The sequence below is a fragment of the Bradyrhizobium sp. RT6a genome, from assembly GCF_040547675.1.
GTDB lineage: Bacteria > Pseudomonadota > Alphaproteobacteria > Rhizobiales > Xanthobacteraceae > Bradyrhizobium.
The window spans coordinates 106,654-219,261 of sequence record NZ_JBEPQC010000006.1 but is presented as its reverse complement, the minus strand read 5'-3'; the positions used below and the strand labels follow the sequence as shown (position 1 = coordinate 219,261).

109 protein-coding genes (2 of these 109 cut by a window edge) are annotated in these 112,608 nt (G+C 63.7%); 60 read left to right on the top strand and 49 right to left on the bottom strand.

Translation table 11 applies throughout. The features are described from left to right. The 10 genes from ureC to urtA form a co-directional block, all read right to left on the bottom strand. Window positions 1–657, bottom strand: partial view of an urease subunit alpha gene (gene ureC, locus ABIC03_RS28605; RefSeq protein ID WP_354062997.1) — the start only. It extends 1,059 nt beyond the left edge of the window; 657 of the gene's 1,716 nt are visible here — the first part of the coding sequence; the start codon lies at window positions 655–657; its stop codon lies beyond the left edge, outside the window. 37 nt (window positions 658–694) lie between these two features. Further along, complete coding sequence (locus tag ABIC03_RS28600) at window positions 695–1,234, bottom strand: HD domain-containing protein (RefSeq protein WP_275172275.1); 540 nt, start codon at window positions 1,232–1,234, stop codon at window positions 695–697. A gap of 57 nt (window positions 1,235–1,291) precedes the next feature. Beyond that, window positions 1,292–1,597: an urease subunit beta gene (locus tag ABIC03_RS28595; protein ID WP_354062995.1), complete on the bottom strand. Its 306-nt coding sequence runs from the start codon at window positions 1,595–1,597 to the stop codon at window positions 1,292–1,294. Window positions 1,598–1,708: 111 nt separating this feature from the next. Then, on the bottom strand, window positions 1,709–2,011 hold the full coding sequence (locus tag ABIC03_RS28590) for an urease subunit gamma (RefSeq protein WP_275172276.1): 303 nt from the start codon (window positions 2,009–2,011) through the stop codon (window positions 1,709–1,711). A gap of 24 nt (window positions 2,012–2,035) precedes the next feature. Continuing rightward, window positions 2,036–2,866 carry an urease accessory protein UreD gene (locus ABIC03_RS28585; RefSeq protein WP_354062993.1) on the bottom strand — a complete coding sequence of 277 codons (831 nt, stop codon included), beginning with the start codon at window positions 2,864–2,866 and terminating at the stop codon, window positions 2,036–2,038. Between the two features lie 32 nt (window positions 2,867–2,898). Then, a complete protein-coding gene (gene urtE, locus ABIC03_RS28580) occupies window positions 2,899–3,594 on the bottom strand; it encodes an urea ABC transporter ATP-binding subunit UrtE (protein WP_007605420.1) in 696 nt (231 codons plus the stop codon). A 3-nt stretch (window positions 3,595–3,597) separates the two neighbouring features. After that, on the bottom strand, window positions 3,598–4,359 hold the full coding sequence (gene urtD / locus ABIC03_RS28575) for an urea ABC transporter ATP-binding protein UrtD (protein ID WP_275172278.1): 762 nt from the start codon (window positions 4,357–4,359) through the stop codon (window positions 3,598–3,600). Further along, window positions 4,356–5,534, bottom strand: a complete 1,179-nt coding sequence (gene urtC / locus ABIC03_RS28570) for an urea ABC transporter permease subunit UrtC (RefSeq protein WP_275172279.1) — start codon at window positions 5,532–5,534, stop codon at window positions 4,356–4,358. The genes urtD and urtC overlap by 4 nt, the downstream gene beginning before the upstream one ends. Continuing rightward, a complete protein-coding gene (gene urtB / locus ABIC03_RS28565) occupies window positions 5,531–7,138 on the bottom strand; it encodes an urea ABC transporter permease subunit UrtB (protein WP_275172280.1) in 1,608 nt (535 codons plus the stop codon). Before urtB ends, urtC begins: the two co-directional genes overlap by 4 nt. 84 nt (window positions 7,139–7,222) lie before the next feature. Then, window positions 7,223–8,545, bottom strand: a complete 1,323-nt coding sequence (gene urtA, locus ABIC03_RS28560) for an urea ABC transporter substrate-binding protein (protein ID WP_007599797.1) — start codon at window positions 8,543–8,545, stop codon at window positions 7,223–7,225. Between the two features lie 479 nt (window positions 8,546–9,024). Here urtA and ABIC03_RS28555 point away from each other — a divergent pair, with 479 nt between their 5' ends. The 3 genes from ABIC03_RS28555 (at window position 9,025) to ABIC03_RS28545 (ending at window position 11,413) form a co-directional block, all read left to right on the top strand. Continuing rightward, window positions 9,025–10,620, top strand: coding sequence for a DEAD/DEAH box helicase (locus ABIC03_RS28555; RefSeq protein WP_275172281.1), 1,596 nt, complete (start codon window positions 9,025–9,027; stop codon window positions 10,618–10,620). 23 nt (window positions 10,621–10,643) lie between these two features. Beyond that, entirely contained in the window at window positions 10,644–10,931 is a 288-nt protein-coding gene (gene infA, locus ABIC03_RS28550; protein ID WP_007599789.1) for a translation initiation factor IF-1, read from the top strand. Window positions 10,932–11,200: 269 nt separating this feature from the next. Beyond that, the gene (locus ABIC03_RS28545; RefSeq protein WP_007599788.1) at window positions 11,201–11,413 is read left to right on the top strand and encodes a cold-shock protein; all 213 of its coding nucleotides are present in this window, start codon (window positions 11,201–11,203) and stop codon (window positions 11,411–11,413) included. 100 nt (window positions 11,414–11,513) lie between these two features. Here ABIC03_RS28545 and ABIC03_RS28540 read toward each other — a convergent pair whose 3' ends face one another. From ABIC03_RS28540 to ABIC03_RS28525, 4 genes are all read right to left on the bottom strand, one after another. Next, a complete protein-coding gene (locus ABIC03_RS28540) occupies window positions 11,514–12,134 on the bottom strand; it encodes a TadE/TadG family type IV pilus assembly protein (RefSeq protein ID WP_275172282.1) in 621 nt (206 codons plus the stop codon). Between the two features lie 23 nt (window positions 12,135–12,157). Continuing rightward, window positions 12,158–12,736: a TadE/TadG family type IV pilus assembly protein gene (locus tag ABIC03_RS28535; RefSeq protein ID WP_354062988.1), complete on the bottom strand. Its 579-nt coding sequence runs from the start codon at window positions 12,734–12,736 to the stop codon at window positions 12,158–12,160. A gap of 231 nt (window positions 12,737–12,967) precedes the next feature. Further along, on the bottom strand, window positions 12,968–13,462 hold the full coding sequence (locus tag ABIC03_RS28530) for a pilus assembly protein N-terminal domain-containing protein (protein WP_275172284.1): 495 nt from the start codon (window positions 13,460–13,462) through the stop codon (window positions 12,968–12,970). A 153-nt stretch (window positions 13,463–13,615) separates the two neighbouring features. Further along, complete coding sequence (locus ABIC03_RS28525) at window positions 13,616–14,443, bottom strand: sterol desaturase family protein (RefSeq protein WP_275172285.1); 828 nt, start codon at window positions 14,441–14,443, stop codon at window positions 13,616–13,618. Between the two features lie 260 nt (window positions 14,444–14,703). Here ABIC03_RS28525 and ABIC03_RS28520 point away from each other — a divergent pair, with 260 nt between their 5' ends. The 10 genes from ABIC03_RS28520 to ABIC03_RS28475 all read left to right on the top strand — a co-directional run bounded on the left by ABIC03_RS28520 (window position 14,704) and on the right by ABIC03_RS28475 (window position 23,620). Further along, window positions 14,704–14,868, top strand: a complete 165-nt coding sequence (locus tag ABIC03_RS28520; protein ID WP_106941836.1) for a Flp family type IVb pilin — start codon at window positions 14,704–14,706, stop codon at window positions 14,866–14,868. A 73-nt stretch (window positions 14,869–14,941) separates the two neighbouring features. Next, complete coding sequence (locus ABIC03_RS28515; protein ID WP_275172371.1) at window positions 14,942–15,082, top strand: hypothetical protein; 141 nt, start codon at window positions 14,942–14,944, stop codon at window positions 15,080–15,082. Between the two features lie 119 nt (window positions 15,083–15,201). Further along, window positions 15,202–15,726, top strand: coding sequence for an A24 family peptidase (locus ABIC03_RS28510; protein WP_275172286.1), 525 nt, complete (start codon window positions 15,202–15,204; stop codon window positions 15,724–15,726). 126 nt (window positions 15,727–15,852) lie between these two features. Continuing rightward, the gene (cpaB, locus tag ABIC03_RS28505) at window positions 15,853–16,650 is read left to right on the top strand and encodes a Flp pilus assembly protein CpaB (protein ID WP_275172287.1); all 798 of its coding nucleotides are present in this window, start codon (window positions 15,853–15,855) and stop codon (window positions 16,648–16,650) included. Window positions 16,651–16,661: 11 nt separating this feature from the next. After that, window positions 16,662–18,137: a type II and III secretion system protein family protein gene (locus ABIC03_RS28500; protein ID WP_354063209.1), complete on the top strand. Its 1,476-nt coding sequence runs from the start codon at window positions 16,662–16,664 to the stop codon at window positions 18,135–18,137. Between the two features lie 17 nt (window positions 18,138–18,154). Next, entirely contained in the window at window positions 18,155–18,892 is a 738-nt protein-coding gene (locus ABIC03_RS28495; RefSeq protein WP_275172288.1) for a CpaD family pilus assembly protein, read from the top strand. Next, on the top strand, window positions 18,889–20,157 hold the full coding sequence (locus ABIC03_RS28490) for a CpaE/TadZ family protein (RefSeq protein WP_275172289.1): 1,269 nt from the start codon (window positions 18,889–18,891) through the stop codon (window positions 20,155–20,157). Before ABIC03_RS28495 ends, ABIC03_RS28490 begins: the two co-directional genes overlap by 4 nt. 21 nt (window positions 20,158–20,178) lie before the next feature. Next, window positions 20,179–21,642 (top strand): TadA family conjugal transfer-associated ATPase, encoded by a 1,464-nt coding sequence (locus ABIC03_RS28485; protein WP_275172290.1) that lies wholly within the window; start codon window positions 20,179–20,181, stop codon window positions 21,640–21,642. A gap of 16 nt (window positions 21,643–21,658) precedes the next feature. Next, window positions 21,659–22,636, top strand: coding sequence for a type II secretion system F family protein (locus ABIC03_RS28480; RefSeq protein WP_354062983.1), 978 nt, complete (start codon window positions 21,659–21,661; stop codon window positions 22,634–22,636). Between the two features lie 9 nt (window positions 22,637–22,645). Next, window positions 22,646–23,620 carry a type II secretion system F family protein gene (locus tag ABIC03_RS28475; protein WP_275172292.1) on the top strand — a complete coding sequence of 325 codons (975 nt, stop codon included), beginning with the start codon at window positions 22,646–22,648 and terminating at the stop codon, window positions 23,618–23,620. 74 nt (window positions 23,621–23,694) lie between these two features. Here the strand turns inward: ABIC03_RS28475 and ABIC03_RS28470 are convergent, their stop codons facing one another. The 3 genes from ABIC03_RS28470 to ABIC03_RS28460 form a co-directional block, all read right to left on the bottom strand. Further along, window positions 23,695–24,522 carry a tetratricopeptide repeat protein gene (locus tag ABIC03_RS28470; RefSeq protein ID WP_354062981.1) on the bottom strand — a complete coding sequence of 276 codons (828 nt, stop codon included), beginning with the start codon at window positions 24,520–24,522 and terminating at the stop codon, window positions 23,695–23,697. 94 nt (window positions 24,523–24,616) lie between these two features. Next, a complete protein-coding gene (locus ABIC03_RS28465; RefSeq protein WP_354062979.1) occupies window positions 24,617–26,128 on the bottom strand; it encodes a metallophosphoesterase family protein in 1,512 nt (503 codons plus the stop codon). 257 nt (window positions 26,129–26,385) lie between these two features. Next, the gene (locus ABIC03_RS28460; RefSeq protein WP_183247077.1) at window positions 26,386–26,589 is read right to left on the bottom strand and encodes a hypothetical protein; all 204 of its coding nucleotides are present in this window, start codon (window positions 26,587–26,589) and stop codon (window positions 26,386–26,388) included. Between the two features lie 202 nt (window positions 26,590–26,791). Between ABIC03_RS28460 and ABIC03_RS28455 the strand changes: the two genes are divergently transcribed. Together ABIC03_RS28455 and ABIC03_RS28450 are read left to right on the top strand one after the other, a co-directional pair. Next, window positions 26,792–28,165: a leucyl aminopeptidase family protein gene (locus ABIC03_RS28455; protein ID WP_354062977.1), complete on the top strand. Its 1,374-nt coding sequence runs from the start codon at window positions 26,792–26,794 to the stop codon at window positions 28,163–28,165. After that, entirely contained in the window at window positions 28,158–29,036 is an 879-nt protein-coding gene (locus ABIC03_RS28450) for a C40 family peptidase (protein WP_354062975.1), read from the top strand. Before ABIC03_RS28455 ends, ABIC03_RS28450 begins: the two co-directional genes overlap by 8 nt. Before the next feature lie 5 nt (window positions 29,037–29,041). Here the strand turns inward: ABIC03_RS28450 and ABIC03_RS28445 are convergent, their stop codons facing one another. The 6 genes from ABIC03_RS28445 to ABIC03_RS28420 form a co-directional block, all read right to left on the bottom strand. Beyond that, the gene (locus ABIC03_RS28445) at window positions 29,042–30,679 is read right to left on the bottom strand and encodes an ABC transporter ATP-binding protein (RefSeq protein ID WP_275172297.1); all 1,638 of its coding nucleotides are present in this window, start codon (window positions 30,677–30,679) and stop codon (window positions 29,042–29,044) included. Window positions 30,680–30,683: 4 nt separating this feature from the next. Continuing rightward, complete coding sequence (locus tag ABIC03_RS28440; protein ID WP_354062973.1) at window positions 30,684–31,865, bottom strand: ABC transporter permease; 1,182 nt, start codon at window positions 31,863–31,865, stop codon at window positions 30,684–30,686. Further along, a complete protein-coding gene (locus ABIC03_RS28435; protein WP_007605353.1) occupies window positions 31,865–32,974 on the bottom strand; it encodes a microcin C ABC transporter permease YejB in 1,110 nt (369 codons plus the stop codon). The genes ABIC03_RS28440 and ABIC03_RS28435 overlap by 1 nt, the downstream gene beginning before the upstream one ends. Further along, window positions 32,971–34,851 (bottom strand): extracellular solute-binding protein, encoded by a 1,881-nt coding sequence (locus ABIC03_RS28430; protein ID WP_275172300.1) that lies wholly within the window; start codon window positions 34,849–34,851, stop codon window positions 32,971–32,973. The genes ABIC03_RS28435 and ABIC03_RS28430 overlap by 4 nt, the downstream gene beginning before the upstream one ends. Before the next feature lie 14 nt (window positions 34,852–34,865). Then, complete coding sequence (locus tag ABIC03_RS28425; protein ID WP_275172301.1) at window positions 34,866–36,767, bottom strand: extracellular solute-binding protein; 1,902 nt, start codon at window positions 36,765–36,767, stop codon at window positions 34,866–34,868. Between the two features lie 212 nt (window positions 36,768–36,979). Continuing rightward, window positions 36,980–37,534: a c-type cytochrome gene (locus tag ABIC03_RS28420; protein ID WP_275172302.1), complete on the bottom strand. Its 555-nt coding sequence runs from the start codon at window positions 37,532–37,534 to the stop codon at window positions 36,980–36,982. A 220-nt stretch (window positions 37,535–37,754) separates the two neighbouring features. On the opposite strand from ABIC03_RS28420, the gene ABIC03_RS28415 reads away from it, so the two are divergent. Next, window positions 37,755–38,495 carry a 3-deoxy-manno-octulosonate cytidylyltransferase gene (locus ABIC03_RS28415; RefSeq protein ID WP_275172303.1) on the top strand — a complete coding sequence of 247 codons (741 nt, stop codon included), beginning with the start codon at window positions 37,755–37,757 and terminating at the stop codon, window positions 38,493–38,495. Window positions 38,496–38,516: 21 nt separating this feature from the next. Then, a complete protein-coding gene (locus ABIC03_RS28410) occupies window positions 38,517–39,362 on the top strand; it encodes a prephenate dehydratase (protein WP_085351723.1) in 846 nt (281 codons plus the stop codon). Between the two features lie 69 nt (window positions 39,363–39,431). Here the strand turns inward: ABIC03_RS28410 and ABIC03_RS28405 are convergent, their stop codons facing one another. Continuing rightward, complete coding sequence (locus tag ABIC03_RS28405) at window positions 39,432–40,445, bottom strand: LLM class flavin-dependent oxidoreductase (protein ID WP_275172304.1); 1,014 nt, start codon at window positions 40,443–40,445, stop codon at window positions 39,432–39,434. 391 nt (window positions 40,446–40,836) lie between these two features. Between ABIC03_RS28405 and metF the strand changes: the two genes are divergently transcribed. The 4 genes from metF (at window position 40,837) to ABIC03_RS28385 (ending at window position 48,115) form a co-directional block, all read left to right on the top strand. Further along, window positions 40,837–41,757, top strand: a complete 921-nt coding sequence (gene metF / locus ABIC03_RS28400) for a methylenetetrahydrofolate reductase [NAD(P)H] (protein WP_275172305.1) — start codon at window positions 40,837–40,839, stop codon at window positions 41,755–41,757. 6 nt (window positions 41,758–41,763) lie between these two features. Next, window positions 41,764–45,627 (top strand): methionine synthase, encoded by a 3,864-nt coding sequence (metH, locus tag ABIC03_RS28395; RefSeq protein ID WP_354062968.1) that lies wholly within the window; start codon window positions 41,764–41,766, stop codon window positions 45,625–45,627. Between the two features lie 608 nt (window positions 45,628–46,235). Then, window positions 46,236–47,024 carry a hypothetical protein gene (locus ABIC03_RS28390; protein WP_354062966.1) on the top strand — a complete coding sequence of 263 codons (789 nt, stop codon included), beginning with the start codon at window positions 46,236–46,238 and terminating at the stop codon, window positions 47,022–47,024. A gap of 83 nt (window positions 47,025–47,107) precedes the next feature. Then, on the top strand, window positions 47,108–48,115 hold the full coding sequence (locus ABIC03_RS28385; protein ID WP_354062964.1) for a DUF3592 domain-containing protein: 1,008 nt from the start codon (window positions 47,108–47,110) through the stop codon (window positions 48,113–48,115). A 225-nt stretch (window positions 48,116–48,340) separates the two neighbouring features. Here the strand turns inward: ABIC03_RS28385 and ABIC03_RS28380 are convergent, their stop codons facing one another. The 4 genes from ABIC03_RS28380 to glpK all read right to left on the bottom strand — a co-directional run bounded on the left by ABIC03_RS28380 (window position 48,341) and on the right by glpK (window position 52,563). Beyond that, window positions 48,341–48,970 (bottom strand): glutathione S-transferase family protein, encoded by a 630-nt coding sequence (locus ABIC03_RS28380; protein WP_354062962.1) that lies wholly within the window; start codon window positions 48,968–48,970, stop codon window positions 48,341–48,343. An 87-nt stretch (window positions 48,971–49,057) separates the two neighbouring features. Beyond that, complete coding sequence (locus ABIC03_RS28375) at window positions 49,058–49,510, bottom strand: pentapeptide repeat-containing protein (RefSeq protein ID WP_354062960.1); 453 nt, start codon at window positions 49,508–49,510, stop codon at window positions 49,058–49,060. A 670-nt stretch (window positions 49,511–50,180) separates the two neighbouring features. Next, window positions 50,181–50,792 (bottom strand): GNAT family N-acetyltransferase, encoded by a 612-nt coding sequence (locus tag ABIC03_RS28370; protein WP_354062958.1) that lies wholly within the window; start codon window positions 50,790–50,792, stop codon window positions 50,181–50,183. 265 nt (window positions 50,793–51,057) lie between these two features. Beyond that, window positions 51,058–52,563, bottom strand: a complete 1,506-nt coding sequence (gene glpK / locus ABIC03_RS28365; RefSeq protein WP_354062956.1) for a glycerol kinase GlpK — start codon at window positions 52,561–52,563, stop codon at window positions 51,058–51,060. A gap of 207 nt (window positions 52,564–52,770) precedes the next feature. On the opposite strand from glpK, the gene ABIC03_RS28360 reads away from it, so the two are divergent. Next, a complete protein-coding gene (locus ABIC03_RS28360; protein WP_354062954.1) occupies window positions 52,771–54,129 on the top strand; it encodes an MBOAT family O-acyltransferase in 1,359 nt (452 codons plus the stop codon). Further along, window positions 54,059–55,024, top strand: a complete 966-nt coding sequence (locus ABIC03_RS28355) for a hypothetical protein (RefSeq protein WP_354062952.1) — start codon at window positions 54,059–54,061, stop codon at window positions 55,022–55,024. Before ABIC03_RS28360 ends, ABIC03_RS28355 begins: the two co-directional genes overlap by 71 nt. A 14-nt stretch (window positions 55,025–55,038) precedes the next feature. Here ABIC03_RS28355 and ABIC03_RS28350 read toward each other — a convergent pair whose 3' ends face one another. The 6 genes from ABIC03_RS28350 to ABIC03_RS28325 all read right to left on the bottom strand — a co-directional run bounded on the left by ABIC03_RS28350 (window position 55,039) and on the right by ABIC03_RS28325 (window position 63,755). Further along, window positions 55,039–55,812 carry an SDR family NAD(P)-dependent oxidoreductase gene (locus ABIC03_RS28350; protein WP_354062950.1) on the bottom strand — a complete coding sequence of 258 codons (774 nt, stop codon included), beginning with the start codon at window positions 55,810–55,812 and terminating at the stop codon, window positions 55,039–55,041. A gap of 157 nt (window positions 55,813–55,969) precedes the next feature. Further along, window positions 55,970–57,112: a pimeloyl-CoA dehydrogenase small subunit gene (gene pimD, locus ABIC03_RS28345; RefSeq protein WP_354062948.1), complete on the bottom strand. Its 1,143-nt coding sequence runs from the start codon at window positions 57,110–57,112 to the stop codon at window positions 55,970–55,972. 131 nt (window positions 57,113–57,243) lie between these two features. Continuing rightward, window positions 57,244–58,434, bottom strand: a complete 1,191-nt coding sequence (gene pimC, locus ABIC03_RS28340; RefSeq protein WP_275172316.1) for a pimeloyl-CoA dehydrogenase large subunit — start codon at window positions 58,432–58,434, stop codon at window positions 57,244–57,246. Window positions 58,435–58,574: 140 nt separating this feature from the next. Continuing rightward, window positions 58,575–59,762, bottom strand: coding sequence for an acetyl-CoA C-acyltransferase (locus tag ABIC03_RS28335; RefSeq protein WP_354062946.1), 1,188 nt, complete (start codon window positions 59,760–59,762; stop codon window positions 58,575–58,577). Then, entirely contained in the window at window positions 59,759–61,453 is a 1,695-nt protein-coding gene (gene pimA / locus ABIC03_RS28330) for a dicarboxylate--CoA ligase PimA (protein ID WP_354062944.1), read from the bottom strand. The genes ABIC03_RS28335 and pimA overlap by 4 nt, the downstream gene beginning before the upstream one ends. A gap of 205 nt (window positions 61,454–61,658) precedes the next feature. After that, a complete protein-coding gene (locus ABIC03_RS28325; RefSeq protein ID WP_275172319.1) occupies window positions 61,659–63,755 on the bottom strand; it encodes a 3-hydroxyacyl-CoA dehydrogenase NAD-binding domain-containing protein in 2,097 nt (698 codons plus the stop codon). A gap of 128 nt (window positions 63,756–63,883) precedes the next feature. Between ABIC03_RS28325 and ABIC03_RS28320 the strand changes: the two genes are divergently transcribed. From ABIC03_RS28320 to ABIC03_RS28275, 10 genes are all read left to right on the top strand, one after another. Continuing rightward, a complete protein-coding gene (locus tag ABIC03_RS28320; protein ID WP_199198222.1) occupies window positions 63,884–64,750 on the top strand; it encodes an IclR family transcriptional regulator in 867 nt (288 codons plus the stop codon). A 66-nt stretch (window positions 64,751–64,816) separates the two neighbouring features. After that, a complete protein-coding gene (locus tag ABIC03_RS28315) occupies window positions 64,817–65,614 on the top strand; it encodes an ABC transporter ATP-binding protein (RefSeq protein WP_275172320.1) in 798 nt (265 codons plus the stop codon). Beyond that, on the top strand, window positions 65,611–66,324 hold the full coding sequence (locus ABIC03_RS28310; protein WP_275172321.1) for an ABC transporter ATP-binding protein: 714 nt from the start codon (window positions 65,611–65,613) through the stop codon (window positions 66,322–66,324). Before ABIC03_RS28315 ends, ABIC03_RS28310 begins: the two co-directional genes overlap by 4 nt. A 12-nt stretch (window positions 66,325–66,336) precedes the next feature. Continuing rightward, window positions 66,337–67,215, top strand: a complete 879-nt coding sequence (locus ABIC03_RS28305; RefSeq protein ID WP_007599708.1) for a branched-chain amino acid ABC transporter permease — start codon at window positions 66,337–66,339, stop codon at window positions 67,213–67,215. A 2-nt stretch (window positions 67,216–67,217) separates the two neighbouring features. Beyond that, window positions 67,218–68,237 carry a branched-chain amino acid ABC transporter permease gene (locus tag ABIC03_RS28300; protein WP_354062939.1) on the top strand — a complete coding sequence of 340 codons (1,020 nt, stop codon included), beginning with the start codon at window positions 67,218–67,220 and terminating at the stop codon, window positions 68,235–68,237. Between the two features lie 31 nt (window positions 68,238–68,268). Further along, the gene (locus tag ABIC03_RS28295; RefSeq protein ID WP_354062937.1) at window positions 68,269–69,504 is read left to right on the top strand and encodes an ABC transporter substrate-binding protein; all 1,236 of its coding nucleotides are present in this window, start codon (window positions 68,269–68,271) and stop codon (window positions 69,502–69,504) included. Window positions 69,505–69,624: 120 nt separating this feature from the next. Beyond that, a complete protein-coding gene (locus ABIC03_RS28290) occupies window positions 69,625–70,851 on the top strand; it encodes an ABC transporter substrate-binding protein (protein ID WP_354062935.1) in 1,227 nt (408 codons plus the stop codon). A 238-nt stretch (window positions 70,852–71,089) separates the two neighbouring features. Beyond that, window positions 71,090–72,319 carry an ABC transporter substrate-binding protein gene (locus ABIC03_RS28285; RefSeq protein ID WP_275172325.1) on the top strand — a complete coding sequence of 410 codons (1,230 nt, stop codon included), beginning with the start codon at window positions 71,090–71,092 and terminating at the stop codon, window positions 72,317–72,319. A gap of 188 nt (window positions 72,320–72,507) precedes the next feature. Continuing rightward, on the top strand, window positions 72,508–73,791 hold the full coding sequence (locus ABIC03_RS28280) for a glycerate kinase type-2 family protein (RefSeq protein WP_354062933.1): 1,284 nt from the start codon (window positions 72,508–72,510) through the stop codon (window positions 73,789–73,791). 221 nt (window positions 73,792–74,012) lie between these two features. Next, a complete protein-coding gene (locus ABIC03_RS28275; protein ID WP_354062931.1) occupies window positions 74,013–76,109 on the top strand; it encodes a putative bifunctional diguanylate cyclase/phosphodiesterase in 2,097 nt (698 codons plus the stop codon). A 54-nt stretch (window positions 76,110–76,163) separates the two neighbouring features. Here ABIC03_RS28275 and ABIC03_RS28270 read toward each other — a convergent pair whose 3' ends face one another. Further along, on the bottom strand, window positions 76,164–76,673 hold the full coding sequence (locus ABIC03_RS28270) for a MarR family winged helix-turn-helix transcriptional regulator (protein ID WP_275172328.1): 510 nt from the start codon (window positions 76,671–76,673) through the stop codon (window positions 76,164–76,166). 176 nt (window positions 76,674–76,849) lie between these two features. Here ABIC03_RS28270 and ABIC03_RS28265 point away from each other — a divergent pair, with 176 nt between their 5' ends. The 3 genes from ABIC03_RS28265 to ABIC03_RS28255 are packed head-to-tail and all read left to right on the top strand — an operon-like array spanning window position 76,850 to window position 80,395. Further along, window positions 76,850–77,890 carry a branched-chain amino acid ABC transporter permease gene (locus ABIC03_RS28265; RefSeq protein WP_354062929.1) on the top strand — a complete coding sequence of 347 codons (1,041 nt, stop codon included), beginning with the start codon at window positions 76,850–76,852 and terminating at the stop codon, window positions 77,888–77,890. Between the two features lie 7 nt (window positions 77,891–77,897). Continuing rightward, window positions 77,898–79,667, top strand: coding sequence for a branched-chain amino acid ABC transporter ATP-binding protein/permease (locus ABIC03_RS28260; protein ID WP_354062927.1), 1,770 nt, complete (start codon window positions 77,898–77,900; stop codon window positions 79,665–79,667). Continuing rightward, a complete protein-coding gene (locus ABIC03_RS28255; protein ID WP_027570159.1) occupies window positions 79,664–80,395 on the top strand; it encodes an ABC transporter ATP-binding protein in 732 nt (243 codons plus the stop codon). The genes ABIC03_RS28260 and ABIC03_RS28255 overlap by 4 nt, the downstream gene beginning before the upstream one ends. A 213-nt stretch (window positions 80,396–80,608) precedes the next feature. Here ABIC03_RS28255 and ABIC03_RS28250 read toward each other — a convergent pair whose 3' ends face one another. Then, window positions 80,609–81,232 carry a pyridoxamine 5'-phosphate oxidase family protein gene (locus ABIC03_RS28250; protein WP_354062925.1) on the bottom strand — a complete coding sequence of 208 codons (624 nt, stop codon included), beginning with the start codon at window positions 81,230–81,232 and terminating at the stop codon, window positions 80,609–80,611. Between the two features lie 120 nt (window positions 81,233–81,352). Between ABIC03_RS28250 and ABIC03_RS28245 the strand changes: the two genes are divergently transcribed. Beyond that, window positions 81,353–82,237, top strand: coding sequence for a LysR family transcriptional regulator (locus tag ABIC03_RS28245; protein ID WP_354062923.1), 885 nt, complete (start codon window positions 81,353–81,355; stop codon window positions 82,235–82,237). A gap of 85 nt (window positions 82,238–82,322) precedes the next feature. On the opposite strand, the gene ABIC03_RS28240 is transcribed toward ABIC03_RS28245, so the two are convergent. Beyond that, a complete protein-coding gene (locus ABIC03_RS28240) occupies window positions 82,323–82,742 on the bottom strand; it encodes a PaaI family thioesterase (RefSeq protein ID WP_354062921.1) in 420 nt (139 codons plus the stop codon). A 219-nt stretch (window positions 82,743–82,961) separates the two neighbouring features. Next, the gene (pobA, locus tag ABIC03_RS28235) at window positions 82,962–84,131 is read right to left on the bottom strand and encodes a 4-hydroxybenzoate 3-monooxygenase (RefSeq protein ID WP_275172334.1); all 1,170 of its coding nucleotides are present in this window, start codon (window positions 84,129–84,131) and stop codon (window positions 82,962–82,964) included. A 214-nt stretch (window positions 84,132–84,345) separates the two neighbouring features. Between pobA and ABIC03_RS28230 the strand changes: the two genes are divergently transcribed. The 9 genes from ABIC03_RS28230 (at window position 84,346) to ABIC03_RS28190 (ending at window position 93,207) form a co-directional block, all read left to right on the top strand. Continuing rightward, a complete protein-coding gene (locus ABIC03_RS28230) occupies window positions 84,346–85,362 on the top strand; it encodes a TRAP transporter substrate-binding protein (RefSeq protein WP_354063207.1) in 1,017 nt (338 codons plus the stop codon). Window positions 85,363–85,495: 133 nt separating this feature from the next. Next, entirely contained in the window at window positions 85,496–86,005 is a 510-nt protein-coding gene (locus ABIC03_RS28225) for a TRAP transporter small permease (protein WP_195800841.1), read from the top strand. A gap of 2 nt (window positions 86,006–86,007) precedes the next feature. Continuing rightward, entirely contained in the window at window positions 86,008–87,327 is a 1,320-nt protein-coding gene (locus ABIC03_RS28220) for a TRAP transporter large permease (protein WP_275172335.1), read from the top strand. Between the two features lie 11 nt (window positions 87,328–87,338). Further along, the gene (locus tag ABIC03_RS28215) at window positions 87,339–87,800 is read left to right on the top strand and encodes a DUF3237 domain-containing protein (RefSeq protein WP_354062918.1); all 462 of its coding nucleotides are present in this window, start codon (window positions 87,339–87,341) and stop codon (window positions 87,798–87,800) included. 255 nt (window positions 87,801–88,055) lie between these two features. After that, window positions 88,056–88,865: a crotonase/enoyl-CoA hydratase family protein gene (locus ABIC03_RS28210; protein WP_247283469.1), complete on the top strand. Its 810-nt coding sequence runs from the start codon at window positions 88,056–88,058 to the stop codon at window positions 88,863–88,865. Further along, window positions 88,862–90,748, top strand: coding sequence for a feruloyl-CoA synthase (locus ABIC03_RS28205; RefSeq protein ID WP_354062916.1), 1,887 nt, complete (start codon window positions 88,862–88,864; stop codon window positions 90,746–90,748). Before ABIC03_RS28210 ends, ABIC03_RS28205 begins: the two co-directional genes overlap by 4 nt. Before the next feature lie 25 nt (window positions 90,749–90,773). Further along, on the top strand, window positions 90,774–91,535 hold the full coding sequence (locus tag ABIC03_RS28200; RefSeq protein WP_275172338.1) for an SDR family NAD(P)-dependent oxidoreductase: 762 nt from the start codon (window positions 90,774–90,776) through the stop codon (window positions 91,533–91,535). Between the two features lie 10 nt (window positions 91,536–91,545). Then, the gene (locus ABIC03_RS28195) at window positions 91,546–91,977 is read left to right on the top strand and encodes an acyl-CoA thioesterase (protein ID WP_275172339.1); all 432 of its coding nucleotides are present in this window, start codon (window positions 91,546–91,548) and stop codon (window positions 91,975–91,977) included. Between the two features lie 78 nt (window positions 91,978–92,055). Beyond that, a complete protein-coding gene (locus ABIC03_RS28190; protein ID WP_275172340.1) occupies window positions 92,056–93,207 on the top strand; it encodes an ABC transporter substrate-binding protein in 1,152 nt (383 codons plus the stop codon). A gap of 188 nt (window positions 93,208–93,395) precedes the next feature. Here the strand turns inward: ABIC03_RS28190 and ABIC03_RS28185 are convergent, their stop codons facing one another. Both ABIC03_RS28185 and ABIC03_RS28180 read right to left on the bottom strand, forming a co-directional pair. Then, window positions 93,396–94,124: a glutathione S-transferase family protein gene (locus ABIC03_RS28185; RefSeq protein WP_275172341.1), complete on the bottom strand. Its 729-nt coding sequence runs from the start codon at window positions 94,122–94,124 to the stop codon at window positions 93,396–93,398. Window positions 94,125–94,162: 38 nt separating this feature from the next. Beyond that, window positions 94,163–94,498 (bottom strand): hypothetical protein, encoded by a 336-nt coding sequence (locus ABIC03_RS28180; protein ID WP_354062913.1) that lies wholly within the window; start codon window positions 94,496–94,498, stop codon window positions 94,163–94,165. 113 nt (window positions 94,499–94,611) lie between these two features. Between ABIC03_RS28180 and ABIC03_RS28175 the strand changes: the two genes are divergently transcribed. Both ABIC03_RS28175 and ABIC03_RS28170 read left to right on the top strand, forming a co-directional pair. Further along, window positions 94,612–95,310 carry a helix-turn-helix transcriptional regulator gene (locus ABIC03_RS28175; RefSeq protein WP_007599649.1) on the top strand — a complete coding sequence of 233 codons (699 nt, stop codon included), beginning with the start codon at window positions 94,612–94,614 and terminating at the stop codon, window positions 95,308–95,310. Window positions 95,311–95,323: 13 nt separating this feature from the next. Next, entirely contained in the window at window positions 95,324–95,647 is a 324-nt protein-coding gene (locus ABIC03_RS28170) for a YkgJ family cysteine cluster protein (RefSeq protein WP_275172343.1), read from the top strand. Here ABIC03_RS28170 and ABIC03_RS28165 read toward each other — a convergent pair. After that, complete coding sequence (locus ABIC03_RS28165; RefSeq protein ID WP_007599645.1) at window positions 95,644–96,042, bottom strand: hypothetical protein; 399 nt, start codon at window positions 96,040–96,042, stop codon at window positions 95,644–95,646. The two genes, ABIC03_RS28170 and ABIC03_RS28165, sit on opposite strands and share 4 nt — an antisense overlap. 285 nt (window positions 96,043–96,327) lie before the next feature. Beyond that, window positions 96,328–96,675, bottom strand: a complete 348-nt coding sequence (locus ABIC03_RS28160) for a DUF3307 domain-containing protein (protein WP_018458457.1) — start codon at window positions 96,673–96,675, stop codon at window positions 96,328–96,330. A 402-nt stretch (window positions 96,676–97,077) separates the two neighbouring features. On the opposite strand from ABIC03_RS28160, the gene ABIC03_RS28155 reads away from it, so the two are divergent. The 4 genes from ABIC03_RS28155 (at window position 97,078) to ABIC03_RS28140 (ending at window position 100,900) form a co-directional block, all read left to right on the top strand. Next, entirely contained in the window at window positions 97,078–98,523 is a 1,446-nt protein-coding gene (locus ABIC03_RS28155) for a type 2 periplasmic-binding domain-containing protein (RefSeq protein WP_354062910.1), read from the top strand. A gap of 121 nt (window positions 98,524–98,644) precedes the next feature. Then, entirely contained in the window at window positions 98,645–98,863 is a 219-nt protein-coding gene (locus tag ABIC03_RS28150) for a hypothetical protein (RefSeq protein WP_354062908.1), read from the top strand. Window positions 98,864–98,975: 112 nt separating this feature from the next. After that, on the top strand, window positions 98,976–100,085 hold the full coding sequence (locus tag ABIC03_RS28145) for a cyclic nucleotide-gated ion channel (protein ID WP_354062906.1): 1,110 nt from the start codon (window positions 98,976–98,978) through the stop codon (window positions 100,083–100,085). A 29-nt stretch (window positions 100,086–100,114) separates the two neighbouring features. After that, window positions 100,115–100,900 carry an enoyl-CoA hydratase/isomerase family protein gene (locus ABIC03_RS28140; RefSeq protein ID WP_354062904.1) on the top strand — a complete coding sequence of 262 codons (786 nt, stop codon included), beginning with the start codon at window positions 100,115–100,117 and terminating at the stop codon, window positions 100,898–100,900. Between the two features lie 58 nt (window positions 100,901–100,958). On the opposite strand, the gene ABIC03_RS28135 is transcribed toward ABIC03_RS28140, so the two are convergent. Continuing rightward, window positions 100,959–101,603, bottom strand: coding sequence for a glutathione S-transferase family protein (locus ABIC03_RS28135; protein WP_354062902.1), 645 nt, complete (start codon window positions 101,601–101,603; stop codon window positions 100,959–100,961). Between the two features lie 85 nt (window positions 101,604–101,688). Between ABIC03_RS28135 and ABIC03_RS28130 the strand changes: the two genes are divergently transcribed. Beyond that, entirely contained in the window at window positions 101,689–102,708 is a 1,020-nt protein-coding gene (locus ABIC03_RS28130; RefSeq protein ID WP_354062900.1) for a helix-turn-helix transcriptional regulator, read from the top strand. Between the two features lie 99 nt (window positions 102,709–102,807). Further along, window positions 102,808–103,041, top strand: coding sequence for a hypothetical protein (locus ABIC03_RS28125; protein ID WP_018459448.1), 234 nt, complete (start codon window positions 102,808–102,810; stop codon window positions 103,039–103,041). A 69-nt stretch (window positions 103,042–103,110) separates the two neighbouring features. Here ABIC03_RS28125 and ABIC03_RS28120 read toward each other — a convergent pair whose 3' ends face one another. From ABIC03_RS28120 to ABIC03_RS28110, 3 genes are all read right to left on the bottom strand, one after another. Further along, window positions 103,111–104,058: a fatty acid desaturase gene (locus ABIC03_RS28120; protein WP_354062898.1), complete on the bottom strand. Its 948-nt coding sequence runs from the start codon at window positions 104,056–104,058 to the stop codon at window positions 103,111–103,113. A gap of 15 nt (window positions 104,059–104,073) precedes the next feature. Beyond that, window positions 104,074–105,090 (bottom strand): alpha/beta fold hydrolase, encoded by a 1,017-nt coding sequence (locus tag ABIC03_RS28115; protein ID WP_354062896.1) that lies wholly within the window; start codon window positions 105,088–105,090, stop codon window positions 104,074–104,076. A 154-nt stretch (window positions 105,091–105,244) separates the two neighbouring features. Then, window positions 105,245–106,048, bottom strand: coding sequence for an MBL fold metallo-hydrolase (locus ABIC03_RS28110; RefSeq protein WP_354062894.1), 804 nt, complete (start codon window positions 106,046–106,048; stop codon window positions 105,245–105,247). Between the two features lie 292 nt (window positions 106,049–106,340). Between ABIC03_RS28110 and ABIC03_RS28105 the strand changes: the two genes are divergently transcribed. From ABIC03_RS28105 to ABIC03_RS28090, 4 genes are all read left to right on the top strand, one after another. Next, entirely contained in the window at window positions 106,341–106,886 is a 546-nt protein-coding gene (locus ABIC03_RS28105) for a sigma-70 family RNA polymerase sigma factor (protein ID WP_354063205.1), read from the top strand. Next, the gene (locus ABIC03_RS28100; protein ID WP_354062892.1) at window positions 106,883–107,530 is read left to right on the top strand and encodes a ChrR family anti-sigma-E factor; all 648 of its coding nucleotides are present in this window, start codon (window positions 106,883–106,885) and stop codon (window positions 107,528–107,530) included. Before ABIC03_RS28105 ends, ABIC03_RS28100 begins: the two co-directional genes overlap by 4 nt. A gap of 80 nt (window positions 107,531–107,610) precedes the next feature. Continuing rightward, the gene (locus ABIC03_RS28095) at window positions 107,611–108,195 is read left to right on the top strand and encodes an RNA polymerase sigma factor (protein WP_354062890.1); all 585 of its coding nucleotides are present in this window, start codon (window positions 107,611–107,613) and stop codon (window positions 108,193–108,195) included. A 20-nt stretch (window positions 108,196–108,215) separates the two neighbouring features. Next, window positions 108,216–108,518: a hypothetical protein gene (locus ABIC03_RS28090; RefSeq protein WP_354062888.1), complete on the top strand. Its 303-nt coding sequence runs from the start codon at window positions 108,216–108,218 to the stop codon at window positions 108,516–108,518. 56 nt (window positions 108,519–108,574) lie between these two features. Here the strand turns inward: ABIC03_RS28090 and ABIC03_RS28085 are convergent, their stop codons facing one another. The 3 genes from ABIC03_RS28085 to ABIC03_RS28075 all read right to left on the bottom strand — a co-directional run bounded on the left by ABIC03_RS28085 (window position 108,575) and on the right by ABIC03_RS28075 (window position 110,443). Then, on the bottom strand, window positions 108,575–109,075 hold the full coding sequence (locus tag ABIC03_RS28085) for a TspO/MBR family protein (protein WP_354062886.1): 501 nt from the start codon (window positions 109,073–109,075) through the stop codon (window positions 108,575–108,577). A gap of 2 nt (window positions 109,076–109,077) precedes the next feature. Further along, window positions 109,078–109,479 carry a DUF2177 family protein gene (locus ABIC03_RS28080; protein WP_354062884.1) on the bottom strand — a complete coding sequence of 134 codons (402 nt, stop codon included), beginning with the start codon at window positions 109,477–109,479 and terminating at the stop codon, window positions 109,078–109,080. Between the two features lie 157 nt (window positions 109,480–109,636). After that, the gene (locus ABIC03_RS28075) at window positions 109,637–110,443 is read right to left on the bottom strand and encodes a DUF1295 domain-containing protein (RefSeq protein ID WP_354062882.1); all 807 of its coding nucleotides are present in this window, start codon (window positions 110,441–110,443) and stop codon (window positions 109,637–109,639) included. Between the two features lie 201 nt (window positions 110,444–110,644). On the opposite strand from ABIC03_RS28075, the gene ABIC03_RS28070 reads away from it, so the two are divergent. Both ABIC03_RS28070 and ABIC03_RS28065 read left to right on the top strand, forming a co-directional pair. Beyond that, window positions 110,645–111,958: an NAD(P)/FAD-dependent oxidoreductase gene (locus tag ABIC03_RS28070; protein ID WP_354062880.1), complete on the top strand. Its 1,314-nt coding sequence runs from the start codon at window positions 110,645–110,647 to the stop codon at window positions 111,956–111,958. Window positions 111,959–111,961: 3 nt separating this feature from the next. Beyond that, window positions 111,962–112,608, top strand: the 5' portion of a protein-coding gene (locus ABIC03_RS28065; protein WP_354062878.1) for a DUF1365 domain-containing protein. Its footprint extends 136 nt past the window's final position; only the first 647 of its 783 coding nucleotides appear in the window; the start codon lies at window positions 111,962–111,964; its stop codon lies beyond the right edge, outside the window.

The following is a 112,608-nucleotide window of genomic DNA, read 5'->3' as shown; positions in this document are numbered from 1 at the left end:
CTTCAGCGCACAGGCGCCGGCCTTGATCATCTCGACCAGCGCGGCGGGCCGCGAGGCGTTACCCTTGCCGGAGATGCCGAGATTGACCGGGAAGGCGTCGAACGACTGGATCATCCGCCCCATGTGCCACGGCCCCGGCGTGCAGGTGGTAGCGAAGGTGCCGTGCGAGGGGCCGGTGCCGCCCCCGAGCATCGAGGTGACGCCGGACATCAGCGCGTGCTCGATCTGCTGCGGACAGATGAAATGGATGTGGCTGTCGAAGCCGCCGGCGGTGAGGATCTTACCTTCGCCCGCGATCACGTCCGTGCCGGGGCCGATGATGATGGTGACACCGGGCTGGATGTCGGGATTGCCGGCCTTGCCGATGCCGGCGATCATGCCGTCCTTGATCGCGACGTCGGCCTTCACGATACCCCAGTGATCGACGATCAGCGCGTTGGTGATGACGGTGTCCGCCGCGCCCTGCTTGTTGGTGACCTGCGACTGGCCCATGCCGTCGCGGATCACCTTGCCGCCGCCGAACTTCACTTCCTCGCCGTAGGTGGTGAAATCCTTCTCGACCTCGATGATGAGGTCGGTGTCGGCCAGCCGCACCTTGTCGCCGGTCGTCGGGCCGAACATGTCGGCATAGACGGAACGCTTTATTTTGACGGACATCACAAGCCCCGTTTGCGTTTGAATGCTGGATCGGCGCTCACAGCGAGGTCCTCGCTGTAAGCACCATGTCATCGAATGTCGTATCGATCCAAGAGTTGTCGCCGCGGCAACCGGCGACAACCTGCTCGGCCCAGTCGGTGTAATCGACGAGGTCGTCACGTTCCTCGGCCGTCGGATCCGAATGTACGCGCGCGCCGATATTGCTGATCTTGTCGGCGATCTTGATCAGCCTGGCGCCAGCCGACTTCTTCGGTGCGTCGAGCACCTGACGCCGCCGCCGCTCCGGCTTAGGCAGGCTCATATCGTCGGTGCATTCCTCGACAAGCGACGCGACACGGTCGGAGAATTTTTGCGCGAGCTCCTCGCGCGTGGTGTCGGTGTCCTCGATCGCATCATGCAGCCAGCCGGCTGCAACAAGTTCGGCGTCGGCGCCGTCGGTCGCGGTGGCAAGCAGGTTCGCGACCTCGGCGAGGTGGTTGATGTAAGGCTCATGACCGCGGCCCTTGCGCGCCATCCCGTTGTGACGGCGCGCGGCGAGCTCGGCGGCTTCGGAGACGAGGCGGACAGGTGACAGCATGGCAAAGTCCTCCGTTTTCGCCTCAACCGTGCCGCGCCACGCTCGTTCCTGTGGAATTCACAGCTTCCCCATCACGTCGCCGCGGAATCCGTAGATGGTCTTCTTGCCGGCCACCGCGACGAGCTGGACGTCACGGGTCTGGCCCGGCTCGAAGCGAACCGCGGTGCCGGCGGCGATGTCGAGGCGCATGCCGCGGGCCTTCTTGCGGTCGAACTTCAGGGCGGGGTTGGTCTCGAAGAAATGGTAATGCGAGCCGACCTGGATCGGACGGTCGCCGGTGTTGGCAACCGTCAGCATCACGGTCTTGCGGCCCGCGTTGAGCTCGATCTCGCCGTCCTGGATGAAGAGTTCGCCGGGGATCATTCTATCCTCCTCGTCATTCCGGGGCTCGCGCAACGAGAACCCGGAATCTCGATCAACAATTGCTGGATTCCGGGTTCGCCCTTCAGGCGCCCCGGAATGACGAATTCAAAACTACCTGATCGGTTCGTGCACGGTGACGAGCTTGGTGCCGTCCGGAAAGGTCGCCTCTACCTGGATGTCGTGGATCATCTCGGGAATGCCCGGCATCACCTGGTCGCGGTTGAGGACCTGCGCGCCCGCCTGCATCAACTCGGCGACGGTGCGACCGTCCCGCGCGCCCTCGAGGATGAAATCGGAGATGAGCGCGATCGCCTCGGGATGGTTGAGCTTGACGCCGCGATCCAGCCGGCGGCGGGCTACGATCGCCGCCATCGAGATCAGAAGCTTGTCCTTTTCGCGGGGAGACAGGTTCATGCGAAATCTCTTCCGTTCACTTCGTCAATTCAACCAGAGTCGCGGTAGCGCCGCGCCGGTGCGCGCCAATACGGCCATCATGTCACCGCGCAAGCACGCCGCATCTTGGGCACAGAACCGCGCCATTGCAAAGCCATTCCAGGCGGATATCCCGACCTCGCCGGCGAAGGATTCCGAGGCCTCGCGGAGACGCTCGATCAGGGCCTCGTCGCCGGGCACGATCAGCGCCGTCCCGATCGCAGCGCCGCCCTTCGCCACCGCCGATCGCGCAAGCTTTGCGCCGATATTGCCGTCGAGCCTGACCGTCTCGGCGAACACGAGCTTGCCGCCACGGCGCAGCCGCCAGCGGTCGACGAACTCGCCCTGCTCCATCCGTTCACCCATCGCGGTACGGCCGAACACCACGATCTCGCAGAGCAGGAGCGAGGCAGTTGCATCGAGGTCTATGTCGAAGCGACGCCGCACGCGCGCCCGGTCGAACAGGATCGTCTCCTGCGGCAGCCAGCCGAGATGTGCGCCTGCGGCAACCTTCAGCGCAATATTGAGCTCCGCCGCCTGCCCTGGCGCGCGGTAGACCTTTTCCGCGGCCGCCGTCGTCAGCGTCAGCTTCGAGCCATCTGCGGCCGCGATCTCGATGTCGAAGCGGTCGCCGCCGGCGACACCACCGGCGGTGTTGACGAACACACCGGAGAGACCCTCGTCCTCCGGCGAAGGGAAGCGAATGCGCAGGGAGCCGGACTCATGCAAGATCCCGCGACGTGTCACACCGTCGCGCGCGTGAACGTCGAAGCGCACCGCGCCGCGGGCACGGTTGGCGTCGAACACCGAAGATGTCGCCAAAACGTCGCTGCGCATCCGCCTCCCCAGCCGGTCGCGGCAGAATGGGCCTACAGCGCCATCTGGCGGCTGATTTCGCTCGCGTCGAGATTGGAGCGGTCGCAGGTGAACTTCACCGCGCCGCGATCCATCACCGCAAAACTGTCGCCGAGTTCGCAGGCAAAGTCGAGATATTGTTCGACCAGCACGATCGCGATGTTGCCGAGGTTGCGCAGGTACGAGATGGCACGGCCGATGTCCTTGATGATCGAGGGCTGGATGCCCTCCGTCGGCTCGTCGAGCAGCAGCAGCTTTGGCCGCATCACGAGCGCGCGCCCGATTGCGAGCTGTTGCTGCTGGCCACCGGAGAGGTCGCCACCGCGCCGGCCGAGCATGGATTGCAGCACCGGGAATAGCGAGTACACGTCGTCCGGAATGTGCTTGTCCTCGCGCCTGAGCGGGCCGAAGCCGGTCTTGAGATTCTCCTCGACCGTCAGGAGCGGAAAGATCTCGCGCCCCTGCGGCACGAAGCCGATGCCCTTGCGCGCACGCTCATAGGGCTTCAGGCCCGTGATATCGCTGCCGTCGAGCACGATCGCGCCCGACGAGATCGGGTACTGCCCGACCATGGCGCGCAGGAGTGAGGTCTTGCCGACGCCGTTGCGCCCGAGCACGCAGGTGACCTTGCCGGGCTCGGCCGCGATCGAGACGCCGCGCAGCGCCTGCGCCGCGCCGTAGAACAGGTTGATGTCCTTGACCTCAAGCATCGCTCAGCGCCCCAGATAGACTTCGATGACCCGCTCGTTGGACGAGACCTGGTCGATGGTGCCTTCCGCGAGCACGGTACCCTCGTGCAGGCAAGTGACCTTGACGCCGAGCTCGCGCACGAACGTCATGTCGTGTTCGACCACCATCACGGTGTGGGTCTTGTTGATTTGCTTGAGCAGCTCGGCGGTGAGATGCGTCTCGACGTCGGTCATCCCAGCGACGGGCTCGTCGACGAGAAGCAGTTTCGGATCCTGGGCGAGCAGCATGCCGATCTCGAGCCACTGCTTCTGGCCGTGGCTGAGGCTGCCGGCGAGACGGCTGCGGGCATCGGTGAGGCGGATCGTCTCCAGCACCTTGTCGATCTGCTCGGATTCCGCCCGGCTGCCGCGCCAGAACAGCGTACCCTTGACGCTGTGGTCGACATTGAGCGCGAGCAGCAAATTGTCCTGCACGGTCTGGCTCTCGAACACGGTCGGCTTCTGGAATTTGCGGCCGATGCCGAGTTCGGCGATGCGGGTCTCGTCCAGCCGCGTCAGATCGGTGACGCCGTCGAACAGCACGGTGCCTTCGTCGGGCTTGGTCTTGCCGGTGATGATGTCCATCATCGTGGTCTTGCCGGCGCCGTTCGGGCCGATGATGGCGCGCATCTCGCCGGGCTCGAGCGTCAGCGAGAGGTTGTTGATGGCGTGGAAGCCGTCGAACGAGACGTGCACGCCGTCGAGATAGAGCATCGCGGAGGTCGCGCGGGTGTCCATGACGTTCATTGCGCTTCCTCCGCCATTTTGGCTTCGGTGACGCCGTCCTCGGCCGCGGCGCTCGTAGTTTTCTCCGCGAGGCGCCTTTCCTTCGACGAGTCCCACCAGGCGTTGAAAGTGCCGACGATACCCTTGGGCAGCAGCAGCGTCACCAGGATGAACATGGCACCCAGCATGAACAGCCAGTAGGGCGCAAGCATGCCGGAGGTGAAGAACGTTTTCGCGTAGTTGACGACGACGGCGCCAAGCGCAGCGCCGACCAGCGTACCGCGGCCCCCGACGGCAACCCAGATCACCGCCTCGATCGAATTGCCCGGAGCGAATTCGCTCGGGTTGATGATGCCGACCTGCGGCACATAGAGCGCGCCGGCGACGCCAGCCATGCAGGCCGACACCGTGAACACGAACAGCTTGTAGGATTCGACGCGATAGCCAAGGAAGCGCGTACGCGATTCCGCATCGCGCACGGCGATCAGCACCTTGCCGAGCTTGGACGAAACGATGGCGCGGCAGATCAGGAAGCCAGCGATCAGCGCCAGGCAGCTCAGCGCGAACAGCGCAGCACGCGTGCCCTCGGCCTGCACGTTGAAGCCCAAAATGTCCTTGAAGTCGGTCATGCCGTTGTTGCCGCCGAAGCCGAAATCATTGCGGAAGAAAGCAAGCAGCAGCGCATAGGTCATCGCCTGCGTGATGATCGACAGATACACGCCCGTGACGCGCGAGCGGAAGGCGAGCCAGCCGAAGCAAAAGGCCAGCAGCCCCGGCACGATCAGCACCATCAGCGCGGCAAACCAGAACATGTCGAAGCCGTACCAGTACCAGGGCAGCTTCGAATAGTTCAGGAACACCATGAAGTCCGGCAGGATCGGGTTGCCGTAGACGCCGCGGCTGCCGATCTGCCGCATCAGATACATGCCCATCGCGTAGCCGCCGAGCGCGAAGAAGGCGCCGTGGCCGAGCGAGAGGATGCCGCAATAGCCCCAGATCAGGTCGATCGAGAGCGCCAGGATGGCGTAGCAGACATATTTGCCCCAGAGCGCGACGAGATAAGTCGGCACTTGCAGGAACGAGCCCGCCGGCAGCAGCAGGTTGGAGAGCGGGATGAGGATGCCGCAGGCCACGACGACGGCAAGGAAGATCGTCGCGCCGCGGTCCAGCGATCGCGTCAGCATGTGAGGGGTCATGCTTCCACCGCACGGCCCTTGAGCGCGAACAGGCCGCGCGGCCGCTTTTGAATGAACAGGATGATGAGAACGAGGATGGCGATCTTGCCGAGCACGGCGCCGGCGACCGGCTCCAGGAATTTGTTGGCTATGCCGAGCGTGAAGGCGCCGACCAGCGTGCCCCAGAGATTGCCAACGCCGCCGAACACCACGACCATGAAGCTGTCGATAATGTAGCTCTGGCCGAGATTGGGGCTGACATTGTCGATCTGCGACAGCGCTACGCCGGCGATGCCGGCGATGCCCGAGCCGAGGCCGAAGGTCAGTGCGTCGACACGCGAAGTCGCGATGCCCATCGAGGCCGCCATGCGGCGGTTCTGCGTCACCGCGCGCATCTCGAGCCCGAGCGCCGTGTAGCGCAGCATCGCGAGCAGGATCGCGAACACCGCGAGCGTGAAGACCAGGATCCAGAGCCGGTTATAGGTGATGGTGATCTGGCCGAGTTCGAACGCGCCGCTCATCCAGGAGGGGTTGCCGACCTCGCGGTTGGTCGGACCGAACATGGTGCGCACCGCCTGCTGCAGCACCAGCGACAGGCCCCACGTCGCCAGCAGCGTCTCCAGCGGACGGCCATAGAGAAAGCGGATGATGCTGCGCTCGATCACGACGCCGAGCGCGCCCGCCACCAGGAAGGCCAGCGGCACCGCGATCAGCAGCGAGTAGTCGAACAGGCCGGGATAGCGGGTGCGGATCACCTCCTGCACCACGAAGGTGGTGTAGGCCCCGATCATCACCATCTCGCCATGGGCCATATTGATGACGCCCATCACGCCGAAAGTGATGGCCAGCCCGATCGCGGCAAGCAGCAGCACCGAACCGAGCGAGAGGCCGTACCAGGCATTCTGCACCATCGACCAGACCGCGAGCGAACTCTGGATCGAGCCGATTGCGCTCGCGGCAGCCTTGGTCACCGAGGCCGGCTGGTCGCCCATGCCGGTGAGCAGCGCCATCGCCTCCTGGTCGCCGCGCGCCTTGATGGTGGCAACAGCTTCGAGCTTCTCCACCTCGGTGGCGTCAGGCTTGAACAACAAGATCGCCGCACGGGCGTCGCCGAGCGCAGCCTTGACGGATCGGTTGGTTTCCTTGGCGAGCGCGCCATCGACGGCTTCGAGCGACGTCTCCTCATGCGACTTGAAGACGGATTGCGCGGCCTGGAGCCGCGCTCCGATGTCCGGTGACTGCAGCGTCAGGCTGCCGATCGCGGCATCGACGCTCCGGCGCAGGCGGTTGTTGAGGCGGACCGCGCTTGCACTGTCGGGTACGCTGGCCACGGCCTGACCGGTCGCGGCATCAATCGACTTGCCGTCCGCGCCGGTGACGTAAACCTTCTTGCTATCGGGATCGGCCATGAGCCGGCCGTCCTGGAGCGCGCTGATGATCGGAAAGGCCAGCGTATTGCCGCTGCTCGCGACGACGCCGATCGCCTCTTCCGTGTCGGAATAATCATCGTTGGCGAATTTGGCGACCGCATCCTCGAACGGGCCGGCGAAGGCCGGCAGTGCGAACGCGATCAGGAATAACGAGAGCAGGAGCGAACAGAGGCGGGCGGACAAATTGGCTGGCACTGTGAAAGACCCCGGCAGAAAAGGGTGGAGAAGGCGGCGGGATCGCCGCCTTCTCCGATCGTGCAATGGAGCGTCAGATCCGGATCAGGAGCCCGAACCGAGACACTTGTTGGTCTTGGTGTTGAAGTTACCGCACTTCTTGCCAACCCAGTCGCCGACCAGGTCCTTGGAGCCGTCGAGCTCCTTCGACCAGGCGTCGCCCGCGACAAGACCCGGGGTCTTCCACACCACGTCGAACTGGCCGTTGGCTTTAATTTCGCCAATGAACACCGGCTTGGTGATGTGATGGTTGGGAAGCATCTTGGAGGTGCCGCCGGTCAGGTTCTTGGCTTCGATGCCCGGGAGCGCATCGATCACCTTGTCCGGATCGGTCGACTTCACCTTCTCGACCGCCTTGACCCACATGTCGAAGCCGATCACGTGCGCTTCCATCGGATCGTTGGTCACGCGCTTCGGATTCTTGGTGTAGGTCTGCCACGCCTTGATGAACTTCTCGTTCTCCGGCGACTTGATCGACTGGAAGTAGTTCCAGGCGGCGAGATGGCCGAGCAGCGGCTTGGTGTCGATGCCGGCGAGTTCTTCCTCACCCACCGAGAACGCGACGACCGGGATGTCCTTCGCCTTGATGCCCTGGTTGCCGAGCTCCTTGTAGAAGGGAACGTTGGCGTCGCCGTTGATGGTCGAGACCACCGCGGTCTTCTTGCCGGCCGAGCCGAACTTCTTGATGTCGGCCACGATCGTCTGCCAGTCGGAATGACCGAACGGCGTGTAGTTGATCATGATGTCTTCCTGGGCGACACCCTTGGACTTCAGATAGGCTTCCAGGATCTTGTTGGTGGTGCGCGGATAGACGTAGTCGGTGCCCGCGAGCACCCAGCGCTTCACCTTCTCGTCCTTCATCAGATAGTCGACGGCGGGGATCGCCTGCTGGTTCGGCGCGGCACCGGTGTAGAACACGTTGCGCTCGCTCTCCTCGCCCTCGTACTGCACGGGGTAGAACAGAATGCTGTTCAGCTCCTTGAACACCGGGAGCACCGACTTGCGCGACACCGAGGTCCAGCAGCCGAACACGACCGAGACCTTGTCCTTGGTGATCAGCTCGCGCGCCTTCTCGGCGAACAGCGGCCAATTCGAAGCGGGATCGACCACGACGGCTTCGAGCTTCTTGCCGTTGACGCCGCCCTTCTTGTTCTGCTCGTCGATCAGGAAGAGGATGGTGTCCTTCAGCGTGGTTTCGCTGATGGCCATGGTGCCGGAGAGGGAATGAAGCACGCCGACCTTGATGGTGTCGTCCGCGGCTTTCGCACCAGAAATGGAAGCCAGACCAAGCATCAGTCCGGCGGTCGCGGCTAGAACGCCACGGCGGCTAAATGGCGCCGCTATATCGTGAGTGGATTTGCTATGCATGAGTGTCTCATCTCCCTGACGCAGACGTGAAAACGCTGCGAAACGGCCCCAACGGCCGCCTGCGATTAACGGATTCGCAAGAACCGTGCCATGGATTAGACACCTATTAACGCATTGATTCTGTTGAAAAAAGTGAGAGAAAACGAAGGACCGCCATGACCAAGCCGCCTAAACATTGAGCAATTCAAATGTATGCGAATGCGGCAAGCAGGTTAATTTATAAGCAAATTCCTCGCTCTGGCTAAATTTCCGGCATAACTATTTCTGCACCGCGATCGCCGTTTGTGTGGGGTGTGCCTTGAAAGCGCCGCCTCAATGTTCCATATGGAAGCCGAGGCCTCCTGCGAATCAGGAGACCGTTGCGAGCCGCGTGTTCTTAAGCCCTTGCGGGCGTTTGGCTTGCCCCATCCCATCAAGCCATCCGACACCCCAAACACGCAGGTGTCCCTCTCGACACCCTTTTGCGCGCGCCGCGCTGAATGCGCCGGGCGCCCGCTTTTGACATGGAAAGAACCCATCTTTTGACTTCGTTTCAGGATTTCGGCCTCGCCGAACCCATCGCGCGTGCTCTCACCGAAGAGAACTACGTCACCCCCACCCCCATCCAGGCCCAGACGATTCCGACCGCGCTGACCGGCCGCGACGTCGTCGGCATCGCCCAGACCGGAACCGGCAAGACTGCGTCCTTCGCGCTGCCGATCCTGCACCGCCTGCTTGAGAATCGCATCAAGCCGCAGCCGAAGACGGCCCGCGTCCTGGTGCTGTCGCCGACCCGCGAACTGTCCGGCCAGATCCTCGACAGTTTCAACGCCTATGGCCGCCACATCCGCTTGTCCTCGACGCTCGCCATCGGCGGCGTGCCGATGGGCCGTCAGGTCCGCTCGCTGATGCAGGGCGTCGAGGTGCTGGTCGCCACCCCCGGCCGTTTGCTCGACCTCGTGCAGAGCAACGGACTGAAGCTTGGAAGCGTCGAGTTCCTCGTGCTCGACGAGGCCGACCGCATGCTCGACATGGGCTTCATCAACGACATCCGGAAAATCGTCGCCAAGCTGCCGATCAAGCGGCAAACGCTGTTCTTCTCGGCCACCATGCCGAAGGATATCGCCGAGCTGGCCGACGCCATGCTGCGCGACCCCGCCCGCGTCGCGGTGACCCCGGTCTCCTCGACCGTGGAGCGCATCCAGCAGCGCATCATCCAGGTCGACTTCTCCGCGAAGCCGGCGTTCCTCGCCCAGCTGTTGAAACAGGAGCAGGTCAACCGCGCATTGGTTTTCACCCGCACCAAGCACGGCGCGGATAAGGTGGTGAAGACGCTCGAGAAGGCCGGCATTCCCGCCAGCGCCATCCATGGCAACAAGTCGCAGAACCACCGCGAACGGACACTCGCGCTGTTCCGCACCGGCGAGATCCGCACGCTCGTCGCCACCGATATCGCCGCCCGCGGCATCGATGTCGACGGCATCACCCACGTCATCAATTTCGACCTGCCCAACGTGCCGGAGACCTATGTGCATCGCATCGGCCGCACCGCGCGCGCGGGTGCCGAGGGCACCGCGATCTCGCTGGTCGCGGGCGGCGAGGAGCTCAGCTATCTCCGCGACATCGAGCGGCTGATCAAGGTGGCGCTGCCGCGTGAGGATCGCCGTACCGACGCCGGCCGCCGCGATGCGGGCCCGCCCCCGCAGCAGCAACGACAGGGTCGGCCGAGCCGCCCGGGCCAGCGTCCGCAAGGCGCAAGGCATGGTGAGGGACGCCACGGTGACGGTCGCCGTGCCGACGAAAGGCATGCGGACGGGCGACACCACAGTGCCGCCAAGCAGGGCGACGGAAGGCCCGGCGAGGGACGGCATGGCGACGCCAGGCGTGCTGACGCACGGCCCGGGAGTGGCCCGAAGGCTTCGAAGGCTCCTCGTCGCGACCACGCCGGCGGCAAGGCGCATTCTTCGCCAAACGGCCGTCCGGAACAGCGTTCCGCGCATAGCGCCGGGGCGTCTGATGGGATACAAGGCGTTGCCTTTTTGCGCCGCGAGAGTCGGCCGAACGGCCAACCGAACCGCAAACCCCATTCGCACTAGCCGTCCACGACCTGGAGAAATTCATGGCTAAGGAAGAGCTGATCCAGTTCGAAGGACTGGTCACCGAAATCCTCCCCGACGCGCGCTACCGCGTGCAACTCGACGCCGGACACGAGATCGTCGCCTACACCGCCGGCAAGATGAAGAAGAACCGCATCAAGACTCTGGCGGGCGACCGCGTGACGGTGGAGATGTCGCCCTATGACCTCGAAAAGGGCCGGCTGATTTTCCGCCACAAGGACGAACGTCCGAGCGGGATGGGCGGACCTCCGCGTCCCGGACAGCGCGGCGGCCAGTTCCGCAGACGCTAGTCGGGGCCCAGCGCGCGAGCGCGGACCTGAAATTCCGACCTGTATGCTGATCCGCCGTGACCATCACGGCGGATCAAAAAATCGTGCACGTCAGCATTGTTTTGGGACTCTGTTTCCAATAAAATGAATTAATCGATTTTCGGCCGGACGACATTAGCATCCACCGGTACAGCCGGTTCAGACACGCTGACGACCCTTCCAAAAATTCGATCTAACCTGTCCGCGCAAGCGGGCTCTGACATTGTGTTATCTGAGAAGGGACTACCCCCATGAGCATGGGAACCGTGAAGTGGTTTAACGCGACCAAAGGCTTCGGCTTCATCCAGCCCGACGATGGCGGCCAGGACGTGTTCGTCCACATCAGCGCTGTGGAGCGTGCAGGCCTCGGCACGCTGCGCGAAGGTCAGAAGATCTCCTACGAGATCGTGGCCGACCGCCGTTCCGGCAAGTCGGCAGCGGACAATCTCCGCTCCGCCGGTTGAGCCTACCGCTTACGGGCCCCGATCGGCTCGAGCGAACAATCAAGGAAAAGGCCGGACGCGACGCCCGGCCTTTTTTCAATCCAGGATCTGCTCTCGTATTTCAGCACGGCGACACTACGCCGGTGTAAGGAACGCAGGTGACCTGGCGCGGCCGCGTGTAGGAGACATCGCTCAGCGTGATGCCCGACTTCAGGACGAACTTGACGGAAGGCGTGTACACGTAGCTCGCCTGGCTGAAAATGAGGTAGGTCGACGGGATCAAGAGCGTCGGCGGAATCATCGAGGTGACCGTGGTACCCTGAGCCAGAGCCGGGGGCGGAGCCGTCAGCGTGGCCTGCGTCGCACCGTTCGCAATGGTGGCGGACTTGCTCCATTGAATCTTGGCGACACTGCTTGAATCGATTTTGATCTGAACCACCGTGCCGTTCACAAGCGTAGCGTCGTAAGGCATGATCATCGATATGCTTGCGGTGAACGTGTCCTGCAGGTCGCCATTGTCGACCGATGTTGACTGCGACGTCAAATCGGACAGAGTCCGTGCAATCATTGTGACTTTGCGATTGATCGCCACGGCCGACGAAAATTCGACGGTGCCGAAGAACATCACCAGCATTAGCGGCACGATGACCGCGAACTCGGTCGCCGCGATCGCACGCCTGTCGGCGACGAAGTCGCGCACGGAGCTACGGGCATTCCTCCAGATATTCGCAATCGCCTGCATCGGTGCGCTCGGATCCATCTGTCTCAAAAGGGTTCATTCTTGAAGGCCGCGGTCGCCACCAGCAGCCGCTTGTTGCTGCAGCCCATGTTGAAGCCAAGGCCGGTGACGAAGAGCGGCCACCGATAGAACAGCCGCACCACGACGACCTGGCCGCCGCTCCCGGCAACGTACTGCACGCCGGTCGGGTTGAAGCTGCAGGAATTGCCATAGTTGGTGAGGCTTAGCGCGCCGAAGGAATTTGTACTCACGACGTCGACATAGAGTTTGCTGCAATCAAACAGCGCCGGGATCTGGCTGCAGACGTAAGCCTTGAACGTCGTTTGCGTGCAGGGCTTGCTCACGCCGGACACCGCGCAGGCCGCCAGCGAGCCGGATTGCGCCTGCGCCTGCCCGGTCAGCAACGCGCGCGCAGAATTCTGCGAGACACTCTCGAGCACCTGGCTCGCCAAGAACATCAGCGCCGTCTCGATGACGGCGAACAGCAGTGCGAAGAACATCGGTGCGACCAGCGCGAACTCGACGGCTGCGGAGCCGCGGCGGCTGCCGCGAAACCGGCGCAGCGTGGCGAGGAGCGTAAACCTCGTAGGTGCAGGCGAAGGCATCAAATTCCCCAGCGGCAGCAGCAATGATCTGCCATGTTCAGTAGCGGAAACTGATTGTTTAAGTGTTTCAGGCGATCCGCACGGGGCGGCCCGGGCCGTTAAGGGCCGGTTAACCGCGAACGACCAGGGCATGGAGACGAGGGCACGGAGAGAGAAACTCGCGCGCGTGCGTCGGGCGGGGACGATCCTTGCCCCGGCAAACCCGCCAATCAAACTCGCTGGTTGTCTTGCTTAGTTCGTCTTGGCGCCCGCACCGGCACTGCCGCTGGCCGAGCCGCTCAACGAACCGGCCTGGCTCATCGCGCTGTTGAAGTAGGTGTCGCTGTCGCCGAGCGTCACGCGGCGCTGGCAAAGCGGCGCGCAGCTGTAGGACTCCCGGTCGATCCCGCGATAGACGGTCACGAGCCGATCGCTCGGACCTTCGACCTGGATCTGGCGGTCGACCAGGATCTCGCCGCCCCGGTCGAGCGCGATGAAATTGGTGGCGCCATAGCCCTTTCCGGTGACGACGATCATGCCGCCGGGCTGGAGCGTGACGTCGGCGATCAGGGGATTGCCGACCACGATGGTTGCCACCTTGCCAGGCAGCCGCACCAGCTTGGCCTGGTCGACATTGACGGCGATGGTATCGGCGGACTCGGCAACGACGGTAGCCGGCGACGCCAGCACCGCGGCCGCAACCAGAAGACACACGCGCGCATGACGGCGCAGAAGTTGTTTACGCATACTCTTACCCCCGGGACGTGACAAACCGGCAGAAGCGATCAGATAACAGCCGAGCCGGTGGCCGACCCGGCTAACCTGCCCTCAATTCGTGAACGTTCCGCAAATTCGCCGACTATTGTTTGAACGGACTGGCGTTTCGCGGCCCTTGAGAACCTAGCGACGGAACGGATAGGCAAGCTGCCCTCCGATTTCCTTCGGCATGGTGGCTTCATCCTTGCCGTAATCCTGCGGCAGTTGCCCCTCGGGCATGCGGAAAGTGCCGAACAGCACGTCCCAGATCGGGAACGTGCCGGCAAAATTGGTGTCGCCGCCCTCTGCGAGCGAGGTGTGGTGCCAGCGGTGGAACACCGGCGTCGCCAGCACATATTTGAGCGGCCCGAAGGTCCAGTTCAGGTTGGCGTGCACGAAGGCCGAATGGAAGGTCGTGAACGGGGCGAGCCAGACCATGGCGTTCGGCGAAATGCCGGCCATCAGCAGCACGACATCGACCGCGATCGTACCGAGCACGAGATTGACGGGATGGAAGCGGGCCGCAGAAATCCAGCTGATCTCCTCCGAGGAGTGATGGATCGCGTGGTACTTCCAGAACCCTCCGCCGTGAAACAGCCGGTGCAGCCAGTACAGCATGAAATCGGACAGCACCAGGAACAGCACGGCCTGAACCCAGAGCGGCAATAGCGACAGCGGGCCGTGGCCATTGTCGTAGAAGGCGATGAGCCCGTCGGCATCATGGATGTTGAAGACGAAGCTCGCGCCGACGATCAGAAGGCTGATCCGCATGACGCGCGCGAACACCGGAACGACAAACCAGTAGCAGATGTCCGTGACGATCTCCCGCTTACGCCACCAGGGCACACCGGGATTGCAGGCCCAGACATGCTCGAGCACGGTGAAGACCACCGCGAGCGCGAAGGTCGTGGGGATCACCTTCGCGATGGTCTCGCCGAGCATCAGGGCGATTTCCATGGGCAGGCTCGACATTGTCGCCTCTCTTGCGAATTGCAGGTCCCGCCTACGCGTACTCCCCCAAATTTAAGGGACGGTGAAGCCGGTGCTGCGCTTGCTGCACATCCGGAACCGGAATGAATCGCAGCTCGCACCTTAAGGCGAAATTCACTCTGGCCAGCGGCAGGCGGGTTTGCCCGATCGAATTAACTCTCCCGAAAGAGCTCGGATCTCATGGTTATTGCGTCAAGCACAACGCCGAACGAGGCGATCCCACCCCAGATGGAGTTTTGTTCATGAAGAACCTGATTGCGCGTTTCGCGAAAGATGAATCCGGCGCCACCGCCATCGAATACGGTCTGATCGCCGCCGGCATCGCGCTGGCCATCATCACCGTCGTCAACAATCTCGGCACCACGCTGAACGCCAAGTTCACCTCGATCAGCACCTCGCTGAAGTAAGCGATCGACGAACGACTGCAAAAGCCCCGGACTTCCGGGGCCTTTGTTTTTCAGACGGCGAGTTCCAGTGGCGTTGAGCAAGTACAGAACCGATGCCGCGGTCGCGGCCAACGTGGCGGAGGCGGCGCAGACCGGCTCGCCGGCTTACTGGGTCTGCCTTGCCCTGCTGCTTGCGACGGTCGCGCTCGCCGCACGCATCGCCCTCCTCTGGTGAGCACGCTTTCGGCGGGTTTCGCTCCTCGAGACCGCCGCCGTTTTCGGTTTGTTTAGCACTGCCGGCTACAATCTGGCGACGCCAGCTCCGCGGCAAACCCAGGCCTCAAGACGCAGCCCATGATCCTCGACCTTGCGCGCCTTCTGCTCTTCCCTGCCCTGATGGCGTTTGCCGCCGCGAGCGATCTCTTCACGATGACGATCTCTAACCGCGTATCGCTGGCGCTGGTCGCTGGCTTTTTCGCGCTCGCTCTCGCCGGTGGCATGGCACCTTACGAGATGCTGAGCCATGTCGGCGCCGGCGCGCTTGTCCTGGTCGTGGCCTTCACCTGTTTTGCGATGGGCTGGGTCGGCGGCGGCGATGCCAAGGTCGCGGCCTCGGTCGCACTCTGGTTCGGGTTCGCGCAGCTGATGAATTTCGTGCTCTACGCCTCGCTGTTCGGCGGGGCGCTGACGCTACTCCTGCTCCAGTTCCGGCAGTGGCCGCTGCCATACGGGCTCGCGGGCCAAGCCTGGCTCGCGCGGCTGCACGCTAAGGAGAGCGGCATTCCCTACGGCATCGCGCTCGCACTGAGCGCGCTGATGGTCTACCCGGAGACCGAGTGGGTGAAGGCGATCGACCTCGCTCACCTCGCATTGCGCTGAACGCATCGGGTAACCCGGCGTTAAGGCGATTTAGATACGCCTCATTAACCATGCTTTGACGAATAGCTGGTCAACTGCCGATTACGGCGGCGTCAGCGTCGCAGCGTTTGTTGGAAAGTGAAGCGTATGAATAGGGCACGCATTGTCGTCCTGACGGTCGCCATCTGCGCCGGCGGTGTCGCCGCGTATCTGGCGAGCGGCTCGGACAATTCTGCACCGCCTCCGGCTCCGGTCGCGCAGCTTCCCACCGTCGACGTCCTGGTTGCGAAGAACGACATCGGCCTCGGCCAGACCGTCAAGCCGGAAGACGTGCAATGGCAGACATGGCCATCCGCGACCGCCAGCGCCACCTTCATCCGCCGCAACGAGCGCCCCGAGGGGGTAACCCAGGTCACCGGCTCGATCGCACGATCCCCGTTCATCCAGGGTGAGCCGATCCGCGACCAGAAGCTGGTCAAGGCCGAAGGCTCCGGCTTCATGGCGGCAATCCTGCCCACCGGCATGCGGGCGATTTCGACAGAGATCTCGCCCGAGACCGGCGCAGGCGGCTTCATCCTGCCCAACGACCGCGTCGACGTGCTTCTGACGCGCCGTCTCAAGAACCCTGACCAGACCAGCGGCGCTCCTGATGTGATCACGACCGAGATCATCCTGGCCAATATCCGCGTCCTGGCCATCGACCAGGCGCCGAAGGAGAAGGACGGGCAGAACGCGGTGGTCGGCAAGACCGTCACCCTCGAGCTCAATCCTGCGCAGACCGCGACGCTCTCCTCCGCACGCCAGAGCGGCACGCTCTCGCTGGCGCTGCGCAGCATCGTCGACGTCAAGCTGAGCGAGATCACGCTCGACGATTCCGCGCAGAAGCGCGAGGGCGTTTCGATCATTCGGTACGGTATCCCAAGCTCGACGGCGAAGGCACGATGAGGACTGTCGATATGAAATGCAGGGCGAAGTTGGCGACGATGCGAACCCCTGTGGTCCGCGCCCTGTCGTTTTCGGCCGCCGTCGCGCTCGCGTTCAACCCGGTGCTGACGCCAGCGGTCGCCGCCGACTATCGCCCTGTGGCGCAGGCTGCGGCCGACGGCCAGATGAACGCGCGATTTCTCTCGCTCGGCGTCGGCAAGTCGATCGTGATCGACCTTCCGCGCGACATCAAGGACGTGCTCGTCGCCGATCCCAAGATCGCCAATGCGGTCGTCCGCTCGGCGCAGCGCGCCTACATCATCGGCGCCTCGATCGGCCAGACCAACATCGTGTTCTTCGATTCCGCCGGCCAGCAGATCGCGGCCTATGACATCGCGGTCAAGCGGGACCTCAACGGCGTGCGGGCCGCGCTGAAGCAGGTCCTGCCGAATTCAGACATCCAGATCGATGGACTGGGGGACGGCATCATCCTGACCGGTTCGGCCGCGAATCCAGTCGAAGCCCAGCAGGCCAACGACCTCGCTGCGCGCCTCGCCGGCGGCCCCGAGAAGGTCGTGAACTCGATCGTGATCCGCGGCCGCGACCAGGTCATGCTCAAGGTGACCGTCGCCGAAGTGCAGCGCAGCATCATCAAGCAGCTCGGAATCGACCTCACCGCCAACCTGAGCTACGGCACCTCGGTCGTCAGCTTCAGCAACTCCAATCCGTTCACGGCTCTCGGCCACAACCTCGTCGACGGCAACAACCTGACCACCAAGTTCGGCGGCGCCCCGTCAGTGCAGGCCACGTTGCGTGCGATGGAGACCGCGGGCGTGATCCGGACGCTGGCCGAACCGAATCTGACCGCGATCTCCGGCGAATCGGCAACGTTCATCGCCGGCGGTGAATTTCCGGTTCCTGCGGGTTATGCGTGCGACCCCACCACGCACGTTTGTACCACCCAGATCAGCTTCAAGAAGTTCGGCATCTCGCTCAACTTCACCCCCGTCGTTCTCACCGAGGGCAAGATCAGCCTGCGGGTGATGACCGAGGTGTCCGAGCTCTCGAACGAAAACGCGATCACGCTGTCCCAGGCCGTGACCTCGACCTCGGTCAACTCGCTCACTGTGCCCTCGATCAAGACCCGCCGCGCAGAAACCTCGCTGGAAATTCCCTCCGGCGGCGCGATGGCGATGGCTGGCCTGATCCAGCAGCAGACCAAGCAGGCGGTCAGCGGACTGCCGGGTCTGATGCAGCTCCCGGTCCTCGGCACGCTGTTCCGCAGCCGCGACTTCGTCAACAACGCGACCGAGCTGGTCGTGATCGTGACGCCCTACATCGTTCGCGCAGTTGCGCAAAAGGATCTGTCGCGGCCGGATGATGGCTTCTCCGCGCCTGCGGATCCGCAGGCCGAACTGCTCGGCAACATCAACCGCATCTACGGCGTGCCCGGCCGGACCGAACCGGCCAAGAACTACCGCGGCACCTACGGCTTCATCACCGACTGAGGCGGAACGGGGACTTCATGACGATCACTAGACCACCCCAGATTCGCAGACGCGCCATCCACCTCGGCGGCGCGCTCGTCGGCATGGCGCTCGCCCTTGGCGGCTGCCAGCATGACGAAGCGGTCACGGCCTCCATTCCCGACGACTACAAGCAGCGCCATCCGATCGCGATCGAGGAGCAGAATCGCTCCATCGTCGTCTTCGTCGGCCATGCCCGCGGCGGCTTGACCGCCGCCCAGCGCGCCGACGTGATGGGCGTCGCGTCGGCTTGGATGCACGAAGGTACCGGCGCGATCCGGATCGACGTGCCGTCCGGCACGCCCAACGCGCGCCCGGTCGCGGACACGATGCGCGAAATCCAGGCAATGCTGTCGGCGGCGGGCGTTCCGCCGCGCGGCGTCATCGCCCGCTCTTACCAGCCGGAAGACAGGCGCTTCCTGCCGCCGATCCGGCTCACCTATTCCAAGATCGCCGCGGTCGCGGGTCCCTGCGGCCTGTGGCCGGAAGACATCGGACCTTCGATGAAGAACAAGCGCTGGTTCGAGAACAAGGACTATTACAATTACGGCTGCGCCTATCAGCGCAACCTCGCGGCGATGGTCGACAATCCGTCGGATCTCGAGCAGCCGCGGCCCGAAACGCCGTCCTACACGGCGCGGCGCACCGCCGCGTTCGAAAAATATCGCAAGGGAATGCCGACGGCGGTCGCCTATCCCGAGGCCGACAAGGCCAAACTCAGCGACACCGGCAGATGATCAGCTACGCTCGCCAGCCCCAAGAAGAGCAGACCGAGGCATCGCTCCCGCCGGCCGAGGAGCATATTGCGCCTGCGCCGCGCGTTTCCGTCCAGGCTTTCTGCGAGACCGTGGAAACGGCGGCCGCCGTGCAGTCGGCCGGCGAAGACCGCCGTCTCGGCAAGGCCCATCTGAAGATCCAGATGGGCGGTATGGCAGCTGCGGTCGAAGCCTATCGCTCGGCACCCACGCCGAACGTGATCGTGCTCGAAAGCGACGGCCGCAACGACCTCCTGGGCGGCCTCGACCATCTCGCGACCGTCTGCGACGCCGGCACCCGCGTGGTCGTGATCGGCCGCATCAACGACGTCATGCTCTACCGCGAGCTGGTCCGCCGCGGCGTCAGCGACTACGTGCTTGCGCCGGTCGGCGCGATCGACGTCGTGCGCTCGATCTGCAACCTGTTCTCGGCGCCGGAAGCCAAGGCCGTCGGCCGCATCATCGCCGTGGTCGGCGCCAAGGGCGGCGTCGGCGCGTCAACCATCTCCCACAACGTCGCCTGGGCGATCGCCCGCGATCTCGCGATGGACGCAGTCGTTGCCGACCTCGACCTCGCCTTCGGCACTGCCGGGCTCGACTATAACCAGGATCCGCCACAGGGTATTGCCGACGCCGTGTTCTCGCCCGATCGCGTCGATACCGCCTTCATCGACCGCCTGCTGTCGAAATGCACTGACCACCTCAGCCTGCTGGCGGCGCCGGCGACGCTCGACCGGGTCTATGATTTCGGCGTCGACGCCTTCGATGCCGTGTTCGACACGCTGCGCTCCACCATGCCCTGCATCGTGCTCGACGTTCCACACCAATGGTCCGGCTGGACCAAACGCGCGCTGATCGGAGCGGACGACATCCTGATCGTGGCGGCGCCCGACCTCGCCAATTTGCGCAACACCAAGAACCTATTCGATCTCCTGAAGGCCGCGCGCCCCAACGACCGTCCGCCGCTCTACTGCCTGAACCAGGTCGGCGTGCCGAAACGGCCCGAAATCGCCGCGGCGGAGTTCGCCAAGGCGATCGAGAGCCAGCCGGTCGTCTCGATCCCGTTCGAGCCGCAGATCTTCGGCTCGGCGGCCAATAACGGCCAGATGATCGCAGAGATCTCGGCCAACCATAAGTCGATCGAGATGTTCCTTCAGATCGCCCAGCGCCTGACCGGCCGAAGCGAAACGAAGAAGCAAAAGTCGTCCCTGCTTTCACCCCTGATTGAGAAGTTGCGGGGAAAATAGGTCGCCGCATGGAGTTTTTAAGTGTTCGGTAAGCGTAGCGGAACAGACACCGACCCTCGGGCCCCAAAGCCCGGTGCCGTGTCGCCAGAGCCTGCCCAGGCTTCGGCGCCGACCGTGTCGCGCGTGCCGCCGCCGCCGGCAGTCTCCTCGCCGCCCCTTGCCCCGGCGAAGCCTGCGCCGACCATGGAAGCCCGCCGCTCGGACAATTATTACGAGGTCAAGGCGACCATCTTCGGCGCGCTGATCGAGGCCATCGACCTCGCCCAGCTCGCCAAGCTCGATTCGGAGTCCGCGCGCGAGGAAATCCGGGACATCGTCAACGAGATCATCGCGATCAAGAACATCGTGATGTCGATCGCCGAGCAGGAAGAGCTGCTCGACGACATCTGCAATGACGTCCTCGGCTACGGTCCGCTGGAGCCGCTGTTGTCGCGCGACGACATCGCCGACATCATGGTCAACGGCGCCGACACCGTTTACATCGAGGTCGCCGGCAAGATCCAACGCACCGGTATCCGCTTCCGCGACAATCAGCAGCTCCTCAACATCTGCCAGCGTATCGTCAGCCAGGTCGGCCGGCGCGTCGACGAATCCTCGCCGATCTGCGACGCGCGCCTGGCCGACGGCTCCCGCGTCAACGCCATCGTGCCCCCGCTGTCGATCGACGGCCCCACGCTCACCATCCGCAAATTCAAGAAGGACAAGCTGACGCTCGATCAGCTCGTCAAGTTCGGCGCAATCTCGCCGGAGGGCGCGGAAATCCTACAGATCATCGGCCGCGTCCGCTGCAACGTGCTGATCTCCGGCGGTACGGGCTCGGGCAAGACCACGTTGCTCAACTGCCTGACCAACTACATCGAGCACGACGAGCGCGTCATCACCTGCGAAGACGCCGCCGAACTCCAGCTCCAGCAGCCGCACGTGGTGCGACTGGAGACCCGCCCGCCCAACATCGAGGGCGAGGGCCAGGTCACCATGCGCGAGCTGGTGCGCAACTGCCTGCGTATGCGTCCCGAGCGCATCATCGTCGGCGAAGTCCGCGGACCCGAGGCGTTCGACCTGCTCCAGGCCATGAACACCGGCCATGACGGCTCGATGGGCACGCTGCACGCCAACAATCCGCGCGAGGCGCTATCGCGCTGCGAATCCATGATCACGATGGGCGGCTTCTCCCTGCCTTCACGCACCATCCGCGAGATGATCTGCGCCTCGATCGACGTCATCGTCCAGGCCGCGCGCTTGCGCGACGGTTCGCGCCGCATCACCCACATCACCGAAGTGATGGGCATGGAAGGCGACACCATCATCACCCAGGACGTCTTCCTCTACGACATGGTCGGCGAGGACGCCAACGGCAAGATCATCGGCCGGCACCGGTCTACCGGAATCGGCCGCCCGAAGTTCTGGGAACGCGCCCGCTATTACGGCGAAGAAAAGCGCCTTGCCGCGGCGCTCGATGCCGCGGAAGTGGCGCCCACGACGTGAGCAGGTCAGCGCAGCCATGAACATGCAAGTCCTTGCCCTCGCCTTCCTTGCCACCGCCGCCGTCGGCGGCCTCGCCTGGGTCTTTCTTTATCCAATGCTGTCCGGGGAACGGAAGGCCGAGAGCCGCCGCGCCTCGATCTCGCGCGCCGAGGCGCCCACGGCCCGCGCGGCCGAGAAGACGCAGCGCTCGCGCCGCGAGCAGGTCGAGACCTCGCTCAAGGATCTCGAGGCGCGGCGCCAGCAGGAGAAGAGCGTACCGCTCAGTGTTCGCCTGTCGCAGGCCGGCCTCGACTGGGCGCCGCAGAAATTCTGGATCGTGTCCGCCGTCGTGGCGGGCGTGCTGTTCGCGCTCGCCTTGTTCATTGGGGGCGGCCTGCTCGGTGCCGCCGGCCTCGCTTTTGCCGGCGGCTTCGGTCTGCCCCGCTGGGCGCTGAGTTTCCTGAAGAAGCGCCGCGAAGCCAAATTCCTGAAGGCGCTGCCCGACGCGGTCGACGTCATCGTCCGCGGCATCAAGGCGGGCCTGCCGCTGTTCGAATCGATCAAGGTCGTCGCCGCCGACGCGCCGGAGCCGCTGCGCTCCGAGTTTCTGTCCATCATCGAGACGCAGGCGATCGGCATGCCGCTCGGCGAGGCCTGCACGCGACTCTATGATCGGATGCCACTGCCCGAGGCCAATTTCTTCGGCATCGTCATCTCGATCCAGCAGAAATCGGGCGGCAATCTCTCCGAAGCACTCGGTAACCTCTCCAGGGTGCTGCGCGACCGCAAGAAGATGAAGGAGAAGATCCAGGCGATGTCGATGGAAGCCAAGGCCTCGGCCGGCATCATCGGCTCGCTGCCGCCGATCGTGATGTTCCTCGTCTACCTGACGACGCCGGGATACATCTCGATTCTTTGGACTCATCCCACCGGCCAGCTCATGCTGGTCGGCTGCGTCGTCTGGATGTCGATTGGCATCATGGTGATGAAGAAGATGATCAATTTCGACTTCTGATGGTGCCTTATGGTAGAGTTCCTCGTTGCGAAACTTCACGACGTCCACTTCATGACGATGCTGCTGGCGGCCATTGCCGCCAGCGCCACCGTCTATACACTGGTCATGCCGCTGTTCGCGGGCGAAGGCCTTTCCAAGCGCATGAAGGCGGTGGCGAACGAACGTGAGCGCATCCGGCAGCGCGAGCGCGAGCGCCTCCACAAGAGTGAAAAAGTCTCGCTGCGCCAAACGCCGAAGCAGCTCGTCTCGAAGGTCGTCGACGACTTCAACCTGACAAAATGGCTCGCGCAAGAAGCTGCGCGGGACAAGCTCATCATGGCGGGTTATCGAGGCCAGGCGCCCTACATCACCTTCCTGTTTGCCCGCCTGGTTGCCCCGATCGTGCTGTTCGTCGGTTCGATCGTCTACGTGTTCCTGATCGCGCATATGCAGCAGTCGATGCCGATCAAGATCGGCATCTGTGTGGGTGCGGCCTATCTCGGACTTCAGGCACCGATGCTGTTCCTCAGGAACGCGATCTCCAAGCGTCAACTCTCGATCAAGCGTGCCTTTCCCGATGCGCTCGACTTGCTCCTGATCTGCATCGAGTCCGGCATGTCGGTCGAGATGGCATTCCGGAAGGTCGCGGTCGAAATCGTGGGCCAGTCGATCGCGCTGTCGGAGGAGTTCACCCTGACCACGGCCGAGCTGTCCTATTTGCAGGACCGCAAGGTCGCCTACGAGAACCTCGCGCGGCGCACCGGACTTGAGGGCGTCAAGTCGGTATGTCTAGCGCTCCAGCAGGCGGAGCGTTACGGCACCCCGCTCGGCCACTCCCTGCGGGTGATGGCGCAGGAAAACCGCGACATGCGCATGAACGAAGCCGAGAAAAAGGCCGCAGCACTGCCGCCGAAGCTGACGGTACCGATGATCCTGTTCTTCCTGCCGGTGCTGTTCGTCGTCATTCTCGGACCGACCGGCATCAAGGTGACCGAGATGCAATGACGTTAGACGCGGACCGTGCACGGTCCGCGGCTGCCTTCAAGATTGGACGATAAAGATTGGAAGATCACGTCTGATCAGTCGGACTGGCCCAGCGAGGCGACCGGAGTCCGCTTCGGCGCACCCCGCCTGACGTCGCTGCGGGTCAGCATTTCCTTGAGATAGGCGACATTGGCCGCAGCCTGGTCCGGCGGCAGGTCCGACTTCACGATGGTCTCGGCTTCGGCGAAGCGGCCCTGGAGACCGACGACCAGACCGAGATTCTGCCGCACTCGCGCGCTTGCGTGCGGTGAGGCATAGGCCTGCCGCAGCGCATCTTCGGCCTTCGGCAGGTCTCTCGACAGCATGTAGGACAGGCCGAGATTGGAGAGCACGCCGGGATCGCCAGGCGCGATTTTGAGCGCGCTCGCATAATAGGAACGCGCTTCCTCGTGACGGCCCATCTGATCGAGCGCGGTCCCCTGCACCGAGAGCAGGCGCCAATCCGGGTTGTCGGGTGAATGCGCCTTCGTCAGCACGTCGAAGGCTTGCTGAAAATTGCCGTTGTCTGAGAGCGCGCGGCCGTATTGCGCCATCAGCGCCTTGTTGCCGGGATTGGCGATGGTCGCCTGCTCGAGCACGGCGGCGGCCTGGGCGCGCTGGCCGTTGGCGCGCAGGGCCTGGCCGTAGGCGAGCGCCGCGTCGGCGTCCTTGGGATTGGCACGATAGCGCTCGCCATAGAGTTCGGCAGCGCGCGCGGGATCGGCGGGAGCGGCTTCGGCCCGCGGCCCGACCGAGCCCGTGACGTCGGAGAGTTTCGACATCGCCGTGCAGCCGCCGAGGCCCATGGCCAACGCCGCGACCAGCGAGGTGGACGCAAGAAGCCGGGCAAGACTGAACCGGTCAAGACTGAACCGTTGACGCATGACGCTTTGACTCTCGAGCCGATTGATCGAGCCGAACGCGCCAGCAATAGACTGTTAACCCTAACGGCCGGTTAATGCCCCCGGCCCGCGCCCATCACTGCGGCGCCTGCGGCGGCATCTCGCCGCCGAGATCCGCATCGAGGCCGAGCGCCTTCGCCTGCTCGTTCAGGTCCCGCAACAATTGCAGACGTTGCCGCGTCTCGATCTCCACATCGATGCCCGGGCGGGCCACCCTCGGCAACTCGCGCCGAAGATCGTCACGATTGATCAGACGCCTCGCGCGGAGCTCGTCGAGTTGAAAAACGTCGATGCCGAGCACATTTGCGGACTGCTCGATCAATCGACGCAGCAGCGAGGTCACCGCGGCCACAGCCTCGACGTCATGCTTGCGTGCCGATCTCGAGAACTTGCTTTCGAGATCGGCCCAGACGTGAGAGGTGACGAGATAGACGTGAAGCAAATCGGCCCAATCCACCTCGCCGTCGGCATGGAAGGCGCGGCGCAGCAGGAGCCGGCGGGCGAATGCTGCGACTTGATCCCGTTTCAGCGTCGTGCATGCGTCGATCTCGACGCCCGACTGGACAGCCGGATCTCGGGAAAAATCCCGCCCGGCCGGCAGCCTGACGACGCCGTGCGGCAGGTTGGAATCGAGCGGCCTGAAGTCACCGTCCTTGCGCGGACGTGAGTAGCGGGCGATCGCAAAGCGATACTCGATGCGGCCGCCATGGGACATCGGGTGGGACATCGGGCCGAAATGGATGACGTTGAAGCCGGCGTCGTCACCGGCCTGCCCGGTCGATGACGGACAGGCCAAGACGTAGATCGTGCGCCAGAATGCATCATCGCTCTCGCTCGTGGCGCGCGGATCGGGAATCGAATAGCGCGTCAGCCCTTCGACATGTCGGTGTCCGTGCAGAACCAGATCGACGTTGAGCGATGTCGCCGCTTCGAGGAAGGTCGCGGGCGCGGCGAGATACATCAGCGGCTCGTCGGGCACGCCGAGAAACCGCTTTCCCTCTCCGGTCGCCTGCGGCAGTGGATGATGGTGCAGCGCCAGCACGCGCACGAGGTTTTCCACCGGCTCGGCATAATCGGCGCGGCCGCTCGACCCGAGGCTCCCCGCGAGTTCGACGCTCAGCCGCGCGGACGCCGAAACCATGGCATTATAGGCGCTCTGGTCGACGTTCCCGCTCGCGAGCGTTGTGAGGCTCGCGCGGTTGGAATCCAGCAGCACCAGATCGAGGCCGGCCTGACGGTAGTAGACGCTCTTCGAGGTCCGCGGCAAGTGCAGGTAATCATAGACGTCGTGGCGGCCAGCACGCTGGCTCGGTCGCTTGACGTCTTGATTGCCGGCGATTGCCTGGATATCGGTGAACAGCCCGGTATGTCGGAACGATGCAATGACGGCGAGCGCTTCGTCGAGCGCAGGCGGCGTCGGGTCGTCCACGATATCGCCGGTGATCAGCAGGATGCGATCGGGAAGGCCCGCGAAGTCCGCCATCCTCTCGCGAATCGCGGCGTTGAGCGTCTCGATCGTCGGAAGCAGCCGACCCGACCCGTCCAGATGCAGGTCGGAAATCTGTACGATGACGAACGATCTATCCATTTTGCGCCGCTTGTTTGCAAATGCCGCGCCGCCCAAGCGATAAGAGAAATGCCTTCGACGATAAGGTTCTCTCCGGTCTCAACCCGGGCCGTGATGAGCCAGGGTAAGAATCGACTCTAGCCACGTGCACAACCGCACGGCACAATCTAAAATATTGGCCAATAATGTCACAACCCCAGCGCTAGTAAAGCCCTGCGGCAGCTCGCGTGAACCGCATGAGATACGGGTTCCGCCCGATGATGGTTTCGCTCATCAGCTCAATATTCGATGGCGAGCCGCTTGCGGATTTCGTCAACGCGCTTGTCGAGCGCATCGAACCGCGCGTGAACGGAGCGGTCGTGGAGATAGAAGACGTAACCACCGGCAAGGAACGCGAATATCCAATGATGATGCTCGACATAGCCAAAAATCGCCTCGACCGCCTGGCCGATGAATGTGACCACGCTCCACACAAATTCCATTGCATTTCCTCCCGGCCGGCTTTGTCGTCGGCCGCCGGAGATCTCCGCACCCGACGGCCGTTGCCGGAACCTAGCATGGCCCCCTTGCTGCGAGTAGCGGATCGCTGAACGATGGCAGCAAAGCTGATTGCGGCGGCGACGAAACTCTGCGAAATCTCGTCCGTTCGTATGACCCGCTCGATCTGACGATCCGGACCCGCCAATGCCTTCTGTCTTTGAGACGTCGCCTACCGCCATCCCGATCACCTTCGTCACCAAGTCGAGCTGGGATCAGGTCGCCGAGGGGCTACCGGCGGCGCAACGCCAGTTCGCCACTGCGAGCGCGTTTACCGCAAAGCCGGGCGGCTATCTCGCGCTGCCCGCGCCCGATGGCGCGATCGCGCAAGTGCTGTTCGGGCTCGAGGACGAAGGTGCAAAATCGCGCGACCTGTTCCGACCGGGCGCCCTGCCCGGGCTGCTGCCGCCGGGCGTCTATCGCTTCGCCAATGCACCGCACGATGCACGGCTCGCCGCACTCGCCTTCGCGCTCGGCAGCTACCGCTTCGCCCGGTACCGCAAGGCGGATCGTCCCGACGTCCGCCTCGTGCCACCCGACGGCGTCGATGCGACCCAGATCAACCGCATGGCGGACGCCGCAATGCTGGCGCGCGACCTCATCAACACGCCGGCCAACGACATGGGGCCGGAGGAGCTGGCCGCAGCCGCGCAGGATCTCGCCGCCGAATTCGGTGCAAGCTTTGCCTGCACCATCGGTGACGACTTGAAGACGAATTTTCCGCTGATCCACGCCGTCGGCATGGCCTCGGACCGCGCGCCGCGGCTGATCGACATCGGCTGGGGCGACCCGGCTCATCCCAAGGTGACGTTGGTCGGCAAGGGCGTCTGCTTCGACACCGGCGGGCTCGACCTGAAGCCGTCGAGCGGCATGCTGATCATGAAGAAGGACATGGGAGGCGCCGCCAACGTGCTGGCGCTGGCCCGCATGGTGATGGATGCGAAGCTGAAGGTGCGACTGCGCGTTCTGATTCCGGCCGTGGAGAACGCGGTCGCGGGCAATGCCTTCCGCCCGCTCGACATCTTCACCTCGCGCAAGGGCATCACCGTCGAGATCGGCAATACGGACGCGGAGGGGCGGCTGGTGCTCGCCGACGCGCTGGCGCTAGCGGACGAGGAGAAGCCGGACCTGCTGATCGATCTCGGCACGCTGACGGGAGCGGCACGCGTCGCGCTGGGGCCGGATCTACCTCCCTTTTACACCAATGATGAGGCGCTTGCCGCCGACGTGGCGCGATGCGCGGTGAGGGAGAACGATCCGTTGTGGCGCATGCCGCTGTGGCCGCCCTACGATGCGTGGCTGGACTCCAAGACGGCCACCATCACCAACGCACCATCCGGCGGCTTTGCCGGCTCGATCATCTGCGCGCTGTTCCTGCAACGCTTCGTCGAACAGGCCAGGAGCTGGCTGCATGTCGACATCTACGGCTGGACGCCGTCGGCGAAGCCCGCACGCCCCGAGGGGGGCGAGTGCCAGGCCGCGCGTGCGATCTACACATTGCTGAGCGAGCGCTATGCGTGATCCAGGACTCGATCCAAAATACGATCCAAGCCACGATCCAAGGCTGACACCATCGCGAGGCGACCTCGCCGCGAAATATCTCGAAGGCAAGGTGCAGGCGGAGCGCTTCGTCACGGGCGAGGAATTCGAGATCATCGAGGCGATCGCGCCCGTGCGCGAGCAGCCGTCGCCGAACGCGATGCTGATGACACAAGCGTTGCGTGGCGAGCGCGTCACGGTCTACGACCGCAACGGCGAAGGCTGGGCGTGGGGTCAACTTTCCGGTGACGGCTATGTCGGCTGGCTGCCGGACGCAGCGCTGATGAAGCCCTCGGCCGCCCCGACCCACGTGGTCGTTGCGCTACGAACCTTTGCCTTTCCCGGTCCCTCGATCAAGCTGCCGCCGGCAGACACGCTGGTGATGGGATCGAAGATAGCGGTTGCACGCGAGGACGGCAGCTTCGCCGTGACGCGCGACGGACAATATCTGCCGAAGGCTCATCTCGCGCCGCTCGGTCATCGCGAGCCGGATTTCGTCGGAGTCGCCGAGCATTTCGTCGGCACGCCCTATCTCTGGGGTGGAAAGAGCAGCCTTGGCGTCGATTGCTCCGGCCTCGTCCAGGTCTCGCTGACATCGGCGGGGATCGGCTGCCCGCGCGACAGCGACATGCAGCAGGCCGGGCTCGGCCGCGCGCTGGAGCCGCATGAGCAGATGAGCTTGCTGCGCGGCGATCTCATTTTCTGGAAGGGCCACGTCGCCATCGTCAGCGACGCCGGCACGATGGTTCACGCCAATGCGTATCACATGGCAACGGTGATCGAACCAATCGAGCCGGCCATCGCACGGATCAAGCAAGCCGGCAGCGAGGTCACCGCGATCAAGCGGCTCTGACGGCGCTAAGTCGCCGCCGATCCGTTCCCCGCCGTCTCCAGCCGGAACGCCGCCGCAAACAGCGCGCGCGTGTAATCCGTCTTCGGATTCTTGAAGAGCTCGGCGGCCTGGCCTTCCTCGACCACCTTGCCGCCGCGCATCACGATCAGATGGCTGGCGAGCGAGGCAACGACGCGCAGATCGTGCGAGATGAACATGTAAGTGAGATCGCGACGGCGCTGCAATTCACGCAGCAGATCGACCATCTGCGCCTGAATCAGCATGTCGAGCGCACTGGTCGGCTCGTCCAGCACGACGAAATCCGGCTCCAGCACCACCGCCCGCGCGATGCTGATGCGCTGGCGCTGGCCGCCGGAGAATTCATGCGGATAACGGTTGCGGGTATCCGGCTTCAATCCGACGTCCTCGAGCGCCTTGACGACGCGCTCCTCACGCTCGCCGCGCGAGAGCTGCGGCTGATGCACGGTGAGGCCTTCGGCGACGATGTCGGCGACCGACATGCGCGGGCTGAGCGAGCCGAACGGATCCTGGAACACGATCTGCATGTCGCGTCGGAACGGCCGCATCTCCTTGAAGCGGAGACCCTGGATATCCTTTCCCAGGAACACAATGCGTCCGTTCGAGGAGATCAGCCGCAGCAATGCGAGCCCCAGCGTGGTCTTGCCCGAGCCGGACTCGCCGACGACGCCAAGCGTCTCGCCCTTGCGCACGGCGATGCTGACGCCGTCGACCGCTTTGATGTGACCGACCGTCTTGCGCATCAACCCGCGCTTGATCGGAAACCAGACCTTGAGGTCATCGGCCGACATCACCACCGGCGCATCCGGCTGCGGCGGCGCCGGATCCGGCTTCGGTTCCGCGGCGAGCAAGTCGCGCGTATAGGGATGCTTCGGGCTCTTGAAGACCTGCTCAACCGGCCCCTGCTCGACGATCTCGCCGCCCTTCATGACGCAGACCTGGTCGGCGATGCGGCGCACGATGCCGAGATCGTGGGTGATGAAGAGCAGGCTCATGCCGAGCCGGCTGCGAATCTCTGCGAGCAGCGTCAGGATCTGCGCCTGCACGGTGACGTCGAGCGCCGTGGTCGGCTCGTCCGCGATCAGGAGGTCCGGCTCGTTGGCGAGCGCCATCGCGATCATCACGCGCTGGCGCTGGCCGCCGGAGAGCTGGTGCGGATAGCTCTTCAGCCGCGTTTCGGGCTCGGGAATGCCGACCTGCGTCAGCAATTCCAGCGTCCGCCTGCGCGCCTCGGCATTGCTGGTCGGATTGTGCAGCTGGATGATCTCGCCGATCTGCGCCTCGATCGTGTGCAGTGGATTGAGCGAGGTCATCGGCTCCTGGAAGATGATCGAGATGTCGCTGCCGCGAATCTCCCGCATCTCCTGCTCCGACCGGTCGATCAGTTCCTGTCCCTTGAAGCGGATGCTGCCCGAGGGATGCGAGGCGTTCGGATAGGGCAAGAGTTTGAGGATCGAAAGCGCGCTTACCGACTTGCCGGAGCCGGACTCGCCGACCAGCGCCACGCACTCGCCGCGCCTGATCTGGAACGAGACCTTGTCGACCGCGAGCGTGGTGGCGCCGCCCTGGTGGAAGGCAACCGAGAGCTCGCGCACGCTGAGCAAAGGCTGATTGATCGCGTCCATTGGCCTACCTGAACGTCTTGCGCGGATCGAAGGCGTCGCGCACGGCCTCGCCGATGAAGATCAAGAGCGACAGCATGATCGCAACCGAGAAGAAGCCGGAGAAACCGAGCCAGGGCGCCTGCACGTTGGACTTGCCCTGCGACAGCAGCTCGCCGAGCGACGGCGAGCCGGGCGGCAGTCCGAACCCGAGGAAATCGAGCGCCGTCAGCGTCATCACCGAACTCGACACGATGAAAGGCAGGAATGTCATGGTCGCGACCATCGCGTTCGGCAACAGATGCCGGAACATGATGACCTTGTTCGACACGCCGAGCGCCCGCGCCGCCTGGATGTACTCGAAATTGCGCCCGCGCAGGAATTCCGCGCGGACGAGTCCGACCAGCGACACCCAGGAAAACAACAGCAGGATGCCGAGAAGCACGAAGAAACCGGGCACCAGCACCGACGACAGGATCAGCAGCAGATAGAGCGAAGGGATCGCAGTCCATATTTCGATGAAACGCTGGAACAACAGGTCGATCCAGCCGCCGAAATAGCCCTGTACCGCGCCGGCCGCGATGCCGACGACGGAGGAGACGATGGTCAGGCAGAGGCCGAACAGCACCGAAATGCGGAAGCCGTAGATCAGCCGCGCTACCACGTCGCGGCCTTGATCGTCGGTGCCGAGCCAGTTGTATTCGAGATCGCGGCAGCTCTTGAGGCCCTTCTTCTCGACCACAGGCTTGCACTGCGCTTCCGTCAACATCCAGGTCGGCCGCGACGGCGCCGGGGTCGGCAGATCGAGATTGTGGGTGTCGTAGGAATAGCGGATCAGCGGCCAGACGATGCTGCCACCCTTGTCCTTGATCAACTTCTGCAAATAGGGATCGCGATAGTCGGCTGCCGTTTCGAAGTCGCCGCCGAAAGCGGTTTCCGAATAGGTGACGACGGACGGCCAATAGAGGTGGCCATCATATTTGATCAGGAACGGCCGATCATTGGCGATCAACTCGGCGAACAGCGATACCACAAACAGGATCAGGAAGATCCAGAACGACCAATAGCCGCGCCGGTTCGCCTTGAAATTCTGCCAGCGGCGCCTGTTGAGCGGCGATGGCACGAACTGTTTGCGCGTCATCGGCACGGCATCGCCGAGCGGCGACTTCGCAGTGGTTTCGATCGGCGTGGTGGGGGCGGCCAGAGTCATCAGACCTCCCGCGCCTCGAAATCGATCCGCGGATCGATCCACATATAGGTGAGGTCAGAAATCAGGTTGATCACGAGCCCGACGAGCGAAAAAATGAAGAGTGTACCGAACACCACGGGGTAGTCGCGGTTGAGAACGCTCTCGAAACTGAGCAGTCCCAGCCCGTCCAGCGAGAAGATGGTCTCGATCAGAAGCGAGCCCGAGAAGAAGGCGTGAATGAAGGTGCTGGGAAAGCCGGCGATGACGATCAGCATCGCGTTGCGGAAGACGTGACCATAGAGCACCCGATTCTCGCTGCAGCCTTTCGCGCGGGCGGTCATCACGTATTGCTTGCGGATCTCGTCCAGGAACGAGTTCTTGGTCAGGAACGTCATGGTGGTGAACGCACCGAGCCCCATCGCGATCAGCGGCAGCGTCAAATGCCAGAAGTAATCGATGATCTTCCAGTACCACGGAAACTGCGACCAGCCGTCTGACGTCAGTCCGCGCAGCGGGAACCAGTTGAAGAACGAACCGCCGGCAAACAGGATGATCAGCAGGATCGCGAACAGGAACCCGGGAATGGCATAGCCGAGCACGAGCACGCTCGAGGTCCAGGTGTCGAAGCGCGTCCCGTCCCTGACCGCCTTGCGGATGCCGAGCGGAATCGAGATCAGGTAGGTCAGCAGCGTCAGCCAGATGCCGAGCGAGATCGAGACCGGCAACTTCTCCTTGACGAGCTGCAGCACGCTGACGTCGCGGAAATAGCTCTTGCCGAAATCGAAGCGGGCGAAATTCCACACCATCAATGCGAAGCGCTCCGGGGCCGGCTTGTCGAAGCCGAACTGCACTTCCAGCTTTTTGATGAAATCGGGATCGAGGCCTTGAGCGCCGCGATATTTCGAATTGATGGCATCGCCGCCGGCGCCTAACTGCCCCGGGGCGCGCTGCGCAAAGTCGCTGCCGCCCGAAATGCGCGAGGTACCGCCGGTGTCGGCACCCGAGAGCTGCGCGATTACGCGCTCGACCGGGCCGCCCGGCGCGAACTGCACGACGATGAAGGAGACGAAGAGGATCCCGAGCAAGGTCGGGATCATCAGCAGGATACGGCGGGCGATATAGGCGCTCATGGCTGTTTCGCCTGCTCGAGCTTGGCGGCCTTGCCGCCATCATGCCACCAGATGTCGGGGGCGCCGACTCCGTTGGCATAACGCGGCAGCTTCTGCGGACGGCCGAACTGGTCCCAATAAGCAAGCCGGTGCGTCTTGTTATACCATTGCGGCACCCAATAACGGCCGGCACGGAACAGGCGATCGAAGGCGCGGCAGGCGACGGTCAATTCCTCGCGGGAGTCAGCCGCCATGATCTTCTCGATCATGGCATCGATGGCAGGACTGGCGATGCCCGCGAGATTGTACGAACCCTTCGTTGCCGCGACCTGCGACGAGAAGAACGAGCGCATGGCATCGCCCGGCGTCGCCGACATGCTGAAGCGTTGAATCGTCATATCGAAGTCGAAATCTTCCTGGCGCGCCTTGTGTTGTACGGCATCGACGAGGCGCACGCTCGCTTCGATGCCGAGCGTCGCGAGATTCTTGATGTAGGGCCCATGGTGCGGCTGGAATGAAGGCTCGTCCAACAGAAATTCGATCCTGAATATCTCGCCGTTCGGCAGCACCCGCTTGCCGTCCTTGATCGGCAGGCCGGCGTCGCTGAGCAATTGCTGCGCCTTGCGCAGCAGGCTGCGGTCCTGCCCGGAGCCGTCCGAGACCGGCGGCGTGAACGGCGCGGCGAACACCTCGTCGGGAATCTGGCCGCGAAACGGCTCGAGCAGCTTCAACTCTTCCGGCGGCGGAGGCCCGCCGCTGGCCATGAGGTCCGAGTTCTGAAATGGCGACACCGTGCGGGCATAAGCACCGTACATGATGGTCTTGTTGGTCCACTCGAAGTCGAAGGCGTCGATCAGTGCCTCTCGTACCCGAGGATCCCTGAACTTGTCGCGCCGCGTGTTGATGAACCATCCTTGTGCACCGGACGGCGTGTCGTCGGGTACGACCTCCATCTTGACGCGACCGTCCTTCACCGCAGGGAAGTCGTAGCGCGTCGCCCAGAGACGGGAGGTGAACTCCTCGCGGTAGAGATAGTTCTTGCCGGTGAAACCTTCGAAGGCGACATCGCGGTCCCGGTAGAATTCGTAGCGTACAACGTCGAAATTGTAGCTACCACGACAGGGGGGCAGATCGGCAGCCCACCAATCCTTGACGCGCTCGTATTCGATGTAGCGGTTGACCTCGAACTTGCCGACCTTGTACGGGCCCGAACCCAACGGGATCTCCAGAGACGTTTCGTCGAACGGACGGGAGGCATAGTAGGCTTTCGAGAAGATCGGCAGGCTCGCCACATAGAGCGGCACGTCACGCGCGCGTCCCTTAGCAAAAGTGACGACAAGCGTCGCCTCGTCGACGGCTTCCGCGCTGACCATGTCGCGCATCTGCACGATGATCAGCGGATGGCCCTTGGTCTTCAGCGCCGTCAGCGAAAACGCCGCGTCGTGCGCGGTGAGCTTGGTGCCGTCATGGAATTTCGCCTCGGGCCGTATGGTGAAGCGGTAGACCAGCCTGTCTGCCGATATATTTACAGATTTGGCGGCAAGCCCGTACATCCCGTCGGGTTCGTCGTTGGCTCGCACCATCAGCGGCGCAAAGGTCATGTCCATGCCCTGCGCGCCATCGCCTTTGAGGATGAAGGCATTGAGCGAGTTGAAGGTCTGGTAGGACTGGTTGTAGGCGCGCACCGACGGGATCAGCGAGAAAGTACCACCCTTCGGCGCGTCGACATTGACGTAGCCGAAGTGATGGAAATCGGCGGGATATTTGAGGTCGCCGAAGGCCGACATGCCGTGGGCCTCGGCGAGCATCTCGGACGCTGCCGCGCCCCGGAGCCAGGCGGCGCTGAACGCGCCACCGGCACTCAGGGCCAGCACATGCCGGCGTGAAAGCTGCGTCATGCGAGAACTGCCCCTCACGACTTCTTTGCGATCCGCGCCGCTTTGTCCGCGTCATACCACCAGATGAACGGAAAGCCGGACTGACCGTATCTGGGCAATTCCGCCGGCCGGCCGAAGCGATCCCAGCGCGCGGTGCGCACCTTCGTATAAGTCCACTGCGGCACGACGTAGTGATTCCACAGCAGCACGCGGTCGAGTGCCTTGGTTGCCGCGACGAGATCGTCGCGACCCTTGGCGTAGATCACCCGCTCGATCAGCTTGTCGACCGCCGGATTTTTGATGCCGGTAATATTGCGTGAACCGGCGATGTCAGCCGTCTTCGAGGACCAGAATTCGCGCTGCTCGTTGCCAGGGGACTGCGACTCGCCCCAGGAGTTGGTGACGATGTCGAAATCCCACTCGCGCGTCCTGTTCTCATACTGGGTGGGATCCACTGTCCGTACGTTGACGGCAATGCCGAGCCGTTCCAGCGACGGCTTGTAGAACAGCGTGATCCGCTCAAAGCTCGGATCCGAGTTCAGCAGCTCAAGCGAGAACTGAGCGCCGGTCTTGACGTCGACCAGTTTGCGGTCGCGCACCTCGTAGCCGGCTTCCTTGAACAGGCGCAGTGCCTCGCGCAGATTGTCGCGCACGGCTTCCGGACTGCCGCCGACTGGATTGGTATAGGCCGTCGTGAAGACTTCGGGCGGGACCTCGGCGCGGACCGTCTCGAGGATCTCGAGCTCCTTGCCCTGCGGCAACCCGGTTGCCATCAGTTCATCGATGCCGTCGAAATAACTGCTGATGCGCTTATATTGGCCGTAGAAGATCTGCTTGTTCATTTCCTCGAAGTCGAACGCGTAATTAAGCGCGCGTCGCACGCGCGCATCTTTGAACTTGGCGCGGCGCAGGTTCGGCACGAAGGCCTGCATGACGCCCGAGCTGCGATTGGCGAACTCCTCGAGGATCACGCGCTTTTCGGTGACGGCCGGGAAGTCGTAGGCCGTCGCCCAGTTCTTCGCGCTGTTCTCGGTGCGCCAATCGACCTGATCGGCCTTGAAGGCCTCGATCGCCACGGTGGCGTCGCGGAAATACTCATAGCGCAGCTCGTCGAAATTATTTCGGCCCACATTGGCCGCGAGGTCGCGCCCCCAATAATCCTTCACGCGCTCCAGCGCGATCGACCGTCCGGCAACGAATTCCTTGACCCGGTAGGGGCCCGACCCCAGCGGCACTTCGAGCGTGGTGGCGGAGACATCGCGCTTCCGGCCCTGCGCGTCCGTTCCTTCCCACCAATGCTTCGGCAGGACCGTGAGCTGCCCGACAATCTGCGGCAGCTCGCGATTGCCCGGTGCGTCGAACACGAATTTCACCTCGCGCTCACCGACCTTCTCGGCCTTCACCACATGGCTATAATAGGCCGAGTACATCGGGTGGTGCTTCTTGAACGAATCGAGCGAGAAGATCACGTCGTCCACGGTAACAGGCTTGCCGTCATGCCAGTTGGCTTGCGGCCGCAAGCGGTAAGTCACGGAGGAGAAATCATCCGGATGGCTGACGGCCTCGGCCAGCGCGCCGTATTCGGTCGAGACTTCGTCGAGCGAGGCCGTCGTGAGGGATTCGTAGATGAATGCCACGGCACCGGCGACTTGCCCCTTCACACCGGAGACGACGATGTTGAAATTGTCGAATGTGCCGACGGCGATCTGGCGTGCGACGCCGCCTTTGGGCGCTTCCGGATTGACGTAGTCGAAGCGCTTGAAGTCGGCGGGGTATTTGACCTGTCCGAACAGCGACAGCGCGTGTCGCCAGGTCAGCTCACTGGCGGATTGCGCGTGTGCCGCGCCGACGACGGGAAGGCCCCCTACGGAACCAAGGGCGGGGAGCGCTGCGGCAGCGATGCCGGTGAGCAGGAGATCGCGTCGGGTAATGGCCAAATCCACATTCCTGTCTTGAAGGAGGCTACTCCTTTAAGTTCCCAATATAGGCGAGGTTTCGACGGAATATGTTGCTTTTTCCTCATCTTGGAAGCCCGGCCGCTCCATCCGGTGCGGCCAAACGCCCTGATAACGTCACCGCGCGGCCCGGATATAAAAACGGCCAGGCTTTTCAGCCCGGCCGCATAGTCCAAGATGGGGTTTCGAGGCTTTTACTTTGAGGCCGTCGGCAGCGGCTGCGGATGCTCCGAGAGCGAATTCAGATAGGCAATGACGTCGGCACGCTCGGAATCCTTGGGAATGCCGGCGAAGCCCATTGCGGTGCCGGGGATGAAGCCCTTCGGGCTGGCGATGAACTTGTTGAGATCGTCAAACGTCCAGGTGCCGCCCTTGGCCTTCATGGCAGCCGAGAAGTTGAAGCCGCCACGGCCCTCGCCCCGCTTCTCGCCGACGACGCCATAGAGATTAGGACCGACACGATTCGGGCCGCCCTTCTCGAAGGTGTGGCAGGCGCCGCACTTTTTGGCGGCGGAGGCGCCCTTCTCGACCGAGGCGGTCTGGAGCAGCTTTTCGATCGGCTCGGCAGCCGCGGCGGCAGCGCCGCCTTCCTTGCCGTGGCCGGCGTCTTCCTTCACGGCGATCTCGAAGCCCGGCTTTTCCGGCATCTTGGGCGAGAACAGCGCATTCGCGGTGAAGCTCGTCACCAGCAGAAGGAGACAGGTGCCGAGCACGGCACCGAGAATCTTGTTCAGTTCGAAAGAGTCCATTTCCGGCCAGGCCCCACACCGCAAGAAGGATCGAGCGGCCCAAAGCGGCCGCCAGGACGAGCCTCGAAGAATCAACGTTCCTTAATTGTTTCCCCGAGTTTTGCCATTGAGATATCGGTTTGCCCGGGGTCTGGCAACCCGTATAAGCGAGCGGGCTTCACGCCCGTCCCCACCCCATTTCCCGGCGCGGAAAACGCCCCGTTTCCAGGCCCTTGACCCGATGACCGATCCTCGCATCCTGGTGCTGATCCCGGCCCGCATGGCCGCGACCCGCCTGCCCGGCAAGCCGCTCGCCGATATCGCGGGGCAGCCGATGATCGTGCACGTGATGCGCCGCGCCGAGGCCGCCGGGATAGGCCGGGTCGCGGTCGCAACCGACACCGCGGAGATCGCGTCCGTCGTGACCGCCCATGGCGGCGAGGCCGTGATGACCCGCCCGGAGCACCCCTCCGGCTCCGACCGCATCCACGAGGCCATGCAGAAGCTCGATCCGGACGGCAAGGCCGAGATCGTGGTCAATCTCCAGGGCGATTTCCCGACCATCACGATCGACAATATCCGCGAGGTACTGCCGCCGCTGCAAGACCCCGCCGTGGATATCGCAACGCTGGCTTCGCAAATCCACACCGAGGAGGAGGATCTCGCGCCGAGCGTCGTGAAGGCGATCGGGACCTCGCTCGGGGGCAGACGCATGCGCGCACTTTATTTCACCCGCGCAACCGCGCCGACCGGCGACGGGCCGCGTTACCACCATATCGGCCTCTACGCCTATCGCCGCGCCGCGCTGGAGCGCTACGTCTCACTGCCGCCTTCGCCGCTGGAACTGCAGGAGAAGCTGGAGCAGCTCCGGGCGCTCGAGGCCGGAATGCGCATCGACTTCACCATTGTCGATACCGTGCCCCGCGGGGTCGACACGCCGGCGGACCTGGAAACCGCCCGCAGCATCCTTTCCAAATCCTGAGCCGCTGTTACAAGGCCGAGCATGAGCAAGCTGAAAATCGCATTCCAAGGCGAGCCTGGCGCCAATTCCCACATCGCCATCGTCGAGGCCTATCCCGACGCCGAGCCGATGCCCTGCGCCACCTTCGAGGACGCCTTGTCGGCGATCTCGTCGGGCGAGGCCGATCTCGGCATGATCCCGATCGAGAATTCGGTCGCAGGCCGCGTCGCCGACATCCATCATTTGCTGCCGGCCTCCGGCCTCTTCATCATCGGCGAGTGGTTTCTGCCGGTCCGGCATCAGCTGATGGCGGTGAAGGGGACCAGGCTCGAAGACATCAAGAGCGTCGAAAGCCACGTGCACGCGCTCGGCCAGTGCCGGCGGATCATTCGCAAGCTCGGCATCAAGCCAATCGTGCACGCTGATACGGCCGGCAGCGCCCGCGACATTTCCGAGCGTAACGACAAGTCCGTCGCCGCGATCGCCTCGCGCCTCGCCGCGCAGATCTACGGCCTCGACATCCTCGCCGAGGACATCGAGGACGAGGCCCACAACACCACGCGCTTCGTGGTGCTGGCGCGCGAGCCGAAATGGGCCGCACAGGGCTCCGGTCCGCTGGTCACGACTTTTGTGTTTCGGGTGCGCAATTTGCCGGCCGCGCTCTACAAGGCGCTCGGTGGTTTTGCCACCAACGGCGTCAACATGACCAAGCTCGAGAGCTACATGGTCGACGGCAATTTCTTCGCCACCCAGTTTTACGCTGACGTCGATGGCCACCCCGAGGACAAGGGCCTCGCTTTCGCGATCGAGGAGCTGAAATTCTTCTCGCGCGAATTCCGCATCGTCGGCGTGTATCCGGGTCACCCGTTCCGCGCGACGATGGAATAGTTTCGTGTCCCGGACGCGCGAAGCGCGAGCCGGGATCAAGAGGCTGCGAAGCGCAGAGGCGCGAGAGCTTTATCCGACCGCCTTAAGCCCGAACGCCTCCGCCAGCAGCGAATAGGATTTCTTTCGCGCCTCGTGATCATACACGGCGGTGATCACCATCAACTCGTCCGGCTTGCTCGCTTCGATCAGCGGCTGGAGCCGCTTCTGCACGGTTGCGGGGCTGCCGACGAACAGGCGCGAGCGGTTGCGCTGGATCGAGGTGCGCTCCGAGTCGGTATAGGGATAGGCCAGCGCCTCTTCGACGCTCGGCAACGGAAGATACTGGCCGCGATCGCGGCGCAGGCGGTTGAGGTCGAAAGACGCGGCGAGCTTTTCGGCTTCCTCATCCGTGTCGGCCGTGATGACGGCGACCGCGAGGATCGCGCGCGGGGTCGCGCTCCAGGCCGAGGGCTGAAAACGATTGCGATAATGCACCATAGCGTCGATCGCATCGTGGGACGCAAAATGATGCGCGAATGCGAAGCCCATGCCGACCTGCGCGGCGAGCTCCGACGAATAATCGCTGGAGCCGAGCAGCCAGATCGGCGGCAACGGCGTATCGTCGGGCATCGCGACCACGCTGTGGTAGGGATGGCCCGAGGGGAATTCCCGGGTCTGCCACAGGATCAATTCGTGCAGCCGCTCCAGGAAATCGTCGCCTTCGCGACGGTCGAGCCGGCTGCGCAGCGCATAGGCCGTGGCACCGTCGGTGCCGGGGGCGCGGCCGAGGCCGAGATCGATGCGGCCGGGAAACAACGCCTCCAGCATCTTGAAGCGCTCGGCCACGACTAGCGGCGCGTGATTGGGCAGCATCACGCCGCCGGAGCCGACGCGGATGTGCTTCGTCACCGCCGCGATCTGCCCGATCATCACGTCGGGCGCTGGACTCGCGACCGAGGCGAGGTTGTGATGCTCGGCGAGCCAGTAGCGGACATAGCCGAGCCCGTCGACATGGCGCGCCAGGTCGATGCTGTTGCGCAGCGCCGCGGCGGGCTTTGTGCCAGTTGTGACGACGGAGAGGTCGAGGACTGAGAGCGGGATCATCGCGCGCTAACGTAGCGGAGGGCGGCGCAGCGGCAATGGCAGGGCGCGCAGGTCTGACGTGCAGGCCACGGGCTCGCGCGACTGCGCCGCGGCGTTGGGACAGAGGTTACGCTGATACTATAATTTTCATACTGCCCACCGCACGATCTCGTACCAGATAGCCCCACATCACCATTACGCGTCTGATATATCTATACTTTCAACTAACTGCTCTCATCCCACCTCTATCTGAATCTGCAGATAATTTTCTATTATCTAAATGAAAGTGGGCAATTTCCCATCTCTGATGGGCTGTCGAGTGCGACCGCTTTGGCTTATCTTGACCTCTCCCAATCTAGACCTGACCGCCGGCCGCCAACGACCCGGCGAGCCCTTGGAGTGAGTGGTGCCCATGACTGACGCGACGATGCCTGCCCATACCGACGGGCAAGACGGGCACCTGAAGCGGCCTGCGATTTCGTTCGAGTTCTTTCCGCCCAAGACGGAAGATATGGAGCGCAATCTCTGGGACACCATCAACCGGCTGGCCCCGCTCGACCCGAAATTCGTCTCGGTGACCTATGGCGCCGGCGGCTCGACCCGTGAGCGCACCCACTCGACCATCTCGCGCATCCTGAAAGAAACTGCGCTGCTGCCGGCGGCGCATCTGACCTGCGTCGGCGCCTCGCGCGGGGAGATCGACGAGATCGTCGACCGCTATTACGAGGTCGGCGTCCGCCACATCGTGGCCTTGCGCGGCGATCCCGCGGGCGGCATCGGCACGGCCTATTCCAGCCATCCCGACGGCTATCAGAGCTCCGCCGACCTCGTCGCCGGCATCAAGAAGCGGCACGGCGATATCGAGGTGTCGGTCTCGGCGTACCCTGAGAAGCACCCCGAGGCGCGCGACTTCGACGATGACATCGACACGCTGCAGGCCAAGGTCGATGCGGGCGCGACCCGCGCGATCACGCAGGTGTTCTTCGATAACGAGCTATATTTCCGTTATCTCGACCGCGTGCGCGCGCGTGGGATCAACATCCCGATCGTGCCGGGCATCATGCCCATGCATAATTTCAAGCAGGCGCGAGCCTTCGTCACCCGCGCCGGCACCTCCGTGCCGGACTGGTTCGCCGCGAAGTTCGAGGGGCTCGACGAGGACGCCGAGACCCGCAAGCTGGTGGCGGCCACCGTCGCCGCCGGCCAGGTGCAGAAGCTCGCGAAGCACGGCGTCGACACCTTCCATTTCTACACCATGAACCGCGCCGATCTCGTGTTCGCGATCAGCCATTTGCTCGGCATCCGCGCCAAGAGCGCGCAGAAGGCGGCTTAAGACACCATGACCGTATCCACCTCTCCCAAGCGAACCGCCCTGCTCAACGCCGCGCGCGAGCGCATTCTCGTGCTCGACGGCGCCATGGGCACGATGATCCAGAACCTCCAGTTCGACGAGGCCGCCTTCCGTGGCGAGCGCTTCAAGACCTTCCATCGCGATTTGCGCGGCAACAACGACCTCTTGATCCTGACCCAGCCGCAGGCGATCGAGGACATCCACGCCGCCTATCTGCGTGCCGGCGCCGACATCGTCGCCACCAACACCTTCTCCACGACCTCGATTGCGCAGGCCGATTACGATCTCGGCGACATCGTCTACGAGATGGCGCGCGAAGGCGCCCGCCTCGCCGGCAACGCCGCGCGCCGCGTCGAAGCCGAGGACGGCAAGCCGCGCTTCGTCGCCGGCGCCATCGGACCGACCAACCGCACCGCGTCGATCTCGCCCGACGTTTCCAATCCCGGCTACCGCGCCGTCACGTTCGACGATCTGCGCAAATCCTATGGCGAGCAGATCAACGGCATGCTCGACGGCGGCGTCGATCTGCTGCTGGTCGAGACCATCTTCGACACGCTGAACGCCAAGGCGGCGCTTTACGCCATTGCCGAGATCACGGAAGAACGCGGCATCGACATGCCGGTGATGGTGTCGGGCACCATCACCGACAAGTCCGGCCGCCTGCTATCCGGCCAGCTGCCGGAAGCGTTCTGGCATTCGGTACAGCACGCCAAGCCCGTCACCATTGGCTTCAACTGCGCGCTCGGTGCGGAAGATCTGCGCGCGCATATCGCCGATATCGGCCGCGTCGCCGACACGCTCGTTTGTGCTTATCCCAATGCCGGCCTGCCCAACGAGTTCGGCCAGTATGACGAGACCCCGGAATACATGGCCCGCCTGGTCGGCGAGTTCGCGCGTGATGGTTTGGTCAACATCGTCGGCGGCTGCTGCGGCACCACGCCGGACCATATCGCTGCGATTGCCGCTGCGGTCGCGCCGCACAAGCCGCGCATCGTGCCGGAGATCGGACCTCGCTTGCGGCTCTCCGGCCTCGAGCCGTTCATCCTGACCGACGCCATTCCTTTCGTGAACGTCGGCGAGCGCACCAACGTCACCGGTTCCGCCCGCTTCCGCAAGCTGGTCACCGCCGGCGACTACACCGCCGCGTTGCAGGTCGCGCGCGACCAAGTCGAGAACGGCGCGCAGATCATCGACGTCAACATGGACGAGGGTCTCCTGGACTCGGAAGCCGCGATGGTGACCTTCCTCAACCTCGTCGCCGCCGAGCCCGACATCGCCCGCGTCCCCGTGATGGTCGACAGCTCGAAATTCTCTGTGATCGAGGCCGGCCTGAAATGCGTGCAGGGCAAGCCGGTCGTCAACTCGATCTCGATGAAGGAGGGCGAGGACAAGTTCATTCACGAGGCCAGGATCGCCCGCCGTCACGGCGCGGCCGTCGTGGTGATGGCGTTCGACGAGGTCGGCCAGGCCGACACGTTTGCCCGCAAGACCGAGATCTGCAAGCGCGCCTACGACATCCTGGTAAACCGCGTCGGCTTCCCGCCGGAAGACATCATCTTCGATCCAAATATCTTTGCGATCGCGACCGGCATCGAGGAACACAACAATTACGGCGTCGACTTCATCGAGGCGACGCGCTGGATCCGCAAGAACCTGCCGGGCGCGCACATCTCGGGCGGCGTGTCCAATCTGTCGTTCTCGTTCCGCGGCAACGAGCCGGTGCGCGAGGCGATGCACTCGGTGTTCCTGTATCACGCCATCAAGGCCGGCATGGACATGGGCATCGTCAATGCCGGGCAGATGATCGTCTATGACGACATCGATCCGGAATTGCGCCAGGTCTGCGAAGACGTCATCCTCAACCGCGACCCCGGTGCGTCCGAGCGTCTGCTGGCGCTCGCGGAAAGATTCCGCGGCAACAAGACCCAGACCAAAGAAGCCGATCTCGCTTGGCGCGAATGGCTGGTGGCGAAGCGGCTGTCGCATTCGCTGGTGCACGGCATCACCGAGTTCATCGAGCAGGATACCGAAGAGGCCCGCAAGGCTTCGAAGCGCCCGCTCGACGTGATCGAGGGACCGCTGATGGCCGGCATGAACGTGGTCGGCGATCTCTTCGGCGACGGCAAGATGTTCCTGCCGCAGGTGGTGAAGTCGGCCCGCGTGATGAAGCAGGCTGTCGCCTGGCTGATGCCGTTCATGGAAGAGGAGAAGGCGCGCAATCTCGCCAACGGCATCGGCACGGAAGGCTCGTCGTCCGCCGGCAAGATCGTGCTCGCGACCGTCAAGGGCGACGTCCACGACATCGGCAAGAACATCGTCGGCATCGTGCTCCAGTGCAACAATTACGAGGTGATCGACCTCGGCGTGATGGTGCCGGCGGCCAAGATAGTCGAGACCGTAAAGGCGGAGAAGGCCGACATCGTCGGGCTGTCAGGCCTGATCACGCCCTCGCTCGACGAGATGGCGTTCTTCGCCGGCGAATTGCAGCGCGAAGGCCTCAAGCTGCCGCTGCTGATCGGCGGCGCCACCACGAGCCGCGTGCATACGGCCGTGAAGATCGACCCGAGCTATCGCGCCGGCCCCGTGGTGCATGTCAACGACGCCAGCCGCGCGGTTGGTGTTGCGTCTGCTCTGCTGTCGCCCGAGAGGCGCGAGGCCTATGCCGCCGAAGTCCGCGCCGAATACGCAAAGATCTCGGATGCGCATATGCGCGCCCAGGCCGACAAGAAGCGGCTGAAGCTGGCGACCGCCCGCGCCAACCGCGTGCCGGTCGACTTTGCCGCGAACAAGCCGGTGAAGCCGACCTTTCTCGGCATCAGGAGCTTCGACGACTATGATCTCGCCGAGCTCGTGCCCTATATTGACTGGACGCCGTTCTTCCAGACCTGGGAGCTCGCCGGGCGCTTCCCCGCCATCCTCGACGATGCCAAGGTCGGCGAGGTCGCGCGCTCGCTCTACGACGACGCGCGGAAAATGCTCAACCTGATCGTCAAGGAGAAGTGGTTCCGGGCGCGTGCGACGGTCGGCTTCTGGCCGGCGAACGCCGAGGGCGACGACATCGTGCTCTACGCCGACGAGAGCCGGACCAGGACGATCGCGACGCTGCACACGCTGCGCCAGCAGCTCGAGAAGCGCGAGGGCCGTTTCAATGCGGCGCTGTCCGACTTCGTCGCGCCTGCCACTACCGGCGTGCCCGATTATGTCGGCGGCTTCGTCGTCACTGCCGGCATCGGCGAGGATGTGGTCGCCGACCGGTTCAAGATGGCCAATGACGACTACTCCTCGATCCTGTGCAAGGCGCTGGCCGATCGCCTTGCAGAGGCCTTCGCCGAGCGCATGCATGCCCGCGTGCGCCGCGAGTTCTGGGCCTATGCGCCGGACGAGGCGCTCTCGACCGATGAGTTGATCCTCGAAAAGTACCAGGGCATCCGTCCCGCCCCCGGCTATCCCGCGCAGCCCGATCACACCGAGAAGGCGACGCTGTTCGAACTGCTCGACGCCGAGAACACCGCCGGCGTGAAGCTGACCGAGAGCTTTGCGATGTGGCCGGGCTCTTCCGTGTCGGGGCTCTATCTCGCCAGTCCCGAGAGCTATTATTTCGGCGTCGGCAAGATCGAGCGCGACCAGGTCGAGGATTATGCCGCACGCAAGGGCATGAGCGTCGCCGAGGCCGAGCGCTGGCTCGCGCCGATCCTGAACTACATCCCGGCGCGAGAGGGCGCGAGCGACAAGGCGGCATTCGCGGCAACGCCTGCGAACGACGAGACGTCGAAGGAGCTTGCCTCGCATCCGCCGGGCTGCACCTGCGCGGTGCATTTGGTCTGGCAGAAGAAGCGCGCGGGCGCGGGCTAGGCGCCCTCCAAACAAAAAACGCGAAATCAACCCCATGCACAGTAGACATGGGGTTGAAAAGGCTCAATCATTTTCGGTCTTGCCGAAATGGCTTGCGGCGTCGGGCAAAACACCTGTATGAATGCATGATCGCCGACCGCGCCGGTTTGACACTCGCTGCCTCGTCCGTCGCGATCATGGGCGCGTGCCACACGTTCGGTGTCGTCCGTTCGGTGTCGTCCTGGCGAAGGCCAAGACCCATACCGCGTGAATCATCGATGACGATCGCTGGCAATACCGAACGACCAATCTTCGCCAAATGACCCGGTGGGGGTAATGGGTCCTGGCTTTCGCCAGGACGACGTTGGTGCAGCAAATGCTCAATCTGTACCGGAACGACGCAACACATCGAACAGCTGCAGATGCGCCCTCGCAAGAATCGGACGCGTGTGAACTCGTTCACTTGTCCGCTCAACCTTGGTTCGCTACTCTCTCGGCCTACTACCTTCAACCGACGATTTGCTTGGGATCGAACATATGAAGCAGTTCATTGCACCGTTCGTCGCCGCGATCGCTCTCGTCGTGCTGCCCACGATTGCCGCGGCGGACTGTCCGAAAGGCTATGTGCCATGCGGCGAGAAAAATCAGTTGTGCTGCCCGGGAAAGTAGCAAGCCGCAAATGGCTTTGGCTCGGTAGCGGGGTCTTTGTCGCGATCGGCCTCGTGATGGTCGCGGTCTTTGTCGGCTTCCCGCGAAAGAAGCAAACCATCACGGCCATCCTCTCCGAGACCGGATATTTCGAGGTGGTGCCGCCAAGCACGTTCGGCGGCCCCGGCACGATCAACACGATCGAGTATCTCAGCAACGGCCGGCTGGAGCTGCATCCGACTTGCGAGGTCGATCCGACGCTGCTGACCGGCAAGATCCAGAAATCGCGGACCGTCGACCGGGACCTGAAGCAGTCGCTTGAGAAAAAGCTCGACGTGTCGGCCCAGGTCAGGGACAAGCTGTCGGCTGTCGCCGGAATGCAGCAGGTCGAGGCCGTCAACCTCAAACTCGAGAACGCCAACATTCTGCTGATATCGGACGAGTCGCTGATCTCTGCCCGCAACGCCTTGCTGAAGGCCGAGTGTGAGGACGCGGTCACCCAGAACGTTTCGAGCGGCGCCGTCGTGTGCCAGACGCGGTCCGTGCTGGAGGCCGACGTCGTCTACGAGATCAAATATCAGAATACGATTTCGATGGAGGAGCGGGCCAAACTGACATCCGAGATCGCGACGAAGCTCGATCTTGACGTCCATGAGGGGGCGAACGACAAGGTCTCCGGCTCCCAATTGTTCTTTGGCATCAGACTGTCGCCAAATCCGATCGTGATGCACTCTGCCTCGGGCGAGATCAAGCCCTGCACGAGGAGATAGAATCCGCGCCGTCCCCCTGCCATGAACGCAACGCGCGTTGGCTGCGACCAATGGCGGTCGCCGCCGAAGCGCAGGGGAATCGGATGCTGAACGCCCAACAATTGATGTGGACCCAGATTGCCGCCGGCGTCGCCGTGCTGCTGTTTGGATTGACGCTGTTCAATCTGATCCGCATGCGGGGCCGGATGGTCGCGGCGCGGAGCTGGGACAGAGTGGAGGGCATCATCACGGTCTCCCGGGTCGACCAGCCGGCGGCGCATTCCTCGGACGACCGGAACGACGCCAAGCCCATCATTCGCTACCGCTATCAGGCCGGCGGCCAGGAGCTGGAAGGCGAAAAGGTCTTTGTCGGCGGCACCGTCATCACGACGAGGGTCCTGGCCGCAAAACTGACCGGACGTTATCCGGTCGGCGCCCATGTCGACGTCCATGTCGATCCCAAGCAACCGACCGAGGCGCTGCTGGAGCCCGCCGCCGCGCAGAACGTCGCGGCACTGGTGGCGTTCACAATGGTGTTCGGCATCATCGCCGCCACCCTGACCGCGCATTCGTTCGCAGGCCACGTGCTCTACGCCGACAAGGGCGTCCCGCTATTCGCGTTCGCGGTGCCGATCATCGTGCTCGTGGGCGGGGTGTTCCTCGCCGCCGATTATGTCCGGACGCGCCGGCTGGCGAACGCCAGCCTGCGCTGGCCGACCGCGTCGGGCAGGGTCATCCATTGCGACGTGATCGAGGAAATCATCGAAGAGAAGACCGAGCACGACAATCGACCGACGACGTCAAAGCTCGTCCACCGCTATCAGGTCGACCTGCGCTACGCCTACAGGGTCGGCAAGCGCGACTTCATCGGCACCGAAGTCGATTGGAACGGCACCATGATCTCCGGCCTGCGCGAGGTCGCCGAAGAGGCCGCGGCGAAATATCGCCCCGGGAAGAGCGTCCAGGTCTATTACGATCCGGACCAGCCGGGGCAGGCCGTGCTGGAGCCCGCAAGCCGGAAAGGCGCGCTAGGGCCGCTGATCGGTGCCGCGGTCTGCGCGGTCGTCGGCGGCCTTTTCCTGATGATCCTGATCAAGGTCGGGTTTGCGTAGCGGCGACTGAGCGAGCGCCTCGTCCTTCGAGACGACCGCTTCGCGGCCTCCTCAGGATGAGGCTCAGCTGCATCCACCTGCGTTGAAATGCTGCCGCATACGCATCCCTCATCCTGAGGGCCCGCCGCAGGCGGGCGTCTCGAAGGATGGCCGCAGCCGAGCTTCCAGCCATATGCTTCCTCAGATGCGATTGCCCTGCCGCCTGCGGGAGAGATTGAAAGAGCCTCACCCCTTCGGCGGTGCCAGCGGCTGCACGATCTCCTGGAACGGCGCCAGCGCCTCGCACGCGTCGGCATGCGCCGACAGCGCCGGATAGCGCGAGGGCTCGAACAGAAGCGGGTGCGCCTCGCGGGTGAAGCGCACGACGCAGGCGACCACGACGTCGGCATGACCGATGCGCTCGCCCAGCCAGTACGGCGTGGTCACCTTGGCGCGCTCGGCCTCCAGCGCTTTCAGCACGTCCGCGATCTGCGCCTCGCAGCGCTCGACCCACAGCGCAAGCTGCTCCTTCCGCAGCACGCGCTCGTAGAGCAGGCTGACCGCCTTGTCGCCGAGACCGGAGGCGAGCGCGCAAATGCGCAAGTGACGCCGGCGCTCGGCGCCGCCTCGCGGCAGCATGGCCTTCGCCTCGCCGACCAATTCGTCGAGATAATCGAGGATGACCGTGCTCTCGATCAGCGCCTCACCGTCGTCGAGCACCAGCGTCGGCACCCTGCGCAGCGGATTATAGGGCGCGATCTTATCGGCATCGCCGAAGGTCGACCACGGCCGGTGCTCAAAGGTGAGCCCGTAAAGCCGCAGCGCAATTGCGACGCGGCGGACGAAGGGGGAATCATATTGGCCGATCAGGAACATGGTTTCTGCTCCGATTCTTTGGACTGGAAAATTGCGAGCGAGTCACATCTTCCGATATCACTGCATCTTAATCGGAGTTTAACCTCGCTAAGCTGGCGCACTTAGGAGCACGACCCGACCTTCCTTTGGAAACTTGTTCTTCATCAATTTCTTTAGCTTTGCGCCTTTGAATCCAGCTTCCTTCGCGCTGTGCTCGTCAAACTGCGCTTGCTCAAGTTCCGCCTTATCGAAATTTGCGTTGCGCAGGTCACATGCAACTATCTTGGAGTATCTCAAACTGGCGTCTCGCATGTCTGCTCCCCTCAGATTGCATTGCGTAAAGGTCGCACCAAATAGCTGCGCGCCTCTTAAGCTAGCACCTTCAAAATCGACGCTAGAAAGCTCCAGTCCCGACAGCCGGGCTCGCAAGTACTTCGAAAACTGACGCGAAGTAATTTGGGCTTCGCGCCTGGACTCGCCCCATCGCCTCACTGATAGCACGATGAAAGATGGCGACGACCTCGGATTCGCTCGACCTCGGCTCGCAAGACTTGAGTTCATGAAAGATATTCGAGGAGGCATCCTTAAACAACGTAAATGACATTGGATGCTCGAGATCGGAACTGGTGAGAAGCATCTCGTTCTGCTCGCATAGAGTTTGAACGCGAGCTAACAAGTGCTCCGCAATCGATTGAACTTCCGCTTGCAGGGGAGCGCGAGTAAATTGAACCGACTGAACTGTCTTCGCGATAGAGTAGGCGAGAACTTCTGATATCAATCGAGTAGCACGACGCTCTGTGCTGTCCTCTCCGCGCAAGGCTTCTAGTATACGAAACAGAGGTGACACTACTGAGGAGAAGCCATCTTTACCAAGAGACAGCGATTTGAATACTACCTCTGCTATAGCGCTCGCCAACTCTAGCCATTCTCTCTTCGTGGTCCCTTCCCTAATAGGAATGCTCATATTTCCCCCAAGAATGTAATTGTCTCTTTGCAATCAACTACAATCCTAGATTACAAATCCGATAGCAATACCCACTTTGAAGAATGGCTAGGCTTATCAGTTCACCCGCTACAATCGTTGCATAACCCCACTTGCTTAGTCGGCAGCCATGGCCTCGTTCCCACGATCAAGTCCGGGGGGCGCCGAGGGGATTGCCTGCCCGATGAAGCAGATCGGCTTCGCCCGCTCCAACCGAATGCACCATAGATTCTCTTCGGCTCATTTTGGTTAGCATTGCTCGATGATCGGCACATGCTTTGCCGCGGACCGCGGCGCCGTGCCATCGAGCCGCGGGTCGTCGGCGATCTCGATCTGGCGGCGGAACGGACGGAAGCCGGAGCGCTGATAGAATGCGACTGCGGACGGATGGTCGAAGGTGCAGGTGTGCACCCAGACGCGAGACGGCCCGCGTGACCACGCGAGCTCAAGCGCGCGGTTCATCATAAAGCGGGCGGCCCCACTGCCGATCAGTTTTGCGGTGACGCCGAAATACACGAGCTCGCACTGGTCGGCCTCGCGAAAGTCCAGCTCCAGCAGGCCTTCATCGTTGCCGTCCACGACAAGCGCATAGACCTCGACGCCCGGTGCATGGATGATTGCGGCGAGCTCGGCGTCGTTCATGCGCGCCCGCGAAAACCACAACCACTCCTCGCCGACGCGGCGATGGAGGTCGCGATACCAATGAAGCGCGGGAGGATCGACCTTGCGCAGGGTCCAAGGGCCTGATGGAGCGCCGGGGGGATCGTCACGGCGCGGAGGGGGCGCGGTCATCTCGAGATGGGTGACGACGGCTGCGATCTTGCCGGTGGGGACGTCGGAATAGCCGTCGGGGAGGATCATGGGATGCGTCCCTTTGAAGCTGAACGCCGGCCACACATTCGGGGTCGTCCTGGCGAAAGCCAGGACCCATTACCACAGCTGGTCGCTGTCGCGGCAGGCTGGGGCCGCCAGCGGTCCAAGGCAACTTAGCTCGGTGGCTATGGGTCCTGGCTTTCGCCAGGACGACGGCGGAGTTTGTGGATAGGCTTCATTCACCACGGCGTCAGGGTCATCGCCTCCAGAGTACCCCGGATTTCGCTGCGCTCCATCCAGGCTACGAGACGGCTTAACCCTCCCCCTCATCGCTCGCGAGCACGCCCTTCACCGCCCTCGCCCAGCCCGCCAGCTTCCGCTCGCGCGTCGCCTGGCTCATGTTCGGCTTGAAGCGGTGCTCGAGGCGCCAGTTGTCGGCGAACTTGGTCGGTTCGGGATAGACGCCGGCCTGGAGGCCGGCGAGATAGGCGGCGCCCAGTGCCGTCGTCTCCTGGATCACGGGGCGGTCGACGGGCGCGTCGAGCAGGTCGGCGAGGCGCTGCATGGTCCAGTCGGACGCGGTCATGCCGCCGTCGACCCGGAGCACGACGCTGGCCACCTCCGAGCTCGGCCAGTCCGCGCGCATCGCGGCCCAGAGGTCGAAAGTCTGGTAGCAGACGCTTTCCAGCGCGGCGTGGGCAAGCTCGGCCGGGCCGGTGTTGCGGGTGAGGCCGAACAGCGCGCCGCGCACGCGCGGATTCCAGTACGGCGCGCCCATGCCGACGAAGGCCGGCACGAGATAGACGCTCTGCATGGAGTCCGACTGATCGGCAAGAGGTCCGGTCTCGGCGGCGTGCTTGATGATGCCGAGGCCGTCACGCAGCCACTGCACCGCGCTGCCCGCGACGAAGATCGAGCCTTCGAGCGCGTAGGTGCGTTTGCCGCCGAGCTGGTAGGCGATGGTGGTGAGCAGCTTGTTCTTCGAAGCCACGGGCGTGGTGCCGGTGTTGAGCAACGCAAAGCAGCCGGTGCCGTAGGTCGACTTCATCATGCCCGGACGGAAGCAGGCCTGACCGATGGTCGCGGCCTGCTGGTCGCCGGCGATGCCGGAGATCGCAATCGCGCCGCCGAACAGGTCCGGCGTGCTCTCGCCGAAGCGGGCGGAGGAATCCTTCACCTCCGGGAGCATCGAGCGCGGCACGCCGATGATCTCCAGCAGCTCGTCGTCCCACTGCCCGGTGTGGATATTGAACAGCAGCGTGCGCGAGGCGTTGGTGGCGTCGGTGGCGTGGACCTTGCCGCCGGTGAGGCGCCACAGCAGGTAGCAATCGACGGTGCCGAACATCAATTCGCCGCGGGCGGCGCGCGCGCGTGCGCCGGGGACGTGGTCGAGAATCCAGGCGACCTTGGTGCCGGAGAAATAGGGATCGATGATCAGGCCGGTCTTTTGCGAGATCACGGGCTCGCGGCCGTCGGCTTTCAGTTTCGCGCAGATGTCGGCGGTGCGGCGGTCCTGCCAGACGATGGCGCGGTGCACGGCCTGCCCGGTGGCGCGGTCCCACACCACGGTGGTCTCGCGCTGGTTGGTGATCCCGATCGCGGCGATGTCCTTTGCGCTGATGCCGGCCTGCGCGATCGCGTCGCGGCAGACGGTCACGGTCGAGGTCCAGATGTCCTCGGGCTCGTGCTCGACCCAGCCCGAGGCGGGGAAATGCTGCGGAAACTCGGCTTGCGCCTTCGCCGCAATGGATATGTCGCCCCGAAACACGATCGCGCGCGAGGAGGTGGTGCCCTGGTCGATGGCGAGGACGAAAGACATGGAAGCAAACCTTGGCGTTGTCTTTGGCGTTTTCTTTGGCGTTTTCTTGGCGTTGTCCCGTGAGGGATCATTGTGTCGCGCCAAAGGGAGCGGATTGGAGGCGGAAGGTCAAGCCCGCCGCGCTCGTCGGGGCGGACCACACGCATGTGGAGGGGCTAGGACAGAGAATGCGAAAATGCTACATGCCGGGCGGGCAAATGGGGCGGCATGACCTTCACTTCTTTTCAGTTCGGCATCTTCGTCGCGATCGTGTTCGGCGTCTATTACCTGCCTTCGCTGCGCGGCTTCCAGGTCCCGCTGCTCGTTCTCGCAAGCGTGTTCTTCTATGGCTTCGGCCAGCCCGAGTTGCTGCCGCTGCTGCTCGTCGCGGTGCTCGGCACCTATCTCTGCCTGGTGCTTGCGTTCGAGAATCGAACTTTCTGGATGCCGGCCGGCATCGTCTTCAATCTCGGCCTGCTCGCGTTCTTCAAATACAAGTTCCTGTTCGTCGACGCCGCCGCGACCACACTCACGGGCGTCGCGCCGATCGACTTCCTGCTGCGACTGCCGCTGCCGATCGGAATCTCGTTCTTCGCGTTCCACAACATCAGCCTGTTGGTCGACCTGACGCGCGAGAAACGCACCGTCCGCTTGCGCGAGGTGTTCCTCTACATCATCTTCTTCCCGCAGCTCGTGTCCGGCCCGATCACGCGCGCGGCCCAGTTCATGCCGCAGATCATTCCCAAGCGGCTGGGTGACGTCGCCTTCGTCGAGGCCGCGAAGTGGATCCTGGTCGGCTATTTTTTCAAGCTGTATGTGGCGAACAATCTCAACGAGATGACGTCCTACATGGACTTCCCGCTCTACGAGACGCTGCGCACGCAGGATCGCTGGCTGCTGGTGTTCCTCTACAGCTACCAGATCTACGCCGATTTCTTCGGCTACTCGGCGATTGCGCTCGGCCTCGGCCTGCTGTTCGGCTATCGCCTGCCCGTGAACTTCAACCTGCCCTACATCTCGACCTCATTCTCTGAGTTTTGGACGCGTTGGCACATCTCGTTGTCGAGCTGGCTCAGGACCTATTTGTACATTCCGCTCGGCGGCAACCGTCATGGACCGGGACGAACCTGTCTCAACCTGATGATCGTGATGACGCTTGGCGGACTCTGGCATGGTGCCAGCCTGAGCTACGCTCTGTGGGGCATGGCGCACGGGATCTTGCTCGTGATCGAACGACCGTTCCTGAAACTCATGGGCGATGGAAGCCCCGCGGTGCGGGTGATCCGGATGGGCATCGTCTTCTTCTGCGTCACGATGCTCTGGATCTTCTTCAAGCTGCCGAACTTCGACCACGCGCTCAGCTATCTCAAGGGAATGTTCATGGCGACGGACGCGCCCAATCCGCCAAAACTGTTCACCAATCTGGCTTTGCTCTATGCCTTGCCTGTTATCATCCAGCATGCGGGCATCGGCGCGCTGATCGAAGGCCGGTTGCGGCGATGGGAGCCCTATCTCTATGGCGCGCTCGCAGCGCTTGCCTGTCTCGAAGCGGGGCCCGACAGCACTTTCATCTACTTCCAGTTCTGACATGCCGCAGGATGTGACGCTTTCATGGCTGGTCAAGTGCGCTGCTGCTGCAACCGCGCTGCTGCTGGCCTGCGCCTTCACCACGGCGCGCTTCGGCTCGGCCCTGCAGCAGCCGGCGGTCACGACCCGCGGCGGCAGCCTCGTCAGCCTGAACCGCTATGTGCAGGATCCCACGCCTGATGTCGTGGTGGTCGGCAGCTCGGTCGCCTGGCGTCTCAAGGAGGAGTATTTCTCGCCGCCGCGCGTCCGTAATCTTTCGCTGGCGGGCGGCTCGCCGGTGACAGGTCTCGAGATCGTCGCGAACCGGCCGAACCCGCCGAAGATTGTGCTGATCGAGATGAATGTCCTGACGCGCGAGTCGGACAGCGCGCTGATCGAGAAATTTTCCGGCGGCGCGCGCACGGAAGCGCTGCTGTTGCGCCCGGTGCGAACAGCGATCGCGGGCTATGAAACGTGGAAACACGGTGAACCTGATCCCGCCCGGGCGCGCGCCGAGCGGGATCGCCTGCTCAGCCAGCCGCCGGGCACGTTCGACAACAAGGTCTATCTCGACCGTGCGCTGGAGCAGATGAACGAAGCTGACCCGACCGTGCCGGCACGCGCGAATGTGGTTCGCATCAGGCAGCTCATCGACGAGCTGCAGCGGCGCGGCACCCGCGCGTTTCTGATCCATGTTCCGTTTGCGCCGGAGATTGAAGGCTCCCGCATGGTCCGGATCACCAACGAGATCGTCGACGAAGCCTTCCCGGATCGCGCGCTTTGGCTGCCGATCGATCCGCCGCGACGCGAGCTACGTTGGGACGACGGCGTGCACCTCGACGAACGTTCGGCCCTGATCGTCGCACGCGCCATCGAAAGCGCCATCGAACGCACCTTGGCCGGGCGCCGCCCGTAGCAGAGGACCGGCGACTACGGCGCCGCCGTCGTCACGCCGCCGTCGATGACGATGGTCTGTCCGGTCATGAAGCTCGACGCATCGGAGGCGAGGTAGGCGACTGCGCCTGCGATTTCGTCGGGCTCGCCGATGCGGCGGAGCGGGGTGGTGGCGGTGCGGCGTTTCAGATTCGCTTCGTCTTCCCACAGCGCACGGGCGAAATCGGTCTTGACGAGGCCGGGCGCGATGCAATTGACGCGGACGCCTTTCGGGCCCCATTCGCCGGCGAGCGAACGGCACAATGCGAAGTCGGCGGCTTTCGAAATGCCGTAGGCGCCTATCACGGTCGAGCCGCGCAGGCCGCCGATCGAGGAGATGATGACGACGGAGCCGTTGCCGCGCTCGGCCATTTGCGGGATCGCCAGCGCGGAGAGCCAGATGTTGCTCTTGACGTTGCTACCCATGATCTTGTCGAAGGCCTCGTCGGTGATGTCGAGCAGCGGGCCGTAATAGGGGTTCACCGCGGCGTTGCAGACGAGGATGTCGATCTTGCCATAGTGCTTGGTCGCACCCGCGATCAGCGCCTCGACCTCTTGCTTGCGCGCGATGTTGCAGGGGATGACGGTGGCCTCGCCGCCGGCCGCCTTGATGCCGTCGACGACCTCCTGGCAGGCGTCGGCCTTGCGCGAGGAGACCACGACTTTGGCGCCGAGCTTTGCGAGCAGTTCGGCGGAAGAGCGGCCGATGCCGCGGCTGGAGCCGGTGACCACGGCGACCTTGCCGGTGAGATCGAACGGGGTGTTTTTCATTGTTGTTGCTCCCTCTTTTGATTCAGCTCGCTTGCTTCATCGTCATGGCCGGGCTTGTCCCGGCCATCCACGCCTTTGTCTCACCGCCAAGACGTGGATGCCCGGGACAAGCCCGGGCATGACGATCTTTATGCGGCTGCCGCCTCGCGATCCGGCGCTAGATCAACCCGCCACCGTCCGCCACGCGGCGCTGGTGGTAGTCGGTGTCGCCGAACGAGTTCTCGATCATGGTCAGGCGCTTGAAGTAGTGGCCGATCTTCGCCTCCATGGTCATGCCGATGCCACCGTGGAGCTGGATCGCCTGCTGTCCCACGAACTTCAGCGACTTGCCGATCTGCACCTTGGCCGCGGCAACGGCGTTGCTGCGCTCCTTGGCGTCCTCGAAATCGGCAGCCATCGTCGCGAACATCGACATCGATCGCGCCTGCTCGGTGGCGACGAACATGTCGGAAGCGCGGTGCTGCAGCGACTGGAACGAACCGATCGCAACACCGAACTGCTTGCGCGTCTTGATGTACTCGACCGTGGTCTTCAGCGACTCGTCCATCAGGCCGACCGCTTCGGCGCAGAGCGCGATGCGGGCTTCGTCGACCACACGCTCGATCAGCGCGAGCGAGTCGTCGGGATTGCCGAGCGCCGCATCGGCGCCGACCTCGACGCCGGTGAAGGTGATGTCGGCGGCGTGCAGGCCGTCCTGGGTCGGGTACGACTTCTTGGCGACGCCCTTCGCATTGGCCGGCACCAGGAACACGCCGATGCCGCTCTTGTCGCGGCGCTCGCCCTTGGCGCGCGCGGTCACGATGAGGGTATCTGCGTTCTCGCCGTTGAGCACGACGAACTTCTCGCCGTCGATGACAAAGCCGTCACCCTTCTTCTTCGCCGTCGTCGTGACGTCGAAGAGATCGTAGCGCGAGTTCTTCTCGAGCTGGGCAAAGGCGAGCGTCTTGCTGCCGTCGACGATGCCGGGCACATGCGCGGCCTTCTGCGCATCGCTGCCCGCATGGCGCAGGAAGCCGCCGCCGATCACGACGGTGGCGAGATAAGGCTCGAGCACCAGCGCCTTGCCGAGCGCTTCCATCACGATCATGGTCTCGACGCCGCCGCCGCCGAAGCCGCCATCGGCCTCCGCGAAGGGCAGACCGAGCAGGCCTTGCTCGGCGAGCTTGCCCCACACGGTTTTGCTCCAGCCGCCCTTCTCCTTCATGTACTTCTTGCGACTCTCGAAATCGTAGGAATCGTTCAAGAGGCCGTCGATGCTTTCCTTGAGAAGCCGTTGCTCCTCGTTCAGATCAAAATCCATGTTCTTTGCTCTCCGGTATCGATTTCGTCATGCCCGGCCTTGTGCCGGGCATCCACGTTCTTCGTAGCGCTAGGCGTGGATGGCCGGGTCAAGCCCGGCCATGACGGTGAGTGCGTGTTGATAGTGTAGGATCAAAGCCCCAGCACCGCCTTGGCGATGATGTTGCGCTGGATCTCGTTGGAGCCGCCGTAGATCGAGACCTTGCGGTTGTTGAAATAGCTCGGCGCGATCTGGGCGGTCCAGTCCATGGCTTCGTTCGAGCCGTCGTCGCCGTGCACGTCATAGGGTGCTGCGAACGGGCCGATCACTTCCATCAGTAGCTCGGTGGTGGTCTGCTGAATCTCGGAGCCCTTGATCTTCAGCACGGAGGAAGCCGGATTGGGCTTGCCCTTGCCATGCTTGCCTTCGTCGGCGACGACGCGGAGTTGCGTCAACTCGAGCGCCTTGAGCTCGATTTCGCAGGCCGCGAGCTTGTCGCGGAAGGCCGCGTCCTGGATGATCGGCTTGCCGCCGGATTCGACCTTGGAGGCGAGATCGCGGATGCGGCGCAGCCGTTCCTTGGAGACGCCGACCCGGGCGATGCCGGTGCGCTCATTGCCGAGCAGGAATTTCGCGTAGTCCCAGCCCTTGTTCTCTTCGCCGATCAGGTTCTCGTAGGGCACCTCGACGTCGTCGAAGAAGACCTCGTTGACTTCGACGCCGCCGTCGATGGTCTGGATCGGGCGCACGGTGACGCCCTTGGACTTCATCGAGAACACGATGAAGGAGATGCCCATCTGCTTCTTGGCGGTCGCATCGGTGCGACAGAGGCAGAAGATCATGTCGGCGTGCTGGGCGAGCGTCGTCCAGGTCTTCTGGCCGTTGATGATCCACTTGTCGCCCTTGCGCTCGGCCTTCGTCTTGAGCGAGGCGAGGTCGGAGCCGGAGCCGGGCTCGGAGAAGCCCTGACACCACCAATCGTCGACATTGGCGATGCGGGGCAGATACTGCTTCTTCTGCTCTTCATTGCCGAAGGTGTAGATGACAGGACCGACCATGCTGACGCCGAAGGCGAGCGGCTGCGGCGCCGGATAGGACTGCAGCTCCTCGTTGAAGATGTAGTGCTGCACGGAGGTCCAGCCGGTGCCACCATATTGCTTGGGCCAGTGGCTGACGCCCCACCCCTTCTTGTTGAGGATGCGCCACCACGTCACCATCTCGTCCTTCGAGAGGTGGCGGCCCTCGACCAGCTTGCGCCGCGTATCCGGCGGCACGTTGTCGCGGAAGAATGACCGCACTTCCTCGCGAAACGCCTGCTCTTCTTTCGTGAATGCGAGATCCATCGGATCCTCCTGTTTCCTCGTCGTCCTGGCGAAAGCCAGGACCCATTACCACCCGCCTTCGTTGTGCGAAGGCAACTGCTGTCTGAGCACCACACTCCGGCTGCGGAGTATGGGTCCCGGCTTTCGCCGGGACGACGCAACTACTGCAACACCTCAAAAAGCCCCGCCGCGCCCATGCCGCCGCCGACGCACATGGTGACGACCGCGTACTTCGCCTTGCGGCGGCGGCCTTCGATAAGAGCGTGGCCGGTGAGGCGCGCGCCCGACATGCCGTAGGGATGGCCGACCGCAATCGCGCCGCCGTCGACGTTGATCTTGTCGGGGTCGATGCCGAGCTTGTCGCGGCAATACAGCACCTGCACCGCGAAGGCTTCGTTCAGCTCCCACAGGCCGATATCGTCGACGGTGAGGCCATGACGCTTGAGCAGGCGCGGCACGGCGAACACCGGGCCGATGCCCATCTCGTCCGGCTCGCAGCCGGCGGAGACGAAGCCGCGGAAGATGCCGAGCGGGTTCAGCCCGCGCCTGGCCGCTTCCTTGTCGCTCATGATCACGCTTGCGCTGGCCCCGTCCGAAAGCTGGCTGGCATTGCCGGCGGTGACCGAAAATCCCTCGCCGCGCACGGCCTTGAGGCCGGCAAGACCTTCAGCGGTGGTCTCGGGGCGCGGGCCCTCGTCCTGAGAGAGCGTGACGTCCTTGAACGAGACTGCACCGGTCGCCTTGTCGGTCACCGCCATTTTGGTGGTGATCGGTGCGAGCTCGTCCTTGAACTTGCCGCCCTGCTGGGCCGCGGCCGTGCGGCGCTGGCTTTCCAGCGAATATTCGTCCTGCTTCTCGCGCGAGATGCCGTAGCGCTTGGCGACGATTTCGGCGGTGTCGATCATGGGCATGTAGACCTCGCCCTTGATCTCGAGCAGCGCCGGATCCTGCGCGTGGAAGCCGTTCATCTTGTCGTTCTGCACCAGCGAGATGGACTCTCCGCCGCCGCCGACCGCGATCTCGACGCCGTCGAAGATCACCGAACGCGCGGCGAGTGCGATCGCCTGCAGGCCGGAGGCGCATTGCCGGTCGATGGTGGTGCCGGCAACGGTGACGGGGAGACCAGCACGGAGCAGCGCCTTGCGCGCGATGTTGCCGCCGGTCGCGCCCTGCTGCAGCGCTGCGCCCATCATCACGTCCTCGACCTCCTTGGGGTCGATCTTGGCGCGCGCGACGGCCTCGCCGATGGCGTGGCCGAGCAGGGTTGCGCCCTCGGTGGCGTTGAGCGCGCCGCGATAGGCCTTCCCGATCGGGGTGCGGGCTGTGGAAACGATGACGGCGTCGGTCAAGAGCGATCTCCTGATGCAAGTCGGGTGGCAAGTTGGGCGGATTGTGATGGTTTCTGCTGCTGACGCAACTCATGGCGCGACAGCTTTCCGACCGGCGTGCGCGGCAGATCGTCGACGAATTCGACCTCCGCCGGCAATTCGTGCTTGCCGAGCTTGCCGGCGAGCTGCGCGCGCAGCTCGTCAAGCGAGAACGGCTTTGCATCCGGCTTCAGCTTGATGAAGGCTTTGGCGGCCTCCCCGCGGTACTGGTCGGGGATGCCGAGCACGATCACCTCGTGCACGCCTGGTATGGTGTAGATCGCCTGCTCGATCATCTGCGGATAGACGTTGAAGCCGCCGGAGATGATCATGTCCTTCTTGCGGTCGACCAGGAAGAAATAGCCGTCGGTGTCGACATAGCCGATGTCGCCGGTGAGAAAGCGGCCGTCGACAAAGGCCTCGGCCGATCCCTCGGGCTTGTTCCAGTAGCCTTTGGTGACGTTCGGGCCCTTGATGCGGATCTCGCCAACTTCACCCGGCGGCAGCACCTTCGTGGGATCGTCCAGGGCAACGACGTCGAGTTCGATGCCGGGCAGCATCAGTCCGATCGAGCCAGGCTTCTCGGGACCTGTGGGCGGATGGCCGGTGCCAGGCGAACACGTCTCGGTCATGCCCCAGCCGCTGCGGAGCTTCTTGCCCACCTTGCGCTCGAAGAAATTCGCGATCTCCACGGGCAGCGGCGCGCCCCCGGAGCCGATCGTCGCCAGCGAGGAGAAATCGCGCTTGTCGAGATCGGGAAGGGCTGCGATCGCAATCCACATCGTCGGCACGCCGGGAAAATAAGTCGCGCGCTTGATTTCGATGTCGCGCATCACCGCTTCGACGTCAAAACGCTGATGCAGCGAGATCAGATTGCCACGCCTGAGCGAGGACAGCAGCACGACGGTGAGCGCATAGATGTGGAACAGCGGCAGCACGCAGATCACGCGCTCGACGACGTCGCCGCGCGTCGCGCGCGACGGCTTGCCCCAGACGTCGTAGATCGACACGGCCGAGGTGAGATTGCCATGGGTCAGCATCGCGCCCTTGGGCAGCCCGGTGGTGCCACCGGTATATTGCAGCAGCGCGACGTCGTCCGCCGTCACCGACGGCCACTGTGCCGGCCCGGTAGCGCCCTCGACGAAGGTCTTGAAGGTGACGATGCGGGGATCATTGGGGACCGCGGCCTGCGGCGTGCCGATCTTGCCCCAATTGTCGTCCTCGCAGACGACCAGGCGGTCGATCAGGCCCTTCTCCAGGAATTTCAGCGCGGTCGGCAGCAGTGCCGCGAGGTTGGAGGTGACGAGCAGGCGCGAACCGGAATCGGAGACCTTGTGGGTCAGCGCGATCTCGCCGTCGAGCGGTGATAGATGCGCGACGCGGGCGCCGGCCTTCAGCGCGCCGAAAAAATTGACGGGATGATCGGGCGTGTTGCCGAGGAACAGCGCCACCGAGCTGTTCTTGCTGCAGCCGGCGCGGAGGAATGCAGCCGCCGCACGCTCCGCCATCGCGGCGAGTTCGGTGTAGGTGATCGGACGATCGCGGAATTCCAGCGCGGTGCGCGGGCCGTACTCGGTCGCGGCTTTTGCCAGCAGGTCAGGCAACGAACCCTGGACGATGGTGTCGTCCCAGCGCACGCCCTCGGGATAAAACTGTTCGCCGGGATGGGTCATTAACGATCAATGCTCTGCAAACGTAAAGCGGGCATAGACAGACGGGCTCCCTTCCCCCTTGTGGGGAAGGGTTGGGGAAGGGGGTGCCACGAACTTGGACCTCGCCTGGGGCCACCCCCCTCCCTGACCCTCCCCCACAAGGGGGGAGGGAACGGAGAGAGCGTTGCCTTGGCCAAGGTGTTCGCAGTCACCGAGCCCAATCCAATCACGCTGCTTTCGAGCCCGCCGCGAGTGACGCGAAGGTCTTGCCTTCTGCCGCGAGCTTCTTCAGCAGTGGCGCGGGCTCGAGGCTGGGGTCGTTGGTCTCCTTGGCATAGTAGGAGAGGCGATCGGCGATGTGCTTGAGGCCGACGGTGTCGGCCCAGAACATCGGGCCGCCGCGGTAGATCGGCCAGCCATAGCCATAGAGCCAGACCACGTCGATATCGGACGGGCGCGCGGCAATGCCTTCCTCCAGAATTTTCGCGCCCTCGTTGATCATCGGATACATCATGCGCTCGAGGATCTCGTCGTCGCTGACGATTCGCTTCTTGCGGCCCAAACGAAGCAGCGTCTCGTCGATCAGCTTCTCGACTTCGGGATCGGGCAGCGCCGCGCGGGAGCCGGCTTCGTATTTGTAATAGCCCTTGCCGGTCTTCTGGCCAAAGCGACCGGCTTCGCAGAGCGCGTCCGCGATCTCCGACTTGATGCCGCGGTCCTTGCGCGAGCGCCAGCCGATGTCGAGGCCGGCGAGGTCGCCCATCGCGAACGGCCCCATCGGCATGCCGAATTTCGTGACCACGGCATCGACCTGCTGCGGCAAGGCGCCTTCGAACAGCAGCTTTTCGGACTGCTTGCCGCGCTGGGCCAGCATGCGGTTGCCGACAAAGCCGTCGCAGACGCCGACCACGGCCGGCACTTTTGCGATCTTCCGCGCGATCGAGACAGCCGTCACCAGCGCATCGGGCGCGGTCTTGTCGGCGCGCACGATCTCGCACAGCTTCATGACGTTGGCAGGCGAGAAGAAGTGCATGCCGAGCACGTCCTGCGGGCGCTTGGTCGACTTCGCGATCTCGTCGATGTTCAGGTACGAGGTGTTGGAAGCGAGCACGGCGCCCGGCTTGACGTACTGGTCGAGCTTGCCGAACACTTCCTTCTTCACAGCCATGGTCTCGAACACGGCTTCGATGACGAGGTCGGCATCGCCGACGTTCTCGATGCCCACGACGCCGTTGATCAGCGCCATGCGCTTGGCGGGCGCATCCGCGGGGATACCGCCGCGCGCCGCGGTCGCTTCCCAGTTCTTCTGCATGATGCCCATGCCGCGTTTGAGCTGCTCCTCGCCGGTCTCGATCAGGGTGACGGGAACGCCGGCATTGGCAAAGGACATCGCGATGCCGCCGCCCATCGTACCGGCGCCAAGGATGGCGACGCGATTCACGGGCCGCGGCTTGGTCCCTTCGGGAACGCCGGCGATCTTGCTGGCCTCGCGCTCGGCGAAGAAGGCATAGCGCTGCGCCTTGGACTGATCGCTGGCGACGAGCTTCAGAAAGCCCTCGCGCTCTTTCTTCAGACCTTCGTCGAACGGCAGGTCGATGGCGTAGCCGACGGCGTCGGCCGCCGCGAACGGCGCTTCCAGGCCGCGCGACTTCTTGGTCATGGCGGCGACCGCATTGGTGAAGATCGAGCGGTCGGCCTTGGCCGCCGCGATCTTGGAATCATCGTCGCGCAGACGGCGCAGCGGACGCTTTTCAGCCAGCAGCTTTCGTACGAAGGCTTCGCCTCCGGCGGCCGGGCCCTCGACGATCTCCTCGATCAGACCATTCTTCAGCGCTTCCGCCGCGCCGATCGGATCACCGCCGACGATCATCTTGACCGCGAGTTCCGGTCCGACCGCGCGCGGAAGGCGCTGGGTGCCGCCGGCGCCCGGCAGCAGGCCGAGCTTCACCTCAGGCAGGCCGAGCTTGGCTTCCTTTACCGCAACGCGGAAATGACAGGCGAGCGCGACCTCGAGGCCGCCGCCGAGCGCGGTGCCGTGGATCGCGGCCACGACCGGCTTCGGCGAATTCTCGATCTCGGAAAGCACGTCGTTGAGGGCGGGCGGCTTCGGCGGCTTGCCGAATTCGGTGATGTCGGCGCCCGCGATGAAGGTGCGGCCGGCACAGGTCAGCACGATGCCCTTAATTGCGGGATCGGCGACCGCGGCCTTGATGCACTCCAGAATTCCGCCGCGAACCGCCGCGCTCAGTGCATTCACCGGAGGGCTGTCGACCGTGACGATCCCGACTTCGTCATGACGCTCAAGCTTGACCACTTCGCTCACGGTGTTCCTCCTTGGTGGGGTAACTTTTGTTCAATTTCGCACTGCGGAATTTAATTCCGCATCTTGACGGCAGGGTTATTTTGAAGCACGTGGCTTGTCAACGACTCCGCGCAAGAAGCAGATCAGGGATGAAGCGTACAGGAAAGAAGCCAGCGACCGATCGGAATTTCGTCGTCGCGCTTTCCCGCGGACTAGACGTATTGCGCGCATTCCAGCCCAGCGACGGACTTCTTGGCAATCAGGAAATCGCGGCCCGCACCAATTTGCCCAAACCGACCGTTTCGCGGCTGACCTATACGTTGACCAAGCTCGGCTATCTGACGCCGGTTCCCCGCTTCGAGAAATATCAGCTTGCGCCGGCCGCAATGGCGCTCGGCTACGCCGCGTTGTCCAACCTCGGCGTTCGGCATTTGTCCGAACCGTTCCGCGAGGAAATGATGCGCGCGACCGGAGGGGCCGTTGCCGTCGGCGGCCGCGACCGTCACAGCATGATCTATTTCGGGCAAAGCCGCGGCAGCGAGACGGTCGGCGTTCAACTTGACGTCGGCTCCCGCGTGCCGATTGCAACCAGCGCGATGGGCCGCGCCTATTTCTGGGCGCTCGAGGAAAACGATCGGGCGGAACTGTCTCGTGTCTTGCGCGAACATTACGGCAGCCGCTGGCCCAAGATGCGCGACGGGCTGGAACGTTCCGGCGAGACGGTCGCGAAATACGGATTTGCGATTTCGGTCGGCGACTGGCACGACGACATCGGCGCCGCCGGCGTCGCGCTCAGGCTCAACGACGGAACCGGTCCTTACGCATTCAATTGCGGCGCGCCCGCATTCCGCTTCACGGAAGAGCGATTGATCAACGACATTGGACCGCGTCTGCTTGCGATGGTAAGGAACATCGAAGCGGCACTTGGGGGTCTGATGCCGCATTCCAAAAAAGACGTCAGCAAAAAGCTGAAATCAGGAGGGAAAGTTGCGCGTGTGGCCGAGGGGATCAGATAGCCTTTGTCGTCATCGGGAGCGGTTCACATCGCCCCTTCGCTCACCGAACAGAGTGGGCGAGACGAGATGACGCAGGCACAGCTCGCGCAGGGGACATCGCCCCTGCTCGCGGTTCGCGACGTCAGCGTCGTGTTCGGCGGCATCGTCGCGCTCAACGGTGTGTCCTTTGACATGCACAAGGGCCAGATCCTCGGTTTGATCGGCCCCAACGGCGCCGGCAAGACTACGCTCTTCAACTGCCTCTCGCGGCTGTACCAGCCGTCGTCCGGCAACATCCTGATGGAGGGCGCGAGCATCCTGACGCGCCCGCCGCACCGGATCGCTGAGATCGGCATCGGCCGCACCTTCCAGAACGTGGCGCTGTTTCCGAACCTCTCCGTGATGGACAATGTCCGCGTCGGCACCCATGCCCGCACCTCCAGCGACATCATCAGCGACTCGCTGCGTCTGGCCTGGATTCGCCGCAGCGAGAGCGAGGTCAACAAGAAGGTGCACGAGATCCTCGCCTATCTCGACCTCGAGGACGTCGCCCACACCGTCGTGTCCGGCCTGCCGTTCGGCACGCAGAAGCGCGTCGAGCTGGCGCGCGCGCTCGCTGCCGATCCGAAGATCCTGCTGCTCGACGAGCCCGCCGGCGGTCTCAACCACGAGGAAGTCTACGCGCTCGGCGATCTCATCCGCCGTATCCGCGACGACCGCCACATGACCGTGCTCCTGGTCGAGCATCACATGGGTCTCGTGATGTCGATCGCCGACCACGTCGTCGCACTGAATTTCGGCAAGAAGCTCGCGGAAGGCACGCCGGCCCAGGTGCAGGCGGATCCCGAAGTCATCAAGGCCTATCTCGGGAGCAAGGACCAATGACGACGCTGCTCAACGTCAAGGACCTGCGCGCCTATTACGGCCAGGTCCAGGCGCTCCACGGCCTGTCCTTCTCGCTCAGCGAGGGATCGCTGACCACGCTGCTGGGAGCCAACGGCGCCGGCAAGACCACTACGCTGCGCGCGATCTGCAACATGGTGCGCTCGACCGGCGGCATCGAGTTCGACGGCAAGCCGCTGAACAACCGCTCCACCGAGAGCATCGTGCGGTTCGGCATCGCCCATGTGCCGCAGGGCCGCGGCACCTTCACCACCATGACGGTGGAGGAAAACCTCCAGCTCGGCGCTATCACCCGCAAGGACAGCGCCGGCATCATCTCCGACATCGAGCGCATGTATGCGCATTTCCCGGTGCTCAAGCAGCGGCATACCCAGCAGGCCGGCACGCTTTCGGGCGGCGAGCAGCAGATGCTCGCGGTCGCCCGCGCCCTGATGCTGCGGCCGCGGCTGATGCTGCTGGACGAGCCCTCCTTCGGCCTGGCGCCGCTCGTCGTGCGCGACCTGTTCGGCATCCTCGGCAAGATCAATCGCGAGGACAAGGTGTCGATCCTGGTGGTCGAGCAGAACGCGCAGCTCGCGCTCGAGCTCGCCGACCAGGCCTATGTGATCGAGACCGGACGCATCGTGATGTCGGGCAACGCCAAGGACATCGCAAACAACGAAGAAATCCGCAAATCCTATCTGGGTTACTGAGGAGCCGGCACGATGGAGCTGTTCACCAACCAAGTGCTGGCCGGCATCGCCACGGGCGCGATCTACGCCTGCATGGCGCTCGCCGTGGTCATGATCTACCAGGCGATCGACCATCTCAACTTCGCGCAGGGCGAGATGGCGATGTTCTCGACCTTCATCTCCTGGCAGCTGATGCAATGGGGCATCCCCTATTGGGCCGCTTTCGTGATCACGCTGGCATTGTCCTTCGTCGGCGGCATCGCGATCGAGCGCATCCTGTTCAAGCCGCTCGCCAAGGCGCCGGTGCTGACCAATGTCGCCGGCTTCATCGCGCTGTTCGCGATCATCAACTCCTCGGCCGGCCTGATCTGGGACTTCACCATCAAGCAGTATCCGACCCCGTTCGGCTCCTCGCCGTTCCTCGGCAGCCAGCTGATCTCGACCCACCAGGCCGGCATGATCGGCGTCACCGTGCTGCTGCTGCTCGGCCTCTACTTCTTCTTCCAGTACACCAAGATCGGCCTCGCCATGCGCGCGGCCGCCTCCGTGCCTGAATCGGCCCGGCTGGTCGGCATCAACACGAGCTGGATGATCGCGCTGGGCTGGGGCATGGCGTCCGCGATCGGTGCGATCGCCGGCATGCTGATCGCACCGGTCGTGTTCCTCGAGCCCAACATGATGGGCGGCGTGCTGATCTACGGCTTCGCCGCGGCGGTGCTTGGCGGACTGACCAGCCCGTTCGGCGCCGTGGTCGGCGGCTTCCTGGTTGGTGTCTTCGAAAACCTGGCCGGCACCTACATTCCCGGCGTCGGCAACGAGCTGAAGCTTCCGATCGCGCTCGCGCTGATCATTTCCGTCCTGGTCGTCAAACCCGCTGGCCTGTTCGGCCGGCAAATCGTCAAGCGAGTTTGATCATGAGCGCTGCAGAAGAAGTCGTTGCAGAAGGTCATCAAGCGGTCGAGGCCGTTCCGAAGCGGGCGATGACGCTGGGCACGGGCACTTCCCTGTTGGTGTTGGCGGTGCTGTTGATCGTGCCGATGTTCGTCAAGAACTTCATCATCTTCCAGATGACGATGCTCTTGATCTACGGGCTCGCGGTGCTGGCCTTGAACATCCTGACGGGCGGCTCCGGCCAGTTTTCGCTCGGCCAGAGCGCCTTCTACGCCGTAGGCGCTTATACGTCGGCGGTGCTGATGGAGTACTTCAACGTCAACTATGCGCTGACAATTCCGATTTCCGCGGTGGTCTGCTTCGGATTCGGCTACCTGTTCGGCAAGCCGGCGCTGCGGCTGTCGGGCGTCTATCTCGCGCTCGCGACCTTTGCCCTTGCCACCGCGATGCCGCAGCTGCTGAAGCTGAATTTCCTCGAGCACTGGACGGGCGGCGTGCAGGGCCTCGTCGTCACCAAGCCCGACGCACCGTTCGGGCTGCCGATGTCGCAGGACACGTGGCTCTACTACTTCTCGCTCGCCGTCGTGCTCGCGATCTACATCTTCTCGGTAAACCTGCTGCGCTCCCGTTCGGGCCGGGCCTTCATGGCGATCCGCGACAACGAGATCGCGGCCTCCTCGATGGGCGTCAACGTCGCACTGTACAAGACGCTGGCCTTCGGCGTGTCCGCAGGCATCACCGGCGTTGCCGGCTCGCTTGGCGCCATCGCCGTGCAGTTCGTCGCGCCCGACAGCTACACGATCACGCTGGCGATCTCGCTGTTCCTCGGCATGGTCGTCGGTGGCGTCGGCTGGCTGCCAGGCTCGTTCGTCGGCGCAGCCTTCATCATCTTCGTGCCGAACATGGCGGAGGGCATCTCGAAGGGCCTCTCCGGCGCGGTGTTCGGCGTACTCCTGTTCGCCGTCATCTACCTCGTGCCGCATGGCGCCAGGCAGATCGCGATCATGGGCCAGCAACTCGTCGGCCGGCTCAGGAAGAACTGAAAGTCCGTTAATTAAGCCAAGGAGACCCGAATTGCTTTTTGAAAGAACACTGCGAACCGCTGCGCTGGTCACGGCAACGGCGGTCATCACTCTCACCTCCGGCGCCGCATTCGCCCAGAAAAAATATGACACTGGCGCGTCCGATACCGAGATCAAGATCGGCAACATCATGCCGTACAGCGGTCCGGCGTCGGCCTATGGCATCATCGGCAAGACCGAAGAAGCCTATTTCAAGTTGATCAACGACAAGGGCGGCATCAACGGCCGCAAGATCAACTTCGTCACCTATGATGACGGCTATTCGCCGCCGAAGGCCGTGGAGCAGGTCCGCAAGCTGGTCGAGAGCGACGAGGTGATCGTCGTGTTCAACCCGCTCGGCACGCCCTCGAACAGCGCGATCCAGAAGTATTTGAACGCCAAGAAGATCCCGCAGCTGTTCGTCGCCACCGGCGCCACCAAGTGGAACGACCCGAAGAATTTCCCCTGGACCATGGGCTGGCAGCCCTCCTACCAGAGCGAAGCGCAGATCTACGCGAAGTGGCTGTTGAAGGAGAAGCCGGACGCCAAGATCGCGATCCTCTATCAGAACGACGATTTCGGCAAAGACTACCTCAAGGGCACCAAGGACGGCCTGGGCGCCAAGGGCGCGTCCATGATCGTCATGGAAGAGAGCTACGAGGTGTCGGAGCCGTCGATCGATGGTCACATCGTCAAGATCAAGGCCGCCAATCCCGACGTCCTGCTGATCTACACGACGCCCAAATTCGCGGCCCAGACCATCAAGAAGACCGCCGAGCTGAGCTGGAAGCCGCTGCAGATCCTCACCAACGTGTCGATCTCGGTCGGCAGCGTGATGAAGCCGGCCGGCTTCGAGGCTGCGCAGGGCGTGCTGTCGGCGGCCTATGCCAAGGACTCCACGGACCCGCAGTGGGCCAACGACCCCGGCATGAAGAAGTGGAACGAGTTCGTCGACAAGTACATGCCGGGTGCCGACAAGTCCGACACCAGCATGGTCTATGGCTACGGCGCGGCGTCGACGCTGGCCAAGGTCCTGGAGATGTGCGGCGACGATCTGACCCGGGCCAACATCATGAAGCAGGCGGCCTCGTTGAAGGATTTCGCACCGGACACGCTGCTGCCCGGCGTCAAGATCAACACCGGCCCCACCGACTTCGCCCCGATCGCGCAGCTTCAGATGCAGCGCTTCAAGGGCGAGAAGTGGGAACTCTTCGGCGAGATCATCAGCGGCGACATCGCCACCGAGTGACACCCTGACGCTATAGTCCAACGCTTCAAGAAGCCCCCGCGAGTCATCGCGGGGGCTTTTTGTTGACGTCTTGCATCAATCTTGTTCAATGCGGCGACGATCCGTTCCGGGTGGAGAAAGATGACTGCCGTTCGATTTCAGGTTGCGGCCGTTCTGGCTGCATTCGCGTTGTGCACTGCGATGAGCGGCCCGGCACTGGCCCAGAAGAAATACGACGCCGGCGCTTCCGATACCGAGATCAAGATCGGCAACATCATGCCCTATAGCGGCCCGGCGTCCGCCTATGCGGCGATCGGCAAGGCCGAGGAAGCCTATTTCAACAAGATCAATGCCGAGGGCGGCATCGGCGGCCGCAAGATCAAGTTCATCTCCTACGATGACGGCTATTCGCCGCCGAAGACGGTGGAGCAGGCCCGCAAGCTGGTCGAGAGCGACGGGGTGCTGCTGATCTTCGGCTCGCTCGGCACCTCCACCAACGGCGCGATCCGCAAATACATGAACGAGAAGAAGGTTCCGCAATTGTTCGTGGCGAGCGGCGCTTCGAAGTGGAACGATCCGAAACAATATCCCTGGACCATGGGCTGGCAGCCGAGCTACGCGAGCGAGGCGCGCATCTACGCCAAGTACATCATGAAGGAGAAGCCGGACGGCAAGATCGGCGTGCTCTACCAGAACGACGATTTCGGCAAGGACTATCTCAAGGGGCTGAAGGAAGGCCTGGGCCCTAAGGCCTCGATGATCGTGCTGGAAGACGGTTACGACACTTCGGAGCCGGCAATCGACGAGCACGTCGTGAAATTAAAGGCCTCCGGCGCCGACATCTTCGTCAGCATCACCACGCCGAAATTTGCAGCGCAAGCGATCAAGAAGGCGGCCGAGATCGGCTGGCATCCGGTCCACATCATCTCCAACGTCTCGGCCTCGGTCGGCGGCGTGCTCGAGCCGGCGGGGCTCGAGATCTCGCAAGGCGTCCTGTCGGCGAGCTACACCAAGGACGGCTCCGACCCGCAATGGAATGCCGATGACGGCATGAAGAAATTCTACAATTTCCTCGCCAAATACGATCCCAAGGCTAACAAGCTCGATGCTGGCGTAGTGTTCGGCTACGCCGCAGCCCAAACCATGGTGAAGGTGCTGCAGATGTGCGGCGACGATCTCACCCGCGAGAACGTCATGAAGCAGGCGGCAAGCCTGAAGGATTTCGAGCCCGACACCCTGTTGCCCGGCATCAAGATCAACACCGCAGCCGATAATTTCGCCCCGATCGAGCAGCTCCAGATGATGCGGTTCAAGGGCCGGAAATGGGAGCTGTTCGGGGACATCATCTCGAGCGAGCTCGGCCACTGAAGCCGCGCAACTCAAACTCGCTCCTGATCGGTTAATCAACTCAGACGGATGCACCTTCTCGCAGTCGCACACGAGTGCGCGGGCGCCCTGACTACTAAAGAAGCAGCTCCTGCGACCCCGCCGCAGGGGCTTTCTGTTGTAGGCATCAGGTAAATCGTATTGAATTGCGGCTGCGTCACCAAAAACAAGCAACACAAGAAAAGGGACGCACACACACCAAGAAAATAGGGAGATAGGAATGCCCGCTGTCACCGGCAAACTTGCGGCCGCGTCACTTGCGCTCGCGCTCATTGCGGCCTCGGCCTCCACTGCATCGGCCCAAAAGAAATACGATACCGGCGCGACCGATACCGAGATCAAGATCGGCAACATCATGCCCTACAGCGGACCGGCCTCCGCCTACGGCATCATCGGGCGGACCGAAGCCGCCTATTTCAAGAAGATCAACGACGAAGGCGGCATCAACGGCCGCAAGATCAACTACATCAGCTACGACGACGCCTACTCGCCGCCGAAGACGGTGGAGCAGGCGCGCAAGCTGGTCGAGAGCGACGAGGTGCTGTTCATCTTCAACTCGCTCGGCACGCCGCCGAACTCGGCGATCCACAAATACATGAACTCGAAGAAGGTGCCGCAGCTCTTCGTCGCCACCGGCGCCACCAAGTGGAACGATCCGCAAAACTTCCCCTGGACCATGGGCTGGCAGCCCAACTACCAGAGCGAGACGCAGATCTATGCGAAGTGGCTCTTGAAGAACAAGCCGGACGCCAAGATCGCCGTGCTTTACCAGAACGACGATTACGGCAAGGACTATCTCAAGGGCCTGAAGGACGGCCTCGGCGCCAAGGCCGCGTCAATGATCGTCATGGAGGAGAGCTACGAGACTTCCGAGCCGACCATCGACAACCACATCGTCAAGCTGAAGTCGACAGGCGCCGACGTCTTCATGAACATCACGACGCCGAAATTCGCCGCGCAGGCGATCAAGAAGAACGCCGAGATCGGCTGGAAGCCGCTGCACTTCCTCAACAACGTCTCGGCCTCCGTCGGCAGCGTGATGAAGCCCGCCGGCTTCGAGAACGGCCAGGACATCATCTCGGCCGACTATCTCAAGGACGTATCGGATCCCGCTTGGACCAGCGATCCCGGCATGAAGGACTTCTTGGCGTTCATGACCAAATACTTCCCCGAGGGCGACAAGCTCGATAAGGGCACCATCGTCGGCTATGCCGTGGCCCAGACGCTCGTTCAGGTCTTGAAGCAGTGCGGCGACGATCTCACGCGCGCGAACATCATGAAGCAGGCGGCGAGTCTGAAGGACTTCCGCACCGAGGCGCTGCTGCCGGGCGTGAAGATCAACACCTCGCCGACCGATTTCGCGCCGATCAGCCAGCTCCAGCTCGAGAAGTTCAAGGGCGAGAAGTGGGAACTGTTCGGCGACGTGATCAGCGCCGACGTGGGCGGCTAGCCGGCTCGACCATACGACGACGAAAGCCCCCTGCGAACCATCGCAGGGGGCTTTGCTGTGCCGATTATGATCACGCGATTGCACAATCGAATGACGGCAAAGCCGGCTTACGCTTTGGCGCATGATGCGGTAGGCAGGTGAGCGGCGCGTTTGCCGCCAGTCTTTCCTGTCCGCCAAGGCCTTTCGTCATGACCGACCGACGCCCCCTGCTCCGCGCGCTCTACGACGCCGCCGTTGCCGCCGCTCATCCGAGCACGACTCTGGCGCCACACCTGCGGCCCGCACCGAGGGGACGCGTGATCTGCCTCGCCGCCGGCAAGGGCGCGGCCGCGATGGCCGCCGCCGCCGAGCGGCATTATCTCGACACGCTCGGGCTCGCACCGGAACGCCTCGTCGGCATCGCCACCACGCGTCACGGCTACGGCGTGCCGACCCGCCGCATCCGCGTGGTCGAGGCCGGTCATCCCATACCCGACGAAGCCGGCCTGAAGGGCGCGGCCGATACGCTCGCGCTCGCAGCCGAGGCCGGGCCCGACGATTTGCTTCTGGTGCTGCTGACCGGCGGCGGCTCGGCGAACTGGATCGCGCCCGTCAACGGCATCAGCTTCGCGCAGAAGCAGGCGGTCAACAAGGCGCTGCTCCGCTCCGGCGCGCCGATCGGCGAGATGAATGTCGTGCGCAAGCACCTGTCGCGGATCAAGGGCGGCCGGCTGGCGCGCGCGGGCAAAAATGCCGCCGACATCGTGACGCTTGCGATCTCCGACGTGCCGCATGACGACCCCTCCGCGATCGCCTCCGGTCCGACCGTGCCCGATCCGACCACGCTCAATGATGCGCGCGCCATCGTCGCCAAATACAAGCTCGACATCGACGATGCCGTCCGTCGCGCGCTGGACGACCCCGCCAACGAGAGCTGCAAGCCCGGCGACGCCGCGTTCGCGCGCGCGCATTTCGAATTGATCGCACGCCCGAAGCAATCGCTCGACGCTGCGGTGAGGCTCGCGCAAGAGGCCGGTTACGAGACGATCGATCTCGGCGCCGACCTCGAAGGCGAGGCCCGCGACGTCGCCGCCGATCACGCCAGGCTGGCGCTTCAGGCTCGCGCGCAGGGCAAGCGGGTCGCGATCCTCTCCGGCGGCGAGCTCACGGTCACCGTGCGCGGCAATGGCCGCGGCGGCCCGAACCAGGAATACGCGCTGGCGCTCGCCGGCCTCTTGAAGGACACGCCTGACATCTCCGCGCTCGCCGGCGACACCGACGGCGCCGATGGCGGTGCCGGAAATCCCACCGACCCCGCCGGCGCGCTGATCGACGCGGCGACGTTCGCGAAGATGACGGCGCAGCGGCTGCAGCCGCAGGCCTATCTCGACAACAACGACGCGACCACATTCTTCGAGGCGACGGGCGACCTGTTGCTGCCGGGTCCCTCGCTGACCAACGTGAACGACATCAGGGTGATCCTGGTCGACTGACCCGGCGGCATCGCTATCCCGCCGGCTCCGCGCGCGATTCGGCGGGACGGCATGGTTAACGATCTCTGAGTTCTCGTCGGCGGCCTCTTTTCCAGGAGCCGCCATCGCCGCTTTTAACCTCGCGTTCGCTGCAGTTTCAGGAATGCGCCCTGAAATTGGGCGAATCATTGGGCTCATTCACCACCGCCTGCTCTAATCGCGTCGTCCCGGGGGCAACGCGCATGGCGCAGAGTGATCAGGAGGTCGCAAGCATTGATCCGCTCGTGCTCGGCGAGATGCTCAAGTGCGCCGCCAATAATCTGTGGCTCGGCATCATCCTCTTTGGCAGCGACCGCAGGGTCATTTTCTGCAATCCGCGTTACCGCGAAATGTACGCGCTCTCGCCCGAGCAGGTGCACCCGGGTACACCGATCAAGGACCTGATCCAGCATCGGCTCGAACTGGGCCTGAACATCCGCGGAGAAGCCGGCGCCTATGTCCGCGCCCGCACGGAGGGTTCGGTCGTCAGCGAGCAGACGGTCCAGCAGTTCGCCGACGGACGAATCATCGCCTACACCATCCATCCCCTGCCCGACGGCGGCGGCATGGCGACGCACGAGGACATTACAGAGCGCGAAGAGCTCAGTGCGCGGCTACAGGAACGCAATTTTCAGTTCGACATTGCGATCAACAACATGTCGCAGGGACTTTGCTTCTTCAGCGCCGACCATCGGCTGCTGGTCTGCAACACGCACTATATCGAAATGTACGGCCTGCCGCCCGACCGCGTTCGTCCGGGCACGCCGCTCCAGGAGATCCTCGACATGCGCTTCGAAGCCGGCAGCGTGCCGGCCATGACGCGGGAGGAATATGCTAGATGGCGGACCGATGTCGCCACATCAGCCGAGGCCATGGACAGCGTCGTCGAGATGCGGAACGGGCGAACCTTCAAGATCAGGCATCGACCGATGCCCGATCTCGGATGGGTCGCGACCCACGAAGACATCACCGAGCAGCGCAAGGCGGAATTGAAGATCGCGCATATGGCGCACCACGACGCGCTGACGGACCTCGCCAATCGCGCCCTGCTCGGTCAGCGCCTCAAGCAGGCGCTCGAACAGGGTGGGATGTTCGCGATCCACCACATCGATCTCGACAAGTTCAAGGCCGTCAACGACACCCTGGGCCATCAGGCCGGCGACATCCTGCTGCAGGATGCCAGCCGCCGCCTCAAGCAGCTCGCGCGCGACAGCGATACGATCGCGCGCATGGGTGGCGATGAATTCGTGATCCTCCAGACCCCGATTTCCAATTCGAGCGAAGCGGACGCGCTGGCGCGTGATGTTGTCAGCACGCTGAGTGCTCCGTTCGGGCTCGACGGACACCAGACCATTGCGGGCGCGAGCATCGGGATCGCCATTGCGCCCGGCGACGGCTCGACGCCCGAACAACTCCTGCACAATGCCGATCTGGCCCTGTATCGCGCAAAAAGCGGCGGCCGCGGCATGCACTGCTTCTTCGAACCGGCCATGGGCGAAGAGGCGCAAAGCCGTCGCGCGCTGGAGCAGGACCTGCGCAACGGCCTTGCCGCCGGCGAGTTCGAGCTGCACTACCAGCCGGTCGTGAAGACCGACGGCGGCGAGATCAGCGGCTTCGAAGCCTTGATCCGTTGGCGACATCCACGGCGCGGACTGGTCGCGCCGAACAGCTTTATCCCGCTTGCGGAAGAGATCGGCCTGATCGTGCCGATCGGCGAATGGGTGATCCGGCAGGCCTGTGCCACTGCAAGCCGGTGGCCGGACCATCTGCACGTCGCCGTCAATATCTCGGCGGTGCAATTCCGTCAGCCGGGCCTGACGGAGGTGATCGTCGGCGCGCTGGCGGCCTCCGCCCTCGATCCGCGGCGGCTGGAGATCGAGATCACGGAAAGCGTTCTGCTGCAGGACAGGCATGGGACGCTGACGACGCTGCACCAGCTCCGCGCACTGGGCATCAAGGTCGCCATGGACGATTTCGGCACCGGCTATTCGTCACTGACCTATCTGCAATGCTTTCCCTTCGACAAGATCAAGATCGATCGGTCTTTCGTCAGCGGCGTGGAAAACAATGCGGCATCCCTCAGCATCGTGCGAGCGGTGGCGGCGCTGGCGCGCGGAATGGGCATGACGACGACGGCGGAGGGCGTGGAGACCGAGGAGCAAAGGGACCGGATCGCAGCGGAGGGCTGCACCGAAATGCAGGGCTATCTGTTCAGCCCTCCCTTGCCCGCCGTGGAAATCGAGCGCCGCTTCCTGTCCGCGGACGCACCTGCCATGCCCGACCGGTTCGCTGCAGCCTAACCGCCGCCAGCCCGCCCGCGGGTTCGATGCTCCGTCGCCGGCGCAACGAATCCGTCAAAACTCGTTGGCGATCTTCGAGAGCATTCCGAGCAGGGCTTCGCGGTTGGACGGCCCGAGCAGCTCGTTCAGCCGGGCCTCGTGCTTGGTGGCGACGAGCTTCTTGGCACGGGCCAGCACGGCCTTGCCCTTATCGGTCAGCACCAGGATGTGCGAGCGGCGGTCGTTGGTGGAGCGGATCCGCGCGCAAAGATCGCGGCTCTCGAGATTGTCGAGCATGGCCACGAAGTTCGGGCGCAGGATGCCGAGGGTGGAGGCGATCTCGGTCTGGTTACGGCCCGGGTTTTTCTCGACCAGCAGCAGCACGGAGAACTGCGCCGGCGTGAGCTGGAGCGAGGCCATGCAGCGCAGGAAATTCTCGAACACCTTGAGCTGTGCCCGCTTCAGGACATAGCCGAGCTGCTCCGAGAGCTCGCCGAGCTGGAGGGCTTCGCCGGGCCCTTCGGCCGCGTCCTTGCGGCCCTTGGCTGTGTCGGCGGATTTTTCAGCGGTTTTGGAAACGGTCATCGCCTCATGCTCGCAATCCCGTTAAGTTCGGGAGGATCGTTCGCCACACTTGATGTTATATTTGATAATTGTTATGGACCATATCAAATATCGTCAGCGCTGTTCAATGGCTGTGAGCGGACCGTCCACCACAATCAGGGGACCGGTCCTGAATCTTTGAGGGGGGGCGTCCGGTCTTGAATACCACCATCATGCTGTTCCTGCTGCAGGACGGCATCACCAATGGCGCGATCTATGCGCTGCTCGGCCTGGCGCTGGTGCTGGTGTTCGCCGTCACCCGCGTCATCCTCATTCCGCAAGGCGAATTCGTCACCTATGGCGCGCTGACCTATGCCTCGCTGGCCGCGGGCCAGATGCCGGGCACGGCAAAACTCGCGCTCGCCCTGGGCATCGGCGCCTTCGCCTTCGACTTGTTCGCGGCGCGCAAGGCGCTGCACGGGCGCCTGATCCTGCGCAGCACCGTCACCAATATCGTACTGCCGGCCATCGTGCTGGCGCTGACCGTCTATTTCGCCGCTCAGAAGCCGCCGGTTGCGGTCTGCATCGCGCTCTCGCTGGTGATCGTGGCGATGATCGGCCTGTTTCTCTACCGCATCGCATTCCAGCCGCTGGCGCACACCTCCGTGCTGGTGCTGCTGATCGCCTCGGTGGGCGTCCACCTCGCGCTTCAGGGACTGGGCCTTTTGTTCTTCGGGGCTGAGGGCCAGCGCGGACCTGCCGTGCTGTCGGGATCTTTCACCGCCGGCGCGCTGCGCTTCACTGGCCAGAGCATTACGGTCTATGGCATCACCATCGCCTTCATCGTCGGGCTGTGGCTGTTCTTCGGGCTGACGCTCTACGGCAAGGCGCTACGCGCGACCGCCGTGAACCGGCTGGGTGCCCGGCTCGTCGGGATCCGCACGACGCTGTCCGGGCAGATCGCCTTCCTGCTGGCGTCCGTCATCGGTGCACTGTCCGGCATCATGATCGTGCCGATCACGACGCTGTATTACGACTCGGGCTTCCTAATCGGCCTGAAGGGCTTTGTCGCCGCCATCATTGGCGGACTTGTCAGCTACCCCCTCACCGCTGTCGCGGCGCTGGTCGTCGGCATCGTCGAGGCGTTCTCATCCTTCTATGCCTCCAACTACAAGGAGGTGATCGTTTTCATGCTCTTGATTCCCGTGCTGCTGCTGCGCTCGCTCGCGGCGCCTGCGGTCGAGGAAGAAAAGGACTGACGCCAAGATGCAGAGCCGGCTCCCCATCCTCATCTTCGCGCTGATCATGGCGGCGATCCCGTTTGTTCCGGGCATGCCCCCGTTCTGGATCGTGCTGCTCGACAATATCGGCCTCGCGGCCCTCGTCGCGATGGGCCTCGTGCTGCTGACCGGCGTCGGCGGCCTGACCTCGTTTGGACAAGCGGCCTTCGTCGGCTTCGGCGCCTACACCACCGCGGTGCTGTCGACGACCTACGGCATGTCGCCCTGGCTGACGCTGCCGCTGTCGCTCGTGGTCAGCGGATTGTTGGCGGTGCTGCTCGGCCTCGTCACCGTCCGTCTCTCCGGCCACTATCTGCCGCTCGGCACGCTCGCCTGGGGACTCGGCTTGTTCTATCTCTTCAGCAAGCTGGAATTTTTGGGAAGAAACGACGGCATCTCGGCGATCCCGCCGCTGTCGATCGGCTCGTTCAAGATGCTCTCGCCCGGCTCGATCTACTACGCGATCTGGGTTGCCGTGATCCTCTCGGCGCTGCTCACGATGAACCTGCTGGACTCCCGCACCGGCCGCGCCATCCGCGCGCTCCGGCGCGGCCATATCGCGGCCGAGGCGTTCGGCGTGCACACGCCGCGGGCGAAAATGCTGGTGTTCATCCACGCCGCCGTGCTCGCCGGTCTCTCCGGCTGGCTCTACGCCCATCTTCAGCGCGCGGTGAACCCGACGCCGTTCGGCGCGCAGGCCGGCATCGAATATCTCTTCATCGCCGTGGTCGGCGGCGCCGGGTATGTCTGGGGCGGCGTCCTGGGCGCGGCGCTCGTCGTGGTCCTGAAGGAAGTGCTGCAGAGCTATCTGCCGCTGATCCTGCCCGGCTCCGGCCAGGTCGAAACCATCGTGTTCGGCATCATGCTGGTGGCGCTGCTCCAGCTCGCACCCGGCGGCGTCTGGCCCTGGCTGATGTCGTTCCTGCCTCAGCGTACCAGTGGCAAAAAGCCGGACACCTCGCTGAAACTGGAGCAGCGCACCCGCTCACCCGGCCAATCCAGCGTCCTGCTCCAGGTCGAGAAGGCGCGGAAGCAATTCGGCGGCGTGGTCGCGGTGAACAACGTCTCCTTCGACGTTCAGGCCCGCGAGATCGTCGCGCTGATCGGCCCCAACGGCGCCGGCAAGAGCACCACCTTCAACCTGATCACCGGCGTACTGTCGGCCAGCTCGGGCTCGATCTCCGTGCTCGGCAACAAGGTCGACAGGGCGCCCCCGCAGGAGATCGTCAAGCTCGGCATCTCCCGCACCTTCCAGCACGTCAAGCTGGTGCCTGATATGACCGTGCTGGAGAACGTCGCGATCGGCGCCCATTTGCGCGGCCATTCGGGGCCGATCTCCTCGATGCTGCGGCTCGACCGCACTGATGAGGCAAAGCTGCTCGCCGAAGCCGCCCGCCAGATCGAGCGGGTCGGACTTGGCGAGCAGATGCATCAGCTCGCAGGCTCGCTGTCGCTGGGACAGCAACGGATCGTCGAGATCGCCCGTGCGTTGTGCGTCGATCCGATGCTGCTGCTGCTCGACGAGCCGGCAGCCGGCCTGCGCCACATGGAAAAGCAGCAGCTCGCGACGCTGCTGCGGGAGCTGCGCGACGGCGGCATGAGCGTCCTGCTGGTGGAGCACGACATGGGCTTCGTCATGAACCTCGCCGACCGCATCGTGGTGCTCGATTTCGGCACCAAGATCGCGGAAGGAACGCCGGCCACGATCAAGACCAATCCCGAAGTGATCAAGGCCTATCTCGGAGTGGCGGCATGAGCGCGCTGTTGTCCGTCGCCGACGCCCATGTCGCCTATGGCAAGGTCGAGGCCGTGCGTTCGGTTTCGCTCGAAGTCGGCCAAAACCAGATCGTCACCATCGTAGGCGCCAACGGCGCCGGCAAGACCACGCTGCTCTCCGCCATCATCGGCATCTTGCCGCTGAAGGGGCGCGTTTCATTCGCAGGTCAGGATCTGTCGCGGCTCGACATCGAGGACCGCGTCGCCATGGGGCTTGGCCTCGTTCCCGAGCATCGCGAATTGTTCGTGACCATGAATGTCGAGGACAATCTCGAGCTGGGGGCCTTCCGCATCGAGAGAAGCAAGGCGAAAGCCTCGATGGAGCGGGTCTACACGCTGTTTCCACGGCTCAAGGAGCGGCGCAAGCAGCTCGCCGGCACGCTCTCCGGCGGCGAGCAGCAGATGCTCGCGATGGGCCGCGCACTGATGGGTGAGCCAAAGCTCCTGATGCTGGACGAGCCGAGCCTCGGCCTCGCCCCGATCATCGTCGCCGACATTTTCCGCATCGTCACCGAACTGCGCGCTGCCGGCGTCTCCGTGCTGCTGGTCGAGCAGAACGCCCAGGCCGCGCTCAAAATCGCAGATCAGGCCTATGTCATGGAGCTCGGCGAGTTCGTGCTCAGCGGCAAGGCCAGCGACATCGCGGCGAACGAGCGCGTCGCCGCCAGCTATCTCGGCTTCCAGCACGAAGGCGCGAGTGTGTTGTAGGTTCGCAGCGACCGCCTCTTCCCTTCTCCCCTTGCGGGAGAAGGTGGCGCGAAGCGCCGGATGAGGGGTTCTCTCCGCGAATGACGACGTGGGGCCATCACCTGCGGAAGGCGCCCCCTCACCCGTCTCGTCGCTCCGCGACGAGCCACCCTCTCCCGCAAGAGAAAGAGGGTACACCGCGCAAGCCGCTCTAGCCTTCGTTGGCAGGTAAGCTCAACTCGCGGCCTTCTCCCCCTTCATCGCCGCCACCTCCGCCTCCAGCTCCGCAATCCTCGCATCCCTTGCCGCCAGCGCCGCTGCCACATCCGTCGCGTCGAACTTCTGCGGGATGTGCTGCGGGCAGTTCGTGTCCCACGCTTCGATCTTGAACAGGATCACCTGCTCCGGCCGGGCGCGATAGCCTTTCGGCATCAGCGATGTCGTCAGCGCCTCGTCGTCCTCGACCACGCGCGCCTCGCCCCAGATCTTCACCCGGCGGCGATGGGCGTAGTCCATCACGAAGATGTAAGCCTTGGGATTTTCGGACAGGTTTCCCTGCGTGATGTATTGCCGATTGCCGGCATAGTCCGTGAAAGCCAGCGTCTGCTTGTCCAGCACCTTCAAGAAGCCCTTCGGGCCGCCGCGATGCTGGATGTAGGGCTGGCCATCGGCCGAGGCGGTGGCAAGATAAAAGCTGTTGGCGTCGGCCAGCAACGCCGCGAGGTTTTCATCGACCTCGGTGCGCCAGCCGCGCTGCTCGGCATGGGCATAGCCTTCGCGTGATCCTTTTCGAGTCTGGATCGACTTCACCGCCGGCGTGAATGCCACGTCGCTGGCGTAGGTATGAGTTGCCGTCATCGGACCATCTCCTGAAATCCCGGCGCATCCCTGCGTCTTCGTGAGTTAAAATGGACCCTCCGCCGGCTAAAACAATCAGCCGGCTTGACACTTCATCATTGCGATATATGCAACAATACCATGGATCGCCTCGAAGCCATGCATGTTTTCGTCACCGTCGCCGACCTGCGCGGCTTCGCGCCGGCGGCACGAAAACTGCGGCTGTCCCCCTCCGCGGTGACGCGGCTGATCGCGGCGCTGGAGGAGCATCTCGGCGCGCGGCTGCTGCAGCGGACCACCCGTCAAGTGACCCTGACCGACGTCGGCACGCGCTATCTGGAGCGCGCGCGTCGGATCCTGGCCGATGTCGAGGAGGCCGACGGCTCGGCACGGGAGGAGCGCAACCGGCCGAGCGGGCGGCTGGTGGTGTCGGCGCCGGTCGGCTTCGGCCGGCTCCATGTCGGGCCTGTCATGATCGCCTACCTCAAGCGCTATCCCGAGGTCGCCTGCGAATTGCGGCTGTCGGACAACCTCGTCAATCTGGTGGAAGATGCCGTCGATGTCGCGGTGCGGATCGGCCATCTCGCCGACTCCTCACTCGTCGCACGCCAGGTCGGCGAGATGCGGCGGATCGTGGTGGCGACGCCAGGCTATCTGAAGCGCAATGGGGAGCCGAAGACGCCGGACGCATTGCTCGGGCACCAGACCATCGCGTTCGGTCCATCCGCGAACTGGCACTTCGTACAGGACGGCCGCGACATCGAGGTGGCGCCGAATCCACGGTTCGCCAGCAACAGCGCCGACGCCGCCCTGCAATATGCCGAGGCCGGCGGCGGCGTGACCCGGGTGCTGGCCTATCAGGCCGCCGAGGGCTTGCGGCGCGGGCGGCTCAGAATCGTGTTGGCGAAATACGAGCAACCGGCGCTGCCGATTCACATCGTCTACCCGACCTCGCGCCTGCTCTCCGCCAAGGTCCGTGCCTTCGTCGATCTCGTGGTGGAGATCGCGGAGTGGAAATTCGGGTGACAACTGTCATTCCGGGGCGGTCCGCAGGTCCGAACCCGGAATCTCGAGATTCCGGGTTCTCGCTTCGCGAGCCCCGGAATGACAACTATCCTTTCTTCGGCACGACGCGAAAGGTGCCGCTGGCGCGCGCGATCACGGCGTCGTCGGCCTTCGCGAGGCACTGCGCGAAACAGATCGTGCTGCCGGTCTTGATCGCCTCGCCCTCGACCGCAAGCCATTGGCCGATCTCGCCGGCGCCGACATAGTCGACCGACAGCGAGATCGTGACCAACGACGTCGTCCAGCCCGTCGCCTGCGCGCAGCTGTAGCCCATGGCGGCATCGGCCAGCGCGGCGATCAGGCCGCCATGGATCAGCCCGCGTGCATTGGTGTGCGGTGTTGCCAGCCGCAATCCCACGGTGACGCCGTTGTCGGTCTTCCTGGAGTAAAGCGGCTCCCACGGGTCGGTGAGTGGGGCCTTGCGAAAATGCGGCTCGAAGCCGGCGGGAATGTCGGTGCTGGTCATGTCTGTCTCGCGTTGGTGGCTGCCGCCATTGAACGCGAGGGACGTGACGGTTGCATCACCTACAAAGTTTTAAACGGCATTTGCGCGGGTGTTTGAAATGGTCTCCCCCCTGTCATTGCGAGGAGCGTAGCACGAAGCAATCCAGTCTCCCACTGCGGAGGGATTCTGGATTGCTTCGCTACGCTCGCAATGACGGGGGTATGCGGTACGGGCCGCGCCCTAAAACGGCAGCCCCACATAGTTCTCCGACAGCGACGTCATCGCGGCCTGCGACTGCGTGACGTAGTCGAGTTCGGCGAGCTGGATGCGCGCGCCGATCGTGCCGGTGTCGGGGAATTTGTGCAGCATCGAGGTCATCCACCAGGAGAAGCGCACGGCTTTCCAGACCCGCGCCAATGCCTTCGCCGAATAGGCGTCGATGCCGGCGCTGGATTTTTCGTCGTAGAACTCGCGGAACGCACTCGACAGATAATGCGCGTCGCTCGCGGCCAGGTTCAGCCCCTTGGCGCCGGTCGGCGGCACGATGTGGGCCGCGTCGCCGCACAGGAACATTTTGCCGAAGCGCATCGGCTCGGCGACGAAGCTGCGCAAGGGCGCAATGCTCTTCTCGATCGAGGGGCCCGTGATCAGGCTGTCGGCGGCGTCCTGGTCGAGCCGGCGCCTGAGCTCGTCCCAGAAACGGTCGTCCGGCCATTGGTCGACATGGTCGTCCAGCGCGCACTGCACATAGTACCGGCTGCGTTTGGTCGAACGCATGGTGCAGAGCGCAAAGCCGCGGGCGTGGTTGGAATAGATCAGCTCATGGCTGACCGGCGGCGTATCCGAGAGGATGCCGAGCCAGCCGAACGGGTAGATGCGCTCGAACTCCTCGATCGCCGAAGCCGGAACGCTGGCGCGGCTGATGCCGTGAAAGCCGTCGCAGCCGGCGATGAAATCGCAATCGATGGTGTGGGTGACGCCATCCTTCACGTAGGTTACGCGCGGGTGACTGCCGTCGAAATCATGCGGCTGCACGTCCCTGGCCTCGTAGACCGAGGTGAGGCCGGCGGCGTTGCGCGCATTCATCAGATCCAGCGTGACCTCGGTCTGGCCGTAGATCATGACCGTCTTGCCGGTCGCAGCCTTCATGTCGATGCGGTGCCGGCGCCCCGAGAAGGCGAGCTCGATCCCTTCATGCACCAGCCCTTCGGCATGCGCCCGTGCGCCGGCCCCGATCTGGTCGAGCAGCGCAACGGTTCCCTCCTCCAGCAGCCCGGCACGGATGCGGCCGAGCACATAATCCGGGCTCTGCCGCTCCAGAATGACATTGTCGATGCCGTAACGGTGCAGCAGTTGCCCAAGCAACAATCCAGCCGGCCCTGCCCCGATGATTGCGACTTTTGTCCGCAATACTTGCTCCTCCCGATCCTGTAGGCTTTCGTCGCGGCTCGCTTGTCGCAGCCGTCCGCGCACGATAATTATATCATATAACGGTTGGGCAAAAGGGAGTGCGCGGCGGCACGTCGCGCCAGTTCCGGCTTGAACGCGCCGGCCAATTAGATAACATGTTAATTAACGAGACCGGGCCGTCGAAGCCCGCCGTCAAAAGAGGGAGAGACGCGTGATGAGGAAAGCCTGTCTGGCGTTGCTGCTGGCAGCAAGCGTGAGCCCTGCGTTCGCGCAGGACAAGACCTTCGATTTGAAGATCTCGCACTGGGTGCCTGCCTCCCATCCGCTGCAGAAATCACTGGAGGACTGGGCCGCCGCGGTCGAGAAGGATTCCGGCGGCACCATCAAGGGCAAGGTGTTTCCGGCCCAGCAGATGGGCAAGGCGTTCGACCATTACGACATGGCGCGCGACGGCATCGCCGACGTCACCTATGTCAATCCCGGCTACCAGCCCGGCCGCTTCCCGATCATCGGCGCCGGCGAGCTGCCGTTCCTGATCTCGGACGCCAAGGGCGGCTCGATGGGGCTGGACGCCTGGTATCGCAAATACGCCGAGAAGGAGATGAAAGACGTCAAATACTGCCTCGCCTTCGTCCACTCGCCCTCCTCCTTCCATTCCAAGACCAAGAAGATCGTGATGCCGGAGGACGTGAAGGGCCTGAAGATCCGCCCGGCGCACGCCACCATGGCGAATTTCGTCACCTCGCTTGGCGGCACCAATGTGCAGTCCTCCGCACCCGAAGTGCGCGACATCATCGAGCGCGGCGTCGCCGACGGCGTCACCTTTCCCTGGGGATCGCTGGTGCTGTTCGGCATCGACAAGGTGACCAAGTACGACATGGAGGCACCGCTCTACACGACGACGTTCGTTTTCGTGATGAACAAGGACAAGTACAATGCGATGTCCGACAAGCAGAAGGCCGCGATCGACAAGAATTGCACGGTCGAGATGGCAGGCGTCGTCGGCGAGCACTGGGGCAAGTTCGAGGATGCCGGCATCGACAAGGTCAAGGCGGAGACCAGCCACGAGGTCTACAAGCTGACGCCTGAGCAGACCGCCGCCTGGAAGAAGGCCGCCGAGCCGCTGGTGAAGACCTGGAGTGACGGCGCGAAGAAGACCGGCGCGGATCCGGACGCGGCGCTCGCTGAGCTGAAGGCATCGCTGAAGAAGTACAACGCGCTGGCGGAGTAGCTCTTCGTCGAAACACATGCGGCGGCGGGATGCATCTCGCCGCCGTTGTTCTGCAAGCGGGTCGAGACGCGAGGAGCGCATCGCGCGTACTCTCCCTCTCCCGCCTGAGGATGGCATCTCTTAGGAAGCTCCCATGAAGCGCGCCTGGATGGATCGCATTATCGATTCGATCGAATGGATCGCCGCGGCTTTCGTCGGCATCGTCGCGCTCGACATCTTCCTGTCGGTGCTGCTGCGCAACACGCTGAACTATGCGATTCCCGATAGTTTCGACATCGGCCGCATGCTGCTCGGCATCCTCATCTTCTGGGGTATCGCCGCAACCTCCTATCGCGGCACCCACATCACCGTCGACCTGGTCTGGGGCAATGTCGGGCCGCGCTACCAGCGCTGGATCGACGTGTTCGCAACCCTGGTGTTGCTGTTCGTCGTCACGGTGCAGACCTGGACGCTGTTCGACAAGGTCCGCGGCACCTACAACGACAACGTCCAGACCTTCGACATGCACATGCCGACCTGGCCGTTCTTCGCGATCGCCTGGATCGGCGACGTCTCCGCCGTGCTGCTGATCGCGATCCGCACCTACCGATTGATCTTCCATCCCGAAGAGATGCACGACCCCAAGCTGAAGGCGACGGAGTAATCATGAGCACCGATGCCGTCGCCGTTATCGGCTTTGTTTCCCTGTTCGCCCTGATGCTGCTGCGCGTGCCCGTCGGCATGGCCATGGGCCTCGTCGGCGTCTCCGGCTTCTCCTATCTCGTTGGCGCCACGCCGGCGCTGAAGCTGGTCGGCCAGACCTCGATGCGCACGGTGACCGACTACACGTTCGGCGTCATTCCGATGTTTCTGCTGATGGGCTCCTTCGTCAGCAATTCCGGCATGAGCCGCGAGCTGTTCCGCGCCGCCAACGGCTTCGTCGGCCATCTGCGCGGCGGACTCGGCATCGCCACCGTCGGCGCCTGCGGCGGCTTTGCCGCGATCTGCGGCTCGTCGGTCGCGACCGCCGCGACCTTCTCCGCGGTCGCTTATCCCGAGATGCGCCGTTTCGGCTACCCGCAGTCCTTTGCCACCGGCGTGATCGCGGCCGGCGGCACGCTGGGCGCGATGCTGCCGCCCTCCACCGTGCTCGCGGTCTACGGCATCATCACCGAGCAGGACATCGGCAAGCTGTTCATCGCCGGCATCATCCCGGGCATTCTGGCGATGACCATGTACATGATCACGATCTTCCTGATCGGCTATTTCCGGCCCGACTTCCTGCCCAAGGGCAAGGTGACGCCGTGGCGCGAGCGCTTCGCCGGCCTGAAGGACATCTGGGCGCCGGTGCTGCTGTTCGTGTTCGTGATCGGCGGCCTTTACGGCCTGCCCTATCTGCCGCGCTTCACGCCGACGGAAGCCGGCGGCGTCGGCGCTGCCGGCGCCTTCATCATCGGCGTGGCGACCGGCCGCCTCGACCGCGAGAAGATTCTGGCCTCGCTGCTCCAGGCAACGCGCACGGCGGCCGCCGTGTTCACCGTGCTGATCGGCGCCCTGATCTTCGGCTATTTCCTCACGGTGACGCAGACCCCGCAGAAGGTGACGGAATTCCTCACCGGTCTCGGTCTCGGTCCCTACGGCGTGCTGGCGCTGATCATGGTGATGTACCTCGTGCTCGGCTGCCTGATGGACGCCATGGCGATGATCATCCTCACCGTGCCGATCATCTTCCCCGTGATCATGCATCTCGGTTTCGACCCGATCTGGTTCGGCGTCATCATCGTCATGACGGTCGAGCTCGGACTGATCCATCCGCCGGTGGGCATGAACGTCTTTGTCATCAAGAGCGTGGTGAAGGACGTCTCCTTCTCCACAATTTTCAAGGGCGTGATTCCGTTCGTGGCGACAGACCTCGTGCGCCTGGTGATCCTGATCGCCTTCCCGTTGCTGGCGACTTGGCTGCCGACGCGGATGATGGCGCATTGAGAGGTGAAGCGATGACTACGCCAGCGCTGGAAACCAAATACGTCTTTACCGTCACCGCACGCATCGGCGACGTCGTCACGGCCGGCGAGACCGGCATCGGCATCCGCCGCATCATCCCGATCATCGGCGGCGAGGTCTCGGGCGCGATCACCGGCAAGGTGCTGCCGTTCGGCGCGGACTTCCAGACCATCCGCCCGAACGAGCTGATTGATCTCGAAGCGAAGTACGCGTTCGAAACCGACGACGGCGCCATCGTCTATGTCGAGAACAAGGGCATGCGCTTCGGCCCGGTCGAGCTGTTGCAAAAGCTCAAGCGCGGCGAGCCGGTGGACCCGAAGCAAATCTATTTCCGCACCGTGCCGAAATTCGAGACGGGGCATGAGAAATACCGCTGGCTGATGCAGCACATTTTTGTGGGTTCAGCGGCGCGGCATGCGGATCGCGTCGTGATCGACGTGCATCAGGTGATGTGAGAACACAGGCCTTAGGGTCAAGTCGGCGCCACATACTCCGCTCGTCGTCCCGGCGAAGGCCGGGACCCATACCGCGGAATCCATCGATTGCGGATGGTCTGAGCACTTAACGACTGTCGTGTGGATTATGGGTCCCGGCCTTCGCCGGGACGACATAGTATCTTGGAGCAAGGCTCTACCGACCCTGAACTGCCCTTCCCTCCTTGACTCCCCCTGAATTCGTTATACAACATAACTATTCTGACAAGGACGCAAATGACACAGGGAAACGCCGAGACCGCTGACGCGGGCGCCTCCGGGCTTTTGAGGATCGAGCGGGCGGACCGGGTTTTGACCGTCGGTCTGAATCGGCCGGCCAAGCGCAATGCACTCAACGACGGCATCATCCTGGAAATCGGCGAGTGTTTTGCGTCACTGCCCGAGGATATCGGCGCGGTCGTCATCCATGGCATCGGCGACCATTTTTCCAGCGGTCTCGACCTCTCCGAACTGACCGACCATGATGCCACCGGCGGCCTGCTGCATTCGCAGATGTGGCACCGGGTGTTCGACCGCATCCAGTACAGCCGGGTGCCCGTGATCGCGGCGCTGAGGGGCGCCGTGATCGGCGGCGGGCTGGAGCTCGCCTGTGCGGCACATATCCGCGTCGCAGAACCCTCGACCTATTTCGCGCTGCCGGAGGGGCAGCGCGGCATCTTCGTCGGTGGCGGCGGTTCGGTGCGCCTGCCGCGGCTGATCGGTGTCGCCAGGATGATGGACATGATGCTGACCGGCCGCGTCTATTCCGCGACCGAAGGCACCTCCTACGGCTTTGCGCAATATGTCACGGAAGCCGGCAACGGACTCGGCAAGGCGATGGAGCTTGCGACCAAGGTCGCCTCCAACGCGCCGCTGACGAATTTCGCCGTGCTCCAAGCCCTGCCGATGATCGCGGAGGCCAATCCGCAGACCGGCCTGTTGATGGAATCGCTGATGGCGACGGTGGCGCAGAGCGACAAGGAAGCAAAACGCAGGATCCGCGAGTTCCTCGAGCACAAGACCGCAAAGGTAAAGCCGAAATCATGAGCGCGCAGCCGTCGTCCTCTTCCAGCATGGAGCGCGGCGCGAGCACTTCCCCGCTGCGGCCCATTTCGTTCGGCGATCCCGTCGTCAACATCGAGCGGCGCGACGACGGCACGATTTATCTGCGGCCCAAACAGCCGCTCGGCGATTATCCGACCCGCATCACCGACCGCCTGCATCACTGGGCGAGCGCGACGCCGGATCGCGTCTTCATGGCCGAGCGCGAAGGTGGCCGCTTCTGGCGCAAGATCAGCTACGCCGAGCTGCTCGCCGCGAGCCGGCACATCGCCTCAGGGCTCATTGCGCGCGGATTGTCGGCGGAGCGGCCGGTCGTCATCCTCTCCGGCAATTCGATCGACCACGCATTGCTGGCGTTCGGAGCGTTCTATGCCGGCATTCCGTTCTGCCCGGTGTCGCCGGCTTATTCGCTGGTATCGAAGGATTACGGCAAGCTCTCCTATCTGATGAAGCTGCTGACGCCCGGCCTCGTCTTCGCCGAAGATGCCGACAAATTCGCCGATGCGCTCGCCGCCAACGTCTCGCTCGGCACCGAGATCGCCGCATCCTACGGGCGCGTGCCGGGCCGCGACGTCACCTTGCTCGCCGACCTCATGGCGACGCCGATCCGCGGCGATCTGGACGAGGTCCACGGCAAGATCGGCCCCGATACCGTCGCGAAATTCCTGCTGACCTCGGGCTCGACCGGCAACCCGAAGGCGGTCATCAATACCCAGCGCATGATCTGCGCCAACCAAGTGATGCTGCGCGAGACGCTCGCCTTCCTCAAGGACGAGCCGCCCGTCATTATCGACTGGCTGCCCTGGAATCACACTTTTGGCGGCAACCACAATATCGGGCTGACGCTCTACAATGGCGGCTCGATGTATCTCGATGCCGGCAAGCCGGTGCCTGGAGGCATCGAGGAAACGGTGCGCAATCTCCAGGAGATATCGCCGACAGTTTATTTCAACGTGCCCAAGGGCTACGAGTCGCTGCTGCCTTATCTGCGCGACGACCAGGGCCTGCGCGCGAAATTCTTCGACCGGCTGCACGCGATGTTCTTCTCGGGCGCGGCTCTGTCGCCGTTCGTCTGGAACAGCCTCGACGAGCTCGCGGTGAAGGAAAAAGGCTACCGCGTGCCGATGCTGACAGGCCTTGGCGCAACCGAGACCGCGCCGTTCTTCATGTCGGTCAACCCGCGCACCAGCCGCTCCGGCCATGTCGGGCTTCCCGTATCCGGCAACGATGCCAAGCTGGTGCCGAACAACGGCAAAATGGAAGTTCGTTGCAAGGGGCCGAACGTGATGCCCGGCTACTGGCGCCAGCCCGACATCACCGCACAATCGTTCGACGAAGAAGGCTTCTACAAGCTGGGCGATGCGCTCAAGCCTGTCGATCCCGACGATCTCAACGCCGGCTTCGATTTCGACGGCCGCATCGGTGAGGATTTCAAGCTCGGCAGCGGCACCTGGGTCAGCGTCGGCCCGTTGCGCGCGCGCTTCGTTGCGGCCTGCGCACCGCTGGTGCGCGACGTTGTCATCGCCGGCATCAACCGTGACGAGGTCTCCGCGCTCGTCGTGCTCGATCTCGACGGCTGCCGGCTGATCAACCCGACGCTGCCGACCGACGACCTCGTCGTCGCGACCCGCGACCGGCTGGTGCGCGAGGCATTTCGCGAACGGCTGACCCGCTTTCTCGGCGCGGCCACGGGATCCTCGACGCGGATCACACGCGCGATCCTCATGGACACGCCGCTCTCGATCGACAAGGGCGAAGTCACCGACAAGGGCTCGATCAACCAGCGCGCGGTGCTCGAGCATCGCAGCCTGCTGATCGAGGAGCTCTACGCTGCCAATCCATCGGACCGTGTGATATCGGTCGGGTAAGAAATATCGCACCAGGGAGAACGCCATGTTGTTGAAGGATCAGGCTGTCATCGTCACCGGCGGCGCGTCGGGACTTGGTGCGGCGACTGCGCGAAAGCTGGCTGGCCAGGGCGCCAGGGTCGCGGTCTGCGATCTCAATGCCAAGCTCGCCGAGACTGTCGCCGCCGAGATCAAGGGCGTGGCCGTGGCTTGCGACGTCTCCGATGCCGCCTCAGCGGAAGCTGCAATCGCGCAGGCGACCAAGGCCCATGGACCCGCGCGCGTGCTGGTCAATTGCGCCGGCATCGGCGTAGCCAAGCGCGTCGTCGGCCGCGACGGCCCGATGGCGCTCGCCGATTTCGACAAGGTGATCAAGGTCAATCTGATCGGGACCTTCAACATGCTGCGCCTTGCCGCAAACGAGATGTCCAAGCTCGAGCCGCAGGCGACCGGCGAGCGCGGCGTCATCATCAACACGGCTTCCGTTGCCGCTTATGACGGCCAGATCGGGCAATCGGCCTATTCGGCCTCAAAGGGCGGCATCGTTGGCATGACGCTGCCGATCGCGCGCGAGCTGGCGCAGTTCGGCGTCCGCGTGCTGACGATCGCGCCCGGCCTGTTCCTCACGCCGCTGCTCGCCAACCTGCCGCAGGAAGCGCAGGACTCGCTCGCCGCCGCGATCCCGTTCCCGCGCCGGCTCGGCCACGCCGACGAGTTCGCGGCGCTCGCCCTGCACATGGTCGAGAATTCGTACCTGAACGGCGAAGTGGTGCGCCTCGACGGCTCGCTGCGCATGGCGCCGAAATAGGACGCGGCCTATGTTCGTGAACCGGCGCGACGTCCAGATCCAGTGGGGTGACTGTGACCCCGCCAACATCGTCTATTACCCGCGCTATTTCGCGATGTTCGACGATTCGACGTCGACCCTGTTCGAAGTCGCCGGGTTCTCCAAGCAGGACCTGGTCCGCAAATACGGCTTGGTGGGCATTCCCATGGTCGACACCCGCGCCAAGTTCTACATCCCCTCGACTTATGGCGACTGGATCACCATCGAAACCAAGGTCGAGAGCATCAAGCGCTCGAGTTTCGAGGTGAAGCACAGCGTCTACAAGGGCGAGGCGCTGGCGCTCGAGGGTTTCGAGACCCGCGTCCTGGTCGGCCGCGACCCCGTTAACCCCGACAAACTGAAATCGGCACCGTTTCCTGCGGAAATGGTAGCCAAATTCACGGGGAGCGATGCCCGGAGCTAAATCGCCACATCACCAAAAGAGGGGGCTGAATTACCCCCCGATTTCTGCTTTCAAAGAAACACATAAAGGGAGGAATAGATGAAACGCTTTTACCTGACCGCCGCCGTCACCGCGGCCGCGCTTGCGCTGCCGGCCGTGCCCGCGCTGGCCCAGACCGCCGAGGTCACCATCGGCATCACCACCACCACGACCGGCCCGGGCGCAGCGCTGGGGATTCCCGAGCGCAATGCGCTGGAGTTCGTGCCGAAGGAGATCGGCGGCGTGCCGCTGAAGGTGATCGTGCTCGACGACGGCGGCGATCCCACCACCGCGACCACCAACGCCCGCCGCTTCGTGACCGAATCCAAGGCCGATATCATCATGGGCTCGGCGCTGACGCCGCCGACCATCGCGGTGTCCAACGTCGCCAACGAAGCCGGCATTCCGCATTTCGGCCTGGCGCCGTTCCCGATCACGCCGGAGCGCATGAAGTGGTCGGTGGCGATGCCGCAGCCGATCCCGATCGTGGGCAAGGTGCTGTACGACCACATGAAGGCCAAGGGCGTGAAGACGGTCGGCTATATCGGCTATTCCGACTCCTATGGCGACCTCTGGTTCAACGATTTGAAGGCGCAGGGCGTGCCGATGGGCATAACCATCGCCGACGAGGAGCGCTTCGCTCGCCCCGACACGTCGGTGACCGGACAGGTGCTGAAGCTCGTGGCTGCGAATCCCGACGCCATTCTGGTCGGCGCTTCCGGTACCGCGGCCGCGCTGCCGCAGACCGAGCTGCGCGAGCGCGGCTATCAGGGCCTGATCTACCAGACCCACGGCGCCGCCAGCATGGACTTCATCCGCATCGCCGGCAAAGCGGCGGAAGGCGTGCTGATGGCCTCTGGTCCCGTCATGGATCCCGAGGATCAGCCGGACGAAGCCGCCACCAAGAAGCCGGGCCTCGCGCTCAACTCGGCCTATGAAGCCAAGTACGGCCCGAACAGCCGCAGCCAGTTCGCCGGTCACTCTTACGATGCGTTCGAGATTCTCAAACGCATCATCCCGACGGCACTCAAGACGGCGAAGCCCGGCACGCCGGAATTCCGCGAAGCGATCCGCCAGGCGCTGCTGTCGGAGAAGGAGCTTGCGGCGAGCCAGGGCGTCTACAACTTCACCGAAAAGGACCGCTACGGCCTCGACGAGCGCTCGCGCATCCTTCTCACTGTGAAGAACGGCAAGTACATGCTGGTGAAATAGACGCAGCGGCAGGATTGACGACGAGAGCCGGCCCGATGGGCCGGCTCTTTCTTTTGGCTCCTAGAATGGCATTGCCATATGATCGTCATGGCCGGGCTCGTCCCGGCCATCCACGCCTTGCCATACGGCGCGAAGAACGTGGATGCCCGGGACGAGCCCGGGCATGACGAAGAGAATACGCCGCGTTCCTACGCCGCCTGTCGCAGCGGGGTCCAGGCGAACTCCGGATAGTAATGGTCCATCATCCGGTCGACGTAGGCGGTGAGGTTCGGGAATCCTTCGGCGCGACGGCGCAGTGCGGATTCGAAGAACGGCGTCAGGATGCCGGCGAGTGCACCGAAAGCGGTGGCATCGACGCCGCAGGGCTTGTTGCCCATCAGATAGGACTTGTCGCCGAGCTGCACCGAGAGCGCAAACAGCGAGCGCACGGCGAGATCGACGTCGTCATCGGGCGCGTGCCGTCCGAGCCCGGAGAGCAGGTAGTTCTCGGCGACGCGGAATTGCGCATCCTCGCGCAATTTCTCGCGATTGTGCTCCGGCGCGCCGTCGAAGAAATGTGCAGGCCCCTTGGCGAAGTTGACCGGGTCGACCCAGCGCGCCCCGACCAGCGCAAAATAAACGTGATGCTCGATCATGCGCTCGAATGCCCAAGCCTGTGCGCGTTCGGCAAGCGACAGGCCGGCGTCGAAATCGAAGCCGTAGCGGCGCTCGATATGGGCGCGGATGAAGGTGGAATCGGCCACCGCCTCGCCGCCATCGTCGATGAAAGGCAGCTGTCCCTTGGGAGAGGCGGGCGGCATCGCCCGCTCCTTCCGGTAGGGCAATCCCGCCATCTTGAGCTGCACCTCGGTCTTGGTGACGAAGGGGCTGATTTCCGGCAGGCCGAAGCCGGTGCCAAAGCCGTAAAGCGTGATCATGAAGGCTCTCCTGAAACGACCGAAAGAGTTGAGGGAACTTAACCGCGGGCTGCTGCCACCATGGTGGCAGCAGCCGTGATATCTTCTGCGAAACGGGCCCCCCGCCAGGCGCGGGCCATGACATGACGGACCAGCGCGTCCGCGGCCTGGACCAGGAAGCGGGCCACCACGGTCGCGAGCGCAAGGCGGAGGTCGACGACCATGAGATCAAGGGATACGAGGCGGCCGCACGCCCATGCGTACCAAGCTCGGACTTGTAAACGCAGGACTTGCAAACGCAGGACTTGCAAACGCAGGACTTGCAGAGGCTGGACCCGTAAAGGCTGGGTCCGCCACAGCGCAGCGGCCGGGCCGAAATGAGTTGGAATGATCATGGACAAATCCTCTTCAGTCGACGTGTTGACCCGGTATAGAACTCCCCTGCTGCCAACATCCTGTCAGCAGCCGCGCGCCGCCTTCTGAAAAAACCACCGACAAGAGATCCGTCATGAGACGCGCCGACCGGCTGTTTCAAATCATCCAGGTGCTGAGGCGCACGCGTAAGCCGCTGACGGCGGATGCCATCGCGGCCGAGCTCGAGACCTCGAAGCGCACGATCTATCGCGACATCGCCACGCTGATCGGCCAGCGCGTGCCGATCCGCGGTGAAGCCGGCATGGGCTACATCCTGGAAAAGGGTTTTGACCTGCCGCCTTTGATGCTGACACCCGACGAGATCGAGGCGGCGGTGCTGGGCGCGCAATGGGTCGCCGGCCATGCCGATCCCGCGCTTGCGCGCGCGGCTGAAGACTTGATGGCCAAGATCGCCGACACTGTCCCCGAGCGCCTGCGCCCCTTCGTGCTGGAGCCGGCAAGCCGGGCCCGGCCGAGCTGGAACAGGGAGCCGGACCGCCTGGACATGGCCCGCACGCGCACCCAGATCCACGAAGGCAAGAAGATCATGCTGCGCTATCGCGACGAGCAGGGCCGCGCCAGCGAGCGCATGATCTGGCCGATTTCGATCGGCTATCTCGAAGCCGTGCGCCTGCTCGCGGCCTGGTGCGAGCTGCGCGGCGACTTCCGCAGCTTCCGCACGGACCGCGTGGTGGATGCGAGCTATCCCGACGAGAGATATCCTGAAAGGCGCGACGTGCTGCGCGCGAAATGGCGGCAGAGCCTGGTCTGGGGCCCGCCCAAGGATACGTGAAGGACCCGTGACGATGGACGAGAACGCCCCCATCGACCTGTCGAGCTGTTGCCAGAGTTGCGGCGCCTGCTGCGGCTATTCGGCGAATTGGCCGCGCTTCTCCATCGAGAGCGACGAGGAGCTTGCCGCGATTCCCGAAGCGCTCGTCAACGCGCGTCAATCCGGCATGCGCTGCGAGGGCGATCGCTGTTCGGCGTTGCAGGGAGAGATCGGACAAGCGACCGCGTGCGGCATCTACGCAGTGCGGCCCGAGGTGTGCCGCACATGCATGCCAGGCGATGCCGAATGCGCGATGGCGCGGCGGAAATTCGGGCTGCCAATTATCGCGAGCGTTTAGGCGGGGACGGCTTCGCTGATCTCGTCGTCGATCTCGTCGTCCAGCGGCGCGAGCACCGAGAGCGGCTTGGTCGACAGCGTGATCGGCTTGCGGCCACCGGACAGCGACGGCGAGGATTTCGCCGCACCTTCGCGCGCAAGCGCGTAGAGCGTCGAACCGACACGGCCGCCGTTCTCGATCAGGTCGCGCTCGTTGCAGCTGCCGGCGATCGCGACCGCCAGCGAGTGCAGATGGCTGCGGCGATAGCAGAACAGCGCCAGCCTGGCGCGCGCGTCAGGGGAAACACTTTCAACCAGCCTCGGCAGGCCACTCTCGCTGGCGCGGTACATCTCGCCAAGGAGTTCGTCGCGGACCGGGCACGAATCGCCTTCAAAGGTATCGCGGCTTGAAAACATTGCAGTTCTCCCTCGTGTGGGAAGATGCAGTGCAATTCTCTAACGAAAGGTTAACCACGCGGCCCGGTAGTCACCCGGGGTCCTTGCGCCTTGGCAGCGAATCAATGGCCGGAAATGCCTCCACAGCGTCATGGCCGGGCTTGTCCCGGCCAAGCCGAGAGCGCGAAGAACGTGGATGCCCGGGCCTTCGCCTCGCCAACGCAGCTTCGGCCGCGCAGGCGGGACAAGCCCGGGCATGACGACCTCTTGTGGACGCCGATGGACGACTACCTACGCCGCCACCGCTCAGTTCGCCGCCATGAAGATGGAGAGGCCGAAGCCGGTCAGATGGTGCAGGGCCTGGTCGACACCGATCAGAGTCCAGAACCAGGGATGCGCAAGATCGACACCGAAATTGGCCGAGACCAGGCCCTTGGCGCGGTCGATCGTGATGTGGATCACGAAGTCGATCAACGCCACAAACCAGAATTTCGGCGCCACGATCAGGATCAGCGGAAGCGCAACCGCAAGGTGAACCAGGCAGTGCACCAGGAGCGGCAGGGCCCAGCCGTGCTTCTGGTCCTTGCCGTGCGCCATCCAGGCAGTCTGGAGCACGAAATCGGCGATGATGTGCTTGAACGTGAGCAGCAACATCCAACCAATGAGGGCTTCGACCGGAACCGCCGATGACAGGGGTGGAAACGACAAGGCGCCCTCATTGACGTGACAAGAAGAATTGGAGCGTTCAGCGCAATCTCTTCCTGGACCGGTCAAATCGCCGGGACGGGCGATTTATGACATCTCCCGCGACGGAATGCAGCCGGGGGGAACCGGAAAATCGCCAACTGTGGCTAACCGGTGATAGGATGACCAATCGCCACGGCCGAGCTGAGTAAGGTTACCTTCGGCTCGGAATTTGCTTTCCGCAGCCTGCGCGCTATCATTGCCGGTAGAGAATATCTTTCTTTTTTCAGACGTTTACGAATTACAGGGCGACCGCAGCGATCACATCCGCGATGCCGCCCGCCACCGGAATCATAAGGCCAGAGTGCTGCCATGAGTACTGAGGGCCCTACCTCATCGCCGATCGAGCCCCCGCCCCGGCGACCCAAGGTGATCAAGACCAACCAGCAGCAGGTCTTCCTCTACGTCGTGCTGACCCTGCTGTTGTCGCTTGCCACCGTCTGGGGCGGCCGCATGCTGGTGCACAATTCGGAGACGCTGACCTTTGCCGTCGGCGCCCCCAACAGCGACGAGGCGCTGTTCGCAGCCAAGCTCGCCGCGGTCCTGAAGAACAACGCCTCGCGCTTTCGGATCAAGATCGTCAACAACGCCGACAACGCCAAGGCGATCGCCCAGTTCGATCGCAAACAGGCCGACCTCGCGGTGCTTCGCACCGACGCCAAGGTGCCGTTGCGGGCACGCACGCTCGCGATCCTCGAGCACGATCTCGTGCTGCTGCTCGGGCCCGGAAACAAGAAGATCAAGTCGCTCGCCGAGCTGAAGAAGAAGAAGGTCGCCGTCCTCGCCGACAACGAATCCTCGCTCGCCTTCGTCCGCGGCATCCTCGACATTCCCGACGGTGCGGACACGGCGAAGATCCAGATGGCGCCGCAGCGCGCAACGCTCGACAAGCTGTTCGCGCCGGCAAGCGGCTTTGGCGCGGTCGTCGCCATCGTCCACGCCTCGCGGGCGGTGCGGGACAAGGCGTATGAGCAGGTCGCCAGGCGCGGTGGCTTCACACTGAACGCGATCGACGAGGCGAAAGTGCTGGCGCGCAGGATCCCCGGCATTTCCAGCGAGACGCTGACGGCGGGCATGCTGTCCGCATCACCGGAAATTCCCGACGACGATCTCGACACGATCGGGCTCGAATGGTTGCTGGTCGTCCAATCCAGGATGTCGCCGACGGCGGCCGGGGATCTCGCGCGCATCGTCTACGAGAACAAGTCCGCGCTCGGGCTCGACGGCGGCTTTGCCAGCAGAATCGAGCCCGCGTCCGTCGAGAAGGACGCCTTCGTGATCGCGCATCAAGGGGCGGCCGACTACATCAACGACGACACCAAGTCGTTCATGGATAAGTACAGCGACCTGATGTATCTGGGCGCTGCCGCGCTCAGCGTCATCGGCTCGATCTTCGCCGCGATCTACGCCAAGATCACCCGGATCGCGCCGGAGAAGGCCAGCGAGCTCGCCACCGCCATCCTCGACGTCGGCGAGCGGATCGAACACGCTCATTCGCTGGACCAGCTCGAATGTCTCCAGGACGAGCTGGAAGGCATCTTGCGTGGCGCCGTCATCGGCTTGCGAGACGGCACGATCAGTAGCGACGGGCTCGACACATTCAAGCTCGGCTACGAATTCGTCCGCGACGAGATCGGCATGCGCCGCGACTACCTCAAGCGCCATGCGGGCGAGAGCGGGAAGGCCGCTCACGATGTGGCCCCTCCCCAGCACGACGAGAGCAATGTCGTGGTGGTGAAGACAGCTCAGAGTGCCTGACCTGTCGGTTTGAGGGTCTGCGGCGACGCCTTGCCGGCACGTCCGCGGGCGACCGGGCTTTAGTCCGGGAACCGTGCTCGTCCACAACCGTTTGCTCCCGGGTACAACCGGAGACCGCGCGATGCGTGCACTCCTCATCATCTTCCTGCTGGGCATGCTGGCGGCGGTAGGCTATTTCGCCTATTCCGCGATGGCGGTCGACGGCGAGCCGATCCCGACGGAAGGCTATGTGGCGCTGGCGCTGGGAGCCGGATTTTCCGTTCTTGTCGGCATCGGCTTGATGGTGCTGCTGTTCTTCAGCAGCCGTCGCGGCTACGACGAACCGCCGCATTTCAAGTAGCGGCGCGTGGCCCGTGGCCGCGCCCGTCGTTGACGGCCTCGGCCCGGGCAGGCACTTTGGCACCGAGGTTCCAGCCGGGGACCGCAAAGACAAAACCGAGCCGCCGTCCCGCATGTCCAAGCCGCTGATCTCCGCTCTCGCCCAGTTCGCGGCCGCCACGGCCGGCCGCAACATGACCAGGGCGGCGTATGTTGCCGTCGGCGTCGGCGTGCTCGGCATGATGCTCCTGACGGTCAATCCGGCCTATGAGACGGCGCATCACTGGATCGATGCCCTGCTTTGGACCTGCCTCGTCTACTTCGTGTTCGAGTGGGTGGTCCGGCTGCGCCATATGGCGCGACAGGGGCGCCTTGCCCTCTACATGTCCTCCTCCGCCGGGCTGGTCGACGCGGTCGGAGCGTTGGCCGTGCCGGCCGCGCTGATTCTGGGGATCGAGCCGAGAACGGCGTGGCTGCTCAGTGTGCTCTGGGTGCTGAAGGTGGTGCCGGGCATTCCCGGCCTGCGGCAGCTTCGGCGGGTGCTGGTGCTGGAATCGGGGCCGCTGCTCAGCGTGCTCGTGATCTTCCTGATGGTGGTCTTCCTGGCCTCGGTCGCCGAATATTTCCTGGAGCGGGACGTGCAGCCGCAGACGTTCGGCAGCGTTCCGGCCGCGCTGTGGTGGGCCGTCGCAACCCTGACGACGACGGGCTATGGCGACGTCGTGCCGGTGACCCCGCTGGGCCGCATGGTAGCGGCGCTGGTGATGATCTCCGGCCTCGGCGTGTTCGGCCTCTGGACCGGTATTTTGGCGACCGGCTTTGCCGCGGAGACCCGGCGCGACAATTTCCTCAAGACCTGGGAATCGGTCAGCAAGGTGCCGTTCTTCGCGGCGCTTGGACCGGCCGCCATCGCCGACGTCACCCACATGCTGCGGACCATGGAGCTGCCGGCGCGCACCATGATCATCCGCAAGGGTGCGCAGGGCGACTGCATGTATTTCATCGCCGCCGGCGAGGTCGAGGTCGACCTGCCCGGCAAGAAGGTGCGGCTCGGCGACGGCGCGTTCTTCGGCGAGATGGCCTTGCTCGGCAACAATTTGCGCGGCGCCAATGTCTCGACCACCAAGGTGTCGCGGCTTCTTGTGCTCGACCTCGTCGACTTTCGCGTGCTGATGGCGCGGCATCCCGATCTGGCCGAAACCATCGATGCCGAGGCGAAGCGGCGCACGCTCGAAAACAAATGATGGCGACAAGCAAGTAAATGGAGACAAGAATGTCGGACACAGCCGACGCAGCCACTGGCCCGGTGCTCGAACTCATTGGCGCACGCGCCACCATCCGTCTCAACCGGCCCAAACATCTCAACCGGCTCCAGGCCGAGGATCTCGGCGAGCTGGTCAAGCTGTTCGACCGGATCGAGGCCGATCCTGATATCCGCGTGCTGGTACTGACCGGCACGGGGCGCGCCTTCTCCGCGGGCTATGACCTCAATTCCGTTGCCGAGCGCGCGGTCAGCGCGAGCGAGCAGCAGAGCGCGGGCTCCGCCTTCGAGGTGGTCGTCAACCGGCTGGAGGATCTCGGCGTACCCACGATCTGCCGACTCAACGGCGGCGTCTATGGCGGCTCGACCGACCTCGCGCTCGCCTGCGATTTCCGCATCGGCGTCGACACCGCCGAGATGTTCATGCCTGCGGCCCGGCTCGGGCTGCACTATTACAGCAGCGGCATCAAACGCTATGTGACGCGGCTCGGTGTCGACAATGCGAAGAAGCTGTTCCTGACCGCGCAAAAGATCAGCGCGCCGGAGATGCTGCGGATCGGCTATCTCACCGATATGGTGGCGGTGGAGTTTCTGGACGAGGAGGTCGACAAGCTCGCCAACATCCTCGCCGGCAACGCCCCGCAGGCGATGCGGGGCATGAAGCGCGCCATCAACGAATTCGCCCGCGGCGAACTCGACGAGCAAGCCGCCGACCAGCGTCACCGCGACAGCATGCGCGGCGACGAGATCAAGGAAGGCATCAAGGCGTTCGCGGAAAAGCGGCCGCCGCGGTTTTGAGCGAGATGGACATTATTCCGCAACAGCGCGCCACACCTGGTGTCGGTCCTAGTGCACCTTACCCACCAGCCGCCGCGGCATGCTGCGCCGCCATCTCATCATCCGCCGCGTTGATGCGCTGGAACGCGGGCCGCGAGGTCATGCGTTCGGCATAGCGGACGAACACGTCCTTCTTCGGCACAATACCGAACATCATCGTCCAGCTGAACGCGACGCCCCACAACACATCTGCGGCCGTCATGCGCTCGCCGAGCAGATACGGTCCCTTCGACAGCTGCGCCTCGAGCGCACCGAGCATGGTGTCATAGTCGGCATAGGGCGATTGCGTAATCGGTGCCGGCTCGCGCTGCATGAACTTGTCGATCAGGGCGGGTTCGAACGAAGCGCCGTAATAGGCGATCCAGCGCAGATAAGGGCCGCGCAACGGATCGTTCAGCGCGGGCGTCAGCCCGGCCTCCGGAAACAAATCGGCGAGATAGATGGTGATCGCGACCTGCTCGGTCACGAGCTGCCCGCGGTGGTGGATCGCCGGCACCTTGCCGAGCGGGTTGATGGCGAGATAGGCCGGCTGGCGCTGCTCGCCAGCCTTCATGTTGAGGACGTGAAGATCATAAGGCGCCCCCAGCTCCTCCAGCAGCACCCGCGTGCCGGTGGCGCGGCTTTGCGGCGAATAATACAGCGTGATGCGGTTCGGATCGGTCATGGCAGGTCTCCATCTGGCCGGCTGGCGATGGCGTTGTAGCGGATCATACCTGACATCCCGTGTCAGGTATGATTTAAAAAGGATCATGCGCGCGAGCCGGATGCTGTCGATCCTCACCACCCTGCAGGCCAAGGGGCAGGTCACCGCGCCTGAACTCGCAGAGGCCTGCGAAGTCTCGGTGCGCACGATCTACCGCGACATCGATGCGCTCGCGGCGTCCGGCGTCCCTGTCTATGCCGACCGCGGCGCGGAGGGCGGCTATCGCCTGCTCGACGGTTATCGCGTGCGGCTGAACGGTCTGTCGCAGAGCGAGGCGGAAGCGCTGTTTCTGGCGGGATTGCCGGGCCCGGCGGCGGCGTTCGGGCTGGATGCGGCGATGATCGCCGCACAGAACAAGCTGATGGCCGCGCTGCCCGCCAATTTGCGCGAAGACGCCGGACGGATGCAGGAGCGTTTCCACCTCGACGCGCCGGGCTGGTTCGGCGAGGCGGAACAACCAAGGCATCTGCGCACCATCGCCGGCGCGACCCTGCGCGCGACACTGATCAAGATCCGCTACCAGAGCTGGCGCGCCGAGAAGCAGCGCCGCGTCGCGCCGCTCGGTCTCGTGCTGAAAGGTGGCAGCTGGTATCTCGCAGGTCTGGTCGACGGCAGCGTGCGGACCTATCGCGTCGCGCGCGTGCTCGACTGCACCGCGCTTGACGATCGCTGTGAGCGGCCCGCCGGCTTCGATCTCGCCGGCTATTGGCGGGACGCAACGCTGCGTCTCGAGGCCGAGATGCATCCCAATGTCGCGATCGTTCGGCTGTCGCCCTTCGGCGTGAAACTGCTCGATGCACTGAGCCAGCCTTACGTCAGGGCGCGGACGCAGCTCGAAGAGACCGCAGATGCTGACGGCTGGCGCATTGCCAGAGTGCCGACCGGCAAGACGTCATGGCATGCCGCCGCCGAATTGTTGCGGCTCGGACCCGAGGCCGAAGTGCTTGAGCCGGCCGATCTGCGCGAGAAGATGGCCGAGCTGACGAAGGCGATGGCCGTGCGCTATCACGCGGCGCGGAAAACAGGACGGCGGCGCAATCCGCCGCGAGCGACGAAACACTCCTGAAACACGATTCTCCCCGCGCCGCATGAACGCATCCGCGTTTCGGCTCGACCGAGATGCAGGGACACAACAACGGCCCTTGCGCCACACTGGAGAATGAAGATGTTTCGTAAGCTTGCACTTGGTCTGATCGCCGCCGGTTCGCTCGGCGTTGCCGCTCTCGCCCCCACCGCCGCGTCGGCCCACGGCTTCCACCATCACTGGGGTCACGGCTGGGGCTTTGGCGGCGTCTACGTCAACAGCGGCGTCAACAATTGCTATCAGGAGCGCGTCGTCCAGACCCGCCACGGCCTGCGCGTCCGCGTCGTGAACGTCTGCGCGTACGGGATCTACTGATATCTCGCATTCACGACAAAGCCCCGATCGCACCGCGATCGGGGCCTTTGCGCGTCAAAATTTTTTCCACTAGCCGGCCTGTCTATGCCGCCGAAACCAGGCCCAGGTCTCGCGCGTCGTCCTGATGTAGCCGCGGCCACGATAGACGATTTCGTCGTCGACGATCCCGTTCAGCTTCGGCAGCGCGTGGAACGGGATCGAGGGATAAGCGTGGTGCTCGACATGGTAGGGCATGTTCCACGCGATCCATTTGACGATTGCGCCGGTGTAGGTCGTGCGAGTGTTCTGGAATGCGCTGCGGGTACGCTCGCAGCCGGTGTGTTCGGCATAGAGATAGGGCCGCAGGAAGAACTGCCCAATGATCAGTGGCACGATCCAGACCCAGAGCAGCAGCGCCGACGAGAACCACAGCGACAGCACGAGCAGCGCGACATAGAATCCGGCATAGACGCGCGCCTCGGTCACGATGACCTTACGCTTGTTTTCCGGGATCCAGGGCACGGTGACCTTGCCACTGATGGCATGGCCGAGCATCAGCCGGAGACGGCCGGCGACCTGCAGCACGCCGCTATAGGCGAGCGCGAGCTGGGTGTCGGATTTCGGTTTGACGCCGACGACCAGCTCGGGGTCCTTGTCCGGATCCTGGGTGTAGCGATGATGGTCCCAGTGAAACAAGCAGTAATATTCGTAAGGCAATCCGATGATGAAACCCGAGAGATAGCCAACCACGAGGTTGAGGCCGCGGCTTTTGAACGCGGTCTTGTGCGCGGTCTCGTGCACGGCCATGAACAGGAAGGCGACGAGATAGCCCTGCACCGCCATCAGCGGCAACGCCCAAAAGACACCCCAGGTCGAAGAGACCCTCCAGATCAGCGCGCCGACCAGTACGACCAGGCCGTAATGGCTGAGGCTTTGCGCGGCACCCCTGAGATTGGAGCGCACCGACAATTCGCGCAGCATCGCCGGCGTCAGCGGCTTCAAGCGATGGCTGGACTCTGAAATCGTTGCGTCGCTCATGATCGGATGTCTGCCCTACTTGCCGAGAAGCTCTGCGATCTCGGCCTTGATGAAGGCCCGATCGCGCGGATTGTTGACGGGGTTGCCGGCGCGATGGCCATGCAGCGACGGGATCGGATGCAGCACCGCAGAGCGCGCGTTGACCAGCCGGCCGAGTTCGTCCTCGTTGTCGCAAACGTCGAAATAGCGATCGGTCGCGCCCGGCATCAGCAGCATGTGCGCCTTGATCGCACCGAGCGCGCGATCGAAATCGCCGTCGAAGGTCGTACAGCGACTGATATCACCATTCTGCCAGATGCCGATCTGCGCCAGGAGATCGTTGGCATCGCGCCGGGAAAACGCCGCGTCCCAGGTGCGGACGAGATAGTCCTCCAGCGAGGTGAAGCCTGCTTCGCGCCAGATCTCGTCGCGATAGAAGCCGTGCGACATCGCCCAACCCGCGTAGACGCGCCCCATGGCGCGATAGCCCGCGACGGGATTCTCGACGAAGCGGCCGTCACGGAAGGCGGGATCTGCCGTCAGCGCGGCCTTCACGCTTTCCAGGAAGACGTAATTATAGGGCGCGCAGCGGGCACTGCCGCAGACGACCGCCGCCCGCTCGACCATATCGGGATGCAGCGCCGCCCAGTGATAGGCCTGCATGCCGCCCATCGACCAGCCATAGACCAGGGCAAGCTTGGAGATGCCGAACTGCTCGGCAAGCAACCGATGCTGGACCGCAATGGCATCGTGATAGGTCGGGACCGGGAATGGCGCGGCGCTATTCGACGGCGAGGACGACAGGCCGTTACCGAACAGGTTCGGGATCACGATGAAGTAGCGTGTGGGGTCGAGCACGCGGTCGGGGCCGATCAGCCACTCGGTGTCGGTGTGTTGCGCGCTGAACGAGGTCGGATAGAGAACGACATTGTCCTTGTCCGGACTGAGCGTGCCGTAGGTCTTGTAGGCGAGCTTGAGCGAAGGGACGACAGCCCCGGACCGGAGCGTGACGTCGCCGGCCTCGAAGATCTCGTAGTCGCGCCCTGCCGTCATGGACCGAACTCCCGCTCACGCGACAAGCGCGCCGCGGAAACAGCGATGCATCGATCATGCCGGTCCCGCAGACGCATCATTGCGTCACGCTTAATAACTGTACTTATAGTCCATTTATTGTGAGTCAGCAAGATAAATCCGGTCGCAAGCCGGCTCAGGCGATGGCGGCCAGATAGCGGGCGACAGAGGCCGCGAATGCGGCCTTGGCGCCTGCTGCGATGTTGCGACCCCACCAGGCACCGTAGATGCGGTCGAACGCCAGCGGCTCGACGGCCGCCGCAATCCGTCGCACCGCGGCGGCATTGAGCGGCATGTAGTTCGGATAGGAGTACATGAAACTGACGAAGCGGCGATCCATCGTCACCTGCGCGATATCGCCGGTGAGCAGCGCGCCGCTGCCATGCGCACCACTCGCATGGTGCAGCATGGTGGCGCCGGCGAAATGACCGCCGGTGCGCAGCAGCAGCACATCGTCGGAGATGCGATGGTTTTCGCCGGTCCAGTGCACGATCGATGAATGCGGACGCGTCACCCATTGGCGATCATCGGCGTGCAAATAGACCGGCACCCCGCCGAACGCCTCGCTCCAGTCGGCGAGCGCGCCATAGTAATGCGGATGCGAGATCGCGATCGCCTTCAACCCGCCGCGTGACCGCACATGCGCGATCGCCTCCGGCGTCGCCAGCGGTACGCAGTCCCACATTAGGCAGCCGTCCGCGAGCGGCACCAGCAGCGCCCGCTGACCGATGGCAAAGCTTGGCTCGAGTGCGATGCCAGTCAGACCGAGATCGTCGCGCCAGACGATGCGGTGACGTTCCGAGAGCGCCTCGCGCGTGAGGAAAGTCTGCCCCTTCCAGCCGACGAATTGCCGTTCGTCCTCGCAGATCGGACAGGACGCGGGCGGATTTTTGCCATCCGGGAATTGCGCGCCGCAGGTTTCGCAGGTCCAGAGGGGCATGCCGTACTCCCGACAGAGACGATCCAACGTCAATAAGGACTCGCTGGCCATGACCGCAAGGCCCACGGTCGGCTGGACCTGCGTGCGGACGGCCCCGGAACCTGTCGCAATGATCATTCCGCGGTGATCCAGGGCCTGTCCTCGTTCGTTCCCAGACCCACAGGTCGCTTGTCGAGGCGCTATGATCGCTGCTATCCGAGCTTTAGATGCGCCAATCCGGGCGAAGGCTGGTTTTCCCCGGAGGTTTGAAGCGCGGCTGTCGACTGGCACGAGCAAAGGGCCGAACACAAAGGTGGATTGGGCTGATCTGATCGGACGCGTCGCCTCGACCCGGGACCGGGAGGCCTTCAAGCGCCTATTCGAGCATTTCGCGCCGCGCATCAAGGGACTGGTGCTGAAGGCCGGGTGCAGTTCGGACGAGGCGGAGGAGATTGCTCAAAATACCATGATCGCCGTCTGGCGGAAGGCAGGCCAGTTCGATCCTGCGACGGCCGGGGCCGCGGCATGGATATTCACCATCGCGCGCAACTTACGCATCGATTTGTTCCGCAGCAGGGCGCGGGCAGACCGCCTGCGTGGCACCTCTGAGCTCCCCGAGACGCCGGATCCCGCCGAACCCGCGGACGCCTTCATGTCCCGCGTGCAGGACGCCGCACGGATCAATTCGGCCGTCAAGCAGCTCTCGATGGAGCAATCCATGGTGGTGAGGTTGTCATTCATCGACGAGAGGCCGCACCCGGAAATCGCGAGCTTGCTCGGCATTCCGCTCGGAACGGTGAAGTCGCGGATCAGGCTGGCGATGAACCGCCTGAGAGACATATTGGACGAAGAAGCATGACGATCAGCCATCATCCACCGGAAGATCTTCTGGCCGACTTTGCGGCCGGCAGGTTGGAAGAAGCCCATCAATTGGTGGTGGGGGTGCATGTTGCCGGTTGCGCACGGTGCGGCCGGTTCGTGCAGGCCATCGAGCAACTTGGCGGCTTGGCGCTTGAAGATGTCGAGCCGGTGCCGGTCGCATCGGATGCGTTCGAGCAGGTGATGTCACGCATTCACGACGCTCCTGAAAAACGAGCGGCGCCGACTGCCGAGGTCGCTCGCGGCAACGAGCAGGATGTTCCGGCGGCACTGCGAAACTACCGCATCGGCAAGCGCAGGCGCATCGCTCCGGGTCTGAGCATGCGGCCGATTGAGTTGTCCGGTTCGGGGACGGCGCGGGCCTTTCTGCTTCGCTCCGCGCCGGGGAGCCGCATGCTCGAACACACGCACACCGGCACCGAACTGACCCTCGTGCTCGAGGGCAGCTTCAGCCACGAAGGCGGCCGGTTTGGTCCCGGTGATTTCGACTATGGCGACGACGAGATCGATCATCGGCCTGTGGTGGGCGACGAGGGCCCATGTGTTTGCCTTGTCGCAATGACGGGCAACCTGCGCATGAACGGCTTGCTCGGCAGGCTGATCGGGCCATTCGTGCGGCTTTGATCCGTTCGCCTCCTTCTTCCGCCGGGTGATCCGAACGCGAGCCCGGAGCGTTTCGAAGGAAATGCAAGGGGAGACAGGTCATGGCCGGCTTAAGCCTGACAGGACAGGCGCAGAGCGAAACATTGCCCGAACTGCTGGCATGCGTTTCGGCGGGCGACACCCGGGCCTTCGCAGCGCTGCATATGCTGACACGGAGCAGGCTGCGCAGGACTGCGCTCGCCGTCGGAACTCCGCCCCACGACATCGATGACATTCTTCAGGAAACCTATCTGAAGATCTGGCGCAACGCGTGTCGGTTCGACGGCAGCCGCGCTTCGGCGATGACCTGGATGTCAGCCATCGCCCGGAATACCGCCATCGACCATCTGCGGGTCAGAAGACTGCCGACTCACGAGCTGGACGAGGCGCTTCTGATTCCGACAAGTGCTGATCAGCCGGCGATCGACGATTTCGACTACGCCCGCGCCGAACCGATCGCACGCAGCGTGCTGGCTCGTTTGCCGGAAGACCGCCGCAGGCTGGTGACGCTGGCCTATCTCGAGGGTGAGAGCCGCGCGAGCTTGTCGCGGCGCTTCGGTGTGCCGGTCGGCACCATCAAGACCTGGTTGCACCGAACTCTTCTGACGGTACGCAAGGACTGCCTTGCCGCATCCGCTGCAGCCTGACGCAGGCGAGGAACCCGCGGGTGCCCGCAGAGATCATCGAATTTCCCAACCGTGGACACCAGGACCCAATGGTGTCCTCCGTTGCGAGACTCGAGCAGATGGTGAGAGAGGTCGACCATCTGGCAGCGGACCAGTCCGCAGAAGGTCTCGATCATTTGCTCGCCGTCATGGAGCGCTTCGGTGATCGACTGGTCGATCTTGCGCACCTCGTGCTTGACGACGATGCCGGGCGGAGTGTCCAGATCGCATTCACTTCGCTCTCCGACAAGATCGCGGCAACCAGAGACGCCTTTGAAGGTTGCGATGGAGCGAACAATCCTTGAATTCAGCGCCACGCCGACCCATTCGACGCGACGAAGTCAGTTCTGCGCGACTGATCTTAATTGAGACGGAGCAACGAGATGTTCAGCAAGGTCGCAAAACCCACCCAGGCGGCATAGGGAATGAAAAGCGTCGCTGCCAACCGATCGTTCGCCCGTTGACGCCAGACAAAGGCAAGGATCGCGGCGAACAGCGCAACAATGACGCCTAGCGCCACGTCCATGCGATGAAGCGAAAAGAAGATCGGAGACCATGCAAAATTCAGGATCATCTGCAGGCCCCATAATCTCATCGTCGTTCCGCGCGGCTCCGCCTCGAAGGTGCGGAAGCCCGCCACGGCGATCATCAGGAACAGAGCCGTCCAGACCGGCGCGAAGACCGCATCCGGCGGATTGAAAGATGGCTTGTTGAGCGCCGCGTACCACGCTCCCGGACGGTCCAGAACCCCGATCAGAATCCCCGCAGCAGGAACCAGAAGCAGGAAAGCGGCGCATCGGTACCATCTGCCTCGCTTGCGGTCGCCATCGCGTCGCAGTGCTCCGTTGTGCATCCCATCCATAATCAATGCGCCATCCGTTGAGCGACGAGAAATCCGGTCCAGGCGCTGACACCGGCGAGGAAGGATCCCCAGCACACGTCCGCAACAGTGAGCCCCGTCGACCAATTCCTCAGCGTTGCCTGGTTGGTCAGATCGTAAGTCGCATAAGTGAAGCAGCCCAGCATCACGCCGGACGTGAAGGCGCGCAGAGCGCCGCCATCCTGCTGAGCCGGCAGCACCGCGAACCAGATCAGGCCGACGGGATACGCCAGATAAAATACTGCCGCGGCTGCGAGGTCGGGCTCCGAGCGCAACATGTCGCCCAGCACCGGCCGGTAAAGCCTCTCAACCATGGTCTTGAGCCAGATCATGTCGAGCGCGACGAAGGTCGCAGCGACCGACAGATACGTAAAGAGCAGGCTCATGTCCGGTCTCCTCTCCGGTGGTGTCGCAACCGGCATGGCAAAGGCAACGCCTGGAAACGACGTGAGCCCTTCGCTGGATCACGTTGCGCCCTCGTTCCGGCTTGCCGCGCAACCTTGTCAGGCCCTTGAACCAGATCGTGCGGCGCGGGAGTTCCGATCATTCCAGCGCCTTGTTGGGCGGTCGTGGAAAGAAAGCGCTGGTGCGTGCCTGATAGTCTCGATACCGGCGGCCGCGGGATCGAAGCATCTGAGCTTCGAGCGGGGGAATTCCGGTCACGTGCACGAGTATCCAGTACATGATCGCCGGCGCGATCAGGCTCGCCCAGCCCCATGCGTAGCCCGGCGACAGTGCGATGACCGGGTAGGCCAGCCATCCGAGCCATTCGAAGAAGTAATTCGGATGACGCGACCAGCGCCAAAGCCCGACATCGCAGACCAGGCCCGAATTTGCCTTGTTGCGTTTGAAGCCTCGCAATTGCTCGTCGGCGATCGCCTCGCCTGCAACGGCCGCAAGCATGATGGCGGCGCCGGCATAGTCCTGAACGCCCAGGGCAGCCCGTGGAGCGTGTGCAGCCAGGAAGACAGCGAATGGCAGCGGCACCGAGGCGAAGGCCTGCGACTGCAGGAACGCGAACATGCGAAGCGGCGCCTGTGAGCCCCATTCCTGCGCATAGCTCGCATATCGCGGATCGTCGATACCCGCCGCGGCGCGCCGGGCGATATGCGTCCCGAGCCTCACCGACCAAAGCAGCACGAGCCCGCCCGCGAGCATCTGGCGCATCGGCAGCGCCTCGCCAAACGGCAAAAGGGCCGCCACCGCCCCAACGAGGCCGACGGAGTAGGTCCAGATCGTATCGACCCACCCGGAATTGCCGGTTCGCTGCTGAACGATCCAGGCCAGCCCCATCAACAGCGAAAGCGCGAGAGCGATGCCGGCGACGATCAGTATTTGCAGGAAATCCATGCCTCACCATACGCAAACTCGGATCCTTACGTCCGCCCCGTGTCCCGGTTTCACGGGTGATCCACGCTGCCCGCCGGAACGTTTCCTCAGGCGCGTGTGGACGGGTCAGCTATGAGAGCTGTCCTGAGCCGGGCGACGGACGACATTGGCTCGAAACCGGATGTTCCGGCCGTCGCTGGTGGTATTGGGGGGCGACAAAGCATGCGTTTGGCGGTGATCGGGACGGGAATTGCCGGCAATGCCGCCGCATGGCTCCTGTCCGAACGTCATGCCGTGACCGTCTACGAGCGCGAATTGCGACCGGGTGGACACAGTCATACAGTACGCGTTGACTACGATGGCGAAGAGATCGACGTCGACATCGGCTTCATCGTTTTCAACGAGCCGAACTACCCGGAATTGACGTCTCTGTTCGCACACCTGGGTGTGAAGACCGAGGAGACATGCATGAGCTTCGCGATGTCGGCCGACCATGGCCGATTTGAATGGCGGGGTGGCGGCGAGACCTTCCTGCAGGTCGCCTCCGGCCTGTTTGCCCAGCCGCGCAACCTCTTCTCCACGTCGTATCTTCACATGTTGGCTGAGGTCCGACGCTTCAACAAGGAAAGCGTCTCCGACTTGCGGGCTGGCCGGCTCCAGAACCTCACACTCGGCGAATATCTGCGCCAGGGAGCGTTCAGCCCGCGCCTGTTCAGCGATTATCTGGGACCGATGGGAGCCGCCATCTGGTCGTCGCCCTCAGCCGAGATCCTCGCCTTTCCCGCGGAAAACTTCATCGGGTTTTTCGACAATCACCGGCTGCTGCATCTGGATCGGCCGCTCTGGCGGACCGTCCAGGGCGGCAGCCGGCGCTATGTCGAGAAGCTCACGGCCAGGTTCAAGGCAAGCATCCGGCTCGGCTGCGCGGTGACGTCGATCCATCGCACTGAGCACGGTGTGACGATCGGCGACAGTCACGGCAATCAGGACTCCTACGACGCTGTCGTGATGGCCTGTCACAGCGATCAGGCCCTGGCGATGTTGTCGGATGCCGACCCACGCGAGAGATCCATTCTCGGCGCGATCCGCTACGCTCCAAACACGGCCTATCTGCACCGCGACCTCAACCTCATGCCGAAACGCCGCAATGCATGGGCATCCTGGAACTTCTTGCGATGGCGACGCGAAACGCCTGCCCAGAACGACGTCGCGGTGACCTACTGGATGAACCGGCTGCAGGGCATCGACGACAGCAAGCCGCTATTCGTCAGCCTCAATCCCCCTTTTGAGCCGGCGCCTCATCTCACTTTCGGCAAGTTCACATTCGCGCATCCACAATATGACGCGGGCGCGTTTGCCGCGCAGAAGAACCTCCATAAAATCCAGGGACGCCGCCGCACCTGGTTTTGCGGCGCGTGGACCGGCTACGGATTCCATGAGGATGGCTTGCGTTCCGGCATCGCCGTCGCCGAGGCACTTGGCAGTGCGGTTCCGTGGCGACGGTCCGGCGCGTTGCTGGCCCAAGCTGCCGAGTAGAAGATGTTGAAGCCGGGCGCTCCAGAACGAACAGCGACGTCATCTGCAGCCGCGCTCTACCTGGGCCGGGTGATGCACGCACGCATGCGGCCCGTGCACCACAGGTTCACTTACCGGGTGATGAACCTGCTCATCGACCTCGACCGGCTTGATGAAGCGGATCGCCAGTCTCGCCTGTTCGGCGTCAATCGCGCGGCAGTCTTCAGCTTTCACGAATCCGATCACGGCAAGCGTGACGGCGCATCCTTGAGCAACCATGTTCGACGCCTGGCCGAACAACGCGATATCGATCTGTCGGGAGGGCGGATCCTCCTTTTGTGCTATCCGCGGCTCTTCGGCTACGTGTTCAATCCGCTTTCGATTTACTTCTGCTATGGCAGCTGCGGCAATCTTGCGCTGCTGATCTACGAAGTCCGCAACACTTTTGGCGAAATCCATTCCTACTTCCTTCCGGTCGAGGACGCTGCTGGCGGCGGTGCCATACGACAATGCCAGGCGAAGGAGTTCTACGTCTCGCCATTCATGGAGATGCAAACGCAATATCGCTTCAGCATTGCCCCGCCCGACCAGCAAGTGAAGGTCAGAATCGTGCAGACCGATGAGCACGGTGCTATATTTACGGCCGCATTCTCCGGGCAACGCCGCCCGCT

Coding starts and splice junctions, on each gene's coding strand:
- ABIC03_RS28170 (WP_275172343.1), top strand. CDS start 95,324: ATGGACGAGAACGCCCCCATCGACCTGTCGAGCTGTTGCCAGAGTTGC.
- ABIC03_RS28275 (WP_354062931.1), top strand. CDS start 74,013: ATGGCGCAGAGTGATCAGGAGGTCGCAAGCATTGATCCGCTCGTGCTC.
- ABIC03_RS28445 (WP_275172297.1), bottom strand. CDS start 30,679: ATGGACGCGATCAATCAGCCTTTGCTCAGCGTGCGCGAGCTCTCGGTT.
- ABIC03_RS28270 (WP_275172328.1), bottom strand. CDS start 76,673: ATGACCGTTTCCAAAACCGCTGAAAAATCCGCCGACACAGCCAAGGGC.
- infA (WP_007599789.1), top strand. CDS start 10,644: ATGGCTAAGGAAGAGCTGATCCAGTTCGAAGGACTGGTCACCGAAATC.
- ABIC03_RS28455 (WP_354062977.1), top strand. CDS start 26,792: ATGCCTTCTGTCTTTGAGACGTCGCCTACCGCCATCCCGATCACCTTC.
- ABIC03_RS28430 (WP_275172300.1), bottom strand. CDS start 34,851: ATGACGCAGCTTTCACGCCGGCATGTGCTGGCCCTGAGTGCCGGTGGC.
- ABIC03_RS28095 (WP_354062890.1), top strand. CDS start 107,611: ATGGCCGGCTTAAGCCTGACAGGACAGGCGCAGAGCGAAACATTGCCC.
- ABIC03_RS28215 (WP_354062918.1), top strand. CDS start 87,339: ATGACTACGCCAGCGCTGGAAACCAAATACGTCTTTACCGTCACCGCA.
- ABIC03_RS28110 (WP_354062894.1), bottom strand. CDS start 106,048: ATGCCCCTCTGGACCTGCGAAACCTGCGGCGCGCAATTCCCGGATGGC.
- ABIC03_RS28115 (WP_354062896.1), bottom strand. CDS start 105,090: ATGACGGCAGGGCGCGACTACGAGATCTTCGAGGCCGGCGACGTCACG.
- ABIC03_RS28075 (WP_354062882.1), bottom strand. CDS start 110,443: ATGGATTTCCTGCAAATACTGATCGTCGCCGGCATCGCTCTCGCGCTT.
- ABIC03_RS28125 (WP_018459448.1), top strand. CDS start 102,808: ATGTTTCGTAAGCTTGCACTTGGTCTGATCGCCGCCGGTTCGCTCGGC.
- ABIC03_RS28205 (WP_354062916.1), top strand. CDS start 88,862: ATGAGCGCGCAGCCGTCGTCCTCTTCCAGCATGGAGCGCGGCGCGAGC.
- ABIC03_RS28525 (WP_275172285.1), bottom strand. CDS start 14,443: ATGTCGAGCCTGCCCATGGAAATCGCCCTGATGCTCGGCGAGACCATC.
- pimC (WP_275172316.1), bottom strand. CDS start 58,434: ATGGATCTCGCATTCACGAAAGAAGAGCAGGCGTTTCGCGAGGAAGTG.
- ABIC03_RS28080 (WP_354062884.1), bottom strand. CDS start 109,479: ATGAGCCTGCTCTTTACGTATCTGTCGGTCGCTGCGACCTTCGTCGCG.
- ABIC03_RS28165 (WP_007599645.1), bottom strand. CDS start 96,042: ATGTTTTCAAGCCGCGATACCTTTGAAGGCGATTCGTGCCCGGTCCGC.
- ABIC03_RS28470 (WP_354062981.1), bottom strand. CDS start 24,522: ATGCGTCAACGGTTCAGTCTTGACCGGTTCAGTCTTGCCCGGCTTCTT.
- ABIC03_RS28355 (WP_354062952.1), top strand. CDS start 54,059: ATGGCGCGCTCGCAGCGCTTGCCTGTCTCGAAGCGGGGCCCGACAGCA.
- ABIC03_RS28070 (WP_354062880.1), top strand. CDS start 110,645: ATGCGTTTGGCGGTGATCGGGACGGGAATTGCCGGCAATGCCGCCGCA.
- urtE (WP_007605420.1), bottom strand. CDS start 3,594: ATGCTTGAGGTCAAGGACATCAACCTGTTCTACGGCGCGGCGCAGGCG.
- ABIC03_RS28535 (WP_354062988.1), bottom strand. CDS start 12,736: ATGCCTTCGCCTGCACCTACGAGGTTTACGCTCCTCGCCACGCTGCGC.
- ABIC03_RS28415 (WP_275172303.1), top strand. CDS start 37,755: ATGACCGATCCTCGCATCCTGGTGCTGATCCCGGCCCGCATGGCCGCG.
- ABIC03_RS28285 (WP_275172325.1), top strand. CDS start 71,090: ATGCCCGCTGTCACCGGCAAACTTGCGGCCGCGTCACTTGCGCTCGCG.
- ABIC03_RS28405 (WP_275172304.1), bottom strand. CDS start 40,445: ATGATCCCGCTCTCAGTCCTCGACCTCTCCGTCGTCACAACTGGCACA.
- metF (WP_275172305.1), top strand. CDS start 40,837: ATGACTGACGCGACGATGCCTGCCCATACCGACGGGCAAGACGGGCAC.
- ABIC03_RS28180 (WP_354062913.1), bottom strand. CDS start 94,498: ATGATCATTCCAACTCATTTCGGCCCGGCCGCTGCGCTGTGGCGGACC.
- ABIC03_RS28530 (WP_275172284.1), bottom strand. CDS start 13,462: ATGCGTAAACAACTTCTGCGCCGTCATGCGCGCGTGTGTCTTCTGGTT.
- ABIC03_RS28230 (WP_354063207.1), top strand. CDS start 84,346: ATGAGGAAAGCCTGTCTGGCGTTGCTGCTGGCAGCAAGCGTGAGCCCT.
- ABIC03_RS28310 (WP_275172321.1), top strand. CDS start 65,611: ATGACGACGCTGCTCAACGTCAAGGACCTGCGCGCCTATTACGGCCAG.
- ABIC03_RS28220 (WP_275172335.1), top strand. CDS start 86,008: ATGAGCACCGATGCCGTCGCCGTTATCGGCTTTGTTTCCCTGTTCGCC.
- ABIC03_RS28500 (WP_354063209.1), top strand. CDS start 16,662: ATGAAATGCAGGGCGAAGTTGGCGACGATGCGAACCCCTGTGGTCCGC.
- ABIC03_RS28350 (WP_354062950.1), bottom strand. CDS start 55,812: ATGAAAAACACCCCGTTCGATCTCACCGGCAAGGTCGCCGTGGTCACC.
- ABIC03_RS28420 (WP_275172302.1), bottom strand. CDS start 37,534: ATGGACTCTTTCGAACTGAACAAGATTCTCGGTGCCGTGCTCGGCACC.
- ABIC03_RS28195 (WP_275172339.1), top strand. CDS start 91,546: ATGTTCGTGAACCGGCGCGACGTCCAGATCCAGTGGGGTGACTGTGAC.
- ABIC03_RS28595 (WP_354062995.1), bottom strand. CDS start 1,597: ATGATCCCCGGCGAACTCTTCATCCAGGACGGCGAGATCGAGCTCAAC.
- ABIC03_RS28255 (WP_027570159.1), top strand. CDS start 79,664: ATGAGCGCGCTGTTGTCCGTCGCCGACGCCCATGTCGCCTATGGCAAG.
- ABIC03_RS28510 (WP_275172286.1), top strand. CDS start 15,202: ATGATCCTCGACCTTGCGCGCCTTCTGCTCTTCCCTGCCCTGATGGCG.
- ABIC03_RS28370 (WP_354062958.1), bottom strand. CDS start 50,792: ATGATCCTCCCCGACGGCTATTCCGACGTCCCCACCGGCAAGATCGCA.
- urtC (WP_275172279.1), bottom strand. CDS start 5,534: ATGACCCCTCACATGCTGACGCGATCGCTGGACCGCGGCGCGACGATC.
- ABIC03_RS28390 (WP_354062966.1), top strand. CDS start 46,236: ATGCGGCGAGAAAAATCAGTTGTGCTGCCCGGGAAAGTAGCAAGCCGC.
- pimD (WP_354062948.1), bottom strand. CDS start 57,112: ATGGATTTTGATCTGAACGAGGAGCAACGGCTTCTCAAGGAAAGCATC.
- ABIC03_RS28475 (WP_275172292.1), top strand. CDS start 22,646: ATGGTAGAGTTCCTCGTTGCGAAACTTCACGACGTCCACTTCATGACG.
- glpK (WP_354062956.1), bottom strand. CDS start 52,563: ATGTCTTTCGTCCTCGCCATCGACCAGGGCACCACCTCCTCGCGCGCG.
- ABIC03_RS28190 (WP_275172340.1), top strand. CDS start 92,056: ATGAAACGCTTTTACCTGACCGCCGCCGTCACCGCGGCCGCGCTTGCG.
- pimA (WP_354062944.1), bottom strand. CDS start 61,453: ATGACCCATCCCGGCGAACAGTTTTATCCCGAGGGCGTGCGCTGGGAC.
- ABIC03_RS28120 (WP_354062898.1), bottom strand. CDS start 104,058: ATGAGCGACGCAACGATTTCAGAGTCCAGCCATCGCTTGAAGCCGCTG.
- ABIC03_RS28160 (WP_018458457.1), bottom strand. CDS start 96,675: ATGTTGCTGCTCACGTTCAAGCACATCATCGCCGATTTCGTGCTCCAG.
- cpaB (WP_275172287.1), top strand. CDS start 15,853: ATGAATAGGGCACGCATTGTCGTCCTGACGGTCGCCATCTGCGCCGGC.
- ABIC03_RS28280 (WP_354062933.1), top strand. CDS start 72,508: ATGACCGACCGACGCCCCCTGCTCCGCGCGCTCTACGACGCCGCCGTT.
- ABIC03_RS28315 (WP_275172320.1), top strand. CDS start 64,817: ATGACGCAGGCACAGCTCGCGCAGGGGACATCGCCCCTGCTCGCGGTT.
- ABIC03_RS28200 (WP_275172338.1), top strand. CDS start 90,774: ATGTTGTTGAAGGATCAGGCTGTCATCGTCACCGGCGGCGCGTCGGGA.
- ABIC03_RS28150 (WP_354062908.1), top strand. CDS start 98,645: ATGCGTGCACTCCTCATCATCTTCCTGCTGGGCATGCTGGCGGCGGTA.
- metH (WP_354062968.1), top strand. CDS start 41,764: ATGACCGTATCCACCTCTCCCAAGCGAACCGCCCTGCTCAACGCCGCG.
- ABIC03_RS28300 (WP_354062939.1), top strand. CDS start 67,218: ATGAGCGCTGCAGAAGAAGTCGTTGCAGAAGGTCATCAAGCGGTCGAG.
- ABIC03_RS28185 (WP_275172341.1), bottom strand. CDS start 94,124: ATGATCACGCTTTACGGCTTTGGCACCGGCTTCGGCCTGCCGGAAATC.
- ABIC03_RS28100 (WP_354062892.1), top strand. CDS start 106,883: ATGACGATCAGCCATCATCCACCGGAAGATCTTCTGGCCGACTTTGCG.
- ABIC03_RS28155 (WP_354062910.1), top strand. CDS start 97,078: ATGAGTACTGAGGGCCCTACCTCATCGCCGATCGAGCCCCCGCCCCGG.
- ABIC03_RS28245 (WP_354062923.1), top strand. CDS start 81,353: ATGGATCGCCTCGAAGCCATGCATGTTTTCGTCACCGTCGCCGACCTG.
- ABIC03_RS28480 (WP_354062983.1), top strand. CDS start 21,659: ATGAACATGCAAGTCCTTGCCCTCGCCTTCCTTGCCACCGCCGCCGTC.
- ABIC03_RS28305 (WP_007599708.1), top strand. CDS start 66,337: ATGGAGCTGTTCACCAACCAAGTGCTGGCCGGCATCGCCACGGGCGCG.
- ABIC03_RS28135 (WP_354062902.1), bottom strand. CDS start 101,603: ATGACCGATCCGAACCGCATCACGCTGTATTATTCGCCGCAAAGCCGC.
- ABIC03_RS28250 (WP_354062925.1), bottom strand. CDS start 81,232: ATGACGGCAACTCATACCTACGCCAGCGACGTGGCATTCACGCCGGCG.
- ABIC03_RS28375 (WP_354062960.1), bottom strand. CDS start 49,510: ATGAACTCAAGTCTTGCGAGCCGAGGTCGAGCGAATCCGAGGTCGTCG.
- ABIC03_RS28585 (WP_354062993.1), bottom strand. CDS start 2,866: ATGCGCAGCGACGTTTTGGCGACATCTTCGGTGTTCGACGCCAACCGT.
- ABIC03_RS28490 (WP_275172289.1), top strand. CDS start 18,889: ATGATCAGCTACGCTCGCCAGCCCCAAGAAGAGCAGACCGAGGCATCG.
- ABIC03_RS28085 (WP_354062886.1), bottom strand. CDS start 109,075: ATGGATGGGATGCACAACGGAGCACTGCGACGCGATGGCGACCGCAAG.
- ABIC03_RS28450 (WP_354062975.1), top strand. CDS start 28,158: ATGCGTGATCCAGGACTCGATCCAAAATACGATCCAAGCCACGATCCA.
- ABIC03_RS28380 (WP_354062962.1), bottom strand. CDS start 48,970: ATGTTCCTGATCGGCCAATATGATTCCCCCTTCGTCCGCCGCGTCGCA.
- ABIC03_RS28555 (WP_275172281.1), top strand. CDS start 9,025: ATGCGCCGGGCGCCCGCTTTTGACATGGAAAGAACCCATCTTTTGACT.
- ABIC03_RS28540 (WP_275172282.1), bottom strand. CDS start 12,134: ATGCAGGCGATTGCGAATATCTGGAGGAATGCCCGTAGCTCCGTGCGC.
- ABIC03_RS28465 (WP_354062979.1), bottom strand. CDS start 26,128: ATGGATAGATCGTTCGTCATCGTACAGATTTCCGACCTGCATCTGGAC.
- ABIC03_RS28260 (WP_354062927.1), top strand. CDS start 77,898: ATGCAGAGCCGGCTCCCCATCCTCATCTTCGCGCTGATCATGGCGGCG.
- ABIC03_RS28545 (WP_007599788.1), top strand. CDS start 11,201: ATGAGCATGGGAACCGTGAAGTGGTTTAACGCGACCAAAGGCTTCGGC.
- ABIC03_RS28240 (WP_354062921.1), bottom strand. CDS start 82,742: ATGACCAGCACCGACATTCCCGCCGGCTTCGAGCCGCATTTTCGCAAG.
- ABIC03_RS28320 (WP_199198222.1), top strand. CDS start 63,884: ATGAAGCGTACAGGAAAGAAGCCAGCGACCGATCGGAATTTCGTCGTC.
- ABIC03_RS28130 (WP_354062900.1), top strand. CDS start 101,689: ATGCGCGCGAGCCGGATGCTGTCGATCCTCACCACCCTGCAGGCCAAG.
- ABIC03_RS28590 (WP_275172276.1), bottom strand. CDS start 2,011: ATGAACCTGTCTCCCCGCGAAAAGGACAAGCTTCTGATCTCGATGGCG.
- ABIC03_RS28290 (WP_354062935.1), top strand. CDS start 69,625: ATGACTGCCGTTCGATTTCAGGTTGCGGCCGTTCTGGCTGCATTCGCG.
- ABIC03_RS28495 (WP_275172288.1), top strand. CDS start 18,155: ATGACGATCACTAGACCACCCCAGATTCGCAGACGCGCCATCCACCTC.
- ABIC03_RS28460 (WP_183247077.1), bottom strand. CDS start 26,589: ATGGAATTTGTGTGGAGCGTGGTCACATTCATCGGCCAGGCGGTCGAG.
- ABIC03_RS28435 (WP_007605353.1), bottom strand. CDS start 32,974: ATGAGCGCCTATATCGCCCGCCGTATCCTGCTGATGATCCCGACCTTG.
- ABIC03_RS28140 (WP_354062904.1), top strand. CDS start 100,115: ATGTCGGACACAGCCGACGCAGCCACTGGCCCGGTGCTCGAACTCATT.
- ABIC03_RS28225 (WP_195800841.1), top strand. CDS start 85,496: ATGAAGCGCGCCTGGATGGATCGCATTATCGATTCGATCGAATGGATC.
- ABIC03_RS28410 (WP_085351723.1), top strand. CDS start 38,517: ATGAGCAAGCTGAAAATCGCATTCCAAGGCGAGCCTGGCGCCAATTCC.
- ABIC03_RS28385 (WP_354062964.1), top strand. CDS start 47,108: ATGCTGAACGCCCAACAATTGATGTGGACCCAGATTGCCGCCGGCGTC.
- ABIC03_RS28210 (WP_247283469.1), top strand. CDS start 88,056: ATGACACAGGGAAACGCCGAGACCGCTGACGCGGGCGCCTCCGGGCTT.
- ABIC03_RS28520 (WP_106941836.1), top strand. CDS start 14,704: ATGAAGAACCTGATTGCGCGTTTCGCGAAAGATGAATCCGGCGCCACC.
- ABIC03_RS28360 (WP_354062954.1), top strand. CDS start 52,771: ATGACCTTCACTTCTTTTCAGTTCGGCATCTTCGTCGCGATCGTGTTC.
- ABIC03_RS28145 (WP_354062906.1), top strand. CDS start 98,976: ATGTCCAAGCCGCTGATCTCCGCTCTCGCCCAGTTCGCGGCCGCCACG.
- ABIC03_RS28440 (WP_354062973.1), bottom strand. CDS start 31,865: ATGACTCTGGCCGCCCCCACCACGCCGATCGAAACCACTGCGAAGTCG.
- urtD (WP_275172278.1), bottom strand. CDS start 4,359: ATGAACGTCATGGACACCCGCGCGACCTCCGCGATGCTCTATCTCGAC.
- ABIC03_RS28175 (WP_007599649.1), top strand. CDS start 94,612: ATGAGACGCGCCGACCGGCTGTTTCAAATCATCCAGGTGCTGAGGCGC.
- urtA (WP_007599797.1), bottom strand. CDS start 8,545: ATGCATAGCAAATCCACTCACGATATAGCGGCGCCATTTAGCCGCCGT.
- ABIC03_RS28600 (WP_275172275.1), bottom strand. CDS start 1,234: ATGCTGTCACCTGTCCGCCTCGTCTCCGAAGCCGCCGAGCTCGCCGCG.